The organism is Rummeliibacillus sp. NPDC094406 (assembly GCF_044763875.1).
Lineage (GTDB): Bacteria > Bacillota > Bacilli > Bacillales_A > Planococcaceae > Rummeliibacillus.
This window is the reverse complement of record NZ_JBIWGZ010000008.1, coordinates 57,672-173,014: the sequence shown is the minus strand read 5'-3', so window position 1 is coordinate 173,014 and position 115,343 is coordinate 57,672. Positions and strand designations below refer to the sequence as shown.

The following is a 115,343-nucleotide window of genomic DNA, read 5'->3' as shown; positions in this document are numbered from 1 at the left end:
AAGGGGAAGTAGTAGCAAATGTACCAGCAGATGCTTTAGCTGAAGATGCACCTGTTTATCACAAACCATCTGCAGTACCAGCATACTTCACTGAATTCCAACAAATGAAAAACGAAGAGCCAACTGTAGAAAACTACAAAGAAACATTACTCGCACTTCTGAAACAATCAACCATTGCATCAAAAGAGTGGGTTTATGACCAATATGATTACCAAGTGCGTACATCAACTGTTGTAGCACCAGGATCTGATGCAGCAGTTGTACGTGTTCGAGGTACAAACAAAGGACTTGCAATGACAACAGATTGTAACTCTCGCTATATTTATTTAGATCCTGAAGTTGGTGGGAAAATTGCAGTAGCAGAAGCAGCGCGTAACATTGTTTGTTCTGGGGGTAAACCTTTAGCTATTACAGATTGCTTAAACTTTGGGAATCCAGAGAAACCAGAAATCTTCTGGCAAATCGAAAAATCAGCAGATGGTATTTCAGCAGCATGTGAAGCATTAGAATCACCAGTCATTGGCGGGAACGTATCCCTTTATAATGAACGCAGTGGTGTTGCAATTTATCCAACTCCAACAATCGGTATGGTTGGTTTAGTCGAAGATTTAGCACATACAACTACACAAAAAGTAAAAGCAGCAGGTGATTTCATCTACCTGATTGGTGAAACAAAAACTGAATTTGGTGGCTCTGAACTTCAAAAATTACAAAATAACGGTCGTATTTTTGGTTTAGCACCAGAGATTGATTTAGAAGTGGAAGCGACAAGACAAGAAGCGTTATTGAATGCCATCCAACAAGGCCTTGTTGAATCTGCACATGACTTAGCAGAAGGTGGCCTTGCAGTTGCATTAGCAGAAACAACATTTGGAACTGAATTTGGTGCAGAAGTAATTTTAAGCGGTTCAGCAGTTACTACATTATTTAGTGAATCTCAATCTCGTTTCTTAGTTTCAGTGAACAAAGAAAATGCAGATGCATTCGAAGCAATTGTTCAAGATGCAGCTAAAATTGGAAATGTGTTATCTAATCCGCAATTAATCATTCGTGACGAAAATAGCGAAATCCTAATTGAGGGTTCAGTTTCAGAATTCCAAGAAGCTTGGAAAGGAGCTATCCCATGCTTGGTGAAATCAGAGGTTTAAACGAAGAATGTGGAGTTTTTGGTATTTGGGGTCATCCAAATCCTGCCCAAATGAGTTATTATGGCTTACACGCTCTTCAACATCGTGGTCAAGAAGGTGCTGGCATTGTTGTAACAGATGGCGAAAACTTACAAGCTGTGAAAGGTGAAGGCTTAGTTAACGAGGTCTTTACTGGCGATAAGCTAGATAAGCTTCAAGGAAAAGCAGCAATCGCACATGTTCGCTATGCAACTGCCGGTGGTGGAGGTATTGAAAACGTACAGCCATTACTTTTCCACTCTTCGACAGGCAGTCTTTCAATTGCACATAACGGAAATTTGGTAAATGCGAATCATCTGAAAAAGCACTTGGAACGCCAAGGGAGCATTTTTCAAACAACTTCTGATACAGAAGCTTTGGCTCATTTATTAAAACGAAGTGGTTTTGGCTCTATGAATGATCGTGCAAAAAATGCTTTGACTTTATTAAAAGGCGCGTATGCTTTTTTAATCATGACGGAGGATGAAATGTTAGTTGCTTTAGATCCTCATGGTTTACGTCCTTTATCACTTGGAAAACTTGATGGTGCTTGGGTAGTTGCTTCAGAAACTTGTGCCTTCGATATCATTGGAGCAGAGTTTGTTCGTGCTGTAGAACCAGGTGAATTAATCACAATCAATGATGAAGGATTGAAATCAGAGAAATTTGCATACCCAGCAGAACGTGCAATATGCACAATGGAATACGTTTATTTCTCTCGTCCTGACTCAGATATTGATGGCATCAATATCCATATGGCTCGTAAACGTTTAGGGAAACAGCTTGCGAAAGAAGTGAATATTGAAGCGGATGTTGTAACAGGTGTTCCAGACTCTAGTATTTCGGCTGCAATTGGTTTCTCTGAAGAAAGTGGTATTCCTTATGAATTAGGTTTAATTAAAAACCGCTATGTTGGTCGTACTTTTATCCAGCCTTCTCAAGAAATGCGAGAACGAGGCGTTAAGATGAAGCTTTCTCCTGTGCGACAAGTTGTTCAGGGCAAGAGAGTGATAATGGTGGATGATTCAATCGTTCGAGGTACGACTTCTAAAAGAATCGTTAATATGCTGAAGGAAGCAGGTGCCAAAGAGGTACATGTTGTCATTAGTTCACCGCCAATGACAAATCCTTGCTTTTACGGTATTGATACATCAACACACGAAGAATTGATTGCTTCTAATCACAACGTACAAGAAATTTGTGAAGCAATTGGAGCAGATTCGTTAACTTACTTATCTGTGGAAGGAATGGTTCAAGCCATTGGAAGAACGGATGAGGGCCAAAATTGTGGACATTGTCTAGCATGCTTCACTGGTAAGTATCCTACAGAAATATTCCCAGATACTATCTTGCCACACGAAAAAGAATTGGTACATTAATTTGAGGAGGAAGAATCATGTCAAAAGCATATGAACAAGCAGGCGTAAACATCGAAGCAGGCTATGAAGCTGTACAACGTATGAAATCTCATGTTGAGCGTACAGCAAGAAAAGGCATCCTAGGTACATTTGGTGGCTTTGGTGGCATGTTTGATTTGTCCGAACTAAACTTAAAAGAACCAGTTCTGATTTCTGGAACAGATGGTGTTGGTACAAAATTAAAATTGGCCTTTATGACAGAAAAACACGATACGATCGGGATTGACTGTGTAGCTATGTGCGTTAATGACATTGTAGCGCAAGGGGCTGAACCACTTTACTTCTTGGATTATGTGGCAGTTGGTAAAGCAGAACCAGCGAAAATCGAACAGATAGTAAAAGGTGTGGCAGATGGTTGTGTGCAATCTGGAGCTGCTTTAATTGGTGGAGAAACTGCAGAGATGCCTGGCCTTTATGAAGAGAATGAATATGATTTAGCAGGTTTTGCAGTAGGTGCTACTGAAAAGGCAAATATCGTAACAGGTGAACACATTACTGAAGGTGATGTTTTAGTTGGACTTGCCTCTAGCGGTGTTCATTCAAATGGGTACTCGCTTGTTCGTAAAATTGTATTTGCAGATGCTGGTATAACACCAGATGCAATTGTAGCGGGATTCGAAGATCTTGGCCCAATTGGCGAAGCGCTTCTTACACCAACGAAGATTTATGCAAAGCCAGTACTTGAAATGTTAAAAGAGTCTGATATACACGGTATGGCACATGTAACAGGAGGTGGCTTCTATGAAAATCTTCCACGTATGATGCCAGAAGGACTTGCAACTGAAATTGATTTAGGTACATGGCCGGTATTGCCAGTCTTTGAATTTTTAAAACTACAAGGTAATTTACAACAACGTGATTTATATAATGTATTCAACATGGGGATTGGGTTTGTGTTAGCCGTTCCCGCTTCTGAAGCTGGACGATTAATCACAATCGCTGAAAAATATGGTGAAAAAGCTTATACAATTGGTCGTGTCGTTAAAGGTGATGGTGTTATTTTCAAAGGTGAACATGATGGGAGCTTAGCGTAATGAAAAAGCACGTATCAATCGCAGTATTTGCTTCTGGGAGTGGAACAAACTTCCAAGCTATTCAAAATACTATCGAACGTGGTCAGCTAAATGCAAAAATTGAATTAGTGGTTACAGATCAACCAGGTGCATATGTGGCAAAACGAGCTGTTGAAAAAGGTATTCCTGTTTTAGCACTGAATCCGAAAGACTTTGATTCGAAAGAAGCTTATGAATATGAAGTGTTAAATGCTTTGAAAGAGAATCAGGTTGAATGGCTAGTGCTTGCAGGTTATATGCGGTTAATTGGTGACACTTTACTATCTGCCTATCCTTCGAAAATAGTTAATATCCATCCATCTTTACTACCATCCTTTCCTGGAAAAGATGCCATTGGTCAAGCGATGGCTCATGGTGTGAAAATTACTGGAGTCACAGTTCATTATGTAGATGAAGGTATGGATACTGGTACGATTATTATGCAAAGAGCCGTGAATGTGATTGACGGTGATCGTGAGAAGACAGAGAGAACAATTCATGAAGTAGAACATGAGATTTATCCAGCTGCATTACAATCATTATTAGTTTAACAATGGTGACGAATGTCACCGGAATTTACATACCAACACAAACATCTGTTGGCTTTACAACTAAGGAGGAAATTATTGTGACGAAACGTGCATTAATCAGTGTCTCTGATAAATCAGGCATCTTAGAATTTGCGAAAGAATTAGAGGCATTGGACTACGAAATTTTATCAACTGGTGGTACGAAAAAACATTTACAAGAAAACGGAGTAACTGTTACATCTGTAGATGAAGTAACAAAATTCCCTGAAATCTTAGGTGGACGTGTTAAAACATTGAACCCAATGATTCACGGTGGCCTTCTTGCAAAATATGATGATCCAGAGCATCAAGCACAAATGCAAGAACATGGCATCGAACCAATCGAAATTGTATGTGTAAACCTTTATCCATTCGTTGATACGATTTCAAAACCAAACGTTGAATTTGCTGATGCGATTGAAAATATCGATATCGGTGGTCCTACAATGCTACGCTCAGCTGCGAAAAACCAAAAATACGTAACAGTAATCGTAGATTCAAATGACTATGATGCTGTACTTGCAGAGTTAAAAGCAGAAGGTCATACAACGCTTGAAACACGTCGTCGTTTAGCAGCAAAAGTATTCCGTCATACAGCAGCGTATGATTCATATATTTCAAATTACTTAACAAACTACGTTGGTGAAGAGTTCCCAGATCAACTAACACTAACTTATGAATTAAAACAACCTCTTCGCTACGGTGAAAACCCTCACCAGAAAGCAGCATTCTATCAAAAACGTTTAGCATCTGATTTCTCTATCGCATATGCCGAACAATTACATGGTAAAGAACTTTCCTACAACAATATTCAAGATGCAAATGCAGCACTTCAAATCATTAAAGAGTTCAAACAGCCAGCAGCAGTTGCAGTTAAACATATGAATCCATGTGGTGTTGGTATCGGTGAAACGATTGCGGAAGCATTTAACGAAGCATACGAAGCTGATTCAACATCAATTTTTGGTGGTATCGTTGCACTAAACCGCGAAGTAGATGCAGAAACAGCTGAAAAACTTTCTGGAATTTTCTTGGAAATCATTATTGCACCAGGATTTACAGAAGAAGCTATTGAAAAATTAACTGTAAAGAAAAATGTTCGTCTACTTACAATCTCATTTGAACAACAAAAACTTGATCAATTCAATACCGTATCTGTTGAAGGTGGTTTACTTGTTCAAGAACCAGATCGCAAAGGGTTTGACGAAGCAGAAATTACAGTAACTTCTGAACGCCAACCAACTGAACAAGAATGGGAAGCTTTAAAACTAGGCTGGTCCGTTGTAAAACATGTTAAATCAAATGCTATTGTTGTAACAGATGACAAAATGACTTTAGGCGTTGGTGCTGGTCAAATGAACCGCGTTGGTTCTGCTAAAATCGCTCTAGAACAAGCAGGCGAAAAGGCAAAAGGAGCAGCATTAGCATCGGATGCATTCTTCCCAATGCCAGATACAGTAGAAGAAGCTGCAAAAGCAGGCATTACTGCTATCATCCATCCAGGAGGCTCAAAACGTGACCAAGATTCAATCGATGTTGCAAACAAATATGGTATCACAATGGTAACTACTGGAGTAAGACATTTTAAACACTAAACACTAGCGGCTTTGAGGGGGACTCCCCCTCAAAAGCCATTGATGTGAAGTAATGCAGACTTTAAGTAAAGCTACGCAGGGAGACTGTAGTTAGAACATTTTACTGAAAATGTTAACAAATATTTCATAAAAAGAACACGCCCGCAAGTTGAGCGTGTTTTCTTTACATAAGGAGGATTCCCGTTGAATATTTTAGTTATAGGCGGTGGAGGTCGTGAACATGCTATTGCCAAGCAATTTGCACAATCACCATCTGTTGAAAAGGTATTTGTCGCACCAGGTAATGATGGTATGGAGCAAGATGTAATATGTGTGAACATCGCAACAACAGACTTTGAAGCATTAATCAAATTTGCAAAAGAAAATGAAATTGATTTAACATTTGTTGGTCCCGAACAACCACTTGCAGAAGGAATTGTTGATGCATTCAATGAACAAAATTTACTTATCTTTGGACCAACTAAAGCTGCAGCTCAAATTGAAGGAAGTAAATCCTTTGCGAAAGAATTGATGCAGAAATATAACATTCCAACAGCGGCTTATGCTACGTTCACAGATGCAGAACAAGCGATTGCATATATTCATAAAATGGGTGCTCCGATCGTTGTGAAAGCAGATGGTCTTGCGGCTGGGAAAGGCGTTATTGTTGCTATGGATGAACAAGAGGCGATTGATGCAGTTCGCGATATGATTGGTAATCAACGATTCGGTGAATCTTCCTCTCGAGTAGTCATTGAAGAATTTTTGGATGGTGAAGAATTCTCCTATATGTCATTTGTTCATAATGGACAAATTTATCCAATGGTTATTGCACAAGATCATAAACGAGCATACGACGGAGATAAAGGTCCAAATACAGGTGGGATGGGAGCTTATTCACCAGTACCACAAATTTCTGAGGAAATGGTGACACGTGCATATAATGAGATTGTTGCACCAACAGTACAAGCGATGTCTGCAGAAGGAAAGCCTTTTACGGGTATTTTATATGCAGGATTAATCTTGACGCAAGATGGTCCAAAAGTAATTGAGTTTAACGCCCGTTTCGGTGATCCTGAAACTCAAGTAGTGCTACCAAGAATGACTTCAGATTTTGGGGAATTTATGATGGCACTAATGAATGGAGAGCAATTTAATCTCACATGGTCTGACGAATCGATGTTAGGTGTAGTTATTGCTTCTGATGGTTATCCTGGTGATGTTACAAAAGGGAATCCATTACCTTCTTTAAAGCAACTTTCACGACAGTTCGATGTATTTCATGCAGGAACCAAACGTATAGATGAACAATATGTAGGCAATGGAGGACGTGTTTTATTAGTAGCCGCAAAAGCACCATCATTAAAAGAAGCACAAGAAAAAGTATATCAAGGGTTGGCAAAAGAAGAATGGAATGGCTTTTTCTACCGGAGAGATATTGGTTGGAGAACGATGTAATACCTACCTGGCTTGTGAACTTGGCTAATGTAAAAGTGACGCACAGCAAAAAAACTGCCCGAATGATGTTCGGGCAGTTTGCATCATGATTGTCCTGTCGTACCTTTAGGTTTCGATTGTTGCTTGTTCGTTTGCTGATTCGAATTCGCTTGTTGGTTTGAATTTGCTTGTTGCTTGTTCGTTTGCTGATTCGAATTCGCTTGTTGATTATTCATTTGCTGATTTGAATTTGGCTGTTGGTTAGAGTTAGACTGTTTATTTGAGCCGGCTTGCTGATTGGCATTAGCTTGCTGATTATTTTGGGTGTTTTGTTGCTGGTTATTTGATGTGTTTGACGTAGAAGTACCAGCAAAGTCTTTCATCAATTGAGCAACATCTATAGGATTCGTGTTAGAATCTGATCCTGTACCAGATGAAGAACCACCACCCATACTGCCCATAACAGCTGAAGCAATGTCACCTAATCCTGAGCCAGCTGAGGAGTTAGATGAAGAACCACCACCCATACTACCCATAACAGCTGAAGCAATGCCACCTAATCCTGAGCTAGCTGAGGAGTTAGATGAAGAATCACCACCCATACTACCCATAACAGCTGAAGCAACGGCACCTAATCCTGAACCACCTGAAGAGGAAGCAGATGAAGAACCAGATGAAGAGGAAGCAGATGAAGAACCAGATGAAGAGGAAGCAGATGAAGAACCAGATGAAGAACCAGATGAAGAACCAGATGAAGAACCAGATGAAGAGCCTCCGCTCATACCACCCATAGCACTTGAAGCAGCGGCACCTAATCCTGAGCCACCTGAAGAGGCGTTAGAATTACTTGATTGAAATTCGTTCATTATAGAAGTTAATGAATTGTTCAAAATCGCCTTTGTAGGACAATATTTTAGAATTCCTTCTGCCATTTTCATAGCTCCTAAAATAACCATTGCTCTACCACGCATACAATCAGGTTTACGAGAAAGTTTAGCTACACCAAATGCTGTCAAACTAGCACCCCATGCGAATCGACAAAAAGCATTCCGAGTACTTAAATTTTCATCTAATGCCATCATTTTAACCTCCAGTTGAAAAATAATTATTCAAATCATAATGCTTTGCTTTCCTAAAGTGCTATGATACGATTACCTTATAATACAAAAAATTCAAATTGAATTTCACTTACAAAATAATCATGGCAAAAAAGCACACACTTTATAGAAAGGAGATGGATGCAATGCTAGAACCAGCATGGAAAATTGGGGAAATTAGACAGCAAGTAGCTGTAATAGATGGTAAGGTAGCACCCAGCATTGTAATAACCAACGCACGTTATTTACATAGCATGTATAAACGATGGATGCAGGGAAATATTTGGATTTTAGGGGATCGCATTATTTATGCAGGTCCTAAAATGCCAGTTAATATAAAGGGGACTGAAATCGTAGATGCGAAGGGACAAACAATTGTTCCAGGCTATATCGAACCACATGTACATCCATTTCAACTTTATAATCCCCAAACATTAGCAGATTATTCTACACAATTGGGAACTACTACATTCCTATCAGATAATATGACGTTCTTTTTAGAACTAAGTAACAAGAAAGCGTTTTCAATTTTAGATCAACTAAAGCAACTACCATTTTCATTTTATTGGTGGGTTCGTTTTGATTCGCAAACAGAATTATTTCATGAACATGATTTATTTACAACAACCACTATTCATGAATGGCTGGAACGCCGAGATGTATTACTAGGAGGCGAATTAACTGGTTGGCCAAGATTAGTAGCTGGTGATGACCAAATGCTTTATTGGTTACAAGCTGCAAAAGCTTATTGCAAAAAAATTGAAACTCATTTACCTGGAGCATCTTCTCGAACTTTATCACGATTGAAACTATTTGGTGCAGATGGTGACCATGAGTCAATGACTGTTGAAGAAGTGGAAAACCGAATTCTACATGGTTATGCAGTAACATTGAGACATTCATCTATTCGCCCAGATTTGCCAAATTTATTGAAGGATATTTTAGACAAGAAATTAGATATCTTTGATCACCTAATGATGACAACAGATGGAGCGACACCATCATTTTATGAAGACGGTATTATGGATAAATGTATTCAAGTTGCGCTTGATGCTGGTGTAGATCCAATTGATGCATATCAAATGGCTTCTTATAATGTAGCGCGCTATTATAATATGACCGATGTACATGGCTTTATAGCGACTGGTCGCTATGCAACATTGAATATTTTACAAGATGAATATCATCCTATACCTGTGAGCGTCTTGTCAAAGGGCGTGTGGCTTAAACGTGATGGACAAAAGGTTCTCTCTTTAGAAGGTACTGATTTTTCAACATTAGGTTCTTTAGATTTAGATTTTGATTTATCAGATGAAGATTGCCAGTTTTCAATGCCATTTGGTATTGAGATGGTCAATGATGTTATCACAAAGCCATATAAAGTATCTGTCCATACAAATGATGGACATTTAAGTGAGGAACATGATGAATGCTATTTAATGCTTGTCGATCGTCAAGGTAAATGGCGTGTGAATACATTGATTAAAGGTTTTGCAAACAAACTTCAAGGATTCGCTTCTTCTTATTCTTGCACAGGAGATATTATTTTAATCGGTAAAGATGTTCAAGCAATGCTTCATGCATTCCATGTTATGAAAAAGATGGATGGTGGAATTGTCATTGTAGAAAATGGTGAAGTAGTAGAAAGCTTGCCATTACCACTTGGTGGTTGTTTGTCTGTAGAGCCGGTAGAAAAGCTAATTGAGCAAGAAAAAGCATTGAAAACAGCTTTAGCAGAACGAGGCTATCATCATGGCGATGCAATTTATACTCTATTATTCTTGCAATCTACACATTTACCTTATATTCGGATCACACAGCGAGGTATTTTCGATGTAATGAAGAAAAAAGTATTATTTCCATCAGTTATGAGATAGTAGTGCTTTAAAGCGTTAAATTGAAATCGGTGTCTACATGATGGTAAAATATAAATGATAATAGTTAGTTGTTATAGGGTAGCGGCGAACTCGTAGACATGTTACAATCATGTATGTTTTGTCCATCATGGGATCACCCTAAACCTTCCAATCCTGGACGAGAAAATATCGTTAGGCACCCGAATAGGGAGGAGGAAAATTATTTATGCAAATCGAGAAAATTAAAGGCCATCAAACAGACCAATTGTTCAAAGCCGTTTTAGAGTTAAATAATATTGAAGAGTGCTATAAGTTTTTTGATGATTTATGTACAATTAGTGAAATCCAATCATTAGCACAACGTTTTGAAGTTGCTCATCTTTTACGCTTGAAAAAAACGTATGAAACCATAAAAAAAGAAACAGGAGCATCTACTGCGACAATATCCCGCGTGCGCAGATGTTTTGATTATGGTAATGATACGTATGACGAAATGTTAGGTCGTCTTTATCCTGACGAAAAACCCTTTCAAGCACCTAAATAAGAAGCATTACCGTTTAAAGTGGATTAAATAACTGAACAGATTCTGTTCAGTTTTTTCCTTTTTAAGCTGGTTGCTAACTAGATGATGAAAATTCTTCTACCCGCCTTTCGCAGATAGTAGCGAAAGGCTTGTTTTGTGTATACTGTTCATAGAAAGAAATTTAGATAGGTGGGTAATTCATGGAGATAAAAAACTGGCAGCATGTGTTCAAGGTGGATCCAGCAAAAAATATTACAGATGAAGTACTAGAAGCATTATGTGAATCAGGTACAGATGCCATAATTGTAGGAGGAACTGACGATGTGACAATTGATAGTGTGTTAGATTTACTCGCTCGCATTCGTCGTTTTACAGTTTCAGTAGCTTTAGAAATATCTAACTTAGAATCAGTAACACCTGGTTATGATTATTATTTAATTCCTACGGTTTTAAATAGCACGGACACAACTTGGGTAAAAGATTTACATCATGAAGCGATAAAAGCATATGGCGATGTAATGATGTGGGACGAGCTAATCGCAGAAGGATATTGTATCTTAAATAGTGATTGTAAAGCAGCGAAACTATCCAGTGCCAAAACAGACTTAGATCAAGATGATGTGGTTGCATATGCAAGAATGGCCGAAAACTTCTTTAGACTTCCTGTTTTTTATATGGAGTATAGTGGCACATATGGTGACCCACAATTAGTGGAAATAATTAGCCAAGAATTACAACAAACCCAATTAATTTATGGTGGTGGCATTACTTCTGCAGCTCAAGCGGAAGAAATGGCAGAATTCGCAGATACAATTGTTGTAGGAAATATCATTTATGACGATTTAAAAACTGCATTACAAACAGTAAAAGCAGTGAAAGATAAAAAATAATATAGTATAATTAAGAACAAATGTTTGTGAAAAGGTGGTGCGTTATGGAACAGCTAACGAAGAACTTAATAAAAGGTATGAATAAAGAACAAGAAGAAGCTGTCAAAACGACAGAGGGACCGCTACTTATAATGGCGGGTGCTGGCTCTGGTAAAACGCGCGTGCTAACTCATCGTATCGCATATTTAGTTATTGAAAAACAAGTATATCCATCTAAAATCTTAGCGATTACATTTACTAATAAAGCAGCACGTGAAATGAGAGAAAGAATTGATGGGCTACTTGGTAACGGCACTGGAGAACGTATGTGGGTTTCAACTTTCCACTCTATGTGCGTACGTATTTTAAGAAGAGATATCGATCGAATTGGCTTCAACAAAAACTTCTCAATTCTTGATACATCTGATCAACTCACAGTGATTAAAAATGCTTTAAAGGAACTAAATATAGACTCTAAACGATTTGACCCACGTTCAATGTTAAATGCTATTAGCTCAGCAAAAAATGAATGTATTGATGTTAAAGCATATCAAGCACAAGTAAATGAATCTAATCCTTACGAACGTACAGTAGCACAAGTATATGAAAATTACCAAAAACGTTTGCGCAAAAATCAATCACTCGATTTCGATGATTTGATCATGCAAACGATTCGTTTATTTGAAGAAGTACCTGATGTATTGGAACATTATCAAAATCGTTTCCAATATATCCATGTGGATGAATATCAAGATACCAACCATTCACAATACCGTTTAGTGCAAATGCTAGCAAAGAAATTCCAAAATATTTGTGTAGTAGGAGATTCTGACCAATCCATTTATCGTTGGCGTGGTGCGGATATACAGAACATTTTATCTTTCGAAAAAGATTATCCAACTTCTAAAGCAATCATGCTTGAGCAAAATTATCGTTCTACTTCTCGCATCTTACAAGCGGCTAATGACGTCATAAAAAATAACGCCAGCCGTTATCCGAAAAAGCTTCGTACAGATAACGAGGAAGGCGAGAAAATTTCGCTCTGTCGCTCATATGACGAAAAGCAAGAAGCTCAATTTGTCGTTAAGACTATTCAAGAGTTAATGGAAAAAGAAAATCGCTCATTAGATGAATTTGCTATTTTGTATCGTACAAATGCTCAATCTCGCGTAATGGAAGAAATGCTAGTGAAATCGAATATGGAATATACCATTGTCGGTGGCACAAAGTTCTATGACCGTAAAGAAATCAAGGACTTACTCGCATATCTACGTTTAATTGCTAATAATGATGATGATTTATCTTTAGCACGTATTATTAACGAACCGAAACGTAGCATTGGTGCAACATCATTTGAACGCATGGCACAATATGCAATTGATCAAGATCGTTCTATTTTCGACGCATTAAAAGAAGTCTATTTTATGGGATTATCGGCAAAAGCTACAAATGCAGCAATTACTTTCCACACAATGATTTCAAACTTTACTAAAATGCAAGAATTTATGTCTGTATCAGAACTAGTAGAAGAAGTTCTTGATAAATCAGGATATCGTGACATGTTGAGAAATGAAAAAACAATTGAAGCGGAAAGTCGTTTAGAAAATATCAATGAATTTCTATCTGTTACAAAGGCTTTCGAAGATCAAAGCGATGATAAATCATTAGTAGCATTCTTAACAGATTTAGCATTGATTGCCGATATTGATTCACTTGATAAGGAGGACGAGTCAAAAGGTTCAATCGTATTAATGACAATGCACTCTGCTAAAGGTCTAGAGTTTCCAGTTGTCTTCATCATCGGAATGGAAGAAAATATCTTCCCACACTCACGATCATTGCAAGATGAAGATGAAATGGAAGAAGAACGCCGTTTAGCCTATGTAGGAATAACTCGTGCAGAACAACGACTATACTTAACTTGTGCACAATCTCGTACGATTTTTGGCCGTAGTAGCTATAATCGTCCATCACGTTTCTTACAAGAAATCGGTATGGAAATACTAGAAGAAGTTTCAACAAATGAACATTCTTCAAGTATGAGTAATAGCTTGGGTACGTCAAAACGTCGCCCATCAAGTTATGCTGCACCACAAACTCGTAAAACGATTATTACACCAACTTATAAACAAACTGGTGGTGACCAAATAGGTTGGAAAGCTGGCGATAAAGCCTCTCACAAAAAATGGGGTATTGGTACAGTTGTTGCTGTGCGAGGAGAAGCTGAAAATACTGAATTAGATATTGCATTCCCAAGCCCAACTGGTATTAAACGATTATTAGCGAAATTCGCACCAATCGAAAAAGTCTAAGCATATATGGAGGAAAAAGAATGGATAGAATTCAATTGGAAAAGCGTGTAGCAGAGTTAAATCAGCTTCTTCATGAATATGGACATGCCTATTATGTATTAGATAACCCGGTTGTACCGGATGCAATTTATGACCAACTTCTACATGAACTAATTGCATTAGAAAAAGAAAATCCTGATTTAATCTATCCAGATTCACCAACTCAACGCGTGGGTGGGGAAATATTGACTGGTTTCCAAAAAGTGACGCACCAATATCCAATGCTAAGTTTAGGCAATACATTTAACGAAAGCGATTTGAATGATTTTGACCGTCGCGTTCGATCTGTAATTGGAGATCATTTCTCTTATGTGTGTGAATTGAAAATTGATGGTTTAGCTATTTCATTACGTTACGAAGATGGAGTTTTCATCCAAGGGGCAACCCGAGGTAATGGTACAATTGGTGAAGATATTACTGAAAATCTAAAAACAGTTCACTCAGTACCACTTCGTTTAAAAGAGCCAATCACAATTGAGGCTCGTGGTGAATGTTATATGCCGAAACGTTCATTTACTAATCTAAACAAAGCTCGAGCTGAAAAAGGTGAAGAACTATTTGCTAATCCTCGTAATGCGGCAGCAGGCTCTTTACGTCAACTAGATCCTAAAATTGCGGCAAGTCGTAACTTAGCTATATTTATCTATGCAATTGGAGGTAGCGGTGAAGCCTATGGTTTAACAGGTCATAGTGAGGCACTAAATTATATGGATCAGCTAGGTTTCCAAACAAATCATGAACGACGCAATTGCAAAGACATTCAAGAAGTGATGGCATATATTGAAGAGTGGACAGAAAAGCGATCAACATTGCCATATGAAATTGATGGTATTGTTATAAAAGTAGATCACTATGCGCAACAAGCTGAATTAGGGAACACTGTGAAAGTTCCAAGGTGGTCAATCGCGTATAAATTCCCAGCAGAAGAAGTTGTAACGACTGTGCTAGATATCGATTTGACAGTTGGACGTACAGGTGTTGTTACTCCTACTGCTATTTTAGAGCCTGTACTAGTAGCAGGAACTACGGTTCAACGTGCTACATTGCATAATGAAGATATTATCCGTGAAAAGGATGTTCGTATCGGAGATAAAGTCATTATTCGTAAGGCTGGCGATATTATCCCAGAAGTTGTGTCTGTATTATTCGACCAACGAAGCGAAGATATCGAACCTTTTGCGATGCCATCTAATTGCCCGGTATGCGAAAGTGAATTAGTCCGCATTGAAGATGAAGTCGCTCTACGTTGTGTTAATCCACAATGTTTTGCGCAAATATCAGAAGGTATGGTGCATTTCGTATCACGTAATGCAATGAATATTGATGGTTGTGGTGAAAAAGTTGTAGAACAATTATTAAAATCTGAGCTTGTAAAAGACGTGTCTGATTTATATCATCTACAAGTAGAAGAGCTGGTCCAGCTTGATCGTATGGGGGAGAAATCTGCAACCAATTTAACCGCTGCCATTGCAGAGTCTAAAAAGAACTCACTAGAGCGATTATTATTTGGACTAGGCATACGTCATGTGGGTGCAAAAGCGGCAAAATTAATAGCTGAAGAGTTTGAAACAATGGACCGATTAATGACTGTTACTGATGAAGAATTAGTCAATGTTTTTGAAATCGGAGAAAAAATGGCAGACTCTATTGTTTCATATTTTGAAAGTGAAGATGTACAAGCATTAATCACACGTTTACGTGAAGCTGGCGTTAACATGACATACTTAGGTAAAAAAGTAAACACAGAAGAAATAGAAAGTGCATTTTCAGGGAAAACAATTGTGTTAACTGGTAAATTGGAACAATTGACACGCCAGGATGCAAAAGAGAAAATAGAAGAGCTAGGTGGAAAAGTAACAGGTAGCGTAAGTAAAAAAACGGACCTCGTTATTGCCGGAGCAGAGGCAGGCTCAAAACTCACAAAAGCTGAACAACTAGGCATTGAAGTGTGGAATGAAGACCGTCTCATTGAAGAATTAACTGAGTAAAGGAGCTTTCAAGACAATGAACCGACTTCGCTGGATACCAGCTATGGTTGTAACAGCTATGCTAGCAGGCTGTAGTTTACCTTCTTTAACAAAAGAGTCAACCGTTGTGCAATCAACCAATACAAAAGATAAAGAAGAAACAACAATCATTCCTAGTATGCAAATTGATAACCAATACTATCGTACACTTTTACCATATAAAGAAAGCGCAAGTAGAGGTTTGATTGTTTCAAATATTAATACAAAATATGATATAAAAGAGGCAGAAAGTGGTCTATTACGCTTATCTCAGCAAGCATTTGATCCAGATAAATATTTCTTCCAAGAAGGACAATATTTAGATAAGAATACTGTGAATTCATGGCTTGCGCGTAGTTCTCAAGATCCCGCTGGTTTAAATCCAAAGACGACAAAAAATATGTCTCCAACAGAACGTGCAAAAACTGCACCAATTTACTTGGCACATATTGTAGAACAAAACTACTTACAAAAAACAGGTAAGAACAAAGTAAAACTAGCAGGCGTTTCGATTGGACTTGCATTGAATTCAGTTTACTACTACCAAAAAGAACAATATGGTGCAACCTATGAGGAACCCATACCACAAGCTGTTCTAGATGCACAAGGTAAGAAAATTGCCGCTCAAGTAGTAAAACGTTTACGTCAAATAGATGGACTATCAGAAGTTCCGATTACTGTCGGTCTATTTAAACAACAAAGCCGGTCTGCAATCGTACCAGGAACATACTTTGCTTACACAAATGTTGATCAAGGAAGCGCTCAAATTAAAGATTGGAAAAAGATCAATGAGCAATATGTTCTCTTCCCAACAAGTGATGCAAACAATAAATACCGAGATATTAACGAAAACTTTAACTATTTCAAACAAGATATTGATAAGTATTTCTCTAACTATACCAATATCGTTGGTACTGGATTCTATCAAAATAATAAGATTCAAAAGCTAGAAATCCAAATTCCTATAAAATTCTATGGATCATCAGAAATTATTGGTTTCACACAATATATGTCTGGGGAAGTAATGGATCAATTCCCTAAAGGGTTACAAGTAGAAGTGAATGTTACATCTATTAATGGACCAGAAGCATTAGTGGTCAAAGAAGCAAATGCAGACGAGCCATATATCCATATTTACAATGATTAAATAATAAAGAGAGGTTGACCCTAAAGTAATACTTGTAGGGAACAACCTCTTTTTTTAGAATGAATAAGTGTTAATAAACGGTAATTTTTTGAGGCGTTCACATAATTTAGCGAGAAGCAGTAGAAAAGTTGAGATGACTGCTCCGACACTCCTGTATTTAACACTTGATATAGAACTAACTTTTCTTTGTGCCAATTAAATGTATAATTTTAAATGGGTCAATTTTTCAAATAAATATGGAAATAATGAAATTTGAACAACGCACATGACCGCTAAGGGAATCAAACCCTTTATTTTCAAGCATTCAAACGCACTTTAGTTGAAGGAAGTGTCTTGCGCATTTCTTTAGAATAATGATATTATTATCGGTATGGTTATCGATTTCGGAGGTGTGAAAAATGGCAAAACTTTCAAAAGAAGAGGTTAAGCACGTAGCAAATCTTGCTCGTCTAGCAATTACAGAAGAAGAAGCAGAAAAATTTGCAGCTCAACTTGGTGCAATTACTGACTTTGCTGAGCAATTAAATGAATTAGATACAACAAATGTAGAACCTACAACTCACGTATTACCTTTAGTCAATGTATTACGAGAAGACGTAGCAGCTAAAGGCTTAGATCGCGAAGTTATGATGAAAAACGTCAAAGAACAACAAGATGGCTTAGTCAAAGTACCACCAATCATTACAGAATAAGACTAACGTTAGGAGGGACAAGAATGTCACTATTCAAAAAATCAGCGGCAGAATTACAAGAGCTATTACATAGCAAAGAAATCACAATCGCTGACTTAGCACAAGAAGCATACAACCGCATCGATGCAGTTGATAGCGAAGTAGGTGCATTTTTAGCACTAGATAAAGAAAACGCATTAACACAAGCAAAAGAAATGGATGAAGTGCCATTTGAAAACCGTGGACCACTTTACGGTTTACCAATTGGGGTAAAAGATAATATCGTTACAGAAGGATTAGAAACAACTTGTGCTTCTAAAATCCTAGAAGGCTTCAATCCAATTTACAATGCAACAGTTGTGAACAAATTAAAAGAAGCTGGTATGGTAACAATCGGTAAATTGAACATGGATGAATTTGCAATGGGTTCTGCAAATGAAAACTCTGCGATCAAACCAGTTCACAACCCTTGGAACTTTGCTCATGTACCAGGTGGTTCTTCAGGTGGTTCAGCAGCAGCTGTAGCAGCAGGAGAAGTACCATTCTCACTTGGTTCTGATACAGGTGGTTCAATTCGTCAACCAGCAGCTTACTGTGGTGTTGTAGGTATGAAGCCAACATATGGCCGCGTATCTCGTTTTGGATTAGTTGCATTCGCATCTTCTTTAGACCAAATTGGACCAATTACTCGTAATGTACGTGACAATGCTTTATTACTAGAAGCAATTGCAGGCGTTGACGAACATGATTCAACTTCAGCAAATGTAGAAGTACCTCACTATGTTGACCAATTAACTGGTGACATTAAAGGGCTTAAAATTGCTGTACCAAAAGAATACTTAGCTGAAGGTGTTAGCGATGCTTCACGCCAATCAGTATTAAATGCAATCGAAAAATTAAAAGAACTAGGCGCTACAGTTGATGAAGTATCACTTCCTCACTCAAAATATGCACTAGCTGCTTACTATATCCTATCTTCTTCTGAAGCATCTTCTAACCTTTCTCGATTCGATGGTATCCGTTATGGTTATCGTGCTGAAGCAGATAACTTAGATGAACTTTACACGAAAACTCGTGCTGAAGGCTTCGGTGATGAAGTAAAACGTCGTATCATGCTTGGTACTTACTCATTATCAGCTGGTACTTATGATGCTTACTACAAAAAAGCACAACAAGTTCGTACATTAATAAAACAAGACTTCGATAAAGTATTCGCAGAGTATGATGTAATCGTTGGACCAACATCTCCAACACCTGCATTCAAACTTGGTGAAAACCTCGATGATCCGATGACAGTGTACGCTAACGATATTTTAACTGTTCCTATTAACCTTGCTGGTGTACCTGCTATCTCAATCCCTTGTGGTTTTGACAATGGTCTTCCATTAGGTTTACAAATTATTGGTAAATACTTCGAAGAAGGCACAGTTTACCGCGTGGCAGATGCATTCGAACGTGCTACAGACTTCCACGAAAAAACGCCTCAAACTTGGGAGGTAAAATAATATGAACTACGAAACAGTCATTGGCTTAGAAGTACACGTTGAGTTAAAAACTCAATCTAAAATCTTCTCACCATCACCAAATAAATTCGGTTCAGAACCAAACTCAAATACTTCTGTAATCGACCTTGGTTACCCAGGTGTACTACCTGTCTTAAACAAAGAAGTTGTCAACTTTGCGATGCGTGCAGCTCTTGCGCTAAACATGGATATTAACCAACACACAAAATTTGACCGTAAAAACTACTTCTATCCTGATAATCCGAAAGCTTACCAAATTTCACAATTTGATAAACCAATCGGTGAAAATGGTTGGATTGAAATCGAAGTAGGTGGCGAGAAAAAACGTATCGGTATCACGCGTATCCACATGGAAGAAGATGCTGGTAAATTAACTCACGGCAAAAACTCTTCATTAGTCGATTACAACCGTCAAGGTACTCCTTTAGTTGAGATCGTATCTGAACCAGATATGCGTACTCCTGAAGAAGCTTATGCTTACCTTGAAAAACTAAAAGCTATTATCCAATACACAGGTGTTTCAGACGTACGTATGGAAGAAGGCTCACTACGTTGTGATGCCAACATCTCAATTCGTCCTTATGGTCAAGATGAATTTGGTACAAAAGCTGAATTGAAAAACTTAAACTCATTCAGCTTTGTACGTAAAGGTCTTGAATATGAAGAACAACGTCAAGCTGCAGTATTAAATGCTGGCGGTGAAATCAAACAAGAAACTCGTCGTTTTGATGAAAAAACAGGTAAAACAATCTTAATGCGTGTTAAAGAAGGAACAGACGATTACCGTTACTTCCCAGAACCAGATTTAGTTGATATCGTAATCGACGATGCATGGTTAGAACGTGAAAAAGCGATGATTCCAGAACTTCCAGATGCTCGTAAAGAACGTTATGTATCTGAATTTGGCCTACCAGCTTACGATGCACATGTATTAACACTTTCTAAAGAAACAGCTGATTTCTTTGAAGCAACTGTAGCTACAGGTGCGGATGCAAAACTTTCATCTAACTGGTTAATGGGTGAAGTTTCGGCTTACTTAAATGCTGAGCAAAAAGAACTTTCAGAAACAGCACTTACTCCAGAAGGGCTTGCTGGCATGGTGAAATTAATCACTGCTGGCACAATCTCTTCTAAAATCGCTAAAAAAGTATTCAAAGAACTTGTTACAAATGGCGGCGATGCTGAAAATATCGTTAAAGAAAAAGGCCTTGTTCAAATCTCTGATGAAGGCGCACTTCTTAAAATGGTTACAGAAGTTCTTGATAACAACGCTCAATCAATCGAAGACTTCAAAAACGGTAAAGACCGTGCAATTGGCTTCTTAGTAGGTCAAATTATGAAGGCTTCTCGTGGACAAGCTAACCCACAAATGATTAACAAACTTTTATTAGAAGAAATCCAAAAACGCTAATTAACAGTTATTTAGATTTAGAGCCAACAAAAATTTTTTGTTGGCTCTATTTTTTAACTTTTTTACTCGCGTTCTGTGGAAGAATACTCGCGGATTCGGGAATTGTATTCGCGAATAATGCTATTTATGTCTTCTTATCAAATATAAAAAAGCGGGCCTGTTTTGAAAAATCATTTACCGATTTTTCAAACAGACCCTTATTTTTTGCTTACTTTGATAAGTAAGTTTCGTTTTTTATCCAAAATACTCGAGGATTTATCTTAAATTGGTCTTTCTGACATTAAGCTTGTTTTGCGAAATAAAGTTTTCTAAAGGGCTAAGCTTTGTGAAAGGCATGATGAAACTATAACTTCAAACAATCAAATTTAGTATACCTAGCTATTCAGAAATACTTTTCTTATTTCGAAGTAATAATACTACTCCAAAGACCCCTGCTATAAGCGAAACTGTTGCAATGGTGTAGTAGAAAATATGTCCGCCATACGCATTATAAATAAATCCCCCCACTGAAGCAGAGATAATCCCTGAAATACCAAAGAACAATAATGCTAGCACTGTTTGTCCTGTTGCACGCCATTCACGCGGCACAATTTGATACAAATACTGAATGGCCGCAGTGTAATAGATAGGAAATGTTAACATTTGGAGTAATTGAATCAGTGTAAGTGAAATTGGACTTTCTACTAATCCTGATAAGAAAAAGCGAAGAGCGTAGCAGAAAATCGCAAATGTAATGATCAGTAATTCTTTACCTTTACGTAACCACCAAATGCTAAGTGCGAACACGATAATTTCAGTAGCAGCTGAGATGAAAAAAGCAATTCCTACAAGTGACGAATCGCCACCTAAAGTATTGATATGAATTCCTAAAAAGGTATCATTCATTCGTGCAGGGATGGAACTTATGAAAATTAAAATTAAAAACAATACCATTTCTTTATTCGTTAAAACTTTTTTTAAACCATCGATTGTAACAGGTTTTGAAGAAGTAGGGGCATCAGGAAGCTTCCACATGATGACGAGGCAAATGAGACCTAGCAAAACAAAAAGAATGGAGATACTGCTCATACCAAACCATTTCATAACATAGCCAACGATTAATGATAAAACAGCATAGCCAAGTGCACCATATGTACGTACAGATCCATAACTAGTACCTGCAGCTTCGGTCATTGTATAGTTTAAGCTTTCTGTTAAAGGATCTAATGGCATTAAGAAAAAATAAACGAGCATAGTAGCAACGACTAGGCCCCAAAAGCTACTCATATTAAATAATAGAAAACCACAAACAGCAGTCATGAAGATTAAAGAGAGCATAACCTTTCGCAATGTTTTCGTTTTATCACTAATCATTCCCCATAAAGGTTGCGCAATAATTGTGACAAAACCACCTGCTCCAATAATCAGACCAGCTTCACTTGTAGTCAATCCTTGTCCTTTTAAGAATACAGGTAAGAATGGAATGAAAAGAGCTAATAAACCAAAAAACAAAAAGTTATGTCCTTTTAAAAGACTTTGAACATTCAACGGATTTCATTCCTTTCTTTATATCTTTGAATAATACTACAGAAATATTTGTTCACAAACAAATGATGGAATTTTCAAACTCTTAAGCTTGTAGCTTTGCGAAAAAAATGAGAACCTATTACACTGATAGAAGGAGGGATTTAATATGAAAACAGAGCAGCAATATTTTAAAGAAGGTCTTCCCATCGAAGATTATATGGAACAAATGACAGCATTAAAAGAAGAAAGCTTTAATGTTTATAGTAATTTCCAATTGCCACAGGATGAACATTTTCTATCTTTATTGAACGAAAAGAAGCCAAATATATTAGCCATTACAGAAGATTGGTGTGGAGATGCGATGATGAACAACCCAATAATTCGTCGTATTGCTGAAGAGGCAGATTTGGAAGTGAGGGCAGTATTTCGCGATCAAAATTTAGAACTGATTGATCAATATTTAACGAATGGTGGCCGTTCTATTCCAGTCTACCTCTTTTTAAATGATGAAGGAAATGTTATTGGTAAATGGGGTCCTCGTGCACCGCAGTTACAAGAATATGTATTAAAAAAGAAAAGCGAATTGCCAGCACAGGATGATCCAACATTTGCAGATAAGCAAAAGGCATTATTTGCAGGTATTACAGAAGAAAATGCAACAAATGAACAGTTCTGGGGATGGGTTTATGAAGATATTAGTAGAGCACTTATTTTAGCGCTTTCGTAACAAGGAGATTTGCAGTACATGTCTACTTCGGTATAAAATATATGAAGGTCCATAATTAGAACGAATTCCACAGAACGGCTGCCTCTAAAATTATACTAAACGAGACAGCCTGTTTTCTGCCTTTTAGAGCAAGGGAACAATTTCTTAAAGAGTTCGTTAACATATATATTAGAAATATCGAGAGTAGGAAGGTATAACTATGAAGCGAGCACGTATCATTTATAATCCAACTTCAGGTCGCGAAGTTTTCAAAAAACACTTACCTGAAGTATTAGCAAAATTAGAAGTTGCAGGCTACGAAACATCTTGTCATGCGACAACATGTGAAGGCGATGCAACTACTGCTGCTAAAGATGCAGTCGAAAGAGAATTTGATATCATCATCGCTGTAGGTGGTGACGGTACTTTAAACGAAGTCGTCGCAGGTGTTAGTGAATTTGAAGATAGGCCAAAAATCGGATTAATTCCGATGGGAACTACAAATGATTTTGCCCGTGCAGTACGTATTCCACGCGACATTGACAAAGCGGTTGATATTATTATTGCGGGCGATAGCATTCCTGTAGATGTTGGTCGTGTAAATGATCGCTATTTTATCAATATTGCTGGTGGGGGTCGCATTACCGAACTAACTTACGAAGTGCCAAGTAAACTAAAAACGGTATTAGGCCAACTTGCATATTACTTAAAGGGTATTGAAATGTTACCATCCATCAAAGCAACTAAGATGCGTATTGAATATGACGGAGAAGTTTTTGACGATGAAGCAATGATGGTGCTAATCGCTTTAACGAATTCAGTTGGTGGATTTGAAAAACTTGCTCCGGATGCGAGCCTTAATGATGGATTATTTTCTGTGTTTATCCTGAAAAAATGTAATGTAGCAGATTTTGTGAAAATCGTTACGCTTGCAAGTAGAGGAGAACATATGAAAGATTCTCATATCATTTATGCGAAGGCAAAGGAACTGAAGATTACATCGGATGAAAAAATACAACTAAACTTAGATGGTGAATACGGTGGTGATGCACCAGCAGATTTTATAAACCTAAAACGTCATATTGAATTGTTTGTGCCAATTAATGAAATTCGAGAAATCGATCGAATAGAGGATTAAATGTGAGAAACAAAAGGCTAGGAAGTATGTGAAACACTTTCTAGCCTTTTTGCATTTTCGTAATTTCCCTTATTCGTTGTAGCTAGAATCATATTGCCGAATGTGTATAGGAGGCGCCTACAAGTAATACAGATCAGATGCGATTAATACGGCTTCAGTTAATTCTTCATTTGTATCTTTGCTTCATTTTTTATATGGACATCAAAGTATGGGCAAATAGCCGCGTGTGCAGTAGCAACTGCGATAATTTCTTTTAATTTAGCTGATAGAGTTCCCTCTTTTAAAGCGCTGTTGATAAAGTGAGCATAATTAAAAGGCTTCAGCATCTTTGCCAAGTTGTGCAAGATCTTTTTAAATTTAAACGCTTATATAAATCTTCAACTGCATTATCTTTGAGTGCATTGTACATATTAGTATTATGTGTAACTGCACCACCAGCTTATCACAGTGTTACATAAACAGCTTCCATTAATTCTTGAAGTGAAGTGCCTAAGGTATTTAGCGTTATGCGAGCCAGAGAGACCTCACAGCGAGATTTTCTCTACGACGAAGCTCGTCGGTCGCCCGCGGAAAGCGAAGTCGTTTCCACTTCATGTTATAGCGGATTTGTACTATAAAAATTAGGTGTTTTCATGATTTTTATATTTTTCCCATATCTTAATCGTGAATCCGTCCTTAATTTGTCAAGAATAGAGGCAAGAAAGCATTTTTTCGTGCGTATATTACGAAGTGAAGGAGAGAATCATGTATAAACAACACGAGAAAAAGTTGATTTGGACTAGTTTTATTGTTGCGGGCATTATGCTGATATCGATCTTAGGGAGAATTTTTGGACATTAAGGAGGCATAAGAATGATTAATGATCATGCGGTTTTTTTTAGCCGCCTTTTAACAGAGTTTACTTTAACATTTCATATTATTTACGCCACAATTGGTGTCGGTGTTCCGCTAATGATAATGATTGCTCAGTGGATCGGTATCAAAAAGAAGGATGAACACTATATTTTGCTAGCTAGACGTATTGCAAGAGGTTTTGTCATTACTGTAGCCGTCGGTGTCGTTACAGGTACAGCGATTGGATTACAATTATCTCTTTTATGGCCGAATTTTATGCAGTTAGCTGGTAATGTAATTGCTTTACCACTTTTTATGGAAACATTCGCCTTTTTCTTTGAAGCCATATTCTTAGGGATATACTTATATACTTGGGATCGCTTCGAAAATCAAAAGAAACATTTCATATTATTAATTCCCGTTGCTGTTGGTGCTTCCATGTCAGCCATCTTTATCACGATGGTCAATGCTTTTATGAATGCGCCACAAGGATTTGAAATCGTCGATGGACAGTTAGTAAACATTCAACCACTTGTGGCAATGTTCAACCCAGCGATGCCTACAAAAGTGGGGCATGTATTACTAACAGCTTATATGACTACGGCATTTGTGTTAGCAGCTATTGCTGCATTCAGAATGTTAAAAGGCTCTAATCATATTTATCACAAAAAATCATTGTACTTATTTATGAAACTCGGTTTAGTGTTCTCAATCGGAACTGCTGTGGTTGGGGATTTCTCTGCAAAATATTTAGTAGAGTATCAACCAGAAAAATTAGCGGCTGCCGAGTGGCATTTTGAAACAGAAAAAGGTGCGTCGCTATTGGTGTTCGGTATTCGGGATGGAGAAGAAGTAAAATATGCTATCCGTATTCCATATGCTTTAAGTTTTTTAGCGCATTACAACCCATTTGCAGAGGTGACAGGGTTAAATGAGTTCCCAGAAGATGAAACACCACCACTTTATATTCATTTCTTATTTGACTTAATGGTTACAATTGGCTTATTCATGGTTGCCGTTTCAGCTATATATGTGATTGGTAAGTTAAGAAGATGGCGTTTTATCCATTCAAGATGGTTCCGATGGATCGTGGTTATTGGAGGCCCATTATCTGTTATTGCGATTGAAGCGGGCTGGTGGTTAGCAGAAGTTGGGCGGCAACCTTGGATTTTAGTGCAATATATGAAAGTAGCAGAAGCAGCTACTTCTAGTCAGCACGTCGATTTAATGTTACTGCTATTCTGCCTGGTGTATCTAATCCTTGGTATAGGCAGTGTTGTGGTATTACGGCGTATGTTCAAAAAGAATCCGATTGAACGGGAAATTGCAGATCGTCATGCTGAAAAGGATGGTGGTATTTCATGAGTTTAGAAGTACTTGGTATCTCTGTATTGTGGTTATTCTTATTCGGTTATTTGATTATCGGTTCGATTGATTTTGGTGCAGGATTCTTTAATGCGTATAGCTTGCTAATTGGTAAAAAACATATTTTAACAAATATTATCCAACGTTATTTATCACCAGTATGGGAAATTACCAATGTATTTTTAGTATTCTTCTTTGTTGGGGTTGTCGGGTTCTTCCCTAAAACAGCTTACTACTATGGCACAACTTTACTGGTACCCGCAAGTATTGCACTTGTATTACTAGCTATTCGAGGAAGCTACTATGCATTTGAATCGTATGGTTCAAGGGGGCATAAAGGTTATTCCTTCATGTATGGCATGGCAGGACTGTTAATACCGGCATCATTATCTGTAGTATTGACAATTTCTGAAGGTGGTTTTGTAACAATCATCGATAATCAGCCTGTACTCGATTATGGGGCATTATTTACGAGTTCATTAACATGGAGTATTGTTGTGCTAGCGTTAGCAGCCGTTCTTTATATCTCCGCTACATTTCTTACTTGGTATGCAAATGCAGCAGGGGATAGAGAAGCAACGGAGTTATTACGGAAATATGCACTTATTTGGGCCGTACCATTAGCTATTTCGGTAGTTGGCATTATGGTAGAACTACGAAAGCATAATATAGAACACTATAACAGAATGATTGATTTTTGGTACTTATTTGCCATTTCAGCTGTTATGTTTGTTATTACTGTTGGGTGTATAAGTATAAAACGCAATTATGGCCTTGCAGTATGGCTATTGATTGGGCAATTTGCATTTGCATTCTTTGGCTATGGCATTTCACATTATCCGTATTTGCTTTATCCATTCCTTACTTTATACGATTCATTTACAAATCAGGCGATGGCAATTTCTTTAGTAGTTGTATTTGTTCTAGGGCTCTTGTTACTAATTCCATCATTGTATTTAGTACTGAAATTGTTCTTATTCGATAAGGATTATGTACGAGGTAAAGGAGATCACCATGCTTAAAGGGGGAAAAGCCAAATGGAACACTTTCTTATTTTCTATGGACCATTTATCGTAGTAATTGTCGCAATTGTCATTGGCTTTTACGTCGCTTCAAAAGATGGAGCAGTTACCAAGGATGAAAAATAAAAAGGAGTCCAAGGGCAATCATATGCTCTTGGATTTTTTCTTTGCTTGTGTCATGTTACAATAGAAGAACTGAAACGGAGGATGCACGAATGACAGCACCAGTAAAGAAAAATGACCGATTATCGGTTTATATAGAAGATTTAACACATGACGGAGCGGGCGTTGCAAAAGTAGATGGCTATCCGCTCTTTATCCAAGGCGGACTTCCTGATGAAAAAGCAGAAGTTCATGTTTTAAAATCATTAAAAAACTATGGCTTTGCGAAAATTATCCATATTGAAGAACCTTCACCAGATCGAGTAGAAGCAACATGTCCCATATTTTCACAATGTGGTGGTTGCCAACTACAGCACCTTTCTTATGAAGGACAATTGAAATGGAAAGAAAAGATGGTTCGTGATGTTATGAAGCGAATCGGCAAAATCGATGTACCGGTTCATCCAGTAAAAGGGATGGATAACCCATGGAATTATCGAAATAAGGCTCAAATCCCATTTGGTTTAAACGGTGATGTGCCAATCGCAGGATTTTATAAAACAAAATCACACGCTATTGTCGATACAGAACGTTGCCTCATTCAAACACCAGAAGCAGATGCAATTTTAGAAGGCTTAAAACCACAACTTTGGAAACTTGGCATTAAACCATATAACGAAGAAACAAAACAAGGAATGCTACGTCACGTTGTCGTTCGTAAAGCACGGGCAACAGATGAAGTGATGATCGTACTCGTTACAAAAAAACGTAAATTCCCACAAGCAGAAGCAGCGATTGCACTCATCCGCAAGCTTGTGCCGAATGTAAAATCCATCATGCAAAACATTAATGCAGAAACAACAAACGTGATCTTTGGCAATGAAACCATTAACCTATGGGGACAAGATACAATTGAAGATCATATTGGTGAAGTGCGTTTTGAAATTTCAGCTCGTTCATTCTATCAAGTAAACCCAATTCAAACTGAAGTTTTGTACAAACAAGCATTAGACTATGCACAACTTACAGGTGAAGAAACAGTGATCGATGCTTATTGCGGTATCGGTACCATCTCACTATTCATGGCGAAAAAAGCGAAATACGTAATGGGTGTCGAAATTGTCCCACAAGCAATAGAAGATGCGAAGCGCAACGCCAAACTAAACGCCCTAGACAACACCTACTTCGAAGCAGGCCCAGCCGAAGAGGTTATCCCACGCTGGTACAAAGAAGGCAAAACCGCAGACGTCCTCATGGTAGACCCACCGAGAAAAGGCTGCGACGAAGCGTTGTTAAAGACGATTTTAGAACAACGTCCAAAACGTATTGTTTATGTATCATGTAATCCCGCTACATTAGCGAGAGATTTACGGATTCTTGAAGATGGTGGGTATAAGACACTGGAAGTTCAGCCTGTTGATATGTTCCCGCATACGGCACATGTCGAGTGTGTCTCTCAACTTATTTTAAAAGAAGATAACTAATGATTATTTAAGAAGGTGACATCCACAAGGTTGTTGTCTTCTTTTGCATTTGAAGAGGATTTTCAAAGGCATAGTGAGCTGAAATTTATCCACTTGCGGATTCAATTTTTCAATGTTCGAGTTTCTTTTATAAAATTAATGTATATTTGGGATAAGATAGATTATGATTAGATTGATTAAAGCTTGTAACGAAAGGAAGACAAACCTGAATTGACAAATAAAAATAAAACGGTTGTCCGTTCAATGGACATATTAAATCTATTTATCGATTATACTGAACTGTCATTTCAAGAAATAATTGAGTTATCAGGAATTCCTAAAACCTCTGTTTTCCGCATGTTAAAATCTTTAGAGGAGATGGAATTTTTAGAAAAGGGAACTGATGCAAAATATCGGTTGGGTATTCTCTTCCTTAAATTTGGACATCTAGTTTCAATGCGCCTGGATGTGCGGAAAATTGCATATCCAATTATGAATGAGTTACATAATGATATAAAAGAAGCGATTAATTTAATTGTTCGTGATGGAAACGAAGCTATTTATATAGAGAAAGTGGATACGAAGCAAAAAGTTCGACTCTATACAGCAATTGGTAGAAAAAGTCCTCTTTATGCAGGGGCATGTTCTCGTGCTATCTTATCCTTTTTACCGGATACCGAAATAAAGAAATATCTGGAGTCGATAGAACTTACATCGTTTGCTACGGGGACGATTACTGATAAAGAAAGGCTTTATGAAACTATTTTGCAAGCAAGAGAACTTGGCTATACAATCAGCCATTCAGAATTAGAAAACTATACATCTGCTATTGCAGCACCGATTTTCGATCATAAAGGTGAAGTCGTTGCAGGTATGAGTATCGCAGGACTGGAAGCTAATTATCAAGAGGAAAACGTTGAAATCTTTGTTGAGAAACTAAAGAAGGCTACCGTAGAGATTTCTAAACAATTGGGTTATGGACAGCATTAAAAAAGAGGCGACTCTTGTCAGAAGAGTGCCTCTTTTTTTATTCAAATTGTTATAACCTTTTTAAACGGAGCCCAAATGACAACTCATTTAGATTTTTTTCTTGATGAATTAATGCACATTGAGCTTCTTCAAGAGTGACCTCTTTAAAATATACACGATCATTTGCTTGCATTTGTGCTAAAGTAGGTAAATCTGCAGAAATCACTTGTCCTATTTTAGGATATCCACCAGTGGTTTGTCGATCCGCCATCAAAATAATGGGTTGTCCATTGGAGGGCATTTGAATCGTTCCAAATGTAACCCCTTCAGATAATAATTCAAATGGCTCTTTTAATTGAATCGCCTCTCCATTCAATCGATAGCCCATTCGATCTGAGTGTGTTGAGATGGTGTAAGGAGTTGAAAAGAATTTTTTTAAATTTTCCTCATCAAAATGCTGATATTCAGAACCTCGTATTATACGGATTGTTTGAGTTTTCTTAAATGTAACAAAGGATGGATAATAAACTGACCAAGAAAGGTTGGTTGTTTCCTTTTTTAATTGATTAAAAAGATCCTCTCCTAATTCTGTTCGTTTCTCACATTCAAAGACATCACTCTTTTGCAATTTTCTTCCTTGAAAGCCACCAATTCCAGCACGTAAATAGGTACTTTTACTGCTCATCACTTTTGGTACTTGAATTCCGCCACCAAATGATACATATGCACGGCAGCCACTAATCGCGGCATTAAATTTTAAAACAGATCCTTTTCGGATCAAAAGCGGTCGCCACATTGGTACTTGGATTCCATCTATTGTAGGTTGTAAATTACCACCTGTAATCGCAATCAGTTCATCACTTTCAAATAAAAGGGTAGTTCCAAAAAGTGTCACCTCAAGCGCTCCTTCTCCTTCTGAATTTCCAACAAGTAAATTCGCAATTCGTAAGGAAATTGAATCCATCGCTCCCCCTACGATAACACCAAACTTCTGTAGTCCGTATCTTCCTAGGTCTTGAATGGTTGCCAACATACCTGGCTGCAATACCTTTATTCCCATGATTCCATCTCCCAATCCATCTTATATTGTCCCATTGAAATTGGTACAAATTGAATTCGATCGCCCGGTTGTAATAAGGTTGGAGGAGATTGTTCAGGTAGAAACAAATGAAAAGGTGTTCGTCCGATAATTTGCCATCCACCCGGAGTTTCTAATGGATAAATCCCTGTTTGATTTCCTGCAATTCCAACAGATCCAGGAGCAATTGCTAAACGTGGAGTTTCTTTTCGCGGTGTTGCAATTTGTTTGTTCATTCCCCCCATAAAAGGAAAACCTGGAGCAAAGCCTATCATGTAAACAAGATATTCCGCAGAAGAGTGAATTTTAATGACTTCACTAGGTGTTAAACCATTATAAGATGCTACAAATTCTAAATCTGGTCCCATTTCACCACCATATACTACAGGAATCTTTACAACGCGTTCCTTTGACATTTCAATTATGTGAGATTGGTTCATTAAAGAAAGAATCTTTGTTTTCACATTTTCGTAAGGTATTTTGACTCCTTTTTCTAAATTTGAAAAGTATACATCGATTGGATTGTAATAAACGGTCACACTATTATAGGCAGGTACTGCCTCTATGAATCCTTGAAATGGATGACTTTCAAGTAAATTCAATATATTTTGCACTTTTTTTTGTATTGTCTCATTGATTCCTTCACCTACTTGAATGACAAGTGCAGAATCGCCCAAAGGTCTTATCTGTACATTCTCTTTTAAATTCAGCATGAAAACCATCTCCTGAAGTTTCAAAATTCGGTATTTAAGTTTTAAATAACGGATTATTATCATTATAATTTATCAATATGCAAAAACAAGTTTAATTTATACGAAAATTATAAAAAATATATTTTTTCTAAAAAATTAAATTTCAACCTTTCCAGCAATAATAAATTATGCTAAAATATTTTTAAATTATTTTTAAATTTCAAAACTTTAATTCCGAATATCGGTACTTGAGTATTTGTGAATGAATTTATTTTTACTTTAGGGGAAAGAAGAAGGGGGAAGAAGATGTTTCGGGTTGATTTAAACTGTGATTTAGGGGAAAGTTTTGGTCGTTATCGACTTGGAGAACAAGAGGAAATTTTAAAATATGTAACATCTGCTAATATTGCTTGTGGTTTCCATAGTGGAGATCCAACGGTAATGCGAGAAACAGTCAAGCTAGCCATTGCCAATGGTGTAAAAATTGGGGCACATCCAGGATTACCAGATTTAAATGGATTTGGGCGACGAGAGATGAACATCACACCTCAGGAAGCCTACGATATGGTCATTTATCAAGTTGGGGCATTGCAAGGGTTTCTAACGATCTTCAATGAAACTATGCAACATGTTAAGCCACATGGAGCACTTTATAATATGGCTGCTAAAAATCCAGCGATTGCCGAGGCAATCGCACAAGCCATTTATGATATTTCACCTTCTCTTGTGTTATTTGGTCTCTCTGGAAGTGAATTAACAAAAGCTGGAGAAAAAGTAGGTATTCAAACAGTTCATGAAGTGTTTGCAGATCGCACCTATCAGCAGGATGGCTCTTTAACATCTCGCAAACAACCGGATGCATTAATTACGGATAAGGAACAAGCTATTCATCAGGTTGTGAAAATGGTTAAAGAAGGAAAGGTGCTGTCGCAGCAGCAAATAGAAGTCTTATTACAGGCAGATACAGTTTGTATTCATGGGGATGGAGAACATGCTGTAGAATTTGCAAAATATATTCATGCAAAGTTAACAGAAAATCAAATATCTGTACGTGCAATTATGGAGGGGTAATCCAATGGGAGCAAACAAAATCGATGTTAGCGTAGAAGGAATAGAGCAAAAGAAAAAAAGCAAGTTCGTTAAGAAAACAGCAAGTAAAAGTGTGTTACTAGGAGCAGCCTTTTTAATGGCTACTTCATCAATCGGACCAGGTTTTTTAACACAAACAACGGTATTTACACAGCAGTTAGCTGCTAGTTTCGGGTTTGTAATTCTAATTTCATTGATTCTGGATGTTGTCGTACAGGTTAACGTTTGGCGAATCATTGCTGTTTCTGGCTTACGGGGGCAAGAGATTGCCAATAAGGTATTGCCTGGATTAGGTGTTATCCTTGCGATTATGATTGTTATAGGTGGTTTAGCGTTCAATATTGGAAACGTCGCTGGTGCTGGACTAGGGTTAAATGCAATGCTTGGCTTAGATCCAATTACTGGAGCCATTTTAAGTGCACTGTTTGCCATTTTTATTTTTGTCTATAAAGAAGCAGGGAAGGCAATGGATAAGGTTGCGCAAATTGCTGGTGGTGTCATGATTCTACTCATGCTATTCGTTGCTTTTAAAACTTCTCCACCGGTAGGAGAAGCGATTGTTAACAGCATTATTCCTGAGAAAATTAGCTGGTTTGCAATCGTGACTTTGGTTGGTGGATCAGTTGGAGGATACATTACATTTGCTGGTGGTCACCGCCTTTTAGATGCGGGTATTAAAGGACAAGAATCTTTACCAGAAGTAACAAAAAGCTCTGTGACAGGGATTTTAATTACAGGCATAATGCGTGTTGCGTTATTTTTAGCTGTTCTTGGTGTTGTTTCACAAGGTTTAGCAATTAATATGGATAATCCACCTGCATCTGTTTTCCAACTTGCAGCGGGCAATATTGGTTATCGCATGTTTGGTGTGATTATGTGGGCAGCAGCGATTACTTCTGTTGTTGGTGCGGCTTATACATCCGTTTCTTTTATTCGTTCATTCCATCCTTGGATTGAGAAACACCATAATTGGGTAATTATTGCATTTATAATTATTTCAACAACGACTTTTGCCTTCATCGGACAACCTGTTAATGTGTTAATTCTGGTAGGGGCATTAAATGCACTGATCTTACCAGTAGCACTGGGTACTCTATTAGTTGCTGCACACAAAAAAGAGATTGTTGGTAAGTATAAGCATCCACTTTGGTTAACTGTAACTGGAGCAATCGTAGTTGTTCTTATGGGATATCTTAGCATTATCACACTAATTGAACAGATTCCAAAATTATTTAGTTAATCTGCAACAATCCACGAGTATCTTTCTCGTGGATTGTTAGTTTACAAGGAGTGAATTGACTATGACTATATATAACACTCTAAAGCCAAACGAAGTCCGTAAACTTATTCGAAATCAAGAAATATCTGGGCCAACTTCTGGAATGTCAATTGGCTTTACACAAGCAAATTTAGTGATTTTAAAGAAGGAGCATGCTTTTGATTTTCTACTTTTTTGTCAGCGAAACCCAAAGCCGTGCCCACTATTAGACGTGACAGAACCTGGATCATTTAAACCGTCTAAAATTGCAAAAAATGCAGATATTCGCAAGGACATTCCGAAATACCGTATATATCGTGATGGTATTTTTACAGAAGAAGTATTAGATATAACAGATTATTGGGAAGAGGATATGGTAGGGTTTTTAATAGGTTGTAGCTTTACATTTGAAACACCGCTTCTTGAAGCAGGGATTCCAATCAGACATATTCAAGAAAACTGTAATGTACCAATGTATAAGACGAATATCCCATGCGAAAAGGCAGGCGTGTTTGAAGGACCAACTGTTGTCAGCATGCGTCCTATGAAACCAGGGGATGCGATTCGTGCAATCCAAATTACCTCACGCTTTCCCAATGTACATGGTGCACCTATTCATATCGGTAGTCCAGAACAAATAGGTATTACGGACATTTCAAAGCCAGATTTCGGTGATAAAGTGTCCATTAAGCCCGGGGAAATACCAGTATTTTGGGCTTGTGGCGTAACACCTCAAGCAGTTGCAATGGAAAGCAAACCTTCTATTATGATTACGCATGCACCAGGTCATATGCTAATCACTGATATAAAGGAAACAAGCTTAAGCATACTTTAAAATATGTTCGCAATTTATTAATTGAAGCTAAGATGTATTAATCTTTTCGAATTCATCAAAAGTAAGCGACAAATAATGCACAGCTAGTTATATTGTGGTCAATCGTGTTGTTTAGGATAAAATAGGAAGAATATTCCGGTAAATAAAAAGAACGGATTCCTCAATGGGATCCGTTCTTTTTCTAATTTCATGTGTTTGTATCTATCCGCAGTGGGGCCGCGCTTTCTTTTGTGAAAAATATGGTTCCCCTACCTATTTAATGCTATATTAATATATTTTAAAGAGTTGTTCGAGAAATTTACTTTTTAGGAAAATGTACAAATACTTTAAAAAATAAAATCTTTCATAATCTTATGTATTAAGTGAGTTATCTAATAATATTTAACGCTTTAGTTATAATGATATAATTGTGCAAGATGAAAATAGAAGGTCGTGAAGGGTGCTTTTATTTTGTTTATACCTAATTTTGTAATAGAGTAGATAACTCTAAATTTACTTTAGGTTGTTATTGATTAGTAAAAATTAATATAGGAGGGGAATCTATGGATTGGTTTGATAATATATTAAACGAAGTAAATACGTTTTTATATTCGTATGTATTAATTATATTGTTAATAGGAGCGGGTCTTTTTTTTAGCATTAAAACAAAGTTTATTCAATTTCGATTACTCCCGGAAATGTTTAAACTTCTTACGGAAAAAGCTCCAAAAGATAAATCAGGAAAAAAAGGGATATCCTCTTTTCAAGCCTTTACAGTCTCTGCTGCTTCTCGTATTGGGACTGGTAATATTGCAGGGGTTGCAACAGCAATCGCTATTGGAGGACCAGGTGCTGTATTTTGGATGTGGTTAGTTGCGCTAATTGGTGGCGCATCCGCACTAATTGAAAGTACACTAGCACAGGTTTATAAAGTTAAAGATCAAAGTACTGGCATGTATCGTGGTGGCCCTGCTTATTATATGGAAAAGGGTTTAAATAAAAGATGGATGGGTGTTCTTTTTGCAGTTGTTATTACATTAACGTATGGTTTCGTTTTTAATGCTGTACAAGCAAACACAATTACAATTGCTTTTAAGGAAAGCTTTGGTACAAATCGCGTTGTTGTTGGTGTAATATTATCCGCTTTAACTGCAATTATTGTCTTTGGTGGTTTAAAACGTATTGTAAGTGTCACTCAAATTATTGTTCCGGTTATGGCTATTGCTTATATTGCCATTGCCCTGCTTGTTGTGATTTTAAATATTAAAGAACTGCCAAATGTGTTTATCCTTATTATTCAATCTGCCTTTGGATTGAAAGAAGCTTTTGCTGGAATTTTAGGGGCAGCAATCATGAATGGGATTAAACGTGGTTTATTCTCCAACGAGGCTGGTATGGGTTCTGCACCGAATGCAGCAGCAACAGCAGCGGTCACTCACCCAGTAAAACAAGGCTTAATTCAAACATTAGGTGTATTTATCGATACATTACTAGTTTGTACTTCAACTGCAGCAATCGTATTATTAAGCGATGAATATCTTCAATCGGACGCAACTTCAGTAAATTTAACCCAAGCTTCATTAGTTGGAAATCTAGGTGATTGGGCCGGAATATTTTTAGCAATAGCAGTATTCCTTTTTGCATTTAGTACGGTTATTGGTAACTACTATTATGGTGAAACAAATATTGGTTTTATTAAGAAATCAAAAACTGCCTTAATGGTATTCCGTATTTTTGTAGTAGCTTTTGTCATGTTTGGTTCAGTAGCAAAAGTCCAAGTTGTATGGGATTTAGCAGATCTATTTATGGCTATTATGGCGATAATTAACTTAGTCGCTATTCTGATGCTTTGGAAAGTAGCAAAACCAATTATTAACGATTATTTAGCCCAACGCAAACAAGGTAAAGACCCAGTTTTCTATAAGAAAGACGTACCAGATATTGGCGAAGTTAATTGTTGGGGCGATGAAGAAGAAAGTCGTTAAAGTATATAATAAAAGAACGAATCCTCTACTCGGGATTCGTTTTTAACCTTAGTTGCAGTTATTGTGGCAGAAATAAAGCCTACATTTAAGCAGCAAAAGCAACCAGAGAAAAGTGTATAACTAATGAATCGCGTGTTTAACGAAGAGGCTGTGAAATGCATAATAATGAATTTCCCTTTAATATTTGTAAAATAAATTAGACTCAATGTTACTTGAATCATATTCATGTCTACTTGATAAATGATATAGAGGTGATAAAAATGGCAAATGAAAAGCTTTTTACAGCTATATATATTCCAAAAACACCGTTTATAAACGGAAGATTAAAGCCAAGTAAGGAAAAGAAATATCATTTTAAATTGACTGAAAGTCAGAAAATGGGGGATTTCCTTTATCATTTTATTTATGAAAGAGGAGGAAAACCAATTCACAGTTACTATTATGTGGAGGACCCGAAAGATAAATCGGGATGATTCATCCGAACTTGTCAGCGGTTGGTATTCTCTTGGGATAATTTCTGTTGGTGCCTAAATATAGTTGATAAACAAAAATGATCATTTAAATAAGATTGACCGAAGACAAAAAATCCTTTTGTTTTCGGTTTTTTTGTTACCGAGAGATTTTCTTTGAACGAAAAATTTGTTGAAAGAAGAAAAGGTTTAACTTAATAGACGGTTTTAAAAAAACGAATTCCAAATCAATATTGGAACTCGCATTTTTAGGGGAATGGGAAGACACTTTTCAAAATTTATAAGATTGATTATATCTTATGCATATAAAACATTAGGGATTGATAGGAATGTTTATTACTTTTTAGTGATAAGATTAAAATGGATACTAATTTAAGGGGACTTTTTATACGGAGTGCCAACTATATAACGAATATAAAATTGAATGAAAAGATATATGAGATACGGAAAAATATTTTATTGTCACAGTGGAGGGGGAATTTTAAATATGATACATATTGTATTTAGTGCATCAGTTTTAGGGAGTTTACAAGTAGCTTTGAGGGAAATGGGACTTGATAAAACACAAAAGGTTATTTCTTTTTGGGATATGTTTTCAATAGGTCCAGTCTGGCAGTTGCATGAAGAAAACGGTATAAACACTAGATTTGAGTGGATGAGTAATTGTATAAGATACGAATATGATGAATTTACAGATTACAAGCATAAGTTTGGAATGACACTCAATCAAATAAATATAGTGCCTGAAGGGGTTCATGTATTTATTTGGTGTGCTGATAACGCTCAGGAACAGACTGGAATTCGATATGTGATGTATCTTTTGAGGGGGAAAAACATCAATATCACGCTTATTAACACAACACAAGTATACGAAGAGCTTTTCCATGTGGAAAATGTTAAATATACACTACTCCATACAGGTGAAATTCCTCCTGAGAAGCTACAAATTATATATGAACAGGATTATGGAAAGCTCATTACTGATAGTAAAAGAAAAGAATTAGAAAAAGAATGGTTAACCCTTTCGGATACTAATGCGACATTAAGAATATGGAGGGATGGAAAGATACAGAGCGTTCCTGAAGAAATTTATGATGATTTTATTATAAAGAGAGCAAAAAAGTTACATAATGAGCAAATAACAAAAGACTATATGAAATCTGCAAGATTAATTGGTGAAGTACTAGGGCATTTAGAACAATATGTGGGAGATGGATTCTTGGAGTATCGGTTAAGGAAGTTGATAGAAAATGGTATTTTCGAGATGGTAGGCAATTTAAAGGGAATGAGATATTACAGTGTAAAATTGCTTTAGAAAAGTATGAAAACAGAAGAGTATGGAATATAACTTAGAAAGTTTGAAAAAGATAAGGATCATAGATTGAATATGCTATAGTCCTTTTTATGTATTCCACATGATTGTCTACTCTTTGTAGCTAATGGACAGTTTAGTTTAATAATAATGAGGAAAGTAATATTAAACAGGAGCAAAAAGTTTTTAGTAATTTATTGTGCCAGATCGGAGCTGAGAAGTGTTGTAAAGATTACGTATTCTAAATAGAAAGAAATAGGAGTGATAGATATGGCAATTTGTCCTGTATGTAATTCATTAAAAGTATTAGAAATAAATTGTCCTAACTGTGGTACTCTGTTGGAGAACGACGGAAAAGTAGCTGATTTTTTGGATCCTTATAGTCATTATGAGGATGAAGAGACTGTGAAAATGGGTGATGGATATCCAAATACGGCTAAAGATCAGATCTGTCCCCACTTAATGGTCTGTCATAATTGTGGATATGATAAGGTAGTATTTATAAAAGAAGAATAGTTATGGTTTTTATAAACTGAGTATTTTGTGGGTAACTTTCATCACAAAATGAAACGAGGGCTAACATGGATCACAACGCACATTTCTTTTGGGCAGTTCAATTACCGGCAAGTATTAAACAAAATATTCATGAAGAGATGAAGGATCTCAAACAAATTTTTCAGTTTCAGCGTTGGGTACATATGAGCGATTATCATATTACCCTTGCATTTCTGGGATCGATGGATGAGCAAAGGCAACATGCTGTAATTGATCTAGTAAGTAACACCATGAAAGATGAAAAAGCCTTTAAGCTGCAGATTCAAGGAATCAATATTTTTGGAAATCAGAAATCACCACGAATATTTTGGGGTGCAGTCAATCATGAAAGTGCATTATTTCAACTTCAAACAATTGTCCATGAAAAATGCCAGGAAGCGGGATTTACCTTGGAAACCCGTCCATATCATCCACATATAACATTGGCACGGAAGTGGAACGGCAATGATGAATTTAATATGGAGTTATTAGAAAAGTATAATCCTTTTCATGAAAAGCCTTTATCTTTTTTAGCCGATAAAATCGTGTTATATAAAACAAACCTTGAGAAGATACCAAAGTATGAACCGATTAAAACCTTTACCTTAGTAGTTGATTAAGCCTTTAGATTTACCCATACTAAAAAAGCACAGTTCAAAACTGTAACGGTTTCTCTTTTTGGGTGCAACATTACAAATAGCAATACAAATAGGGTGTGAAATCGCATATGATTTCGTACCCTTATTTTTTGTTTTTGTCATTTTGATAACTAAATCGGCATATCAAACGGTAAACAATTAACTGGCTGAGAATAAATGTTCACACTTTGTTATTTCATATGTTAAAAGAGATTTTTAATGTTCAACGTGGAGTTTATTGGTCATTTATGATATTGTTGGAATAGAACTTTCTTAATTTATTGATAATTGAATTAATTTAATAATTCAAAGATTTGATAATAAACACGAACATTAAATGGACCATTGCTATATGCCATATTTGTTAGAACTTTGTCCAATAAGCGGAAGATGGCGACTCCTGCGGGAAAGCGAGACAGGTGAGACCCCGCAGGTAGCGAAGCGAACGAGGAGGCTCACCGCTCGCCCGCGGAAAGTGCCATCTGGAGCGGTATGTTTAGTGAATACTGGAAATGAAATATTATCCGAATTATTGGATTGTTTATTTAGAGAATATTCGTAATTTTTAAGTAAAAAAGCACTTATAAAATTGACTCAAATCAATAGTTTTTATTATAGAGAAAAATATACTATTTTTTTAGAGTTTGAAAGGAGGTATAAGACAGTGGTTAAATTATGGAATAACTCTTCAAAATAACATTTTGAGGAGGAAAAATAAGATGGAAATAAATTTTAATAATAGTAAAAATATAAATATAGAACAATTGGAAAAATTATATAATGATGTACAATGGTATGCTTATACAAATGATTTAATAGTGCTACAACAAGCTATATCACAGTCGTTAGACGTTATATCTGCTTGGGATGGAGAGGAATTAGTTGGTCTAATTCGTGTTGTAGGTGATGGATTAACAATTATTTATATTCAAGATATACTTGTATTAAACGCTTATCAGAACCAAGGAATTGCTACTCAACTAATGCAACAAATTCTGAAAAAGTATAGCAAAGTTCGTCAAAAAGTTCTATTAACTGAAGAAGCACCTGATGTAAGACATTTTTATGAAAAGAATGATTTCCAATCGTGCGACAAGGGTTCTACCGTAGCGTTTGCCAAGTTAAGTTAGAGGGTTTATTCAATACGTTTCTATAGGTTATAACCTGAAAATAGGTGGAACAATGTTCTTATATTAATTCGGTGCATAAGTATATAAAAAGACCGTTCTTAGACGGTCTTTTTTGGTGCTTCTATTAAAAGATAATATTAGCTTTCTTCTATGCTTGTGGTGCTTTTTTTCTAAATAACCAAATACAAATTTCAATCAGTGCTACTACAAGTAATGATATACCGAATAATGGCATAATAATTCCAAGGACAACCATTATGATACCAAATCCTACAGAAATGCCTTTTGACGTATTAGGAGGAGCAGAAAATTCTCCTTTCTTTTTACGGGAAAACCAAGTTTTGATTCCCAAGAAAATAACGAAGATAAAGGCAAGACATACGAGTAGGTTGATGATTTTATTTGGCCATCCAAATAAGTGACCTTCATGTAATGGAATACCCCAAGTAAACCATTTACCTAATATACCGTATTCATCATAACCGACTTTAGAAATTAATTTACCGCTATATTGATCAAAATAAGTTGTGACTTCGTCGTAGGGACTAACATCTAGCCCTGTTACACCTGTGTTACTGCTTTTAGCAACTGTATAAACTCCATCTTCACTCGAAGGATAAATAATAGAATATGGTTTAGAAATTTTCGCAGCGTCTACTTTCGTCATCAACTGTTGAACGCTTATCATATTGCTGTTAGTCATATCCATACCAGGCATACTCATACCACCATGATGTGCATGTCCGCCTTCTTTAGATGAAGGGGCCTCATTTTTACGAGTAGCCCATGGAATTTCACTCATATCAGAAGTAGGTGGGGTTTGTTGTAATTTAGGCATACCAATAGATGGGTGCTCTTGCGCCGCTGTATAAATAAAATTCCCCATAAATGCCGACCAAGGTAGACCAGTAAAAATTATAACAATCATTGGAATAGTAATAATTGATCCAACAAGTGCATGCCATTTCTTATTTTTTTGATGTTGGGAAGCATTTTGTTTCTTCTTTAATGCTTTTCCTTTAAAAGTCATGTAAACACCTGATAATAGTAGGAATATAGCCCAACAAGCAGCTAATTCTACTAGATAATTAACAACTGTTCCTCCAACAAATAAAGAACTATGAATATTTCTCATAACGTTAGAAAATGTATATTTTGCATTCTGGCTTCCGACAATTTGATAATTGTCATCCAAAAATACATATTTTTCATCCCCATTATTGTTATCCATTGTTAAGCGTGTGTTATATGGATCTTTGAGTACAATAACTTTCGATACTGAATAGCCTTTAAATTGCTCTTTGGCTTTTTCTATCCCTTCATCAATCGATAGTTTTTCAGTATGTTCACTTTGACCAAAGAAATCATGATCATACGCATTATTTTCTACATTCGTGTAAAACAAATAGCCAATGCCACTAAGTGTTAAAGTAAGTAATAATGGCGTGATAAATAGCGCAGCATAAAAATGCCATCGCCAAAAGCGATTGTAGAGTTGCTTTTTCACTTTCTTCCTCCTAATTATTTAAAAATTTAAAAGAACATTATTATTCTATAAAATAAGTGTGAAGTTTGAATGAAGTTATAAAAAAATCTGAAGAAATGATAAAATATCAATTTTGATAGAGGAATTGATACAAAATATTGCTAAAACTAAGGGGGAGATAAAAAATTATGATTATTGTTGGAGGAAAAGCAAGGGGAATAGCTGCAATCAAAAAAGCTTAAACTTTATATCGTAATAACAATATTTCTTTTTTATCAGGATAGAGTTTACTTATGATATTTAAATAAAGATGCCTGTCATTGAATTCTGTAATATCAATATGTATCAGGCACCTATTTTTCCGAGTGAAAGAAGAACTAAGTATCAACATGAACAGAAGGGAAGGATTTATTTAACCTCCCTTAAGCCTTTTCCTTGAAGGATCATTTGGACTCCTTCTTCACAAACTCCGTAAGAACGCCAAGAACAAGTTCCACAAACGGTTTGAATATCAGAAGGAATGACATGTTTTTGGATTTGAGATTCAATGTCCTCCCATTGTAAAATCTGTCCAATTTTTAAACCGATTTTCTCTAAAATTACCGCATCCATTTGATAGATGTCGTTATCTTGACAATGGTATTCACCAGAGTTTGGATACTTTTCACACAATTGATCAGGTCCATTTACTAGCTGAACCAACGTCTTTGGATTGGCTCTCAAGGTTTGATGTAAATGAGTCATGTTTTCAACGTATTCTTTAGAATAACCCATTCCTCGATAGCCAAGTAGACAAAAAATATGATGACCCCGTAGACGATACATAATTCTCCCCCTAGAGATATTATTCATTTGAGTTAACTTAATGTTTTTGATTGGTTAACTTATTGTCAATCATAACATATTGAAAAAGGAGAAATAAAAGTTTAGAAAGAAAAATAATTCTAAGTCGTTACTCGTTACAACCCTGAACGAAATAAATTAAAAGTTAGATGATATTCAAAACTAGCACAACAAAAAAGCCTCTATTAAAGGCTTTTAGTTCATTTCCAAGTGAAAGAAACGCTGAGTATTTTCAATAGAATGGCTTATTATTTCTTCAGGAGAAACGCACATATATTTAGCAATTTCACCAACGATGTGTGGAAGGAATGCAGGTTCATTTCTACCGTGTTTAGGTTTTGGTTTTAAAGTTCGAGGTGTTAGATAAGGGGCATCTGTTTCGATCATTAATCTATCAAGTGGAATATATTGTACGGCTTCTTGTAATTCCTTGCCTCGTCTCTCGTCACAAATCCATCCTGTAATGCCGATGTGAAAACCCATTGATACTAATTCTTTTACTTCAGTTTTATTCCCTGTAAAACAATGAACAACGGATTTCTCTATCTGATCCTGATGATTTTTCATGATATCAACAAATCGCGCTTGGGCATCTCTTACATGCAAGAAGAGGGGCATGTCCATTTCTTTTGCCAAATCCAATTGTGCTTCAAAACATTCTTCCTGTATTTTTTGAGGAGAGTACATCCGATTAAAATCTAATCCACATTCTCCAATGGCTACAACTTCTTTCTGTTTAGCTAATTGTCGTAATTCATGGATGGAACCTTGATGAAATTCGTTAGCATCATGTGGATGAATCCCTGCCGTTGAAAAAAGAATTTGGGGATATTGTTGGGCAATTTTGAGGCTCTCTTTACTTCCTTCTACACTTGAACCTGTGAGAATCATTTGACCAACACCGTTTTGAATGGCTCTTTTAACGACCTCCTCTCGATCTTTTACAAATTGTTTTTCGGTCAAATTAAGACCAATATCTATTAATGAATGCATTCAATTTCCTCCTAATTGCTCACTAACATTTTGATGATGCATATGTATATTTTAGTGAATTAGATTGAGCGTGTATATTAATCTGAAGCAACCAAGTCATCAAAAAGCCTTTTTGTTTTAAAAACAGGTAGATATACCTTTCTGTGAAGATAAGGTATCAAAGTTTATTTGGCTTCGCTTTCTTTTCGTATTTAAAATTTTTCCACACTAATAATTATGATTATAGGAAGGGATTTTATATTGAATGAAATAATATTATCATTTAGAGAATGAAAAAGTTCAAAAGGAGGATGCAAAATGGTACGAGGCGAAAATGAGGATGAATTATGGGATATTTATGATAAGGATCGTAGGGTGACTGGAAGATTACATAGAAGAGGAGACAAATTGCTAGAGGGAGACTATCATCTGGTGGTACATGTCTGCGTTTTCAATAGCAACAATCAGCTTTTGATTCAACAGAGACAGCCATGGAAAAAAGGCTGGCCTAATATGTGGGACTTAACAGTTGGAGGTTCTGCATTAGCAGGGGATGATAGTGTAACTGCAGCAGAAAGAGAAACAAAAGAAGAACTTGGATTAGAACTCGATTTATCAAAAGAAAGACCACGATTCACCATCAATTTTCCCGAAGGATTTGATGATTATTATATAATTACCCAAGATGTGAATATTGAAGAACTGGATTTACAAGAAGACGAAGTACAGGCCGTTAAATGGGTAGATAAAGTCGAATTATTGCATATGGTTGAAAATGGGGAAATGATTCCTTACTATTTTTTAGATATCATTTTTGAACTGAAGGATATTTGGGGGAGTCGAATTTCAGACGTCAGAAAATAAGGGTAAAAATACTATGTTCTGTTGTTAACATTTTAGAATCTAGTACAATACCAGCGTGACTAGGTTTTGTAGTAAAGGCGTCGTAATGGTAAACTTCTACTTGTGTCATTTTTATTTTCACAACCTTTTATTGGATTTCATTTCCATGGGGGGCATAATAATACTTTATCATTGTAGCAATTATAGTTAGTTCAATGAAGATATTGACTATAATAATAAAGGACTTACAATTGAAGAAATTGGTGAATAATAATAGGATTCAGGAAAAAAGCTGGTAGTTTATATAGTTGTGAAGATAAGTATTGGTTCATAAAAGACAATAAAACCTAAAGCAACTATACAAAAGAGCAATATTATTAGGAGGCTATTAAATGGAAAACAACGATATATTGATTAGACTAAGATATGCGCTAGATATTAAAAATCAAGATATGGTAGAGATTTTTAAACTAGGTGGTGTAGAAGTAACAAAAGATGAGGTACTTAAGATCCTTACAAAATCAAAAGATGAGTACGATGATGAAGTGGATGTTGAGGAATCTGAAGACCGAATCAAATGCAATGATAAGATGTTAGAGTCCTTTTTAAATGGTTTCATTACTTTTAAAAGAGGACCGCAACAGCCAAAACCTGGACAACCTAAAAGTCAGGAACCGTCTAGACAGAGCAAAGACCATGTAAATAATATGCTTCTTAAGAAATTAAAAGTAGCGCTTCAGTTAAAAACAGAAGATATGCTAGATATTCTTGATGATGGTGGTATAGCAGTATCAAAAGGCGAATTAGGTGCTATCCTAAGAAAAGCAGACCATCGAAATTATAAAGAGTGTGGAGATAATTTTGCGCGTAAGTTTTTAAAAGGACTAACTGTGAGCTATAGAGATTAGAAAGTAACAAATCAATGTATTTTAAAAAGCCTTTTTCTTCGGAAAGGGCTTTTTTGCATTTTATGGATTATACTTATTGCATTAAATACAACACATAAGAATAGGAAGGAACTAATGATGGAAATTGGTGTAACAACATTTGTAGAAACAACGCCAGATGTACAAAATGGTAAAGTGATGAGTCACGCTGAACGGATACGTGAGGTTGTTGAGGAAATTGTATTAGCGGATCAGGTTGGATTGGATGTTTTTGGTGTGGGTGAGCATCATCGAGAAGACTTTGCGTGTTCTGCACCAGCCGTCCTGCTTGCAGCGGCTGCATCACAGACAAAAAATATAAGACTTACTAGCGCTGTTTCAGTACTATCTTCTGATGATCCAGTACGTGTATACCAAGAGTTTTCAACGCTTGATGCGATTTCAAATGGGCGTGCAGAAATCATGGCTGGCCGAGGTTCGTTTATTGAGTCATTTCCTCTATTTGGATATGACTTACAAGATTATGATGAATTATTCGATGAGAAATTAGATTTATTACTGAAAATTAGAGAATCTGAAAAAGTGACATGGAGCGGCAAACATCGCCCATCCATTAACAATCGAGGCGTTTATCCTCGAGCTGTTCAAAATCCTTTACCGGTCTGGATTGCTAGTGGTGGAACACCAAAATCAGCCATTCGTGCAGGGATTCTTGGATTGCCACTCGTCTTAGCGATTATTGGTGGAAGTCCACTACAGTTTGAGCCAGTAGTGGAATTGTATAAGCGAGCAGCGAAACAAGCGGGGCATGACGTTTCGAAATTAAAAATCGCTTCTCATTCTCATGGTTTTGTTGCCGAAACTACAGCTATTGCAAAAGAAAAATTTTACCCACCAACAGCTTATGTGATGAATGTTTTAGCAAAAGAACGTGGTTGGGGACCGTATACGCGAAAAACTTTCGATGAAGCAAGTAGTTTAGAGGGTGCTTTGTATGTAGGTGACGTAGCAACAGTAGCAGAAAAGATCATTTTCCTTCGCAAAAACGTTGGCATCACACGTTTCATGCTTCACGTGCCAGTCGGTTCAATGCCACATGAAGATGTGTTAAGAGCGATTGAGCTATTAGGATCAGAAGTCGCGCCAATCGTAAAAGATGAAATTGATCGATGGGAAGTGGAAACGGAAGAAACACTGTAATTTAGTACTTACCAAGCAATAAAAAAAGAAAGGACTTCCATCTATATTGGAGGTCCTTATCTTTTGATGTCGACTTTTTATTTGGAGGTCAGGCTAGTGAACTAGAATTTTTGATAAGGATATTGGCATTGTTAAGTAAAGAGAAGATCCTAATTTCTTTATAAGATACCTAATCCTTTTGCAATTAAAGTTCTTTTTAAAACAAAAATCAGTCCTTTTCCTCAGCTTGCGCAATTGCCTTAGTTTGTTGAATTGTACCACGTGGATGGTTGGGTGGTGCATAAATGGAATACAATTTAATCGGTTTATTCCCCGTATTGATTAAATCGTGCCATGTACCAGCAGGTACGAAGATCGCAAAACCATCCTTAACTCTTCTTTGGTAATATAAATTATTTTTACTATTCCCCATTTTCATAATACCTTGACCCTCTTCAATACGTAAGAATTGATCTAGATTTGGGTGTACCTCCAAACCTATGTCATCTCCAACATCGATACTCATCAAAGTAAGTTGTAAATGATTCCCCGTCCATAAAGCGGTACGATAGGAATTATTTTGCAAAGTAGCTTTCTCAATATTAACTACAAAGGGCTTTGGACCATAATCCTTTAAAACAATTGAACCATCATCGTTTTTGAATTGCGAAAAATTAACCCTTGATCCATAATTCATATCTTGTGTAGCAAACTGACCTGAAAATTGCGGATGATACGGTGTAGTAAAGTACGGATATGGGGACAAACCATAATCATTGTACATATTACTGCCATGTTGCATTGTTTGGGAAACGCAATATGGACATGAACACGAATTATACATATGTCTCATTCCTTTACTTAGGCTTCTTCCAACATTGTATTCTCTCATTTGAAAAATGTGATTCTTTACCTTATTCACTTATGAAACAGGGTAGTTCAAAGAACACTTAATAAAGAATAGTAGGAAACGATTGCTACTCACAGTTTTTAACGTTATTAGCTGGTGTTTTCTTTAATCGTTAAGAATAATAAAAATCCAATACCCGTGTGTACAATTCTATTAATGTAAATAGAATGTAAATACCTTTACAAAGAAAATAGCGAAAAGCGTTGGGGCTTACTAGCGTTTTTTGTAAAAGTAAAAAATACCATTTACATTTTATTAAATACATTTACTTTAAATTAATATTGCATACACAGTAGGATAACAATTGACCTTTATTATTAAGTTGTAAGTTGAAGTGAAGAGAAAAAAGATGGACTGATAAAGGGAGGAAAAGAAAGTGAAATTTTCAGGTTTAAAAGTGTCAATGGTTGGTTTAATTTTAGCAGGTGTTTTAGCTGGTTGTGGAAATGCTCAAACTAGTAGTGATAAAACTAGCGGTTCTGATACTTCAAAGAAAACAGAGGCGACATTGTCTGGATCAGTAACAGCTGCTGGATCAACTGCTCTTCAACCCCTAGCTGAAGAAGCTGCAAATGAAATTCAAGGTACTAACCCAGATCTTACAGTTACTGTACAAGGTGGGGGAAGTGGTACTGGTGTAAACCAAGTAGCTTCTGGTGCTGTTAATATTGGTAACTCTGATGTTCCTTCAGCAGATAAATTAGAAGATAAATCTATGGCGGACAAGCTTGTTGATACAAAAGTAGCAGGTATTGCTTTTGCCATGGTAGTAAATAAAGATGTTAAAGTTGATTCTTTAACTGAGAAACAAATTCAAGACATTTACTCAGGGAAAGTGAAAAACTGGAAAGAAGTTGGAGGGAATGATGAAAAAATTAATGTCATTAATCGTCCAGCATCTTCTGGTACACGTGCAACATTCGAATCTACACTTATGAAAGACGCTAAAATCGATGATAGCCTTGGAACAGCACAAGATTCAAATGGCGCTGTTGAACAATCAGTTAACTCAACACCAGGTTCTATTAGCTATCTTGCTATGTCTTATTTAGTTGGAGATAAAAAGGATGCTTTAAAAGTATTAAATATTAATAATGTTGAACCAACTACTGAAAATATCGTAGCTAAAAAATATCCATTCTGGTCATATGAATATATGATTACAAATGGTGAACCTAAAGATGCTGTTAAAGGGTTTATCGACTATGTATCAGGTGATGATTTTGCGGACACAGTGAAGAAAATGGGTTATATCCCAATGTCAGACTTAAAATAATTAGTATCAAAAAAAGTGAAACTTCCATCAGTGGGGGCTTATCCCCACTGAAAGAAGAACTCAGTTTAATTTCGCCACGTCCTGTGGCAACAACTGAGTGTCCAACATCCTGTTGGACCGAACCAATCGGGCTTTTACGGGCAGTTCCCATCTACTTATCATGGAGTCTTACTGTCCGTTAATACGGGATAAAATAATAATGAATGAAAAGATGAGGCTGGCTACTGGCCAGCCTTTTCCTTTTATTCGTCTGTAAGGTGGTAATAAGATGAAGGGGCAAAAATCTATAAATTATTTTGTAAGTGAGTACATCGGCAAAACCATTGTAACTATTTGTGGATTGCTAATTGTTGTTGCAACTATCTCAATTATTGCTTTCATTTGTGGGAAGGGTCTTCAGTCTTTCTTAAATGGTAATATTTCATTCTGGGAGATGCTTACATCCACGAATTGGAGCCCAAATGATCCAGAGAAAAAATCGTACGGTGCTTTGATTTTTATCGTAGGTTCAACTCTGGTGTCATTTGGTGCAGCGATTATTAGTACACCAATTGCAATCGGGATTGCTATCTTCAATAATTATATTTCTCCAAAGTTTGGATCTACTTTTGTAAAACCTGTTCTTGAATTATTTTTAGGAATTCCCTCAGTTGTATATGGATTTCTGGGAGTTACAATCCTTGTCCCACTTTTACGGAATCAAATGGGCGGAGTAGGCTTTAGTTTACTAGCAGGGATTATCGTTTTAAGTGTTATGATTCTACCTACAATAGCTAGTATTGCTGATGACGCCGTTAAAGGAGTCCCATTTGACTTTTTGGAAGCATCTTATGGACTAGGCTCTACTCGTTGGCAAGCAATAAGACGTATTATCATCCCAGCAGCAAAAAATGGTATTTTAACTGCCGTGGTATTAGGATTAGCCAGAGCATTTGGTGAAGCATTGGCAGTCCAAATGGTTATTGGTAACACAGTCAAATTACCGGATGGTTTGTATAGTCCAACCTCCACTTTAACAGGTATACTTACTATGGACATGTCTAATACCCTAAATGGTACCGCGTGGAATGATGCTCTTTGGAGCTTAGCAATGATCTTATTGATCATTTCATTCTTATTTATTTTAATCATTAGAATGATTGGTAAAAGGGGTATACAAAATGCACAATAAAAACAATCAAGCACGAATAGTAAACAATATCTGGACAGCTATCTTTTATGCAATAGCTATTTTAGTCATAGCGCTATTAGTGTTTATAGCTGAAAAAATTATCACAATGGGTTGGGGATTTTGGGAACCAGATTTCCTTTTTGGACGCCCAAGTAACATAATGGCTGGCGGGGGGATTGGGCCACAGTTATTCAATTCCTTCTATTTATTAATCATAGCTTTAATCATATCTGTTCCATTAGGATTAGGTGCTGGGATCTATCTAGCTGAATATGCGAAAAAAGGTAAATTTCTAAACTTTATTCGACTTTGTATTGAAACAATGGCGTCACTACCATCTATTGTCGTGGGTCTTTTTGGTTTGCTAGTATTTGTAACATATGCAAATTGGGGATATACACTAATCGGAGGTGCGTTAGTTCTCACGATTTTAAATCTTCCAAACTTAACGAGAATATGTGAAATGGCTATTAGTTCAGTTCCATCAAGCGTTAAGGAAGCAAGTCTTGGATTAGGTGCAACTAAGTGGCAAACCATCATTAGAGTATCAATTCCAACTGCAATTCAAGAGATTGTTACTGGTGTCATTTTAACTGCCGGTAGAGTATTTGGTGAAGCAGCAGCACTTATTTACACTGCTGGCTTAACAACACCAACACTAAATACTGCGGCTGATCTTAATAGCCCTGTTAATCCTTTTAATATATTTAGACCTGCTGAAACTTTAGCCGTGCATATTTGGAAATTAAATTCTGAAGGTATTGTTCCTGATGCTCGTGAAATCGCAACAAAATCAGCAGCAATATTAATTATTATGGTTTTCGTATTTAATATAGCAGCACGTTTAATTGCTAAAGCCTTGGATAAACACTTTAAGGGTTCTGTAGGTGGAAAACAGAAAAAAGTAAAAAGTAAACTAGTAAGTTAATTGACCTAAGATACAAATATAAAACACATTATACTAGACTGCTGTACTCCCGAATTCTTCGGTTGTAAAGTAGTCTAATTTTAAGTCTACATTTAATGTTGGTATTTGAAACATTTAAAATTACATATAAAAGTTTTCAAGATGAATAATGAGTAAGAGGAAATTGACATTTCCTAAATACTTTTCTGTTTGATCCTATTAGTAACTAGGGATATTTAATAATGAAATGAAATTGACTAATAAAAGAGGGAATTGAATCCATGTCAAGAAAACATAATGTAAGCTTTCGAACAATGTTGATGGCTCCAATTATTTTAATTATCATTTTATCCTCTGCCATTATTGCATATGTAAGTTATGATAAAAATAAGAAAGTAATTATTCATTCTGTTGAACAGCAAATGCTCTCTTCTGCCGAAGTTATAAATCAAAAAATCACAATGTTAAAATCTACGACTACCAAAGAACAGTTTGATCGTAAATTATCCTATGCATTAACTCAAACTAAAAATAGCTTTAAATCATCAGAATTAACACCCATGCAATTTAAAATAGCAAAGGAAGGAAAGGTAGTGCCATTTAATGAATTCAAGAACAATATTCCGAAAATTCCAAATGAATTCATCAAAAAACTTTACCAACAAAAAAATGGAATTGTACATTATAACGGGGTAACTTATGCTCTGGCTTTTCAAATGGAACTAGATGAATCGGTATATGTAATTGCATTAAACGACGAAGAGTATTTAAAACCTGTATACAATTATCGGAATTTATTGATTGGTATTACTTTTCTTACTGTCCTATTAGCAAGCATAATAGGATTTATTATGATTAGTAAAGTGACAAAACCAGTTCATTCTTTAAAAAGATTAATGGATAAAGTTTCTGAAGGTGATTTTCAAACAAGAATAAAAATTGGTCAATCTAGTAAGGAAATCTATTCATTATCTGTTGGTTTTAACCAAATGGTAGATCGTCTTCAGTCTTTAATGACTCATTTAGAATTGAGTGCGAAGCAGGTAACTCAATCATCTGACAGACTAAAAATAACATCTTCAGAATCTAGGCAGGCTATAGAACAAATATCAATGGCAATTGAAGAAGTAGCAGGTGGGACAGAAGTGCAAGTAGAATCTGCTACATTAGCTTCCGGACAGGTTTCTGATATCTCAGTAGAAATGAATCATGCAGGCCAATGCATTCATAGTGTCGAAAATTCAGTGAATAAGGCTCTTGGAATAGCAGATTCAGGAAATAAACTAGTTAATAATACGGTTAAACAAATATCTCTAGTTGAAAAAACCGTTGAAAACACAGCAGCAAAGCTTGAATCATTACAGTTAAAATCAAAGGATATCGATCAAATTCTAAATTTAATAAGTGAAATATCTACCCTAACTAATCTTTTATCATTAAATGCATCGATTGAAGCGGCACGTGCAGGTGAACATGGAAAGGGATTCGCTGTTGTTGCACAAGAGGTCAGAAAACTATCAGATCAGTCAGAGCAAGCAGTCCTGCAAATAAAAGAAATAACCGATAAGATAAGAAAAGAAACAGATGAAGTTGCTCTATCGATGAATCAAGGATTACAAGTATTAAAAGAAGGAATTATAATGGTAGATCAAACAGAAGAGTCATTCGGGGATATTGTAAAAGCTGTGAGGAATGCCACACATGAAACAAATGATGTTTCTTCTATTGTAAATGACGTTAGTATAAAAACTGAAAATATGGTTAATCGTATGGAGGAAATATCTTCAATTTCAGGTCAATTCGCTGGAACAATGCAACATATTTCAGCTGTTACAGAGGAGCAACAAGCATCAATGGATAATGTTTCAGATGAGGCTCTTGCTTTAAATAATTTAGCGAAGGAGTTGGAAAATATTCTAAGTAACTTTAAAGTATAATTTAATTGTGTTGACTAATCGTTCACACAGTGGTTAAAACTCTTGATGATGTTAATGATATACTAATGCCCAGTCTAAGGACTGGGTTATTTATGTTTGGTGTGATGAAAAAGGTAAGTGAAAATTCCCCGTGCAGTAATGATAAATGCACGGAGAATGAGTATTTTCTATAGAAATGTATTTATCGCGCAGATGATTCAATAGAATTTTTATAAAACAACTTCTTTATTTTCATTCACTACTTGCAATACTTCTTGTAATTCACTTATTTCTTTATCGTTTAAAGGAATAATCGGTAAGCGAACTCCACCGACAGGAATACCTTTTAGATTTAATGCTGCTTTGACAGGTGATGGGTTTGGTGCAGCGAATAGTCCATTGAAAATTGGAAGTAATCGACGATGATCTTGAGCAGCTTCTCGCGTGTTGCCATTTTTGAATTTGGCAATCATCGCTTGCATTTCGTTCCCAATAATGTGGGATGCAACGGAAATTACTCCAGTAGCACCAATTGATAATGCAGGTAATGTTAAATTATCTTCACCAGTGTATACTGAAAAATTCTCAGGTGTTTGGCTAATCGTTTTGGCCATAGCATCTAAATTACCGCTTGCGTCTTTAATAGCAGTGATGTTCGGAATTTGTGCAAGACGAACGATGGTTTCTACAGACATGTTGATTACGCTTCGACCTGGTATATTGTAAAGTACAATTGGAAGTGTTGTTGCTTCAGCGATTGTTTTAAAGTGTTGATATAGTCCTTCTTGTGATGGTTTGTTATAGTAAGGAACAACAAGCATAATTGCATCTACTCCAGCGTTTTCCGCTAGTTTTGTCAATTCGATTGAAGCTTTTGTATTATTAGATCCAGTACCTGCAACAACAGGAACTCTTCCATCCGCAACTTCTACTACAAATTTAAATAATTCTACTTTTTCTTCTGTTGCTAACGTAGGGGATTCCCCAGTTGTTCCAGCAACTACGATACCGTCTGTTCCGTTAGCGATTAAATAATTTATTAAGTTTTTTGTAGCTGGAAAATCAATTTCTCCATTCTGATCAAATGGTGTCACCATAGCAGTTAAAATTTGTCCAAGATTCATTACTTCTCCACATCCTTAATTATTTTATATAAATAAAATAGAGGGAGAAGGGCAATTAGTAAGATAACGCAAAAAAGCAACAACGAGGCTACGTTGTTGCAGTAGAAACAGTATCATTTCTGTGCGTATGATAGCCCTCCATATAGTCTCCTACATGACAGTTCTGTATTTATTCAACACCAGAACCAGCTTCGAGAAAATGAGATTCTCTCCACTTCGGCAAATCCCCCTTTTCACAATCATCAACGGATCTCATTATCCTCTAATTGTGTACTGATGGTTTTTGCTCCTCTATCCTTACTTCAAATAAAAATTGAAATAAGTGAATATTTAATTAATTTGATAGTATCATTTTTTTTAGAGAATTGCAATGATTTAAGTGAAAGATTTAGAAATAGTGTATCATCTATTAAATGGATGATTATGAAGTGTAATAGGGTTAAATACAAGAGGGCGAGATTAATCGATGATTTAGCTGGAGCAATGGCTGAACCCAAGATGAAATTTTAATAAAAACGAAACAAACCAGTAGTAATAGCCGTAAGTTTTTGCATGTTTTCTATATTATATATACTTATCGACAAAGCCTCAGGTATAATTTCTAATGTTTTATAAAATGGGTTCCTTGTGTTATTTATCACAAGACCATGTGACCTTGCGATTTATTTTTAGATTATGGTATTATAAATTGGTTCAACTATTTTTAAGAGTCGTTTCTACATATACTGTTCATTTTTATTAAATACAACTAGAGATCAGTTACAATTTCAAAATTGAACGTTTTAAGATTGCTATATTGATATTATATTTTTTTAGAAGAAATATAATATGATGATTGTTGGGAATAGAAATGAAAATAAAAGAATAGAAATGAGTTAAAAGGGAGGTTTATGAATTTTGGAGAATAAAAATAATTATGTTCCATCAAAGTTTAACGCCTTATCTAAAACGGATGATGGCGGCGTCATTTTATACAATAGTTATACAGGCGCCATTGTTGATTTTTCAGAAGAAGAAAAAGCAGAAGTCATGGGTTCTTTAAAAAGAACGGGGGCAGCTGCATTAGATAGTGATGTAAAAAAAGCTTTATTTGATAATGGGTTTATTGTTCCTGGAAATGTAGATGAGATGAAAAGAGCAGAATATCTGCACCAATCTATGCACCGTACAGATATGTTGCACCTTATTCTTATGACAACAGAGCAATGTAATTTCCGTTGTACGTATTGTTATGAAACATTTGCACGTGGCAAAATGACAGACGATACAAAAAGCGGTGTAAAAGCATTAGTAAAAGAACAAGCTAACACTCTAAATAATTTACATATTAGCTGGTTCGGCGGTGAGCCACTACTTGAATTAGGAATTATCGAAGAATTGTCTAATTCATTTATGGCAGAAGCAAAAGAAAATAAAATCGATTATTCAGCAGACATCGTAACAAATGGATTCTTCTTAACAAGAGAAGTTTTAGAAAAATTATTATCTTGGGAAGTACGTCAATATATGGTGACAATTGACGGTGTGCAAGCAGTACATGACAGTCGTAGACATATGGCAGGCGGTCAAGGAACATTTGAACGAATTATCGAAAATCTAAAAGCTGTTAAAGAAAGTACTGGTCAGTTCGATATGACGATTCGTGTCAACTTCGATGAAGACAATTTAGAAGAAACTGGCGAATTGATTGAGTTCTTAAAAGAACACTTTGCTGATGATAAACGCTTTGGTGTATTCTTCCGTCCAGTTGGTAGATGGGGTGGGGAAAATAATGATGAAATCCCTACATGTACCCACATTACAGCCAATAAAAAGATCTGGGAATTTACAGAGACAGCTATGGATAAAGGAATTAGCATGAGTAATATGGTCACTGGTTCTATGATGCCAACTGCATCAGTGTGCTATGCAGCTAAGCCTAATGCTATGGTAATTGGCTCAAATGGTCAGTTATACAAATGTACAACTGTTTTAGATGAAGAAGTAAATAAAGTTGGCCATATTAATGCGGATGGTACAATGGATCTCGATTATGACAAGATCGCTTCTTGGGTAATGTCTGGAGAAGAAACAGACTCTGTTTGCCAATCATGCTTCTACCGTCCTGCATGTCAAGGGAATCATTGCCCATGGTATCGTGTGGTATCTGGAGAAAGACCTTGTCCATCAGAAAAGAAAAATATTAAAAAAGTTTTAAATCTTGTTTGGAGAAATAGCTTACAAACTGTTCAATAGGATTTATGAAAGTAGTAAAATACTTATTATAAACAATCGTAATTGTGCTAATGTATAGTTATGGATCTCGAATAAACCAACCTTTTCATTGTGAAAAAAAGAAAGGGGGTGAGATGAATGCGCGTTCTTAGTCCTGCAGCATCTCCAGTTCAAAAAGTAAAATCTGGACGAATCATGAAATCTGTACCTGGTAACTTAAAATAGTTAATGGTGACAGCACGACAAAGTCCCTAGTCTTCATTGCTGAAGATTAGGGACTTTGTGTTTTTTATCCCGCATTAACGGGCAGTAATCCCTCACCTCAAGATTGAGAGAAGCAAAGAAGATAGTTGGGGGATAACTGCCCGTAAAAGCACGATTGGTTCGGTCCAACAGGATGTTGGACACTCAGTTGTTGCAACAGGACGCGGCGAAATTAAACTGAGTTCTTTTTTCAGTGGGGATGAAGAAAACCCTCACTGATAAGTTTCACTTTATAATGGAATTAATCTTCTTCATAAACAACAAGCTTTCGATTAGCTAATGCTGTTCCACCATGAAAACGGGAATGAAGGGATAATAAGTTTTCTAATATAGATATCTTTTCTGAAGTAATCTTCTCCCCAGACATGATCAGAGGAATTCCTGGGGGATAGGGAATAACCATTTCACCAGAAATCTTACCAATTGCTTCGTTAAATGTAACTTGCATAATCTTTGTTTGTTTCATCTTGGAGTAAGACAAGGATAAGGTTGTAATTTTATCTGTTTCTAACCAATAATAATTAGATTCATTATTTTGCTTTCCCTTTTGATCCTTAACAGCCGACTTAATCAGAGTAGTTGTCTTGTCAAATGGATAGAATTCTCCTTTTTTTAATAAAGGTAATACGAATAAAACATTTTGAGGATCTGCTAATTCGGAATAGATGCCTTTCTCCTCAAGCAATGCCTGTAGCTCATAGCCGCTTAAACCACATTTAGAACGGATACTGATCTTTAAAGGATCTATCCATACATCTTCAGAGTGCTCCAATACTTCAATTTCTGAAATAGAGGATAACCCAACTTTAAATTGAGAAATTTCTTTTATAAGTGAATCTTGGTCGGCTTGTGAGTATGAAGATAAATAAGCTCGGGCCAAATCAAGTGAGCCCATTATTGGATAGGAAGGGCTACTTGATTGAAGCATTTGTAAGTAAAATTCAACCCGATTCACATCAACCAATAAACTGTTTATATGCAGATAAGAGCCCATTGTCATTGCAGGCAACGTTTTATGAGCGGAATGAATGACTACATCTGCGCCCATATCAAGAGAGCTCTTTGGGAAGGGGGAACTTAACTTAAAATGTGCTCCATGTGCCTCATCCACAAGAACAGGTATGTTTTTTTTATGAGCGAATGTAATTATATCCGTTAAATCATGAGCAAGTCCATAATAATTGGGATATGTCAAAATGATTGCCTTTGAGTCTGGATATAATTCTAATGCTTCTAGCACAATCTTAGAATCAACGCCTCCAGCAACGCCCCACTCTTTATGAAAGCCAGGGGCTAAAAAAACTGGTTTTACGTTAGCTAACATAAGTCCATGAAGAACAGACTTGTGACAATTTCGTTGAACAAGGACCGTATCTCCTTCGCCACATGTTGCTAAAATCATTGCCAGATTGCCTACTGTCGATCCATTTACAAGGAAGTAGCTGTTCATTACTCCATATAGCTCTGCTAGAAGTGACTCTGCATCTCGTATAGGACCTTCTGGAGCATGCAAGTCGTCTAGTCCAGTTAACTCCGTAGCATCAACTGAAAGTAAAGGTTCATATAAAGATTTCGCTTTTTCTAAAAATATTTGTCCATTTTTATGACCTGGAACATGATAGGAAACTTTGTTTTGTATATAGAAATTCTCTAATACATCAAATAATGGGGTATGTAATTGGTTCATTTATCTCTTCCTTCAACTTATTCATAATCATATTTTATCAAATTAATCTTCGGTATTTCCTGTCTTCCTTTCAAACAAGCTTGTTTTAGAAGTTCTTATCTTCAATAGATTACTCGAGAAGAATCAATGGAAGCTAGTCAGTTGACTCGCTTTTAGATATTATTTAGTTGAATTTCGCTTTTATCAAATGTGATAAGTCCGATGAAGTTGGAAATAATAATAACTAAAGAGGAAAATAAATATTTAAATCTAATATTATTAATGAAGGTGTGACGTGAATGAATAAAGCTGTTTTTTTAGATCGTGACGGGGTAATAAATGAAGTATTAACGGATCGAGTTAAATTTGTGAACAGGCCAAGTGATCTGTACTTCTTACCAGGTGTTCCTGAAGCCATTAAAAAGTTGAACGCTTTCTTTGACTACATATTTGTAGTGACAAATCAAGGTGGTGTTGGATTGGGATTTATGAAGGAATCGCAACTCAATAAAATACATGATCACATGATTGCTGAATTAAAGAAAGAAGGAGCCATTATCCATGATGTGGCTTATTGTCCGCATAAGCCAAAAGCAGGTTGTGAATGTCGTAAGCCAAAACCAAAATTAATATTAGAACTAATTAAAAAATATGAAATCGATTTATCTAAATCTTATATGGTTGGAGATACCGATACAGATATTATTGCAGGAAAGAAGGCAGGGATAAAGGGGGTTTTTTTAGGGAAGAGTGACCCGCTTGCAGATGCTGTTTTCCCGGACTTAATAAGTGCTGTTGATTGGATTATAGAAGATGCAAAGGCTTAAGTAGAGCATACAGAGAGATTAAAGGTTAGATAATTTTGGTGAGTGATGCTAATTGAGTTGAGTGGGCTAATGGCATCCTATTTGAGTAGCATCAATCATCATTTAAGATATTAACCAAACTATAGAAATTAATAAATAAGGCAGGTGCTTGAATGACAATCTATATCGCATTATTAAGAGGAATTAATGTAGGTGGACATAATATTGTAAAGATGCAAGATTTGAGAGGCACGTTAGAAAATTTGGGTTTAGATCAAGTGAAAACATACATTCAAAGTGGGAACATTATCTTTCAGTCTGATGAAAATGTGGATCGATTACAAAATCAAATTGAACAAGAAATTAATAATAAATTTGGCTTTTTTGTACCTGTGATTTTACGAACAGAGCTAGAATGGGGAGCAATGATTAATAATTGTCCTTATCCACTAAATTCATTAGTAGAAGGAGAGAGTGTACACGTAGCATTGTTGGAAAAAGAACCTACAAAGGAAAGTGTCAATTATTTACTTGAGTTTAAAAGCGAAAATGAAGAATGTTACATACAGGGTAAGGAAGTTTATCTTTTTCTACGACAAAGTTTTAGAAATTCTAAGATACCAAATCATATTCAAAAATTAGGTGTTCCAATAACAATAAGAAATTGGAAAACAATTATGAAGCTCAGTGATATGGTGACAGCATTAAGTAATTAATATAATTGGATATTATCTAATTAAAAGTGAACGATTAGTATTGAGAGATGATAATATGAAACTTGCTTTTTATTGTTGGATATCTGAATGATTCAATCCAATTCTTTGACACAAACATTTCAGAATAATACGATATAAGTAAAGAATTTCCAAGTAACAAACCAGGAGGCAGAAGAATGGCAAATTTGTTTGAGAACTATACATTACCAAACGGCTTATCAATACGAAATCGACTTGTGATGGCGCCGATGACTACTTATTCAGGTAATGAAGATGGTACGGTATCAGATGCAGAAGTAGAATATTATGCACGCCGTTCGAAAGGTGTCGGCGTGGTTGTGACTGCTTGTACACATGTGACAGAGAATGGGAAAGGTTTTCCTGGTCAGTTTGCAGGATACGCAGATCAATTTATACAAAGTTTAAAACGTGTAGCAGATGCAATTCATGAAGGTGGAGCAAAAGCGGTACTGCAAATTTATCATGGCGGTAGACGTAGCATTCCTGAAGAAGTACCGAATGGTGAAATTGTCAGTGCTAGTGATGTAGCTTTTCCAGGAAATGCAACACCTCGTCCTTTAACAATAGAAGAAATTAAAGGAATCATCAAAGCGTATGGTGAAACAACGCGTCGTGCGATTGAAGCTGGATATGATGGAGTTGAAATTCATGGTGCGAATACGTATTTACTTCAACAATTTTTCTCAGGGTATACAAATCGACGTACAGATGAATATGGTGGTTCAATTGAAAATCGTATGCGATTCCCATTAGAGCTTGTGGATGAAGTAAAAAATGTTGTTGCAAAACATGCAACAAAACCATTTATCATAGGCTATCGTTTTTCCCCTGAAGAGGAAGAAGAAACAGGGATTACTATGGATCAAACTGTGCAACTTATTGATGCACTTGCCGATAAGGGGTTAACCTATTTACACGTATCCCAAGGAGACTTCTATACAAAGCCTCATCGTTTCAGCGGGGACAAAAACAAGACACGTGTTGAAATTTTATTGGATACAATCCAAGGACGTACGCCATTAATCGGTGTTGGCTCTATTTATTCATTAGAAGATGCTGAAAAGGCTAGCCAATCAGGGGTCGATTTACTTGCATTAGGTCGCGAACTTTTAATTGAACCAAATTGGGTACAAAAAGCTGAAGCAGGAGATCTTAATATCCCTACAAAGATGGATAAGTCAAAACAAAAAGAACTTGTTATTCCAGATCCAATGTGGCAGATGTTACATAGACCAGGATGGATTCCAGGTATGTAAAAAAGAATAAAATATAATATTTTGAAAAAAATGGAGAATATAAGAGGGTTTTTCAAAATAATAGACGAAAGGGTCATAGATAGAAAATCTATGACCCCTTTTTAATTAAAAATATTTGCAACGTCCAAATTGTACAGGTTTTCGGTCATCAAGGAGATAGTAAGTACATAAATTAGCTCAGTGACTAATTGACCTTATAGAAGGGGAACTAGAAACAAAGCAAAAATAATTTATAGATGGGAAGGAATTCGTGAAATGAAAAAACTTTTATTACCCTTGTTAGCAAGTATTCTATTTCTTACATTAACTTTTACAACAGTTGCTAATGAAGCAGTACAAGCAAAAACTATGTGGGGAAAAATAGAATTTAAAAAAGGAATGATTGGGAAAGTAAAGATCACCCAAAATACCAATCAATATAGTATTAGTAATAACAAACTAAAGAAAGGCCCAAGTATTAAAAAGGGAAAAGAATATGGAGTATATTCTTACTCAAAAAATTATGGTGGGGTATATAAAATTGGAAGCAATAAGTATGTAAAAAAGAGCAATTCAATTAAGTATTACATGGCCTCTCAAAAACTAATTAATGATGTAAAGACAGATAAAGGGGATTTAAGTACATCTGAAATTGCGAAATTAAACGATGATAAAGTCGTTTTAATTGAAGTTAATGTTCGGAATGGAAAATCTCAAGGAAGCGGTGTTATTGTTGGTAATGGTTTAATATTAACAAATGAACATGTTGTAAATGGTATGAGGAGTGGAACAATTACCCTTAATAATGGCAAAAAATATAAAATAAAGGGCGTAGTAGTAAGTGATAAAACGAAAGATTTAGCTTTGGTAAAAACGAATGACAAGATAACGGGTATTAATCCTGTAAAAATTGGATCGTACAAAAGTTTAGCAAAGGGTCAAAAAATTGTTGCTATTGGAAGTCCCTTAGGATTACAAAATACTGTTTCTGAAGGAATTGTTAGTTCCTTTAGAGTGTCAAATGGTGTAAAACTAATTCAAATAAGTGCACCTATTGATCATGGAAGTTCTGGCGGAGGATTATTTAATAAAAAAGGTGAATTAGTAGGGATTACTTCGAGTGGCTACAATAGTAATGCTGATTTAAATTTTGCTGTAGCGATAGATGAAATGAGTAGTTGGAATAAGTATTTTAAAATGAAATATACTGACATTAAAGTTTTGCCTATAAACAATCCAACAAATAGTCCTATTTTAGGTGATATTGCATTAGGAATGACAAAAGCACAAGTCAAGAAATTAGAAACTGCCACACTCTACCAAGAAAAATCTGATAGTCTATCATACAAAGATAAATTGATATTTGAATATACAGCCAGTGTGATTTATGAATTTAAAGATGATAAATTAGTAGCTATCAATATTTACCATGATGTAGTAAATAATCAAGATGATTTAGATTTATTAGAGAAATATTTTTTGTTAATGTACGATAATATTGCAGCAGTATATGGAGAGGCTGATGGCTTAGATACAAATTGGTATGATGATGATGATGGCTACAGCATAAGTGCATTTTGGGATGAGGATAAAGAGGGAATCTTATTAACTTCTACAATCATGGAGGATTTCTCATCATTTGGAGGTATTCGCATCGCACTTAAATAAAAGCAAATATTTTACACTTTCTTTGCAGTAAAGAAGAAAGTATCAACTGAATTTATTCTGTCAATACTACCCATAAAGGAGGTGTAGTATTATGGCAAAGGATGTTCTTTGTGAAGTAAGTAACTGTACATTTTGGCAAAAAGGAAATCAATGTACTGCGCACGAAATTTATGTAGTCAGCAATAGGGGGACGCAAGCCTCTACTACTGAAGAAACAGATTGTAAAACATTTGAACCAAGAAAATAATGTTTCCATACATCTGGATAACCTGTTTTAGGTTATCCTTTTGTTATGTATAGTATTGATAATAATTATCATTTTCATACGGTTTTTTTACTTAAATAATATTATTGGCCCTGGAAGTAGCGTAAGCGAAGGTACTAAAAAGTAAAAAAAGATGAAAATTCATAATAATAATCTTGTATGGCTATCTTTGTGGTTGTGGAATTAGCGAAGACTCCTGCGACGAAGCTAGCGAAGCGATGCAGGAGCACCATGTTTTTGCTTCCGAGGAGGCTCAACGCTCGCCCGCGGAAAGCGAAGCTAATTCCACATCATGCAGAAAACAGATTAATACTATAAATATTTGTATTAAAACACTTTTACAGTATCCTCGGTCTGCGGAAGTGACGGATTCAACGGAACTGATGAAAGTGGATATATTCAAAGATATTAGCAGAATTTGGAGTTGAATCTCTGTATTATAACAAATCGTATTTTGATCAACTGTTTATTTAACAGCTTGACAGTAGCTTTCATAAACAGTAAAATAATTATCAAGAAATATTTTACTAGAGAATATTTATCAAATATAGAGTGCTTTAGCAAAGAGTTATATGTAATATGGTTATTTGAAAAAGTGTATCTATATACTAACATTACAGTAAATTTAAAATGCTTCCATGTTGTTAGGAAGCCTGTTATATAAAGAGGTAGACTATTTAAAACCCAAATGGGCTAGTTAAAAGTAAACCGATAATTTCCGAATTTTAATGGTAAAAAACCATTGAATTTAGAGATTATCGGTTTTTTGTTTTAATAATTAATTTTGATTTTAATAGAAAATTATTTTAAAGCTAATTATGTAGAATTAAATGATAAAGATTTGATTTTACCTTTCATTCATTTCATTGAGAGGATGTTGAATGTTGAATTTCATAGATTATTTTTCATGGTCGACAGTTTTTTTTATAGTATTAGGGGTTTCTGTATGTAGTGCTTTTTTGATGCTAATACCAAGAATTCCTGTAAATTATGTCCGTGTTCATATAGGAATCATTGCTTTACCCCCGATTGTTGCTTTATTAGGATTAGTTTCTAACAATGGGAGCGTGATTATAGGTCCTTGGCATTTTGATTCTTTATCGTGGCTATGGTCAACGTTTGTTTTAACAATTGGTTTAATTGTACAACGTTATTCAGTTCATTATTTACTTGGTGATCGCTCTTATCGAAAATATTTTGCACTTTTAACAGTTACTACGATTGCTGATTCACTTGCTTGGCTTAGTGATGATTTACGCCTGCTTTTAATCGGGTGGGGAGTTACACTTCTAGGATTAACACTGCTTATAGGTTTGAGAAAAGAATGGAAAGTGGCTCGCCATGCTTCTAAAATTTCCGGTCGTTATTTTGCAATCAGTTGGCTTATCTTGTTAATCGCAGTTGTATGGATTTTTCAAATTACAGGACAATGGCAACTATCTCAAGTAATTAGCGTGGACAACCTTGCAAAATTAAATACATGGGAGAAAACGTGTATTAATCTATTGTTGCTTTTATCAGTTATTATTCCAGCTGCACAATGGCCATTCCAACGTTGGTTGTTAGACTCAGTAGTTGCACCTACACCTATATCAGCAGTCATGCATGCAGGTATTGTTAATGCTGGTAGTATTATGCTAACTCGATTTGCTCCTCTTTATAATGGTGATGCAGTACAAGTTGTTCTACTTGTTTTATCTAGTGTATCTGTATTGGTTGGAACAGGAATAATGCTTGTTCAAGTTGACTACAAGCGTCAACTGGTAGGCTCTACAATTGCACAAATGGGTTTCATGTTAATCGAATGTGCGTTAGGAGCATATTTAGCAGCTATTACACACGCAGTGTTACATGGTCTGTTTAAATCTACACTATTCTTACAAGCAGGCTCTGCTGCTCAACAACATGAACCACTTTCTCATAAATCTCAACGCTCCTCATTCGTATGGATGGTCATTGGTGGAGGTTTAGGATTACTGTTAGGAATTGCCTTTTGGTTGACTTCTCCGGATGAAGGGTACCAACTGGTAAGTGCTTTGATCTTGGGATGGTCTGTTGCACTTGCTTGGACACAACTCGTTGCTTTCGGAGCTGGCCATATTGGACGTATTGCTGGAATTATATTTTTCGCAGGAGCAGCTATTGTGTTCCAAATGGTGCACACTGTATTTCATAAGCTATTGAATGATGAAATCCCAAGTGGAATTCAACAATCTATTTCAATGGGTATTTTACTGTTAGTGATATTATTGGTTGCTAGTGTAATTGGAACATGGTTAATTCGTAAAAATTCACAAGCTTCATTGGCTGTCTATCTATGGTTCATTCAATTAGGTGAACCAAAAAGAAGTTTAGTAGAAAGCCATCCAAAGTATCTGACACAATTGTTATCTCGAGGGGGCAATGTACATTGAGTACAGCATTCACGTTAAACTTTGAAAAAGAATCTGATAACCTTAGTTTTAATATTAATGATTTGGTGAAATCAGCAAGTGAGGTCATAGTACCACTTGGACACATAAACTCATTTGCAGCTCGTAGTCCTTGGGCAGGATTGGAACATCAAACATTTGAACAAGTAGCACGTCGATTAAAAGATACTTGTGATGTAGATATATATCCGAATAATACAATATTAAAATCTGCAAATAAAAAAGGTGAGGTTAATAAAAAATTTTTAGAAGAAGGAATGACAAAATGGCTTGATATACAAGATTTGGATCTACCAAGAAATGTAGCTGAGCAGTTTTGTCGTAATGCCCTTGAGCTGGATCAACAATCTTTTGATACTTCAGAAGGACTTGAATTAAAACAACTAGCTAAAAAACTAAGTCATTATAAGCCAGAAATCCCTAAGAATTATACAATTCTCACATACAGTCAACGTATTGAACAAATGGGAAAAGAGAATATTTCCGAGGAGTTAAATCTTCATATCATTAAATGGTGTAAATTGTACTTAGATGAGTCACAAGCAGTTTGGTCAATGCCTAATCGTGAAGAAGGACTCTATCTGGCATGGAAGGCAATGATTCAATATGATCTAGCACTGAACCATAACATACGTAAACTACTAAAATTACTACCAGAAGATGCGGAACATGCTTTATCAGAGGCATTGATAGAATTAGAAATACCTAAATCTAAATTACAAGATTATCTTGAAGCACATTTACTCGCATTACCAGGTTGGGCGGGAATGATGCTTTGGCGCTCACAACAAGCTACACAAGAAGACAAACTACTTTTAGAATATTTAGCAGTTCGAATTTCTTTAGAGTGTGCTCTAGTCAAATCATATCTTCCATTACCTGACCCAAAAGTAGAGGAGCAGGTGCTAATTGAACCGCTATTATTATGTTGGACCCAATGGGGGAATATGTCGATTAGTGATTGGGCAAAGCTCTCTTCAACAGAAGCAAAAGCACGTTTGTTACTGGCTGATCGTTTTGATCAATTTGTTCGTAATCGTCTTTGGTTAGAAGCATGGGAAAAAACATATGAAGTTCAGTTAAGAGAGATGATTACATCAAAACAGCTCATATCAACTCAACAAACAAAGTCTGTAATGGCGCAATTTGCCTTTTGTATTGATGTACGTTCAGAACCTTTTCGTCGCCAATTAGAAAAAGTGGGTCCTTTCGAAACATTTGGAACGGCTGGCTTTTTTGGATTGCCGATAGAAACAACGGAGCTTGGCAGTGCGCACAGCCATGAATCCTTACCTACAATGTTCAAGCCTGAATACAAAGTAATTGAGGCATCATCTGATGCGGACTTGAAACAATATAAGCAACGTGAAAACACCGCTAATTCATTAAGTCACACATTTAAGACGATGAAACATAACATGCTTTCAAACTTGTTACTACCGGAAATTAGCGGTCCTTGGCTTAGTTTGCAAACTTTAGCTCGTAGCTTTGTGCCACAAAAAGCAGGTTATGCTATGCGTAAAATGCGAAAAAAATGGCTACACAAACCGTCTACCAAACTTTCACTTGATCATTTACACATACTCGATTCAGAGTTACCAGTAGGTTTTTCTGAAAAAGAGCAAGTGTTTTATGCTCGACAAGCGTTGAAAATGATGGGGCTAACAGATCATTTTGCTCCATTGGTTGTTATTTGTGGTCATGGCAGTCACAGTACGAACAATCCGTATTCATCAGCGTTAGATTGTGGTGCATGCGGAGGGGCCTCTAGTAGATTTAATGCACGAGTGTTGGCAACTTTGTGCAACCTTCCAAAATTAAGAGAAGCGTTAGAAAAAGAAGGAATTGTCATACCGAAAGAAACCGTATTTGTGGCTGCTGAGCATATCACAACATTGGATGAGCTTCGGTTCCTATATGTTCCTGAACTTTCGGAAGAAGCACAGGAATCATTTGATTGTATACAATCAAAATTATCAAAAGTTCGTGATGAAGCAAATGCAGAACGAATTGTACAGTTACCAACTTTAGACTGCCATTATAAAAATCCAAAAGGTGAAGTTCAACGTTTTGCAGAGGATTGGAGTGAAGTGCGTCCAGAATGGGGGTTGGCTCGTAATGCGACATTTATCATTGGTGAACGTAAGCTTACTGAAGAGTGTAATTTAGAAGGTCGAGCATTTCTCCATAACTATCAGTGGAAGAATGATATTAATGGTGATATACTTGCCAAAATTATTGCTGGACCAGCTAAGGTTGCTCAATGGATTAACCTCCAATATTATGCATCTACCGTAGCACCACATTATTATGGTAGTGGAAATAAAACTACTCAAACGATAACAGCTGGGATTGGTGTCATGCAGGGAAACGCTAGTGATTTATTGTCCGGACTTCCGTGGCAGTCTGTTATGCAATCAGATCAAGAGGCTTACCATGAACCATTGCGCTTATTAGTAGTGATTCAAGCTCCAAGTAAGTATATTGAACGGCTATTGGACCGTAATCCAGTATTTCGTCAAAAAGTACAACATGGTTGGATTCGATTAGCGTCGATTGATCCTGAGGGACAGTGGAAAAGCTGGTCTTAACCATTCCAGTTTGGTGATAACATATTATTTAATATTAAATAAAGGAATTAGTATTTATTCGCATAAGAAACAATTAATAGGGGATAGGAATTATGGATAAAACAAAAGGCAATATTGAATCAGAAATAAGTAAAGCTTTAACTCATTGGGAGAAGAGCTATCTTGGACGTGGCTCGGTTTCAGTAAAATCGGACATCTTACGCGATATGATTATCGTAGTATTGCGCGGGATATTAACGCCAGCTGAATATTCAGTCTGTAAAAATAATGAGGGACTGTTGTCAGTAAAAGAGCATCGGAATAGTTTGGTGGAATCGGGTTTAGATGAACTAAAGAAAATTATTCTAGAATTAACAGGTGAAGAAGTAGTAAGTTTTCATACCGATCTTAGTACGCAAACAGGAGAACGAGTTATACTTTTTAAACTTTCAAGTGATTTACAAAGCAAATTATGATAAAAAAATGGATATACTCAAAACATTATTATTTCGCTTTATGAATCAATTTCATAATGCAAAATTCATACAAAATATACGAACATTTAAGGATATGATATCCAATTTTGTTCACTGTGGAGCGAAAGACGGCGACTCCTACGGGAATAGCTTGAGCTGAAAGCCCCGCAGGAACGCAGTGACGAGGAGATTGAAGCCAAGCCCGTGGAAAGCGCCGACTGTAGCGGAGCATCTAAATTTGAATATTGAATAGTTAATATGTTGAAATGTTCATATTTATAAAACGAAAATGGATGTATGAAATTGATTAGTATAAGCAAATTAAAGAAATTAATGGGGTGGATTTGATGCATATAAACGGAAAGAAAAAAATACTATTCGTGATGGGGGAAGGGCACGAACTAGAAGAAATACTAAGTCAGATGTATCGTATTAATCGGGAGAACATCATAATTTTACAAAGTCATGGACAAGGAATTTTGCAACCCTTCGACGATTTTATGAGAGAAATTATTCTTGCAGTTTATCAGGAAAATATTGAGGAAATATTTGTGATTGATACAAAAATAGATCAAAAAAATTCAAGGGATCTATTTTGCAAAATATATGAAAATAAAGAATTACAGGAGAAAATACAAATAGTAGATTATCTATTGAAAAATTGCACACCAGAATTCCCTGAGAGTAGTATCCATGAATGGTTAGAGGGTGTCAACACTGTAACTACTGGTGTACAGAAGAATGCCGAAATCATCCGAAATCATCCTTTGATGCCTCCAAATGTAAAGATAACAGAATTATTTATTGATAAGGAGAACGGAAGATTAACAGATGTTGATGTTCCTGAGAAGATATTACTTTAAATAAATAATCATTCATTAGCATACGCATACTTTTTTACAGAAATAGAAAAACTCACTACTAATTTAGTGATAAAAGGTTCATTATTTGTTTCTCTATATTATTAAAAATAGACAAACCCATTAAAGAGCTTGTCTAAAAAAAACTTATGCTATCTGTTGGAATCTGATAGTTTGGGTTTCGATTGGGTCCAACCGCTACCTTCTCCTGCGTTTAGATTTATGTCTGTATTCCAACCCCATTCCCTCAACTACTATGATATTTCCAAGTCGTCTAAAGTTAAAAGTAATTTGTGTAAATCGATAATACAATCTTCAACATGATAGCAGCAATCAAAGTGGAGACTGTAAATGATAGAAGTGACTTTATTTCTGAAGTCTACTATTTCTATGTTACTTGTAAGATTTTGCTCTAAATGATTCATTTTTTAACTTCCTTTCAATATTATCTTTTTACTAGTATGTCTAATGAATCTTAGATTTATTCTAGTTAATTGAAATATGTAATGGACAAATTATTAGAATCTGAAAAATACAAAGCGAGACGTAATTTTTTTCTTTGTTAACTATTCAATTCTCCCAGACCTAAAGCTAAATATATATAGATTTAGTATGTAGGCGAAAGCAAAATGAAGGGATATACTATTTAAAATGAAAATAACTTGAGGAGAAAATATGAAAAAAAACAAAGTCACTTTTAATACGATCGATGAATATATTGCACAATTCCCTTCTGAGGTTCAGGTCAGACTACAAAAGTTAAGAGAAGTAATAATAGAGGCTGCACCAGGAGTAGAAGAAAGAATCAGCTATCAAATGCCAGCATTCGTACTAAAAGGAAACTTGGTCTATTTTGCAGCCTATAAAAATCATATTGGATTTTATCCAACTTCAAGTGGCATTCAGGCATTTCAGGATGAATTGTCGCAGTATAAGGGAGGCAAAGGGACAGTTCAATTTCCTATAGATGAGCCATTGCCTCTTGATATAATAAGTAGGATTGTTAAATTTAGAGTTGACTATAATATAAAAAAAGCAGCGGATAAAGGAAAAAAGAAAAACTAATTTTTATTCAAATGATTAATTCAAGCAATCAAATCAGAAAAACCAGTCCCTTCAAAAAGGTACTGGTTTTTCATTTATTTTTTTATTTCTTTTGTTTGGCGTTCCCAAAGTAGGAGTGATGGGTAAGGGTCAAATGCCCATTCTGTTCGTCCATTGAATTTATAAATACCATAATGGAGATGGGGTGGGAATTTGCCGGATGTTCCTTCTTTCCCATATCCAGAACTACCAACAAACCCTATTACTTTACCCGGTTCCACAACATCACCAACATTAATGTCCTTACTAAAAGAAGAAAGATGGGCGTAATAATGGTATGAATTATTCTGATCTCTTATGCCTATGCGCCAGCCACCGAACCGATTCCAACCTTTTATCTCGACTACCCCATAGGATGCTGAAAGGACAGGTGTCCCGTAGCTAGCAAATAGATCTGTTCCTTCATGAATTCTTCTGCCGCCCCAGCCCCTATTGTCCCCCCATGTACTTCTATAGCTGTAATCGTAGCGTAAAGGTAAAGGAAACATATGTGTATTAAGATCTGTTGTGTTGAAATGTTTATAAAGAGTAGAAATAGTCATGATTTGATTGACCACTGGCTCGCTATTGTAATATTCCCATAAGGCTAACTTAAAATCATTTTCAGTTGGACCAAATCGGCTAAGATAACTTGCCATTGTATACATTATATCCTCGTCATCCTCTGAATTGGCGATCCCATCTTTGTCTCCATCAAGACCCATACCGCCAAAATAGTCTATTGTTGAAGGTGTTGTATCCTGACTGTAAGGATTTACTGCCCCAGCCCAAAATTCATCAGAGAACTTGATGGCAATAACGCTATCACGCTTCGGGATGTCTTTACGAACTGATTGTATATTGCGTTCATATTGATCGATTGCTGCCAAAAAATACCAAGGAACAAGTAAATCTTCATATTGTACATAATAGGACATACGCTGCTTCAGAATCTCATCCCTAGAGGGAGCTTCCTTTGCAGATGTAGCAGTTGAAAATATCGTACTACAGAATATGGTAATTGCAAATAAGGAAATAAAATAACGCACCAATTAAAAAAATCCTCCTTTCTATCCTACATAGAATAACCGAATTTTAATATTCCATAAGTGCAGCTTACATAAAGTAAGTTTATTTGTTAATGCTAACGAAACAAATGACACATAAGCATTGATTGAAAAAACATATCTCTATAAACATTTCCTACTTAAATTGCGCAGCTAAAAATAATTTTATTCACTTAAATAATTTGAAGGTCTTTTAATAAAAAGTTTTTTCTACATAAATAACATGTCTAAATTGTAGCTATTGCTGATTTTATGTAGGAAGAATATTCGACAATGTAATAGTAGTGGTTATCAATAATTCTCTAACTTCATACTATGTTATAAAACAGGCCTGAATGGAGGGAAAACAATAGACATTTTAAATAAGTTTAAGAGTTACCGTGAAGAAGAAAACAGGCTTAAATGGGAAGGGACTTTTGCAGATTACTTAAGTATTGTGAAGGAAAGACCAGAAGTTGCTCAAACAGCCCATTCTCGGGTGTACAATATGATAAAAAGCTCTGGATTAGAAGAAAGAGACAATAAAAAACTGTACCACTTTTTTGGGCGAGAAATTTTTGGTCTTGAAACAGCCATTGAAAGACTGGTGGAAGAATATTTTCACCCTGCAGCAAGAAGACTAGATGTTCGTAAGCGGATCTTATTATTGATGGGACCTGTGAGTGGGGGGAAATCGACCATTGTGACATTACTGAAACGAGGTCTTGAGCAATATTCGAGAACCGAAGAAGGTGCAGTATATGCCATAAAAGGTTGCCCAATGCATGAGGATCCACTCCATCTAATCCCACATCATCTCCGTAATGATTTTTTTGAAGAATATGGTATACGAGTAGAGGGTAATTTATCTCCTTTAAACACCATGCGACTTGAACAAGAATATTATGGACACATTGAAAATGTAATGGTTGAGCGTATTTTCTTCTCAGAAGATAAACGTGTTGGAATCGGTACATTTACTCCATCTGATCCGAAATCACAGGATATTGCGGATTTAACGGGTAGTATCGATTTTTCTACTATTGCAGAATACGGTTCTGAATCAGACCCACGTGCTTACCGTTTTGATGGAGAGCTAAACAAAGCAAATAGAGGTATGATGGAATTTCAGGAGATGCTTAAACTAGACGAGAAATTTCTATGGAACCTCTTGTCATTAACGCAAGAAGGAAACTTTAAGGCAGGTAGATTTGCGTTAATTAGTGCAGATGAGTTAATTGTTGCTCATACGAACGAAACGGAATATCGATCCTTTATTTCAAATAAAAAGAATGAAGCACTTCACTCAAGAATTATCGTCATGCCAATTCCTTATAATTTAAAAGTAAGTCAGGAAGAACGAATTTACGAAAAAATGATAAATGAAAGTGACATGTCACATATTCATATTGCACCACATGCATTAAAAGCTGCAGCAATCTTCTCCGTTTTAACAAGGCTTGAAATACCGAAAAAACAAGGAATTGATTTAGTAAAGAAAATGCGTCTTTATGACGGGGAAAGTGTAGAAGGATTTAATTCAGTTGATGTGGAAGACTTGAAAAAAGAATATCCAAACGAAGGCATGAATGGTATCGATCCTCGTTATATAATTAACCGAATTTCTTCAGCTATTATTCGCAAGAAAGTACCGTCTATTAATGCATTAGACGTGTTACTTGCTCTTAAAGACGGACTCGATCAACATGCTTCAATCAGTCAGGAAGATAAAGAAAAATATATGAATTATATCGCAGTGGCAAGAAGAGAGTACGATGAAATTGCGAAAAACGAAGTGCAAAAAGCATTTGTGTATTCGTATGAAGAGTCTGCGAAAACGCTAATGAATAATTATCTCGATAATGTAGAAGCTTTTTGCAATAAAAACAAACTACGAGATCCGCTTACTGGGGAAGAGATGAATCCAGATGAAAAACTAATGCGGTCTATAGAAGAACAAATTGGTATTTCTGAAAATGCAAAAAAAGCGTTCCGTGAAGAAATATTAATCCGCATATCTGCTTATGCACGAAAAGGAAAACGCTTTGAATATAATTCTCATGAAAGATTACGAGAAGCCATTCAAAAGAAATTGTTTGCAGATTTAAAAGATATCGTGAAAATAACAACGTCTTCTAAAACGCCAGATGAATCTCAACTTAAGAAGATTAACGAAGTTGTTGCAACATTGATAGACGAACATGGTTATAACTCAACTTCTGCAAATGAATTGTTACAATACGTAGGTAGTTTATTGAATCGTTAAGACTCGGAAATAGGAGTGTCCAAATAATTTTCAGGACACTCCATTTTTATATCTCTAAAAAGTTAAATTATCGTAAAAGTTAGCATAGTATAAAGAAAGAGATTTTTTTCCACTACAAAGCTTTACATAATGTGGGCTCTTAATGAATTGATACTCGTGTTTAAAACTTTTTAATAATAGATGGGTGAGGATAAAAATGACTGAAAATTCGAATAAACGTTTTGTCATCTCTCAGGAAAATTGGTCTCTCCATCGTAAAGGACACCAAGATCAACAACGTCATATGGAAAAAGTAAAGGAAGCTATCCAAAATAATTTACCAGATCTAGTAAGTGAAGAGAGCATCATTATGTCAAACGGTCGAGATGTTATTAAAATTCCTATTCGTTCTCTAGATGAGTATAAAATTCGATACAACTATGGAAAATCAAAGCATGTTGGTCAAGGAAAAGGTGACAGTAAGGTAGGCGATGTAGTAGCCCGCGATTCAAGTGGGGAAAGCAAAGGTCCTGGGAAAGGGAAAGAGGCAGGGGACACGGCTGGTGAAGATTATTATGAGGCAGAAGTAAGTATTGAAGAAATCCAGAATGTTTTATTTAAAGAGTTAGAGCTACCTAATTTGCAAGAGAAAGACATGGCCGATATTACGACAGAAAAGATTGAATTTAATGATATCCGAAAAAAAGGGCTTATGGGCAATATCGATAAAAAGAGAACAATTTTAAATGCTATTAAACGTAATGCTATGAAAGGGAAGGCAGAGATTGCCCCTATTCACAATGATGATTTACGATTTAAAACATGGGATGAAGTTGTAAAACCTGAATCGAAAGCAGTTGTCCTTGCAATGATGGATACGAGTGGCTCGATGGGAAGTTTTGAAAAATATTGTGCGCGAAGTTTTTTCTTCTGGATGACAAGGTTTTTACGCTCTAAGTATGAAACTGTGGAAATTGAATTTATCGCTCATCATACGATCGCAAAAGTCGTGACAGAGGAAGAATTTTTCACAAAGGGAGAAAGTGGCGGTACGATTTGTTCTTCCGCTTATTTAAAATCATTGGAACTTATTAATCAGAAATATAATCCTGCGCGATATAATATCTATCCTGTTCATTTTTCTGATGGAGAAAATATGTCAACAGATAATGAATCTTGCGTTAGATTGATTCAGGAATTAATGAAAGTTTCAAGCATGTTTGGTTACGGTGAAGTAAATCAACATAATCGGTTTTCGACCTTAATGTATAACTATAAAAAAATAGAGAATCAAAAGTTTCGACACTATGTTTTGAAAACAAAAAATGATGTTTATGAAGCATTAAAATGCTTTTTCCAAAAAGAGCAGCCTGAAGAGTGAACTAGATGGTAAAAAGTTTCATTTCCTAATAATATGCGCGGAGGGATTCTATAGATGGAAAAGGAGCTTCATCAGGCGATTGATGAAATTACGGAAATTGCGATAGGGTTTGGTTTGGATTTTTATCCAATGCGCTATGAGATTTGTCCAGCAGATATAATATATACATTTGGAGCATATGGCATGCCAACTCGTTTTTCCCATTGGAGCTTCGGCAAACAGTTCCATAAAATGAAGTTGCAATACGATTTAGGTTTAAGCCAAATTTATGAACTTGTGATTAATTCTAATCCTTGTTATGCGTTTTTACTTGATACAAATTCATTAACTCAAAATAAGCTGATTATTGCTCACGTTTTAGCACACTGTGACTTTTTCAAAAACAATGTTCGCTTCACGAATACTAGAAGAGACATGGTAGAGAGCATGACAGCAACTGCTGAGCGTATTTCCCATTATGAAATGCTCTATGGAAAAGAAGAGGTAGAACAGTTTCTAGATGCGATCTTAGCAATTCAAGAACATATTGATCCCTCTATCTTGCGTCCAAAGATATTAAAGAGCGATTATGATGACGAAGATGAAGAAATGATTGCATCAAAAACACCATACGATGATCTTTGGAATTTAGATCAACCAAATAAAGAACATAATACAATACGCTATAAAAAGAAAAAATTTCCACCAAAGCCTGAAAAGGATTTGTTACTATTCATCGAGATGTATAGTCGTGAGCTGGAAGAGTGGCAACGAGATATATTGACAATGATGCGAGAAGAAATGCTTTATTTTTGGCCACAACTAGAAACCAAAATTATGAATGAAGGCTGGGCTTCGTACTGGCATCAACGTATCATGAGAGAACTAAATTTAACAACGACTGAAACGATTGATTATGCGAAGTTAAATGCGGGCGTTGTTCAGCCGTCTAAAACTTCGATTAATCCATATTACTTAGGCATAAAAATTTATGAAGATATTGAAAAGCGATATGACAATCCAACAGAAGAAATGAAGAGATTAGGCGTTAAACCGAATTCTGGTCGTGAGAAAATGTTTGAGGTAAGAGAAGTAGAATCGGATATGTCCTTTATCCGAAACTATTTGACCAAAGACTTGGTAAAACAAGAAGACCTTTATTTATTTGAGAAAAAGGGATCTGACTATCGAATTACAGACAAAGATTATGAAGCGGTACGAGATCAACTTGTATCGATGAGAGTAAATGGTGGATTCCCTTACATTGTTGTGGAAAACGGTGACTATTTACGAAATGGCGAATTATATTTAGTACACGGCTATGAAGGAATGGAACTTGATCCTCGCTATTTAGAACAGGTTCTACCGTATATCTATCAATTGTGGGGACGTCCTGTTCATGTTAGAACGGTTGTGGAAGATAAATTTGTTCTCTATTCGTATGACGGTAAAAAGAATTCTAAGAAATTTTTATAAAGGTAAATATGAAAAAGTTAGCCCATGAATGGTTGAATTCATGGGTTTTGTTGTGGAATGAAATAAATTTAATGATTTATTCTCGTTTCATGGGATAGAAAATCAGTGAGTAGTGCCGATTCTCGTACGTGTAGTGCTAAATGGGTCTATTATTTGGGGTCCTATCTAATTAGGGTATATGTAATAGGTAATAAGTTTTGGTATTTTCTAAATTATGTATTATGTTTAAATAGCACCTAAGAAAATAGTTTAATTTATAGAATTAAAAAAATATTGTTTTGAAGTATTCGATAATTATAGATATTATAAATGAGGAAGTTTTTTCCTTAAAAATTATATAGGGGGCAATTATGTGAAGATTAACAAATTAGGTAAATTAACAAGCTGGTTACTTATTTTTGCTTTGATATTTGGATTCATAATTCCGCAAACATCTCATGCAGAAACAATTCCAGCGACCGGGGTTGGTGAGGCAACTACTATTACGGATGGGAAAGTAATTGATAGTGCTTTTGAACAGCCTGGTGTTAAATGGTATAAAATCACTCCAACTAAAGATGAAATCACTAAATATTCTCATCTAAAAATAGAAATAAACAGTGATCAAGTAGTGAATGTATCTGTCTACTCTAGTAAAGAAAATGCAGAGAAAGATCAAACTTTTGAACAATATTCTGCAGGAACAATTCCTGGTACACCAGCAATCATTCAATTTCCATATGCTTGGGACAATACTTACTACATAAAGGTTGAGTATTACGGTCTAATAGAAAATCCAGATGGAACAGTAAATCCAGATGCCTCACTAGAAGGGGCTGATTTTGGAAATGCTAGTTATACCTTAAAAACAAGCTCTGTAAAATTACCACCAAGTACAGAGGACTCAGCAGGAGCATCATGTCCAGTTGAATCTAGTGTAAACGGTAAAAGTAGTGCAAAGGAAATGTTAAAGGATCTTCGTTTATTCCGTGATGGAATCCTTTCAAAAACGGAACAAGGTCGTCAATTATCATCCTTGTACTATAAATCAGCACCATTCCTTATTATGAAGTTAGCATTCAATAAAAATATGCAAGAAGATATTTATGATAATTTAGTTGTTCTTCAACCATTGATTAATGATCTAAACATAAATGGGGCAAGTAGCTCTCGTGTAATTAGTAAAAGCGAAGCTAAAGCTATTAATGCACTATATAAAATCGCAAATGATGCAGTGCCAACTAAATTAAAAACAGAAATGGAAAGTCTATCGAAAAAAGCAAACCTTACAAACCTTGCAGGTGAAAGTGTAGTAGACGTTGCTAATCGATTAGGCATTAAATTACCTCAAACTTCTAGTGGTAAATATATTGTGAAGTTAAAAGATGGTAAAACATTAAGTTCTGTTCAATCAAAAATCAAAGGAAGTAGCACGTTATCAACTTTATCAGTTGTAGATAAACAAGATGAACTTTTTGATAATATGTATGTTGTTAAGTTGAACAACCAAAAATCAGGATTGAGTGCTAAGGCACAAGCAACTTCACTTCTAACTACTGTTTCACAAGTGAAGAAACTTCCTGAGGTTGAATTTGTTGAACCTGTCCAAACATACCACGCTCTTTCAAATGATATTCAATCATTCTATCAATGGTCTTTGAAAAACTCTGGTGGAGATGAAGGCTTAAAAGGTGCGGATATCCGTAACGATAAGCTACAAAGTCTACTAAGTAAACAAAATGTAAAAGACACAGTGATTGCAGTTGTCGATACAGGTGTTGACTATACACTTGCTGATTTAAAAAATCGTGTACGTACTGATATCGGTAAAAACTTTGTAGACAAAGATCAGCCTCCATTAGATGATAATGGACATGGTACGCATGTTTCAGGAATTATTGCAGCAGAATCTAACAATGGCTATTCCATGGAAGGAATTGATCAAAAGGCAAAGATTATGCCTGTTAAAGTTCTGGATGCAAGTGGCTCAGGAGATACAGAACAAATTGCCTATGGTATCAAATATGCTGTTGATCATGGAGCAAAAGTTATTAACTTAAGTCTAGGTGGAAAATATAGTCGAGTACTAGAATACGCTCTAAAATATGCTGCATCAAGAAATGTAGTTGTTGTAGCGGCTAGTGGAAATGATGGCCAATATGGAATCTCTTACCCAGGATCTTCACAATATGTTATTTCTGTAGGCGCAACGAATACTTTAGATATTGTCTCTGATTATTCAAACTATGGGGAGAAATTAGATTTAGTTGCACCTGGAACTAATATTCCTAGTATTGTACCTAATGGAAATGTAACTTATATGAGTGGAACATCAATGGCTACACCACATGTAGCTGCTGTAGCAGGGTTACTTTTATCAGAAAATCCAAAATTAAAAGTAGCAGATATTCGTAAAATTTTACACGAATCATCCGATAAAGTTGCATTTGAAGAGAAGGATAATAAAGACGAGAATAGTAGTATTCTTGATATGATTGGCAGTGGAGTCAGTGGTATGGATCCAGAAGATTTTGACCTTCCTATAGGTAGCGATCTTGTTTCTGGCTTTGGAAGATTAAATGCCTTTAGTGCAGTAAGTACTGCTGATTTAAAAGTGAAAGTAAACCCAATTACTGAGAAGAAAACTTCAGTAACAGGAAATGCGATAAAAGGTGCTAAAGTTGAAGTTAAAAAGGGATCAAAAGTAATTGGAAAAGCAACAGCTTCTTCAAAAGGAACTTTCTCAGTGAAAATTCCAGCACAGAAGATTAACCAAAAACTTCTAGTGACTATTTCGGATTCTACTGGTCTTGCAAAGTCAACACTTACTGTATACGTTGAAAAAGACAAGTCACCAGCAGCTCCTAAAGTAAATACAATTAGTAATAAAACGACTTATGTTACCGGAAAAACAAAGGCAAAACAAAATGTAGTGATTAAGAACGCTTCTAAAAAAGTCATTGCTCAAGGAAAAGTGAATAGCAAAGGTCAATTCAAAATTAAAATCAAGAAACAAAAAGCTGGTACTAAGCTATATATTACAAGCGTCGATTCAGCAAAACGTTCAAGTAAAGCTGTTAAAGTTGTCGTGAAAGATAAAATTGCACCTGCTTCACCAAAAGTAAATACAGTTACAAGTAATACAACAACTGTCAAAGGTAAAGCAGAAAAAGGCTCAACCATGACAGTAAAAGCAAAAAGTAAAACAATTGGAAAAGCAAAAGTAGATAATAAAGGCAATTTTGCAGTCAAAATTAATAAACAAAAAGCAGGAACTTCATTGTATGTAACAGCTAAAGATAAAGTTGGAAATACAAGTAAAGCTAAGAAGGTAATTGTGAAGGGATAATATTGGGTCACAGTTACAGAAAAAGTAATTAAAATCATTAGTTAAAAGTCTCTTATAATGTACAAGTATTGATGTAAAATTAAATCCTCAAAAAAATGAAATGAGCCTCGAAAAAAATCACTTTTTAAGTGACCACTATTCGAGGCTCATTTTTTTATGAAGTTTCATTTTATTCACTTAAAAAGTTTTGATTTTTTAAGTAAACCATAGCCTCCATCAAAGCGATTAAGTTTTCTTCATTATGTACTTGGATATTATACCAAGCAAGTTTTCTTGTTCGTTTGATCTCAGTTGCAGTAGCAACAAGTTTGGTATTTACATGTCCTGCAGCAAAATAATTAATGGAATTATTGACTCCAACAGCAACTTGTCCATAAGAATTACTAGCAGCAGCAAATGCAAAATCCGCAAGAGAGAAAATAACTCCACCATGTACACTTCCATGGGAGTTCAACATAGTTTCGGTAGCAAATAATTCAGCAGTAGCTGTTCCTTCATCCATTGAGGTCAGTTTAATTCCTAAGTAATTTGCAAATGGTTCATTTTTTAATACTTGAAAAGCAGATTGTGATTCAACCGTTTTGTTATATTGTTTTGACATGATTAAGCTCCTTTGTAGAACTATTTTTTAATTTCCTGTAATACTTGGTTTTAAAAAATTGTGAATATTCATAATTTATCACATGAAGTATTTATGTGTAAATTTATTTCCGGAAATATATTACAAAATAAATACGGAAGTATATTTATGGAGAATTTTTTGCTTATCAATAGACAACGTTAATTGTTTTTTTTGAAAATATTTGATTAATAAAGAAAAAATAAGTTTTAAATAGAATAAAATAAGTTTATTGACAATTCTGAACATATTAACTATCATAATATTAAATTACGAAATTAAAACGTTTCGTGATAAATTGTTATATTTAATCTGTTTTTGATTTCTAAAGCAAGGGGGGCTTTGGATGTATCATCCAGAAATTGAAACAAAATCACAAGGGGAAATTCAAGAGATACAATTGCAACGTCTTATAGAAACTGTTGAAAGGGTTTACAATAATGTTCCTTTTTATAAAGAAAAATTTGATGAGCTGAATGTAAAGCCTTCAGATATTAAAAGTTTAGAAGATTTAAGGGAATTACCATTTACAAAAAAGAAAGACTTACGTGACAACTATCCGACTGGATTATTTGCGGTCCCAATGTCGGATGTAGTACGTATTCATGGTTCTTCTGGTACTAGTGGTAAGCCAACAATTGTAGGCTATACGAAAAAAGATATTGAAATATGGTCAGAAATTGTAGCGCGAGCTATTACTGCTGCTGGGGGTTCTTCGGAGGATATTTTCCATAATGCATATGGATATGGTTTGTTTACAGGTGGAGTTGGTCTTCACTATGGAGCTGAAAAATTAGGTGCAGCTGTAATACCAGTTTCAGGGGGCAACACGGATCGCCAAGTGACATTAATTCAGGATTTTAAACCAAGAGGCATAGCTGGTACACCCTCATATATATTAAATATTGCAGAAAAAATGGAGAAGTTGAAAATTACGCCAGAAACAAATGGTATTGAGTACGGAATTTTCGGAGCAGAGCCTTGGACAGAGGAAATGCGTAAAACAATTGAAGATAAACTAAAGATTAAAGCTGTAGATATATATGGACTAAGTGAAGTTATGGGGCCAGGTGTCGCTATTGAGTGCCATGAAGCACAAGAAGGGCTACATATTGCAGAGGATCACTTCCTTGTAGAAATTATTGATCCGGAAACATTAGAACTTGTCCCGGATGGAGAAGATGGTGAATTAGTCATTACCACTTTAACGAAAGAAGCATTTCCAGTTATTCGTTATCGTACAGGTGATATTACTTCTCTCAACCGAGCAAAGTGTGTTTGCGGACGCACAATGGCAAGAATGGCTCGTGTAAAAGGGCGGACAGATGACATGATAATTATCCGAGGCGTAAATGTATTCCCGTCTGAAATAGAACGCGAGCTGTTGAAGATTGATAAATTAGCACCGTTTTACCAAATACATCTTCTGAAAAAGGGAAATATGGATGCGGTGGAATTACAAGTTGAAGTCAATTCTAGTCTATTTGAAGAAGTTGGAAGTAATCTACAACATCCAATAGTACTTCAATTGAAGAAACAAATTCTACATGCAATCAAAAATGCTTGTTTGATCTCAGTAGATGTTGCTATTAAAGCACCTATGGAACTACCACGATTTGAGAGTAAAGCAATACGATTGGTTGATCGTAGAAACGAGCAAAGAGAGGAAGTTGTTAAATAGTGAATGAAGCGCTAGTAAAGGATATAACCATTATAGGTGGCGGACCAGTAGGTATGTTTTCTGCTTTCTATGCGGGTTTACGCGGGATGAGTGCACAAATTATTGAAAGCTTACCTCAATTGGGTGGACAGTTGTCTGCCCTTTATCCTGAAAAGTATATCTATGATATTGCAGGGTTTCCAAAAGTTAAAGCACAAGAGTTAATCGGAAACTTAAAACAACAAATGGACAATTTTCCAACAGATGTATTCCTGGGTGAAGTAGTAGAAGTAGTTGAGAAGAATGATGAGGGAATCTTTGTCATTCAAACTAATAAAAATATGTATTATTCAAAAACAATTTTGATTACTGCTGGTAATGGTGCATTTAATCCACGAGTACTCGGTTTAGAGAATGAAGAAAAGTATAAAGATAAAAATATCCATTATTTTATTAATGATTTAGAACGTTTCAAGGGCAAAAGTGTCACGATATTTGGTGGAGGAGACTCAGCAGTAGATTGGGCTTTAATGTTAGAACCAATCGCAAAAAATATAACACTAGTACATCGTCGTGACAAATTCCGAGCACATGAGCATAGTGTTGAACAGCTTATGAATTCAACCATAAATGTTGTAACACCGTATATACCGAAAGAATTGATAGGGAGTGAACATGTAGAACATGTGCTGTTGCAACATGCCAAAGATGAAAGCGTAACTATAGTGCAAGAAGTCGATGATATCATAGTCAATTTTGGTTTTCTTTCCACATTGGGTCCAATTAAGAATTGGAAATTAGCTATTGAAAAGAATTCAATTGTAGTTAATTCAAAAATGGAAACAAATATAGAAGGAATCTATGCTGCCGGGGATATTTGCACATATGACGGAAAAGTCAAATTAATAGCAAGTGGATTTGGAGAAGCACCAGTAGCAATTAGTAATGCAAAAGTGTATGTTGATCCAACTTCAAAAGTTCAACCACTTCATAGTACTAGTATAATGGCCGAATCAAACCAGACGGTGTAATAGATTATATGAAGGGAGATAGTATAAATGGCGAAATTTACCCGAATTGATCAATCTACATGTATAGCATGTGGTGCATGTGGTGCATGTGCTCCAGATATTTTTGATTACAATGACGAAGGAACTGCCTTTGTACTTTTAGATGATAATGAAGGAATCGGTGAAGTACCAGAGGATTTATATGATGATTTAGAAGATGCAGTTGATGGGTGCCCAACTGACTCTATAATCGTATCATCTCAACCAATTGAGTTAGTTGAAAACTAGTAAGGGACTATTTTTTTGAGATTCAATATAACAATAAAGCTACGTTTATCTAATTAGTTGTTATATAAGGAGGTTGCGGAATGTTAATAGAAGAGTTAAGTCAAGAACAGTTGCAAGCACAATTTGAAGCACGTATTAAGGCTGGGGAGAAAATTGAAGCCGATGATTGGATGCCAGAGGAATATCGCAATGCATTAATTAAGTTAATTTCTATGCATGGAATTAGTGAAATTATGGGCGCGTTACCGGAGAAAGAATGGGTTCCTAAAGCACCTTCACTTTTTCGTAAGCTAGGAATTATGGCTAAAGTGCAAGATGAAATGGGGCACGGACAATTATTGCTGAGAGTTGTGGAAGATTTATTAAAACCGTATGGCAAAGGTCGAGATGATTTAATGCAAGATTTATTTGAGGGTCGACTAAAATTCCATAATGTCTTCCATATGGAGACAAAGACTTGGGGCGATGCTGGACTCATTGGTTGGTTGGTAGATGGAGCAGCGATTATCTCTCAAACGAATATGCTTGGTGCCTCCTATGGTCCATATGCAAGAGCATTACAAAGAATTTGTGCAGAAGAAGTTTTCCATGCGCAACATGGTGAAGCAATTATTATGGCACTTGCAGAAGGAACAGATGAGCAACGTGCAATGGTTCAAGATGCATTAAAACGTTGGTGGGAACCGTTGTTATTCTTCTTTGGTCCAGCTTCTAGTAAAACAACAGGTACAAGTAAACAAGATATTACGATTAAATATAAAATTCGCATCAATACAAATGAAGAACTACGTCAAAGCTTTTTTGATAAGTATGTGCCACGCATTTTATCACTTGGCTTAGAACTGCCAGATCCAACTATGTATTATGACAAAGACCAAAAATTGTGGATATATGAACAACCAAATTGGGAGAACTTTAAAAAAGTGCAACGTAATGAGGGACCGAAATCTCAAGAGCGTCTAGCGCTTCGAAGAACTTCTTACGAAAATAGTGCATGGGTTCGAGATGCATTAAGTTCAAAAGTAGTCTAGGAGGGACAGTTATGCAAAAAGAGACATTTTACAAAGAATATGAAGTCTTCAGTAAGCGTACACCGACAGCAGCATTTCAGCATCAATTTAGCTTACTTGCACCAAATAAGGAAATAGCGATTTTAATGGCGCAAGAAAATTTTATGAGACGTGAACCTGTTGTAGATATCTGGGTAGTCAATCGTGAAGATATTCGTAGTTTAAACCAAGAAGAGAAACAAATGCTACAACGATTAGATAACAAAGATTATCGAACAACTAAAGGCTATGGGTATTTGAAAAAGAAATGGCGTCACTATGAACAGCAAATGCTTGATGAAAAAGAAATCCTATCCTGGGCAGGAGGGAAGACTAAATGACGATGAATTTACAATCACCAGAAGTAGAACTCCTTTTCCAATTAGCAGATGATGATTATATTTTCTCTTATCGTGGATCAGAGTGGCTTGGATTAGCGCCACATATAGAAGAAGATGTGGCCTTTTCTTCCATTACACAAGATACGATGGGGCATGCGACAATGTTTTATCGCTTGCTAGAATCATTGAACATCGGGAATGCAGATGCATTGGCACATTTACGTCCTATTACAGAACGTAGAAATAGTATTTTAGTAGAACGCAAAAATGGGGAAGGTACCTATTTGGAAAACCCAATATATGATTGGGCATATGCAGTAGTACGTAATTATCTTTACACTGTTGCAAAAAAAGTGAAAATCGATTCATTGAAATCGAGTTCTAATGAAAAAATAGCAGAAGCTGCTGTGAAGATAAGTATGGAGCTCTACTATCATTTATTACACTGGAAAACGTGGTTTGTTCAATTATTTACAGCCACAGAAGATGCAAAGCGACGAATGCAAGAAGCATTGGATCGAGTATTAGCAGATAGCAATGACATCTTCTCATTAGGAATTAGTGAAAAAGACATTGTAGAAAGTGGGCTAATCGAAGCAAGTGATGTATTACACGGTAGATGGTTAACATTGTTAAAGCCAGTTTTTGAAACGATTAATATGCCATTACCACAGTTGAAAGCACCGTCATTAAATGGTAGAAACGGTGATCATACAGAAGAATTGCAGCAAGCGATTACTACGATGTCTGAAGTTTATTCTACAAACCTTGAAGCAACTTGGTAATACGGGAGAGTGATAGGGGATGTTTGTTAAGCATACACTAACAAGTCAAGTCTATGAGGTACTTGATTGCGTAAAGGATCCAGAGATTGATACGGTCAGTGTGATTGATCTGGGAATGGTGGAACAAATTGCAGTGAAAGACCATCATGTTCATGTACAAATGCTTCCGACTTTTTCGGGCTGCCCTGCATTAAACATTATACAAGATCGGGTTATACAGGCAATTCAAAATATCGAAGAAGTCGAATCAGTCGAGGTAGAGTTTATTTATAGTCCACCATGGACGTCTGAACGAATCACTGAAAAGGGTAAAAAGGGATTAAAGGAAATTGGTATTGCAGCTCCTCCAGATTTTATCAAGGCTGATGGTTCGTGGCATGTAGATTGCCCGTATTGTGGCTCTACATATGTAACATTAGATAATATTTTTGGGCCAACAGCTTGCAGAAGTATTTTATATTGCAAGAGCTGCAAAAATCCATTTGAAGCGATGAAACCAGTTTCAACATTAATGTAAAAGGAGACGATAAAATGGCTAAATTGATTGCGTTATATAAAAAACCTGAGGATCAAATTGCTTTCGATAAACACTATAACGAGGTTCATGTTCCGATTACAGAGAAAATTCCAGGATTGCGTGAAATCAAAGTAACAAAGTTCAGTGTAACACCTATGGGAAAAGAAGCACCTTACTATCTAATGTGTGAAATGTTTTATGATAGCCAAGAAGATTTGAAGAATGGCCTTCGTTCAGCAGAAGGAAAGGCATCAGGAAAAGACTTGATGAGTTTTGCAGGTGATCTCGTAACGTTAATGATTGGTGAAGAGGACTAATGACAGAATTTCAGTTCATTACGACATCTATTCAAAAAGAAATTGGGATTGTTGAACTCAACCGTCCAAAACAGTATAACTCATTAAATCGCCAAATGGTTCGTGAAATAGTGGAGGCACTTGAAGCGTTTGAACATGATGAGTTTGTACGGGTAATGATTATTAGTGGAAGAGGGAAGGCTTTCTCTTCTGGTGCAGATATTGATGAAATGGCTTCTGATGACTCAATTCGATTAGAATTATTAAATCAATTTGCAGATTGGGACCGAGTTGCTTTATTAAAGAAACCAATTATTGGTGCGGTTCACGGTTATGTATTTGGTGGAGGCTTCGAATTAGCTTTAAGCTGTGATGTTCTTATTGCAGCAGAAGGTACAGAATTTTGCTTTCCAGAAGTTAATTTAGGTGTTATGCCAGGCGCAGGTGGAACTCAACGTTTAACAAAACTAGTAGGACGTACAAAATCTCTAGAATGGATTTGGAGTGCAAAGCGTATTACAGCAAATGAGGCTCTACAATACGGTGTTGTAAACAGAGTAGTTCAACCAGAACTTTTGCTTGAAGAAGCGTTGAAATTTGCAGATACGATAAGCAAGAAGCCGCCTTTAGCAATCAGACTTATAAAAGAATCTGTTACGAAGGCAGTTGACTATTCATTATATGAAGGAATGCAATATGAACGAAAAAATTTCTACTTATTGTTCTCATCAGAGGATCAAAAAGAAGGAATGAAGGCGTTTGTAGAAAAACGCACTCCTCAATTTAAGGGGCGATAATGATGTATGAGTCTATTAAATATGAAGTAAATAATACAGTTTGTGTGATTACATTAAATCGTCCAGAAGCATTAAATGCCTTTACCTCTACGATGAACAAAGAAATTACAAAAGCCATTAAAACTGCTGAAGGTTCAGATGAGGTGCGCTGCATTGTGATTAAAGGTGCAGGAAAGGGATTTTGTTCAGGACAGGATCTATCAGAAGTCGATAATTCAATGGATCACGGTGAAATCTTGCGCTCTTTATATGGTCCGATGGTTAAGAAAATTCGCGAGTGTGAAAAGCCAATTGTTGCTGCGATACATGGTGCAGCTGCAGGAGCTGGCTTTAGTCTAGCACTAGCATGCGATTTTCGGATTATGGCAGAAAAATCATTCTTTATGAATGCGTTTATACAAGTAGGGCTAATTCCTGATTCGGGAAATTTATATTATTTACGTCGATTAGTTGGTGATGCCAAAGCGCTTGAAATTTCACTATTTGGCGAAAGAATTCTATCACATGATGCTTTAAAATTAGGGATTGCTACAAAAGTAGTTCCGAATGAAAGTTTAGAAGAGGAAGTATTAAATTACGCCACAAGGCTTGCCTCACTACCAACAAAAGCAGTCGCCTTAACGAAAAGGGCATTACGTGCTGCGGATGAGCTTGAATTATCTGACTTTTTGGAATATGAAGCGCAAGGACAAAGAATTGCGGGTCTCACAGCAGATCATCAAGAGGGAATTAAAGCTTTCATGGAAAAAAGGAAACCTGTCTTCATAGGTAACTAATAGGGGGAAATCAAATGTCAACATCTCAAACATTAGTAGAACAAAACTCATTGAAACGCGAATTTTATCACCTAATTATTAACGGTGAAAAAGTAGAAAGCAACAATGGGCAAACAATTAGCACATACAATCCAGCAACAGGTGAATTAGTTGCACAAGTTGCAAAAGCGAGTAAAGAAGATGCAGAACGTGCAGTACAAGCTGCTCGTGAAGCATTTGATCACGGAAAATGGAGAAAGTATCCAGTAGGTCGTCGTGCACAGGTTTTAAATAAAATCGCATCTATCATGCGTTCTCGTTTCAATGAAATTGTAGAACTTGAAATCTTAGATACTGGGAAATCATTAAGCACCGCGCAAGGGCAAGTAAATCAGGCAATTGAAGATTTTGAATTTTATGCAGGTGCTATCGTAGGTCATCGTGGTGTTGTCAACAACATGCCAGGGCAGTTCCACAACTATACTGAAAAAGAGCCTGTTGGCGTATGTGCTCAAATTATCCCTTGGAATTATCCAATCATGATGGCGGCATGGAAAATTGCACCAGCAATTGCAGTTGGTTGCTCAGTTATTGTGAAACCAGCTTCTTTAACGCCTATAACAGCAATCATCTTAGGTGAAATTTGCTTAGAAGCAGGTGTCCCAGCAGGTGTAGTTAATATCATCCCTGGATCTGGCGCTGAAGTAGGAAACTATCTTGTTGAACATAAACAAGTTGATAAAGTGGCATTTACAGGCTCAACGCCAATTGGTAAAGATATTATGAACAAGGCTTCTAACACATTAAAACGTGTAACACTTGAATTAGGTGGGAAATCACCAAACATAGTATTTGAAGATGCAGATCTTGATGCTGCAGTGGATGGTTCCTTGTACGGTATTTTTTATAATTCCGGCCAATCATGTGAAGCTCGTTCTCGTTTATATGTGCATGAAAATATTTACGAACAATTTGTTGAAAAATTTGTATCAAAAGCAAAACAAATAAAATTAGGTAATCCTTTTGATAAAGAAACACATATGGGCGCAATTATCGACCAAACTCAATTAGATGTTATAGATGGTTATGTTCAATCAGCTATTCAAGACGGAGCAGAAGTTTTGTCAGGTGGTAAAGCAGCCCAAGTAGAAGGATTTGAAAATGGATTCTGGTATGAACCAACAGTCATTGCAAATGTTAATCATTCGATGAAAGTGGTAAGTGAAGAAATTTTCGGACCAGTCGTAGTCATTATGAAATTCAAAGATGAAAAAGAAGCTATTGAGTTAGCTAATGATACTGAATTTGGCCTAGGCTCTGCTGTATGGTCAAAAGACGGAGCACGTGCAACTCGTGTTGCAAATGAAATTCAAGCTGGAATTGTTATGGTGAACTGTCCATTTTCTGCAATGCCAGGTACACCATTTGGAGGTTATAAACAATCTGGGTTCGGTCGTGAACTATGTATCGAAACACTAGATTTATATACAGAAACAAAAAGTATCATTTCTTACTATGGAAATCGTCCATTAAATCCCCTTGGATTATAGGGTGAAACTTCATCAATCGGTTTAACTACAAGTTAATGAGGGATAAAAAGCAAATAGGGGTATTTCCCCTATTTGTTTATTAAGGGGGAATAAAGATGAAGAATATAACTGTAATCGGTTCTGGAGTAATGGGTAGAGGCATTGCATATGTTAGTTCTTTAGGTGGGTTTGATACAACTTTAGTGGATGTAAATGAAGCAGCTTTATCGAGTGCTAAAAAAGAAATTGCAATAATTTTTGATAAATCAATAAAATACAGCAAAATAACAGAACAACAAAAGCAACAAGGGCTAAAAAATTTATCCTACACTACAGATTTACCTGCAGGGATCGCAAATGCAGATCTAATCATTGAGGCAGTTCCTGAAAAGTCAGAGATCAAAAAGGATGTTTTTGAACAAATGGAGCAATTTGCATCAGCTACATGCTTATTTGCTACAAATACGTCTACAATGAGCCCAACTGAAATCGCTTCATATGCAGGGAGACCTGAGAAAACAATCGCTATGCATTTTTTCAATCCTGTCCATAAAATGGCGTTAGTTGAAATTGTACGTGGACTTGAAACTAACGATGACACGGCCGAAAAAATTGCCAAAGTAGCACAACAAATGGGAAAAGAAACAGTTGTAATTCATGAATTCCCTGGCTTTGTAACAAGCCGTATTAGTGCACTTGTTGGAAACGAAGCGTTTTATATGCTACAGGAAGGGCTAGGTACACCAGAGGATATCGATAAAGCCATTAAATTAGGTTTAAATTATCCTATGGGACCATTCGAACTGGTGGATTTAGTTGGACTTGATACACGTTTAAATAATTTACGCTATTTACATGAAAAACTCGGTGAAAAGTATCGCCCTGCACCATTACTTGAACAATATGTAAAGGCTGGCCGTCTTGGTCGTAAAACTGGATGCGGAGTATATGATTATTCTGAAGGGAAGGAATTGGTGAAAAAATGACAGAAGTAGTTATTGTAGATGCTGTAAGAACACCAATTGGTAGATATAAAGGGGCTTTGAAATCAGTTAGACCAGATGATCTAGGTGCTATGGTAATTAAAAGCTTAGTTGAGCGGAATCCCGAAGTACCTGTTGAACAAATTGAAGATGTTATTTTTGGTAATGCTAACCAGGCTGGAGAGGACAATCGAAATGTAGCTAGAATGGCTGTATTATTAGCAGGATTGCCGATTGAAATCGGTGGCACTACACTAAATCGTTTATGCGGTTCTGGAATGGATGCAGTACATTATGCAGCACGTGCTATTAAAAGTGGTGAAGGAGATATTTTCATTGCTGGTGGTACCGAAAGTATGACTCGTGCTCCATTAGTAATGGGGAAGCCTGAAATAGATTATCCAAGAGGAGATCAAAAGCTATTTGATACAACCATTGGCTGGCGTTTCACCAACCCAAAGCTACATAAAATGTTTGGCTCAGATTCTATGCCACAAACGGCTGAAAATGTTGCACAACGATACAATATCGGTCGTGAAGAACAAGATGATTTTGCATATGAAAGCCAACAACGTGCTAAAAAAGCCATGGAGAGCGACCGTTTTAAAGAAGAAATTATTCCTGTTGAGATAACTGATCGTAAGGGGAACGTTACCATCTTTGATAAGGATGAACATCCTAGACCAGATACATCTAGAGAAAAGTTAAGTCAATTACGACCGCTTTTCGAAAATGGAACAGTAACAGCTGGGAATGCTTCTGGTGTAAATGATGGTGCTTCGGCATTATTGTTAATGAGTGCAGAAAAAGCGAAAGAGCTAGGCATTATACCACTTGCACGATATGTAACGGGTGCAATTGCTGGACTTGAACCAGAAGTTATGGGATTAGGGCCTATCAATGCAACAAAGAAAGCATTAAATCGCGCAGATCTGTCCATTGAGAATATGGATTTAGTGGAGTTAAACGAAGCATTCGCATCGCAATCTATCGAATGTATCAAACAATTAGAATTGGATTCTGCAAAAGTAAATGTAAATGGGGGCTCTATTGCTTTTGGACATCCATTAGGGGCAAGTGGAGCTCGAATTCTAACAACACTTATTCATGAAATGAAAAAAAGAAATGCTCGTTATGGATTAGCAACAATGTGTATTGGCGTAGGTCAAGGAATTGCAACCATTGTAGAAAATATAGAGTAATAATCATAATGAATAAGGAGGGAATCCAATGTCTGTTGTTCTTTATGAAGTAATTAATCATACTGCAATTGTAACGGTTAATCGTCCAGATGTACTAAATTGTTTTAATTATGAAGTACTTGTTGGTTTACAAGAAGTAGTAGATAAAATCGCAGCAAGCCCAGATGTACGTATTGTTATTTTTACAGGTGCAGGTGAAAAAGCCTTTAGTGCTGGAGCCGATTTAAAAGAACGTAAAACATTAGGTGAGCAAGAAGTAAAACGAAATGTGAAAGCAATTCGCGATGTATTTTATAGCATAGGGAATTTACCACAACCTACTATTGCGGCAGTGAATGGGCATGCATTAGGAGGAGGTTTTGAGTGGCTTCTAGCATGTGATTTTGCAATAGCTTCAGAGAGCGCATTATTAGGATTAACAGAGACAAGTTGGGCTATTATTCCAGGAGCTGGTGGTACACAACGATTACCACGTTTAATTGGTGAGATGAAAGCAAAAGAAATGATTTTTACTGCTAAAAAAATATCAGCCATGGAAGCTTTGGAGCTAGGCATTATTTTAAAAGCTGTTCCAGCTGAAGAAGTATTACCAAAAAGTTTAGAACTAGCAGCTTCAATATCAAAAAATGGTCCAATTGCAATCCGCCAAGCAAAATACGCTATCACAAAAGGGATCAATACAGACTTAGAATCAGCCTTGTCAATTGAAACTGCTGCTTATGAAGTAGTCATTCCAACTACAGATAGAATTGAAGCATTGAATGCTTTTAGTGAAAAACGTGAACCTATATTTAAAGGACTGTAAGGAGATATTCTTATAAAGTTGTTTTTTATTAATGTTGATAACACTTTAAATGATTTTAAGAATGCCTCTATACAGACTAACATGTAGAGGCATTCTCCTTTTTATCCCGCATTAACGGGCAGTAATACCCCCACCTCAAAATTTTGCGAAAGCAAAGAAGTTAGGGGGAAGATAAACTGCCCGTAAAAGCCCGATTGGTTCGGGCCAACAGGATGTTGGTCACTCAGGTGTTGCCACAGGACGTGGCGTTTTTAACCTGAGTTCCTATATTTAAGTGGGGGATGAAGAAAACCCCCCACTGATTAAAGTTTCACTTTATGAATCTAGTTCCTTTTTAAATTCAATTCCCTTTTGAACATATGTATCAATAGAAAGTTGAATTAGTTCAAAGTCCTTTTCATTCAGTTCTCGTACAACTTTACCTGGAGAACCAACAACTAAAGATCTAGGAGGGATTTTTGTACCTTGTGTAATAAGGGTATTGGCACCAATGATACATTCTTCTCCAATTTCAACATGATCTAATATTACAGAGCCCATGCCAACAATTGATCGTTTTCCTACTTTGCAGCCATGTAAGACAACTTGATGTCCTACTGTTACTTCATCTTCTACTACAACAGGTGCTCCTTCATACAGATGAATAGTTGCATTGTCCTGAATACTACATTTGTTACCGATTGTAATGCTGTCTTCATCTCCACGTAATACAGCATTAAACCATATTGTGGATTGTTCACCTATTGACACGTCGCCAATTATATATGCACCAGGTGCCAAGAATACGGAATCATGAATATCAGGTTTTTTACTCAAATAATTAATGATCATGCAACAATCCCCCATAATAATAAAATTTTTAATTTTTAGAATTTTATTATAACATGAAACAGGATAATAGAATAAAATTGAGGTGAGTTTTTTGAGAGATTTATGCAAACTATTAAAAATAAAATATCCAATTATTCAAGGTGGAATGGGGAATATTAGTAGCCCAATCTTGGCAAGCGCAGTGAGTAATGCAGGTGGTTTAGGAACAATTGGGTGTGGTACGATGACACCACTCGAAGTGGAAAAATTAATTATTGATATGAAAAAACGCACAACAATGCCGTTTTCCATAAATATTCCTATTAACGTAAATGAGTATTCAAAAGAGTTATTAAAGCTCGTTATTAAACACGAAGTACCAATTGTTTCTTTATCTGCTGGTAACCCTGCTCCTTTCATCTTGAAATTACATGAGGCAGGTATAAAAGTAATTGTTGTTGTTGCAGCTGTTAAGCATGCATTAAAGGCAGAAGCAGCGGGTGCAGATGTATTGGTAGCAGAAGGATTTGAGGCAGCAGGTATAAATTCGCATTTAGAACTTACAACATTGACATTGATTCCACAAATTACAAATGCTGTGAAAGTTCCAGTAGTAGCAGCAGGTGGAATTGCAAATGGAAATGGAGTGGCTGCAGCTTTAGCTTTAGGAGCTTCAGGAGTACAAATGGGTACACGTTTTATAGCAACACAAGAAATGACTGTCCATGATGCTTACAAAAAGCGTATCATAGATGCAACAGATCAAGAAACAATGATACTTGGAAGATCTGTAGGACAAGTGAGACGAGTTTTAAGAAATCCTTATGCAGAAAAAATTAGTCTAGCAGAAAAGAACGGCATTTCTTTGGAAGAATACAATAATCATACAAGTGAAGTATTTCATGTGAAGGGTGCCATAGAAGGAAACTCTGATCAAGGATTTATGAATAGTGGTCAAATAGCAGGGTTAATCAATGATTTACCAACAGTGCAAGAACTATTGGAAAGTATAATGGAAGAATGTTTGAGTTGTATCAAAAAACTATCTGAATACTCAGTAGAAAATGTATAGTGCATTATAGATAAAGAGGATAAAATATGGCATTATTTAAAAGACTAAACTACTTTCAAGATTAGACTTTTCAATAAGTCTAATCTTTTAGCGATACTGTATCATATTATGAGAAGTCATAAAGATTACATAATTTTGTATAATTTCGCAGTTAAGGTTGAAGGAGTGATCGTTTATGACTGCTAATACACAATCAATGATATTTACTTTATATGGGGATTATATTTGCCATTATGGCTCAAAAATATGGATTGGTAGCCTGATACAATTATTAAAAGAATTTGGTCATAATGAACAGAGTGTGAGAGTAGCTGTTTCTCGAATGGTGAAGCAAGGCTGGTTGCAGTCAGAAAAGGAGGGGAACAAAAGCTATTATTACTTAACAAACCAAGGAGAACAAAGAATTAACGAAGCAGGGAATCGGATTTTCAAACTAAAGCCATGTAAATGGGATGGAAAGTGGAGAATTTTCCTATATACGATTCCTGAAGAAGAAAGACATATTCGAGATGAGCTACGTAGAGAATTGCAGTGGAGTGGTTTTGGTTCATTTACAAACGGTTGCTGGATTTCACCAAACAAGATGGAGGACGAAGTAAAAACCCTGATCCAAAAATATAATATTGAAAATCACGTAGAGTTATTTCTGGCAGACCATGTTGGACCAACAGATAATCAAGAATTGATTGCAAAAAGCTGGGACTTGGATAGCATAGAACAACGCTATGAGGAATTTATAGATTTATATAGTAAGCAATATGTAATTCATCAGAGTGTTATTTCACACAGGAGGATGTCTGATGCAGAATGCTTCGTTGAAAGAACGAAACTTGTTCATGAGTATCGAAAATTTTTATTTATCGATCCAGGGCTTCCAAATGAATTATTACCTCAAATGTGGAGTGGGAACCATGCCGCACTGTTATTTAGCCAATACTATAAAATACTTGCGGGACCTGCTAGTAGATTTTTTGAAAGTATATTTGAAAAAGACAATGATATGCATAAAAAAGACAAAGCTTATGATGCAGGATACCATCCGTATGCTATAGCTAATGATGAAGAATAATAGATTTTTCACAATATAGAAGTGATCGTTTTTCGTGATACGATCACTCCTGTAGGGCATATGGATTTAATCATGAATCATAATCGAAGAAGTAACATCTGCAATAACCTTATTATTTTGAGAAAGAGTAGCATCTGCATATGCTACTTTACGCCCGAATTTTTTTATTTTTGCTGTCACAGTAATTTCCCCTACAAAAGCAGGACGATGGAATGTTGAATTAATTGAAATAGACGAGAACGATTGTGTATCTTTTAATAAGGATAAGATGGCATATGCCATTGCAATATCTGCTGCAGAGGTTATAAAGCCACCCATAATAACTTGGTTTCCATTAAGTAATTGTTCATCAGCTTTCCATATACATAATGATTTACCGTCTTTTGCCTCTTTAAGTTCTAATCCTAATGTTAAATCACAGTTAGGTTGTCTCTCTTGCCCCGCTATAATTTTTTGCAACTGCATAATTTAATCGCCTCCAATTTAACTAATTTATATCTATTTTATCATGTTTTTCCAATTTATCGAGCGATCCTATGAAAAGAGAGAATTATTATATTATCCATTTGCCTATAAAATCATTTCTAATGTAAAATTATTTACATTATTGAAAGTGGGGAGTTTAGAGAATGAATAACCTTACGAAAATGAAAATATTAAAACCAGCTAATGAAGTTTTTGAAGCATTTGTAAACCCATCAAAAATAGGGGGATTTTGGTTCTCATCGAGCTCTGAAAGATGGGAACAAGGTAAGAAAATTACGGTAAGATATGATGAATATAATGCTCGACTTGATATTAATATCTTGCAAATTGAAGTAAATAAAAAGATTATTTTCCAATGGGGAGCTAATGGGGAAGAACGTACTGTTACAATTACTTTTTATGAGCCAGACCATATGAATACCCTTATAGAAGTAAAAGAAGAAGGCTTTAAAATAAATGAAAATGATTTTGTAATCGAGATCTTAGATAATAAGGAAGGTTGGGTTTTTATGCTAACTTGTTTAAAGGCTTATTTAGAGTTTGGTATTACCCAATTAAGAAGTGCATTAGTGAAAGACTAACTTTTCGATAGACCTGTTTCTTTCAGAAATAGGCTTTTTTATTTTTGCAATTTTTATAAATAATTTATATGTTATTTAGGTTTTGTACTGTTCTTACCATTATGTTTAATAAATATGAAAATAAAGGAAATAATAAATTTTGATAGAATTTAAGTATAGTTTGAAGAATTAATACATATTGAGAGGCGGAAGAAGTTTGCAACTAGACGAAAAACATTGCCTGCTTTGTGGAGGAGAAAACCTTTGTCTCGCTGGTACTGAACAACAAAATAGCTGTTGGTGTATGAAAGTAAAAGTCTCTAAAGAAATTCTTGAATTCGTTCCCAAAGAGATCAAAGGAAAGTATTGTATTTGCCAAAATTGTATAGAAGATTATAAAGAGTAATTTAGAAGGGGATTTTATGTGGTCGCACTTCATTAAACAGAGCCACAATTACTGTCCAAACTTAGCAAAAAATGACCAGCATATTTAAAAAAGATTTATTATGATTTTAGTAAGGAGTGAATCGTTATGTGGCTACAATCCATTCAGCAAGCAATTGACTATATCGAGGGGAATTTGATGCAAGATCTTCAGGTAGAGCAATTGACGAAGATTACAAATTTATCTTCTTATCATTTTCAACGTGCATTTTCATTTTTAACAGGGATGACTTTGGGAGAATATATTAGAGGCAGAAGGTTAACTTTGGCTGCACAAGAAATTGCTAGCAGTGATTGTAAAATAATTGATATAGCTTTCAAGTATGGCTACGAGACACCTGAAGCATTTGCTAAAGCTTTTCGAAAGCAACATGGTATGAAGCCTACAGATGCTCGAGATAAGTCGAGAACAATTCATTCCTATAATAAGCTTGTGATACAAGTACAGTTGAAAGGGGCAGAACCGATGAATTATAAGATTATCGAAAAGGACAGTTTTCAGGTGGTAGGCGTAAAACGTACTTTTTCATGTGTAAATGGGGAGCAGTCTCCAAAGATAGCTCAATTTTGGCAAGATGTAAACCAAGATGGTACGAGCGGTCAATTAGCAGTGTTAATTGATGGAACAGTCCAAGGATTAATAGGTATTTGCGAAGTAACCTCAAAAGATATTATGGATTATTGGATTGCCGCTAGTCACGACGGGGAATATACTGGGGATTTTGAAACCTATACAGTGCCAGCTTCTAAATGGGCAATTTTCGAAGTACATGGAGCAATGCCAGATGCAATGCCGATTATGTGGCAGAAGATATTTCAAGAATGGCTTCCTTCTCATCCGTATGAATTAGCTGAAACACCCGAGTTAGAAGTATATGGAGAAGGAAATCCATCAAATGATAATTATTACTCGGAAATTTGGGTTCCTATTAGGTAAGAATCAAACCATAAATAATCAAATTCATTCATTATAAAAATAAGCATAAGGGAGCTTCCTAATAGTATAAAACTTTTAAAGATGTACTAAAATTAATGGTAAGAATAAAATATTTGAATCAAAAAGAATTCGCGACACTCCTGCGGGAAAGCTAGCGGATTCTTTTTGTCACCATGAGAATTTATAATTTTATTCTATCCTATCCATATATTAAAACATGGACTTTTTAGACAACCTCCTTCATTTTACAAAAATGGATACACATTAATCAATCGAAATAATTACATTTACTTTACATTATGTATTCGACAATCTAAATTATATAAAGAGTGCTGAAAATTCAATCGTTTGATTGGAAAGTAAGAATATTGTTTCGTAGGTGGGATGTTAAGTGGAGCAGCATTTAGATTATCTAATAGAACATTACGGGTACTTTGGCATCATCATCGTGCTTATTGGGGGAATTATTGGTCTTCCTATACCTGATGAAGTTCTTTTAACATATGTGGGATATAATGTGTTCCAAGGCAAACTATCGTACATAATATCATTGACTAGTGCCTTTATAGGGGCAGCTGGAGGAATTTCGCTTAGTTATTTTGTTGGCTATAAATTTGGATTACCTTTATTGAAAAAATTTGGCCCTAAATTCCACATCACAGAAGATAAAATTGATAAAACGGGCGCTTTATTCAATAAAATCGGACCGGTTTTATTATTGATTGGCTATTTTATCCCTGGTGTACGTCATCTTACTGCCTATATAGCTGCTATAGATAAATACCCATTTAAAAAATTCGTAGGTTATGCCTATACAGGTGCACTTTTATGGAGCATTACATTTATCACGTTAGGTAAAATTCTTGGTGAAGAATGGCATAAAATTGGATTTTATCTGTCAAAATATCATGTATACCCACTTTTAGTAATAGTTCTGATTGTAACGATAATCGTTTATTTATTTTTGAAAAAGAAATCTAACGTAGAGATAGAATAATGAATAACTGTGCTTGCGAGCAACTTAGCTTAAATGACTATAAACAATAAAAGGTTGATTCAAATTAATTTTTGAATCAACCTTTTTTATTTAGTGAAGAGGCTTATTTTTCATTAATTGTGGAATGTAGATTCTTTCACCTTTGGCACTTTAGCATTCTGTTCTTCCGGAATCACTAGATTTAGTATTACTGCAGCAATAGCTCCAACAGCTGTGCCAGAAGATAAAATATAGTTCACAAATGGTGGAACGCTGTTAAGAATTTCAGCAGGAAGGACGATCGTTCCAACTGTTAAAAGGATAGGTAGCCCAATGATCATCATATTGCGGTCATTGATTACCACATTTTGTATTACTTTTAATCCGTTCATGACAATAGCAACACAAACTATAGCGAAAATCCCGTTGATTACTGTTACAGGAACACATGTAATGATTGCTGATAATTTAGGAATTAAGCCTAAAATTACAAGGATAATCCCGGCACTGAAGATGTCTCTTTTACTTGCACTTTTGTGATGGCGATGATCCCTGCATTAAAAACCACTGATTGAAGCTTCACTTTATCAAATTTCAATGATAATTGGTAAGATCATTGGTTTTCTTCTCGTTTGAGTGAACAAATATTGACCAACTGCTTTTTTTACTTTTCTTTTTACTACATTCCATTGTTTTGCTTCCTCTGTCTGTATATCCTCAACCGTCGCTACCACTAAACGATTAACATTTCTTAAGAGATTTTCGAAGTCCTTTGCGTAGACAAACCCACGTGAAATCGTATCAGGGTCAGAAATAATAGAGCCATCCGTTTTACTAATGGTTAAAACAATAACGAGCATCCCATCTTCGGAAAGCTGTTTACGGTCACGTAAAACGATTTCTCCAACTTCACCAATATCAACACTATCCACATACGTATCACCAGCAGGGATTTTACGAGTTTGGCGAGCCTCACCATTTTCAATATCAACAACATCACCATTTTTGATAATAAATGTGTTTTCTCTTTTTACCCCTACAGATTCAGCTAATTCACGATGAATATATAGCATTCTGTATTCGCCATGAATAGGGATAAAATATTTTGGCTTCATCAATGACAGCATAAGTTTTAAATCCTCTTGATAGCCATGACCAGAAACATGCATTCCTGTTATGCTTGAGGAACCATAAATAACTTTGGCACCAAGCTGAAATAGGTTATTCACGATACGTGATACATCTTTTTCATTGCCAGGAATAGGGGAGGCAGATAGTATCACTGTGTCATCAGGTAAAATTTGTACGTCTCGATTGTCTGAATTTGACATACGAGAGAGTGCGGCTAGTGGTTCACCTTGGCTTCCTGTACATAGGACCACGACATCTTCTGGTGGAAGCTGCATGACTTTTCGTGCATCGATAAGCATTCCAGGAGGAACATTTAAATAGCCACGTTCAATTGCTACTGATACAACATTTACCATACTACGTCCAAGTAAAGCTAGCTTACGATTTGTCATTTTTGTTGCATCAACTATTTGTTGAACACGATTGACGTTAGAAGCAAATGTAGAAATAATAATTTTTCTTTTAGCACCCAAAAAAGCCTCATCTATATGTTTTCCAACTAATCTCTCTGATGGTGTTGATCCAGGACGTTCAGCATTTGTACTTTCAGATATAAGGGCCACGACTCCTTTTGTGCCTATTTCCGCCATTTTATGGATGTCGGAACATTGATCATTCACAGGAGTTAAATCGAATTTGAAGTCACCCGTATGAACGACAACTCCTTCAGGTGTATGAAAGACAATACCAAGGCAATCAGGAATACTATGACTTGTTTTGAAAAAGGTTACGGTAATATTACCAAAATCTAAATCTGAATTAGAGTCAATTTGCATCAACTCCGTTTCCCTAATGATTTTATGTTCTTTTAGTTTTATTTCAATTAATCCAAGAGTAAATCGAGTTGCATAAATAGGCACATTTAATTTTTTTAAGAAGTAGGGGATTCCGCCAATATGATCCTCATGTCCATGTGTAACAATTAAAGCACGAACCTTATCCTTATTTTCTAGCAAATAAGTAATATCGGGAATAATTAAATCAATTCCTAATAAACTTTCATCAGGAAATTTCCCACCACAGTCAACAATGACAATATCGTCTGCATATTGAATTGCATACATATTTTTGCCAATTTCGTTTATACCACCTAAGGCGTATATGGATAACAAATTCTCATTTTTAGTCAAAAGTATTTCCTCCTACTCTTCAATTCCGATTTCCAGCAGAAAAATTGTATTTTTCCTTAGTATAGCTAGTAGTTCTTCTTCCTATACTTGACGAATTGTAAATGGACTTTTAAGGAGATTGTTTTGTTGTCTAGAAAAAACAACTAGTTATTTAAAAGCCTAAGCTGTAAGAAGGACTGTCTTTAAGACGATTCTAAGTAAAATTAAATTATGGATGTATGATGATGAAAGCTGTCCTATGAAAAGGATATTTGAATAAATTGATGAGTTGGCATTTGTTAACGGAATTTTGCGTTCGGAAGTAATTTGCAATTTGGTAAAGTGTTTCTTCTGATTTAACTGTATGAATCAATGTTATTATCTCCAAAGCTTCTTAATATTTTATTCTTAAGGGGAGAATGGGTAGGGCTAGTAAATCTATTAAAATAAAAAAGATGACCTTATAAAGCCACTCTTTAGCGTCTTTTAAGGTCATCTATTTTTATTACTTAATTTTTAATGATAGTTTGTACGGATCGATTGAAGCGCGTCCTTTGGAATCACGAACTTTTACATAGTATGTTCCTTTTTTCATCTTCAAGGATACGATTTCTTTGTCGCCTTGTTCATAAATATCAGATTTTGCTACTTTTTTGCCGTTGCGATAGACTTCGATTACACCATCTATTTCTTTACCAGCATCAAGAGTAAATGTTACTTGATTTGCTTTCTTAGAATCATAAACGTACCAATCAGAATCGCCGTTTTCATATCCTGAGTTGAAGAAACCAGTTGCAGAATAGGATTTACTGCTGTTTTTCTTTAACTTAAGAGGCTTAGATGGTTTGTTTTTCGTTACCTTCGATTTTGCATCTTCATCTAGTTTATTTACAGCATTAATTTTTAGCTGATATGGCCATAAAGTAATACCAGCCATTGAATCGACATAACTATGTGTAATTACGAAATAAGATTTGCCTTTTTTCGCTTCAAAGGAGCCAGTGTTTGTTCCATCTTCTGTTATGTTCAAGATGTATGATGAGCGATCAATATCTTGTTCATCTAGCTTATGGTTTTTATTGACATCTTCTGAAATTTGTATCATTCCTAAAAATGGAGCTAATAATTCTTTCGGATATTTCGCTTTAAGTGAAGATGTTAGCTCAGTTCTAGAGAATTTGACACCATATATAGAATCTTTAGGCGCAGTAAAATAATAAGAGTCAATATCATTTGCTGTAGCAAAGTTTGCTGTTAAACCTGTTGTAGGGAAAGTTTTTGCTTGTTCTGGTTTGTCATTTTCTTCATATTTGTCTCCTGGATTATTGACAAGTAATTTCGATGTTATTTGGTATCCATCGTATGGAATTTGGAATACATTATAATTTGGACTTACTGATAGATAATATTTTTTATTTGCTTTTAAACTTGCAACAAAATGATCTGTTATCGGATCGTCCCATGAATTCCAGTCTTCGTTTGTTGCAACAGTTGAAAGGTTTTGATATGTTTTTCCATCTTCACCTTCTTCAGTAACAACCTCATATAAACTAACATTTGGAATATTCTTTGATGGAGTAGGTAAGTTAAATTGATAAATTCCATCACTAGTTGGTGTTAGTTTAAACCAATCTTGGTCTGAAGTATTTTGAAGATATCCCATTGCAGATCCACCTAATTGATATGAACGAGCACCGGACTCCAATAATTCAATTTGCTTTGAAGAATCACTTGGTCCCATTCCAAAGAAAGTGGACATAAAATTACCACCAAAGATGGTTATTCCTTCTTCACTATATAGTGTTGATTCGTCAAGGCTGTCTTCATCTTCGGGAATTGCCTTTCCTTCCAAGTTTACGCTATAAGGAATAGCTGACGTTGCAGGTTCTTTAACTCCGCTGCTACCAAAATTACCAAATAGCAATTGGAGGATATTAAAATCTGAAAATGAAGAGGTATTTGTTACTTTTAGGTAATACTCTTTATTAGGTTCAGTTTGGAACATCAGTGTTTCTCCGGCGCTCGTACCACCTGTATTACTTGAGAATTGGGGATACACTTCATCAGTATTTTCACCTAAAGGAATTTCTTTTCCATTTTCATCTGTTGGGAATAGCTGTTCCTTTTCATAAACAGAAAGACTTAAATCCACGCCTGGGATTCCAGTTACACTAAATTTCATTAATTGTGCTTCTTTTGAAGTAAAGTGGAAGTAATCTTCGTCACTTTTCTCACCTGTCATAAAGAGGCTGTCTTTTTTATATGGCCAGTTTTCAATATTAATAGGCGATTCTAGTGTAGATTCATCTTCAGGAAGTTGATCTAATTTCTCAACTTTTAATGTAGCATGTGATTGTTTAGCATTTGAATCATCATAGCTTCCATTCACATCCTTAATACCAATAGCAACTGTTCCACTAAAAGGAGCTTGGATTAGCTTACCTTCTGTTTTACCTTCTGTTACATCATTGACTTCGATTTTTTGTTGCTCATTGTCACCATAGAATTGAATCATCATTTTGTAGTCATATTGAGATGCACCAGATAGAGAAGTTTGAATATATTGGCCTTTTTCTACAGAAAGTTGAACCCATTTTTGTTCAGATGGTTTTGTAAAGTTATGTTTGATTTCTGCCGGTGCTACAACTTTCTCTGCATTATTTAAGATTTCCTTTTCTCCCCATTTCGCTGTCACTAGGGAAGGAATTTTCTTAACGTCAAATTTCAATGCTGCAACAGGGTTAATCAGTCCACTACCATATCTATTATCAAACCCTTTTTCACCTAAATCCGTTGCCGTTTTTTCTAGAATATATTCTACTTCTGCAGGCTTAAGATTTGGATGCTTGGATAATAGTAGTGCTACTGTTCCCGCAACAACTGGAGAAGCCATGGATGTCCCACTTAATTTTGTAAAGGTTGATCCTTTTTGAAGATCGTAGAAGGAAGAATAGACATCTTCACCAGGTGCTACTACGTCAGTTGAAGGACCATATGATGAATAGTCACTTAGTTTTTTCTCTTTATTAATAGAGCCAACGCTAATGACACCTTCATATTTAGCTGGATAGACAGCCATATCAGACGCTTCATTCCCAGCAGCGGCAACGACTATAACACCTTTACTAATGGCTTTATCTATAGCCTCTTGTAGAACTTCAGAAGGAACGGAACCACCCAAACTCATATTAATAACATCTGCACCTTCATCCACTGCCTCAAGAATCGCATTTGCAATTGTATAATCGAAAGTCCAAAATCCACCATCAAATACGTCTAAAGAAAGAATTTTAGCAGCTGGATCTAAGCCATAACCACCGATACCATTATCCTTTTTCCCAGCGATAATTCCTGCAACGTGGGTTCCATGCGTGTCAGGTGTAGTTGTATTCATCGGATTAATGATGTTTGTACTTTTAACGACAGATCCTTTTAGTTCAGGGTGATTACGGTCAATTCCTGTATCAATTACAGCTACTTTAACTTGATTTTTCCCTGCAAGTTTTTGCGCATCTGCCGTTTTTAATAGGCTATGCATATATTGCTCACTTACTTTAGGATCCACTGTACCTGAAAGTTTGTATTTTGGGCTTAGACTTACAGAAACAACTTTTTTATTCTTTGCATAGTTTTGGAGTGTTTGCTGCAGATTTTTCTTATTTGTTACCTTTACAGCTAGATAATTTAGATCTTTAATATCTTTTAAGACTGTACCTCCAGCTTTTCGATGATCGCTTGCAGTAAGTGGACTTGAATATTTAATAATAATCGTATCATCACTATAATTTGCTGTTTTCTTACCTGTTTCAGTCTGATCAGTTTTACCAAGTTTTTGTAGCATTGTTGTTGCAGAGCCTGTTTTTGCGTTTGCAGTGAAGCTAGTGATAGGTGTAAGCGCTAAGGCACAACTTAAACCGGCTGCTGCAAATTTTTTTGTAAACGAATTCACAAGATTCCCCCTTAATGAAACTACTATACTGTGATAAATATAGTGTTCCTATAATGTTAATATATACCATTATAGTTTATTTATTCTTTTAAATATATAGATAATTAGAAATTTTTTAATAAAGATATAAAAATTGTAAATAAAATGTAATATTTATCATTCGAAAAAGTAAATTTGAAGAAAATATATGCGAATTAGAAATAAATGTTCATAATATAGTTCGTTTGATGCCATCACTTTAAATGCTATAATTGACTTATTAAAGGGAGGTATAAAGTTATGTCACTAACTTATAAAAACATTATTGTTGGTATTGATGGTTCAAAAGAAGCTGAAGCTGCATTTAAAAAAGCTGTAGAAATTGCAAAAAGAAACGATGCTACATTACATTTGGTAAATGTTATTGATTCTCGTATCTATTCTGCGCTTGAAGCTTATAATTTCTCAGAAGAAGAAAAGCGTGCAGAAGAGTTTGCTACAAGTTTGTTAGAAGACTACAAAGAAGCTGAAACTGCTGGTATTGAAAATGTCAATATAATCGTCCAATATGGTTCTCCTAAATCAGTCATTACACAAGATATTGCTAAAAAAGTGGAAGCTGACTTAATCGTTTGTGGTGCGACGGGCCTTAATGCTGTTGAACTCTTTTTAGTAGGTAGTGTAACAACAGGTATCATTCGCTCAGCCGATTGCGATGTACTAGTCGTCCGCCCATAATAAAGATCAATTTGTATGAAGTCGTAGCAGAGTATATGTTTTATGAAAGTATAGAGCTTATTTGAGTAGAGACATTTTGCAACAAGGTTATAATATGTCTGTTTTAAAAATGTAGAACCATAAATTTTGCAGAAGAGAAATTGAAATGGATAAACTAAAAAGTGTGAGTTACGTAAGCTCTAATGAAACTTCTTTTCAGTTTTCGACTAAGGGACTGAAGTGACCTCGAACGCTGGTAAGTGAATCTAGATAATTATAAAAAGGCTGACCAAAGAATTTTATATCTTTGGTCAGCCTTTTTTCTTGAAGTCTTACTATAATTAGATCACTATTTCAAGCTACGGTTAAGGAAGGCTTTTGTTCGATCGAATTGAGGGTTGTCAAACAATTCTTGTGGAGTGCCAGATTCAAGGATTTCACCATTGTCCATGAAGACAACACGGTTGGCAACTTCTCTTGCGAATCCCATTTCATGTGTTACGACGATCATCGTCATATGTTCTTCTGCTAGATCCTTCATAACTTGAAGTACTTCACCAGTCAACTCTGGGTCAAGTGCAGAAGTTGGTTCATCAAATAGCATGATTTCGGGATCCATCATCAATGCTCGAGCAATCGCTACACGTTGTTTTTGACCACCCGAAAGTTTTGCAGGGTATGCAGAAGCTTTGTCAGCAAGTCCAACTTTCTCTAAAAGCTCCATGCTACGATTACTAATATTTTGGGAGGATTCTTTCTTTACTAGACGAGGTGCCATTTCAAGATTCTCTTTGACCGTAAGATGTGGGAAAAGATTAAAATGTTGAAATACCATGCCCATTCTAGAAGTGACGCGTTTAATCTCTTGTGGTTTTGCATAAACCCCATCTTTTACAAGATAATCATCGGCTACTGCAATACTTCCACCATTTATTTCTTCGAGATGAACAAGACTTCTAAGCATTGTACTTTTACCAGATCCAGAGGGTCCAATGACCGCTACTACATCATTTTTATTTACATCAAATGTAATTTGTTTTAATACATCAAGATTGCCAAATGATTTTTTTAACTTAGATACTTCAATGATAGCCATAATGACCACTCCTCTCTATTCAAATGTAAACCGACGTTCAATCCATTTAAAGATTAATGTAAGTATTAGGGTCATGATAAGATACATAAATCCTGCAACAAAGAATGGAACGATCGTAAAATCACGGTTTACTGCAGCTTCTGCATAGTGTAATAATTCAGGAACAGCTACTGCATAGAGTAATGCTGTATCCTTCACAAGTGTAACCGATTCGTTTGCTAACGATGGAATAGCAATACGGAACATCTGTGGCAGAATAACACGTGTTGTTGTTTGGAATTTATTTAATCCAAGGACTTGTGCGGCTTCATATTGACCTTTATCAATTGCTAACAAACCACCACGGAAGATTTCTGCAAAATAAGCAGCATAGTTAAGAACAAATCCGATGCATGCTGCAGTAAAGCGATCTAATACTAAATATTGACCAATACCAGGAATCATTGGTAGACCGAAGCAAATAATTAATAATTGAAGTAATAGTGGCGTTCCACGCATTACATAAATATATGCTTGAGCTAACCATGAGAGTGGTTTAAAGCCACTTTTCACTGCCAATGTTAATAAGAAACCAAGTGGTATCGATAAGACAATGGCGATTAGAAATAATAGAATGGTCATTTGCGATCCTTGAAGCATGGGTTTAAGGATCGTAATGAGATAATCGAAGTTCATACAAGTGTTCCTCCTAAATGAAACTTGCGGATTGACGAATCCAAAAATGATTTATCGGAAACAGGAAAATAGTAACATTCCTATATGAAAAACAAAACAGGTTTCCAAAAAGGAAACCCTGTTTTGCCTTTTATTATTTTACTTTAATACTTTAATTTCGCCAAACCATTTTTTTGAAATTTCAGCGGCTGTACCGTCTGTATTCATTTTATCTAGTGCTTTTTGTAATTTGTTTAATAACTCTTCATTACCTTTTTTAACTCCTACACCGTATTCTTCAGGTGCAAGTGATTCATTAAGAACTTTGAAAGTACCTTTTTGTTTTGACATATAATAATTAATTACTACTTCATCAATTACTACTGCATCTGTACGACCACTTTTTAAGTCATTCAATGCCATTACATTATCAGAATATTCACTGACATTTTTTATTTTTGATTTAATAGGACTAGCATCTAATGCATCTGCTGCTGAAGATTGTGCTTGTAAGCCTACAACTTTTCCATTTAAATCATTTAATTTATTGAGTTTGGAATTGGCAAGTGTCACAACTACTTGAGCATTTTTTAAATATGGTTTTGTAAAGTTAACTTGTTTTTTACGTGCGTCCGTAATCGTATATCCATTCCAAATTAAATCGATTCGACCACTGTTTAATTCGGATTCTTTCGTTTTCCAATCAATTGGCTGAATTTTTACTTTATAACCCATTTCTTTTGCTGCAGCTTTGGCATAGTCGATATCAAAACCTACAATGTTATTTTTTTCATCGCGGAATCCCATTGGAGCAAACGTATCATCAACACCAATTACTAGTGTTTTGTCATCCTTTGAAGCAGAGTTAGATGAACATCCAGCCATAACGCTGAAGATTGCTACGATGAACATCGTCATTATTGCAAAACGTTTCATGTTGAAAACCACCTTTGATCTTTATTATTATTTGTTTTATTACACTTTAGTTCGCTAGCGCGTTAATGCATTATCAAGTTAGTAAAGTATATCATCGTTTTATATGAAAAGACAATAGCTTTTTGATATATTGATTCAAGTAATTAAGTGAAAGATTAAAAATGAACATTTAGTATATTATTAATCAATTTTATGGAATCTTATTCATAGAAAGGTAATAAAAAAAGGGGTGTCCATTTAGTGGATCAGTCCCTCTATCGTAGAAATATTTAAAATGCATTTTTGACTTTACAGTACATATCTCTGCAGGAGCATCGCGACGAAGTGGTTTTTCTTGAGTTGTGGTATTGAATAGCCAGCAGTGTTAGAAAACGTATAGAAGGAACAGTGGATTTTGCCTTTAGCTAAATAACCGTGGGAAATTATCCATCCTTTAGTAATCTTCATTTTACGTTTAATAACTCTTCTTCGATGATGTCGATAATATGCACGATTTCGATTGTGATGTTGTGGACCCATATACTGTCACACTCCTTGAGAAAAGGAGCAGCCTTAATGTGAATGATCAACATAATCACATTAAGCAAATAACTAACTTAATATATAGTATACTGAAACTAGTATATTTGAATAAATATATTACTTTCTATTAGATAACTATACTAACCGTAATGCAAAATTCATATGAAATATCGAACATCTAATGATAAACTATTTTGTTCATTATGGAGCGGAAGACGGCGACTCCTACGGGAATAGCTTGAGCTGAAAGCCCCGCAGGAACGCAGTGACGAGGAGATTGAAGCCAAGCCCGTGGAAAGCGCCGTCTGTAGCGGAACATTCCATTCTGAATATGGAAAAGTAAATATGTTGAAATGTTCGTATTTATAAATTAAAAATGGATTTATGAAATTGATTCAATCAACAATAATAATTTGAATTTATGTTTCTTTTTTACTTGAATTTTCTCGAAAACATTGACAATTTCTAATGTTTCGTGATTTGTTATAATATAAAAATAAATAGAATATGTAGTTCAGAAGGAGAATCGATTATGGTGCAAATTTTTTCAGATAGAATGTTAAAAACAGATAGCTCTTTTATTTCTCAAGTTATGCGATTAACTGAGACAAAAGATATTATTTCTTTCGCAGGAGGATTACCAAATCCAATTTCTTTCCCAGTAGCAGAATTCCAAGAATCGATGAATCGAGTTTTACATGAATCAGGTGAAAGAGTATTCCAATATTCAGGTACACAAGGCTATTTGCCATTACGTCAATGGATTGCAGAACGTTATAAAAAACGATTTGATATTGATGTTACAGCAGATGATATTTTGATCACAACAGGCTCTCAACAAGGATTAGATTTGATGGGAAAAGTATTGATCAATAAAGGGGATAACGTAGCTGTTGAAAGCCCATGTTATCTTGCTGCTATTCAAACTTTTTCACTTTTTGAACCTCACTTTTTGCCAGTTAGCCTTGAAGATGACGGCTTGAATTTAGAAGAACTAGAAGCAGCACTAAGTAACGAAAATGTGAAGTTATTATATACTGTTCCTAATTTCCAAAATCCTACTGGTTTAACGTATTCAAAAAAGAAACGTGAAGCTATTTATGAAATTATCAAGAAAACCAATACGATTTTAATCGAAGACGACCCATATGGTGAACTTCGCTATGAGGGTGAATCATTACCATATATCGCAGGTGGAAAATCTGAGAACAGTGTATTATTTGGTTCATTCTCAAAAACATTATCACCAGGAATGCGTATAGGTTACCTATGTACAAAGAATAAAGAATTAATGGGTCACTTGATTGCGGCAAAACAATCTTCAGATTTGCATACAAATGTGATTTCTCAATATGCTATCTATGATTATTTAGTAAATAATGATTATGAAAAGCATATTAATCAAATTACGGAATTATATAAAAAACAATGTGATGCGATGATTGCTTCTATGGAAAAACACTTACCAGCACACGTTACGTTTACAAAACCAGAGGGCGGAATGTTCTTATGGGCAGATTTAGGAGAAGGGGTATCATCAGTAGAAGTCTTTAATCGTGCAATTGAAAATAAAGTAGCATTTGTACCTGGGGATCCATTCTATACGGATGTGAAAGGTGCAAGTACATTGCGACTAAATTATACGAATTCAGACCCAGCAACGATAGATGAAGGAATTAAGAGATTGGCATCAATATTATAAATAAAAAAGGAGGATAGATAAATAATCTATCCTCCTTTTTTATGGTAAAAAAATACTTTTGAGCGATTAATTTTGGTTTTATCTAAAAAAAAGGTTGTTATTTATGGCTATCATATTACCTTGACAGTCATAGTACAATGATATATATTGTATTAAAGGGGGTGAGCTTTTGAGTGAGAGTAAAATTTCGGCTGATTTACTACGTGGCCATACAGATACGATGATTTTAAAGCTTCTTTTAGATAGTGATAAGTATGGCTATCAAATCAGTAAATTGATTTATGCCAATTCAGGCGAACAATACGAATTAAAAGAAGCCACCATGTATTCTAGCTTAAAGCGATTAGAAAAAGAGGGCAGTATCATGTCTTACTGGGGAAGCGAAAACCAGGGTGGACGTAGAAAATATTATAAAATTACAGATTTAGGGAAGAACACATACGAACAGAATAAAAAAAATTGGGAGCAGGCAAAACAGATATTAGAGCGTCTGCTGTGAAAGGGTGAAGGATAAATGCTAGAAGAGATCAATCAGTACGTTCGCAATATTTTTGCACCGTATCAAAAAGTCAAAACGGCGAAAGAGTTAGAAGAAGAATTATTATCTAATTTAAATGAAAAATTTTTGGATTATAAAAAACAAGGATATAATGAAGAAACAGCTTATCAAATGACGATTAATTCAATTGGTGACGTAACTGAATTAATCGATTCTATCAATCTGCAACAAACAGAACTTGAACATGCAATAAGAATGGATTTCTCACGGTCAAGAATGGTGAATTCTGATTTTCGTGAAGTTTCAATTCGAGAAGGAAAATTCTATAGTAGCGATTTAAAAGGATCAGATTTTACGAATTCAGATTTAACGGATAGTGAGTTTAAATCCTGTAATTTAGCAGATACCATTTTTGAAAATGTAAATCTTACAGGGGCTCATTTTAGAAGTTCCAATTTTAAAAGTGCACTATTAAAAAACTGTCAATATGATCGAACATACTTTAAGACGAGTAATTTAGCAGGAATAGACTTTGATGGTCAGTATTTTGAAGGAACAGTTTTTGAAGCGTGTACATTAAAAAAAGCTTCTTTTAGAAATACAACTCTCAAAAATGTTCAGTTTCGTTTATCAGAGGTAAAAAAAGTTGATTTTAGTGGATCTACAATGGATAAATTAACATACAATTTTTTAAAAGCAGGAAAAGCGGATTTAAATAATGTTACAATCATTTAACTAAATGTAAAAATGCAGGACTGTACAAAATATTGGTACATTGTCCTGCATTTTTTTATGTTAGAAAAGTTACGACTAGTACAAACAGTACTTGAATACATTTAAGTGATGAAAAGAATAAAGGAGATGTAAAATTTTTTGCCTGAATATATTTGAAGAGCGCAATTTTTGAACATCAATTTTGGCTCGAAATCCTAATGAATCACGGGCAATTTATCCGAGATTCACTTTATCCATCTGTGAAGGAGGATATTGAAGAGGCAAAGACATTTATTCATCGCTTTTCTGATCTTCATAAGCAAGTAAGCTCGTTAAATGTTTCAAATGCAATTCCATTTGCTGTAACTGCAGATGAAGCAGCAGAACAATTAGAGCAATTTAAATTTTCAATTCTTAGACGCCAATTATCTGGTGATATCAAGATTCATCTTTCTCCGACTTTTATAAATCACATGGTTAATGAATTAGAAGAATACCAAAAAGTATTAAGTTACTTAAAGAAAGGTGAAGTACCACCAAATTTTCATGAATAGCATCATCATTTATTGTGGTTAAGTGACGCTTATGGCCATGCTGGAATCATAAATGATGATATGGATAGCGTAGAAAAAAGATTAATAGAAAAAAGTTACACGTTTACGCAACACTTTGAACAATTTTATCTAAAGGCAGTAGAATTGACGGGGTATTTACGTGCTAATATTCAGTCATTTCCAGCATTAAATCGATTTAATAATGAAGTTGAAGTTGAGATGAATTTATTTAAAATATTTTTACATGAATTAGAGGAAATGAGTTAAGTGCTGAAGTATTAGGAACTTTTACTGCCTCGATGGTCGATCATATATCAAGGGAGGAACAGTTTACCTAACCAAACTTGTTAGGTCGAGATGAGCATGAATTGATTCACATATAGAGTAGCTTATTTATAATGGTTTCTCACAAAAAAGTAGTGAGGGGGGCATAGTTCACTAGTTTTTTATATCGAAATCAAGATAAATAAAAAGATATTCCAGAAGTAAATGCCTATTCTCCATATAGGATTTTATTGAAATGGAGAATGGGCATTTTCCTATTAGGGGATAAGTAGAATTGTATTCTTATTTGTAACATTGAAGAAAAGTGCGATGAAATATTTACATATGCTAATGGACAAGAATGGGTTGATGTATGTAAAGGCTGGCAAAAGAATCAAGATCTTAAAAATGAAGATTTACCATATAGAATAAGTTCACATTAATAAAGGAATGTAGTATAGTACTCTATTAAGGAGTACCCTTAGGATTCAGGGTAGTCCTTTTTAGTTTGCATAATCCTACGAGAACTAGGAGAGGTTCACCAATTTTTCTTCAGTTGAATATCGTATGTTAGATAATCATAAATGAATGGAGGGAAATTGTGGGGTATTTTGTGCCCGTAGAGTCAGGCGTCAAACTATTTGTAGAAGATATAAACCCAACAGGAAAAAAAACAATCATATTCATACATGGATGGCCATTAAATCATAATCAATTTGAATATCAATTTAATGTCCTACCTTCAGAGGGATATCGATGTATCGGTATTGACTGGAGGGGATTCGGTCGTTCTGATAAACCGATGGCAGGCTATGATTATAATAGGCTAGCAGACGATATTGCCACAGTCATCACTACTCTTCGGTTGAACAATTTTACGCTAGCTGGACATTCCACCGGAGGAGCAATAGCACTTCGTTATGTCGCACGGTATAGAGGATACGGCGTTCGTAATTTAGTATTAATTGATGCAGCAGCACCAACTGGCTTTACACAAGAAACCGCCACAAAATTTCTAAATGAAACGTATAATGATCGTCCGAATATGTTAAGAGATGTAACTGATACCTTCTTTTTTCAATATATATCAAAACCCTTTTCAGAATGGTTTTTCCAAATGGGATTACAAGCAGCAAGTTGGTCCACGGCCGCAATCATCAAAACACTTAGGGATGAAAAAATAGATCTAGAGCTTCAAATGATTAGTGTTCCTACCTTAATTATTCATGGCACCCACGATCAAGTTATTCCATTTTCACAAGCAAAAATCTTACATGACAAAATAAAAGGTTCAAGACTTGTACCATTTCAATATAGTGGGCATGGCCCTTTTTGGGAAGAACGAGAAAAATTTAATGAGGTGTTAATTAATTTCACCGCGCATTAGATGTATGACTGGAAGATGAAGAAAACCGCCACATCGGGAATTTTACTTTATAAGAATATCTATCATATTAAAAACTCTTCCTAAATGGATGAGTTTTTAATTGTGAAAACAAATTGATCATCCTTGAATTCAACTGATGTTGGTAAAATATTACTATATTACGGAGAAAAATCAAAAAAGATATTAAAAAAAGCATTTTTTTAATAAAAATCCTTCCAAATAATTTCCAAAAAAGTCTGACATATAAATATAAGCTGTAAGTTCTATTAAAAATAAATTAAAATTGAAGGATCAAACGAAATCAGTGGTATTGTCTATTTGTTAATTAAAAAAATCACATTAACTAATTATCATTAATGAAATGATACAAACTTTGCTTAATCTTAACTAAAAAGTAATATTTTTAATGAAAACTTAATATATAGATGATCAAACTGAAACTTTTAAATGTTTCATTCGTTTTATAGTAATGTGATAGAGAGGAAGTGGAGTCTTGCAAAAATTAAGAGAACACGAAGGATTTCGTTTAATTGGTTATACATTGTTTTATTTTGTCATTTTAGTGTTACTTGTATTAATTTACGGATTCCATGATATGAATGCGGGACCGTTTATTTATACCGAATTTTAAAAGAAAGTGAGTGTTACTTATGAGTGTACTGCATATGATTCGTGAGATGTCTTTGTTATATCCACAACGTATAGCGTATCAAGTTGATGATGAAACGTTAACTTATGAAGAGTTGTGGAGACAATCTGATCTTGTAGCAGAATTTTTAGTACAGGGAGGATTGAATGATGCAACGCCAATTGCAGTTTACGGTCATATGTCGCCGAAGCAAATCATCGCCTTTTTAGGGGTAGTCAAGGCAGGACATCCGTACATTCCATTAGATACTTCAATTCCAAATGAACGTGTTCAGCATATTCTAGCTGTTTCGAATGCGGCTATGTTGTTAACAACAGAAAAAATGAATTTAGACCTTTCAATACCTTCTTATGAAATTAATTCAGTTTTAGAATCAACGCATTCAAAAACAATTTCTCAAGATAATTGGGTAGATGGGGAAGATGTATTTTATATTATTTATACTTCTGGAAGTACAGGGAATCCAAAAGG

102 protein-coding genes, 1 pseudogene and 1 riboswitch (2 of these 104 cut by a window edge) are annotated in these 115,343 nt (G+C 35.6%); of the genes and pseudogenes, 81 read left to right on the top strand and 22 right to left on the bottom strand.

What is annotated here, in order from left to right; genetic code table 11:
* From purL to purD, 6 genes are all read left to right on the top strand, one after another.
* Positions 1–1,148 carry the 3' portion of a phosphoribosylformylglycinamidine synthase subunit PurL gene (purL, locus tag ACIQ4I_RS18435; protein WP_403098666.1) on the top strand. It extends 1,087 nt beyond the left edge of the window, so the window shows 1,148 of its 2,235 coding nt (coding positions 1,088–2,235); its start codon lies beyond the left edge, outside the window; it ends in the stop codon at positions 1,146–1,148.
* Positions 1,124–2,545, top strand: a complete 1,422-nt coding sequence (gene purF / locus ACIQ4I_RS18430) for an amidophosphoribosyltransferase (RefSeq protein ID WP_403098664.1) — start codon at positions 1,124–1,126, stop codon at positions 2,543–2,545. The genes purL and purF overlap by 25 nt, the downstream gene beginning before the upstream one ends.
* A 17-nt stretch (positions 2,546–2,562) precedes the next feature.
* Positions 2,563–3,618 (top strand): phosphoribosylformylglycinamidine cyclo-ligase, encoded by a 1,056-nt coding sequence (gene purM / locus ACIQ4I_RS18425; protein ID WP_403098660.1) that lies wholly within the window; start codon positions 2,563–2,565, stop codon positions 3,616–3,618.
* Complete coding sequence (purN, locus tag ACIQ4I_RS18420; RefSeq protein ID WP_403098658.1) at positions 3,618–4,187, top strand: phosphoribosylglycinamide formyltransferase; 570 nt, start codon at positions 3,618–3,620, stop codon at positions 4,185–4,187. Before purM ends, purN begins: the two co-directional genes overlap by 1 nt.
* A gap of 77 nt (positions 4,188–4,264) precedes the next feature.
* Entirely contained in the window at positions 4,265–5,800 is a 1,536-nt protein-coding gene (purH, locus tag ACIQ4I_RS18415) for a bifunctional phosphoribosylaminoimidazolecarboxamide formyltransferase/IMP cyclohydrolase (protein WP_403098656.1), read from the top strand.
* Positions 5,801–5,983: 183 nt separating this feature from the next.
* Positions 5,984–7,237: a phosphoribosylamine--glycine ligase gene (gene purD, locus ACIQ4I_RS18410; protein WP_403098654.1), complete on the top strand. Its 1,254-nt coding sequence runs from the start codon at positions 5,984–5,986 to the stop codon at positions 7,235–7,237.
* 83 nt (positions 7,238–7,320) lie between these two features.
* Here the strand turns inward: purD and ACIQ4I_RS18405 are convergent, their stop codons facing one another.
* On the bottom strand, positions 7,321–8,295 hold the full coding sequence (locus ACIQ4I_RS18405; RefSeq protein ID WP_403098651.1) for a hypothetical protein: 975 nt from the start codon (positions 8,293–8,295) through the stop codon (positions 7,321–7,323).
* A 164-nt stretch (positions 8,296–8,459) separates the two neighbouring features.
* Here ACIQ4I_RS18405 and ACIQ4I_RS18400 point away from each other — a divergent pair, with 164 nt between their 5' ends.
* The 9 genes from ACIQ4I_RS18400 (at position 8,460) to gatB (ending at position 20,670) form a co-directional block, all read left to right on the top strand.
* Entirely contained in the window at positions 8,460–10,190 is a 1,731-nt protein-coding gene (locus tag ACIQ4I_RS18400) for an adenine deaminase C-terminal domain-containing protein (RefSeq protein ID WP_403098649.1), read from the top strand.
* 205 nt (positions 10,191–10,395) lie between these two features.
* The gene (locus ACIQ4I_RS18395; RefSeq protein WP_119414395.1) at positions 10,396–10,713 is read left to right on the top strand and encodes a YerC/YecD family TrpR-related protein; all 318 of its coding nucleotides are present in this window, start codon (positions 10,396–10,398) and stop codon (positions 10,711–10,713) included.
* Positions 10,714–10,892: 179 nt separating this feature from the next.
* Positions 10,893–11,582 (top strand): heptaprenylglyceryl phosphate synthase, encoded by a 690-nt coding sequence (gene pcrB, locus ACIQ4I_RS18390; RefSeq protein WP_403098647.1) that lies wholly within the window; start codon positions 10,893–10,895, stop codon positions 11,580–11,582.
* A gap of 44 nt (positions 11,583–11,626) precedes the next feature.
* Positions 11,627–13,873 (top strand): DNA helicase PcrA, encoded by a 2,247-nt coding sequence (pcrA, locus tag ACIQ4I_RS18385; RefSeq protein ID WP_403098646.1) that lies wholly within the window; start codon positions 11,627–11,629, stop codon positions 13,871–13,873.
* A gap of 20 nt (positions 13,874–13,893) precedes the next feature.
* On the top strand, positions 13,894–15,900 hold the full coding sequence (gene ligA, locus ACIQ4I_RS18380; protein ID WP_403098643.1) for an NAD-dependent DNA ligase LigA: 2,007 nt from the start codon (positions 13,894–13,896) through the stop codon (positions 15,898–15,900).
* A gap of 16 nt (positions 15,901–15,916) precedes the next feature.
* Complete coding sequence (locus ACIQ4I_RS18375; RefSeq protein WP_403098642.1) at positions 15,917–17,065, top strand: CamS family sex pheromone protein; 1,149 nt, start codon at positions 15,917–15,919, stop codon at positions 17,063–17,065.
* 398 nt (positions 17,066–17,463) lie between these two features.
* On the top strand, positions 17,464–17,757 hold the full coding sequence (gatC, locus tag ACIQ4I_RS18370; protein ID WP_397540123.1) for an Asp-tRNA(Asn)/Glu-tRNA(Gln) amidotransferase subunit GatC: 294 nt from the start codon (positions 17,464–17,466) through the stop codon (positions 17,755–17,757).
* Between the two features lie 23 nt (positions 17,758–17,780).
* The gene (gene gatA / locus ACIQ4I_RS18365; RefSeq protein WP_403098640.1) at positions 17,781–19,241 is read left to right on the top strand and encodes an Asp-tRNA(Asn)/Glu-tRNA(Gln) amidotransferase subunit GatA; all 1,461 of its coding nucleotides are present in this window, start codon (positions 17,781–17,783) and stop codon (positions 19,239–19,241) included.
* A gap of 1 nt (position 19,242) precedes the next feature.
* Positions 19,243–20,670: an Asp-tRNA(Asn)/Glu-tRNA(Gln) amidotransferase subunit GatB gene (gene gatB / locus ACIQ4I_RS18360; protein WP_403098637.1), complete on the top strand. Its 1,428-nt coding sequence runs from the start codon at positions 19,243–19,245 to the stop codon at positions 20,668–20,670.
* Between the two features lie 378 nt (positions 20,671–21,048).
* Here gatB and ACIQ4I_RS18355 read toward each other — a convergent pair whose 3' ends face one another.
* Positions 21,049–22,197, bottom strand: a complete 1,149-nt coding sequence (locus ACIQ4I_RS18355; protein ID WP_403098636.1) for an MFS transporter — start codon at positions 22,195–22,197, stop codon at positions 21,049–21,051.
* A 145-nt stretch (positions 22,198–22,342) separates the two neighbouring features.
* Between ACIQ4I_RS18355 and ACIQ4I_RS18350 the strand changes: the two genes are divergently transcribed.
* Positions 22,343–22,903, top strand: a complete 561-nt coding sequence (locus ACIQ4I_RS18350; protein WP_403098635.1) for a thioredoxin family protein — start codon at positions 22,343–22,345, stop codon at positions 22,901–22,903.
* A gap of 199 nt (positions 22,904–23,102) precedes the next feature.
* Positions 23,103–24,020, top strand: coding sequence for a diacylglycerol kinase (locus tag ACIQ4I_RS18345; RefSeq protein ID WP_403098633.1), 918 nt, complete (start codon positions 23,103–23,105; stop codon positions 24,018–24,020).
* Between the two features lie 158 nt (positions 24,021–24,178).
* On the opposite strand, the gene ACIQ4I_RS18340 is transcribed toward ACIQ4I_RS18345, so the two are convergent.
* Entirely contained in the window at positions 24,179–24,346 is a 168-nt protein-coding gene (locus ACIQ4I_RS18340) for a carboxymuconolactone decarboxylase family protein (protein WP_403098708.1), read from the bottom strand.
* Between the two features lie 526 nt (positions 24,347–24,872).
* Between ACIQ4I_RS18340 and ACIQ4I_RS18335 the strand changes: the two genes are divergently transcribed.
* The 5 genes from ACIQ4I_RS18335 to ACIQ4I_RS18315 all read left to right on the top strand — a co-directional run bounded on the left by ACIQ4I_RS18335 (position 24,873) and on the right by ACIQ4I_RS18315 (position 29,796).
* A complete protein-coding gene (locus ACIQ4I_RS18335) occupies positions 24,873–26,219 on the top strand; it encodes a cytochrome ubiquinol oxidase subunit I (RefSeq protein ID WP_403098631.1) in 1,347 nt (448 codons plus the stop codon).
* Positions 26,216–27,241, top strand: coding sequence for a cytochrome d ubiquinol oxidase subunit II (locus ACIQ4I_RS18330; RefSeq protein ID WP_403098630.1), 1,026 nt, complete (start codon positions 26,216–26,218; stop codon positions 27,239–27,241). The genes ACIQ4I_RS18335 and ACIQ4I_RS18330 overlap by 4 nt, the downstream gene beginning before the upstream one ends.
* 15 nt (positions 27,242–27,256) lie before the next feature.
* Positions 27,257–27,367: a cytochrome bd oxidase small subunit CydS family protein gene (cydS, locus tag ACIQ4I_RS18325; RefSeq protein WP_397540115.1), complete on the top strand. Its 111-nt coding sequence runs from the start codon at positions 27,257–27,259 to the stop codon at positions 27,365–27,367.
* An 89-nt stretch (positions 27,368–27,456) separates the two neighbouring features.
* Positions 27,457–28,827 (top strand): 23S rRNA (uracil(1939)-C(5))-methyltransferase RlmD, encoded by a 1,371-nt coding sequence (gene rlmD / locus ACIQ4I_RS18320; protein WP_403098628.1) that lies wholly within the window; start codon positions 27,457–27,459, stop codon positions 28,825–28,827.
* A gap of 210 nt (positions 28,828–29,037) precedes the next feature.
* The gene (locus ACIQ4I_RS18315; RefSeq protein WP_403098625.1) at positions 29,038–29,796 is read left to right on the top strand and encodes an IclR family transcriptional regulator; all 759 of its coding nucleotides are present in this window, start codon (positions 29,038–29,040) and stop codon (positions 29,794–29,796) included.
* Positions 29,797–29,845: 49 nt separating this feature from the next.
* Here ACIQ4I_RS18315 and ACIQ4I_RS18310 read toward each other — a convergent pair whose 3' ends face one another.
* Both ACIQ4I_RS18310 and pxpB read right to left on the bottom strand, forming a co-directional pair.
* Positions 29,846–30,835, bottom strand: a complete 990-nt coding sequence (locus ACIQ4I_RS18310) for a 5-oxoprolinase subunit C family protein (RefSeq protein ID WP_403098623.1) — start codon at positions 30,833–30,835, stop codon at positions 29,846–29,848.
* Positions 30,826–31,566, bottom strand: coding sequence for a 5-oxoprolinase subunit PxpB (gene pxpB, locus ACIQ4I_RS18305; protein WP_403098620.1), 741 nt, complete (start codon positions 31,564–31,566; stop codon positions 30,826–30,828). The genes ACIQ4I_RS18310 and pxpB overlap by 10 nt, the downstream gene beginning before the upstream one ends.
* A gap of 285 nt (positions 31,567–31,851) precedes the next feature.
* Here pxpB and pxpA point away from each other — a divergent pair, with 285 nt between their 5' ends.
* The 9 genes from pxpA (at position 31,852) to ACIQ4I_RS18260 (ending at position 40,775) form a co-directional block, all read left to right on the top strand.
* Positions 31,852–32,616, top strand: a complete 765-nt coding sequence (gene pxpA, locus ACIQ4I_RS18300) for a 5-oxoprolinase subunit PxpA (RefSeq protein ID WP_403098617.1) — start codon at positions 31,852–31,854, stop codon at positions 32,614–32,616.
* A 4-nt stretch (positions 32,617–32,620) separates the two neighbouring features.
* A complete protein-coding gene (locus ACIQ4I_RS18295; protein WP_403098615.1) occupies positions 32,621–33,874 on the top strand; it encodes an NRAMP family divalent metal transporter in 1,254 nt (417 codons plus the stop codon).
* Positions 33,875–33,935: 61 nt separating this feature from the next.
* Positions 33,936–34,727 (top strand): putative hydro-lyase, encoded by a 792-nt coding sequence (locus ACIQ4I_RS18290; protein WP_403098613.1) that lies wholly within the window; start codon positions 33,936–33,938, stop codon positions 34,725–34,727.
* Between the two features lie 542 nt (positions 34,728–35,269).
* Positions 35,270–36,691 (top strand): alanine/glycine:cation symporter family protein, encoded by a 1,422-nt coding sequence (locus ACIQ4I_RS18285; RefSeq protein ID WP_403098610.1) that lies wholly within the window; start codon positions 35,270–35,272, stop codon positions 36,689–36,691.
* 260 nt (positions 36,692–36,951) lie between these two features.
* Positions 36,952–37,164: a hypothetical protein gene (locus ACIQ4I_RS18280; protein WP_403098607.1), complete on the top strand. Its 213-nt coding sequence runs from the start codon at positions 36,952–36,954 to the stop codon at positions 37,162–37,164.
* Positions 37,165–37,648: 484 nt separating this feature from the next.
* Complete coding sequence (locus tag ACIQ4I_RS18275; protein ID WP_403098605.1) at positions 37,649–38,476, top strand: DUF1835 domain-containing protein; 828 nt, start codon at positions 37,649–37,651, stop codon at positions 38,474–38,476.
* A 267-nt stretch (positions 38,477–38,743) separates the two neighbouring features.
* Positions 38,744–38,989 carry a hypothetical protein gene (locus ACIQ4I_RS18270; protein ID WP_403098603.1) on the top strand — a complete coding sequence of 82 codons (246 nt, stop codon included), beginning with the start codon at positions 38,744–38,746 and terminating at the stop codon, positions 38,987–38,989.
* Positions 38,990–39,054: 65 nt separating this feature from the next.
* Positions 39,055–39,627: an RNA 2',3'-cyclic phosphodiesterase gene (gene thpR, locus ACIQ4I_RS18265; protein ID WP_403098601.1), complete on the top strand. Its 573-nt coding sequence runs from the start codon at positions 39,055–39,057 to the stop codon at positions 39,625–39,627.
* Positions 39,628–40,364: 737 nt separating this feature from the next.
* Positions 40,365–40,775: a GNAT family N-acetyltransferase gene (locus ACIQ4I_RS18260; RefSeq protein WP_403098599.1), complete on the top strand. Its 411-nt coding sequence runs from the start codon at positions 40,365–40,367 to the stop codon at positions 40,773–40,775.
* Between the two features lie 148 nt (positions 40,776–40,923).
* On the opposite strand, the gene ACIQ4I_RS18255 is transcribed toward ACIQ4I_RS18260, so the two are convergent.
* The 3 genes from ACIQ4I_RS18255 to ACIQ4I_RS18245 all read right to left on the bottom strand — a co-directional run bounded on the left by ACIQ4I_RS18255 (position 40,924) and on the right by ACIQ4I_RS18245 (position 44,097).
* Complete coding sequence (locus tag ACIQ4I_RS18255; protein ID WP_403098596.1) at positions 40,924–42,282, bottom strand: PepSY-associated TM helix domain-containing protein; 1,359 nt, start codon at positions 42,280–42,282, stop codon at positions 40,924–40,926.
* A gap of 387 nt (positions 42,283–42,669) precedes the next feature.
* On the bottom strand, positions 42,670–43,086 hold the full coding sequence (locus ACIQ4I_RS18250; RefSeq protein WP_403098593.1) for a DUF1284 domain-containing protein: 417 nt from the start codon (positions 43,084–43,086) through the stop codon (positions 42,670–42,672).
* Between the two features lie 213 nt (positions 43,087–43,299).
* A complete protein-coding gene (locus ACIQ4I_RS18245) occupies positions 43,300–44,097 on the bottom strand; it encodes a TatD family hydrolase (protein ID WP_403098590.1) in 798 nt (265 codons plus the stop codon).
* Between the two features lie 297 nt (positions 44,098–44,394).
* Between ACIQ4I_RS18245 and ACIQ4I_RS18240 the strand changes: the two genes are divergently transcribed.
* The 3 genes from ACIQ4I_RS18240 (at position 44,395) to ACIQ4I_RS18230 (ending at position 47,006) form a co-directional block, all read left to right on the top strand.
* Positions 44,395–44,940: an NUDIX hydrolase gene (locus ACIQ4I_RS18240; protein ID WP_403098588.1), complete on the top strand. Its 546-nt coding sequence runs from the start codon at positions 44,395–44,397 to the stop codon at positions 44,938–44,940.
* A 371-nt stretch (positions 44,941–45,311) separates the two neighbouring features.
* The gene (locus ACIQ4I_RS18235) at positions 45,312–45,827 is read left to right on the top strand and encodes a YehS family protein (protein WP_403098586.1); all 516 of its coding nucleotides are present in this window, start codon (positions 45,312–45,314) and stop codon (positions 45,825–45,827) included.
* Positions 45,828–45,944: 117 nt separating this feature from the next.
* Entirely contained in the window at positions 45,945–47,006 is a 1,062-nt protein-coding gene (locus ACIQ4I_RS18230) for an LLM class flavin-dependent oxidoreductase (protein ID WP_403098706.1), read from the top strand.
* A 208-nt stretch (positions 47,007–47,214) separates the two neighbouring features.
* Here ACIQ4I_RS18230 and ACIQ4I_RS18225 read toward each other — a convergent pair whose 3' ends face one another.
* On the bottom strand, positions 47,215–47,682 hold the full coding sequence (locus ACIQ4I_RS18225) for a cupin domain-containing protein (RefSeq protein ID WP_403098703.1): 468 nt from the start codon (positions 47,680–47,682) through the stop codon (positions 47,215–47,217).
* Positions 47,683–48,298: 616 nt separating this feature from the next.
* Between ACIQ4I_RS18225 and ACIQ4I_RS18220 the strand changes: the two genes are divergently transcribed.
* The 4 genes from ACIQ4I_RS18220 (at position 48,299) to ACIQ4I_RS18205 (ending at position 53,186) form a co-directional block, all read left to right on the top strand.
* Positions 48,299–49,171, top strand: a complete 873-nt coding sequence (locus tag ACIQ4I_RS18220; protein WP_403098700.1) for a phosphate ABC transporter substrate-binding protein PstS family protein — start codon at positions 48,299–48,301, stop codon at positions 49,169–49,171.
* 268 nt (positions 49,172–49,439) lie between these two features.
* Positions 49,440–50,342: a phosphate ABC transporter permease subunit PstC gene (gene pstC / locus ACIQ4I_RS18215; protein WP_403098584.1), complete on the top strand. Its 903-nt coding sequence runs from the start codon at positions 49,440–49,442 to the stop codon at positions 50,340–50,342.
* Positions 50,332–51,270, top strand: a complete 939-nt coding sequence (pstA, locus tag ACIQ4I_RS18210) for a phosphate ABC transporter permease PstA (protein WP_403098581.1) — start codon at positions 50,332–50,334, stop codon at positions 51,268–51,270. The genes pstC and pstA overlap by 11 nt, the downstream gene beginning before the upstream one ends.
* A gap of 260 nt (positions 51,271–51,530) precedes the next feature.
* Positions 51,531–53,186: a methyl-accepting chemotaxis protein gene (locus ACIQ4I_RS18205; RefSeq protein ID WP_403098578.1), complete on the top strand. Its 1,656-nt coding sequence runs from the start codon at positions 51,531–51,533 to the stop codon at positions 53,184–53,186.
* A gap of 209 nt (positions 53,187–53,395) precedes the next feature.
* Here ACIQ4I_RS18205 and dapA read toward each other — a convergent pair whose 3' ends face one another.
* On the bottom strand, positions 53,396–54,289 hold the full coding sequence (gene dapA / locus ACIQ4I_RS18200; protein WP_403098575.1) for a 4-hydroxy-tetrahydrodipicolinate synthase: 894 nt from the start codon (positions 54,287–54,289) through the stop codon (positions 53,396–53,398).
* Between the two features lie 123 nt (positions 54,290–54,412).
* A riboswitch (Lysine riboswitch) is annotated at positions 54,413–54,591 on the bottom strand.
* A gap of 595 nt (positions 54,592–55,186) precedes the next feature.
* Between dapA and ACIQ4I_RS18195 the strand changes: the two genes are divergently transcribed.
* Positions 55,187–56,524, top strand: coding sequence for a radical SAM protein (locus tag ACIQ4I_RS18195; RefSeq protein WP_403098572.1), 1,338 nt, complete (start codon positions 55,187–55,189; stop codon positions 56,522–56,524).
* A 484-nt stretch (positions 56,525–57,008) separates the two neighbouring features.
* Here ACIQ4I_RS18195 and ACIQ4I_RS18190 read toward each other — a convergent pair whose 3' ends face one another.
* Positions 57,009–58,454, bottom strand: coding sequence for an aminotransferase class I/II-fold pyridoxal phosphate-dependent enzyme (locus ACIQ4I_RS18190; RefSeq protein WP_403098571.1), 1,446 nt, complete (start codon positions 58,452–58,454; stop codon positions 57,009–57,011).
* 278 nt (positions 58,455–58,732) lie between these two features.
* Here ACIQ4I_RS18190 and ACIQ4I_RS18185 point away from each other — a divergent pair, with 278 nt between their 5' ends.
* The 10 genes from ACIQ4I_RS18185 (at position 58,733) to ACIQ4I_RS18140 (ending at position 70,547) form a co-directional block, all read left to right on the top strand.
* On the top strand, positions 58,733–59,260 hold the full coding sequence (locus tag ACIQ4I_RS18185; protein ID WP_403098569.1) for a D-glycero-alpha-D-manno-heptose-1,7-bisphosphate 7-phosphatase: 528 nt from the start codon (positions 58,733–58,735) through the stop codon (positions 59,258–59,260).
* A 152-nt stretch (positions 59,261–59,412) separates the two neighbouring features.
* On the top strand, positions 59,413–59,955 hold the full coding sequence (locus ACIQ4I_RS18180; protein WP_403098568.1) for a DUF1697 domain-containing protein: 543 nt from the start codon (positions 59,413–59,415) through the stop codon (positions 59,953–59,955).
* Positions 59,956–60,131: 176 nt separating this feature from the next.
* On the top strand, positions 60,132–61,232 hold the full coding sequence (locus tag ACIQ4I_RS18175) for an NADH-dependent flavin oxidoreductase (protein ID WP_403098566.1): 1,101 nt from the start codon (positions 60,132–60,134) through the stop codon (positions 61,230–61,232).
* A 255-nt stretch (positions 61,233–61,487) separates the two neighbouring features.
* Positions 61,488–62,879: a S1C family serine protease gene (locus ACIQ4I_RS18170; RefSeq protein WP_403098563.1), complete on the top strand. Its 1,392-nt coding sequence runs from the start codon at positions 61,488–61,490 to the stop codon at positions 62,877–62,879.
* Positions 62,880–62,970: 91 nt separating this feature from the next.
* Positions 62,971–63,126 (top strand): DUF1540 domain-containing protein, encoded by a 156-nt coding sequence (locus ACIQ4I_RS18165; RefSeq protein ID WP_102694445.1) that lies wholly within the window; start codon positions 62,971–62,973, stop codon positions 63,124–63,126.
* Between the two features lie 899 nt (positions 63,127–64,025).
* Positions 64,026–65,558 (top strand): NADH dehydrogenase subunit 5, encoded by a 1,533-nt coding sequence (locus ACIQ4I_RS18160; RefSeq protein WP_403098561.1) that lies wholly within the window; start codon positions 64,026–64,028, stop codon positions 65,556–65,558.
* Positions 65,555–68,167, top strand: coding sequence for a DUF2309 domain-containing protein (locus ACIQ4I_RS18155; protein WP_403098559.1), 2,613 nt, complete (start codon positions 65,555–65,557; stop codon positions 68,165–68,167). Before ACIQ4I_RS18160 ends, ACIQ4I_RS18155 begins: the two co-directional genes overlap by 4 nt.
* Positions 68,168–68,259: 92 nt before the next feature.
* Complete coding sequence (locus ACIQ4I_RS18150; protein WP_403098556.1) at positions 68,260–68,622, top strand: Na-translocating system protein MpsC family protein; 363 nt, start codon at positions 68,260–68,262, stop codon at positions 68,620–68,622.
* Between the two features lie 347 nt (positions 68,623–68,969).
* Positions 68,970–69,485: a carbonic anhydrase gene (locus ACIQ4I_RS18145; RefSeq protein WP_403098554.1), complete on the top strand. Its 516-nt coding sequence runs from the start codon at positions 68,970–68,972 to the stop codon at positions 69,483–69,485.
* Positions 69,486–70,157: 672 nt separating this feature from the next.
* Complete coding sequence (locus ACIQ4I_RS18140) at positions 70,158–70,547, top strand: iron chaperone (protein WP_403098552.1); 390 nt, start codon at positions 70,158–70,160, stop codon at positions 70,545–70,547.
* 74 nt (positions 70,548–70,621) lie between these two features.
* Here the strand turns inward: ACIQ4I_RS18140 and ACIQ4I_RS18135 are convergent, their stop codons facing one another.
* On the bottom strand, positions 70,622–71,617 hold the full coding sequence (locus ACIQ4I_RS18135; protein ID WP_403098550.1) for a M23 family metallopeptidase: 996 nt from the start codon (positions 71,615–71,617) through the stop codon (positions 70,622–70,624).
* A 364-nt stretch (positions 71,618–71,981) separates the two neighbouring features.
* Between ACIQ4I_RS18135 and ACIQ4I_RS18130 the strand changes: the two genes are divergently transcribed.
* From ACIQ4I_RS18130 to ACIQ4I_RS18115, 4 genes are all read left to right on the top strand, one after another.
* Complete coding sequence (locus ACIQ4I_RS18130; RefSeq protein WP_403098698.1) at positions 71,982–73,877, top strand: PrkA family serine protein kinase; 1,896 nt, start codon at positions 71,982–71,984, stop codon at positions 73,875–73,877.
* A 196-nt stretch (positions 73,878–74,073) separates the two neighbouring features.
* On the top strand, positions 74,074–75,237 hold the full coding sequence (gene yhbH / locus ACIQ4I_RS18125) for a sporulation protein YhbH (RefSeq protein ID WP_403098547.1): 1,164 nt from the start codon (positions 74,074–74,076) through the stop codon (positions 75,235–75,237).
* Between the two features lie 54 nt (positions 75,238–75,291).
* Positions 75,292–76,692, top strand: coding sequence for a SpoVR family protein (locus ACIQ4I_RS18120; RefSeq protein ID WP_403098544.1), 1,401 nt, complete (start codon positions 75,292–75,294; stop codon positions 76,690–76,692).
* A 352-nt stretch (positions 76,693–77,044) separates the two neighbouring features.
* Positions 77,045–80,020: a S8 family serine peptidase gene (locus ACIQ4I_RS18115; RefSeq protein ID WP_403098541.1), complete on the top strand. Its 2,976-nt coding sequence runs from the start codon at positions 77,045–77,047 to the stop codon at positions 80,018–80,020.
* A 169-nt stretch (positions 80,021–80,189) separates the two neighbouring features.
* Here the strand turns inward: ACIQ4I_RS18115 and ACIQ4I_RS18110 are convergent, their stop codons facing one another.
* Positions 80,190–80,621: a PaaI family thioesterase gene (locus ACIQ4I_RS18110; protein WP_403098539.1), complete on the bottom strand. Its 432-nt coding sequence runs from the start codon at positions 80,619–80,621 to the stop codon at positions 80,190–80,192.
* A gap of 364 nt (positions 80,622–80,985) precedes the next feature.
* Between ACIQ4I_RS18110 and ACIQ4I_RS18105 the strand changes: the two genes are divergently transcribed.
* The 14 genes from ACIQ4I_RS18105 to ACIQ4I_RS18040 all read left to right on the top strand — a co-directional run bounded on the left by ACIQ4I_RS18105 (position 80,986) and on the right by ACIQ4I_RS18040 (position 92,656).
* Entirely contained in the window at positions 80,986–82,320 is a 1,335-nt protein-coding gene (locus ACIQ4I_RS18105) for a phenylacetate--CoA ligase family protein (RefSeq protein ID WP_403098536.1), read from the top strand.
* On the top strand, positions 82,317–83,330 hold the full coding sequence (locus tag ACIQ4I_RS18100; protein WP_403098696.1) for an NAD(P)/FAD-dependent oxidoreductase: 1,014 nt from the start codon (positions 82,317–82,319) through the stop codon (positions 83,328–83,330). The genes ACIQ4I_RS18105 and ACIQ4I_RS18100 overlap by 4 nt, the downstream gene beginning before the upstream one ends.
* Positions 83,331–83,357: 27 nt before the next feature.
* Entirely contained in the window at positions 83,358–83,597 is a 240-nt protein-coding gene (locus ACIQ4I_RS18095; protein ID WP_403098534.1) for a ferredoxin, read from the top strand.
* Positions 83,598–83,677: 80 nt separating this feature from the next.
* Positions 83,678–84,628, top strand: a complete 951-nt coding sequence (gene paaA / locus ACIQ4I_RS18090; protein ID WP_403098531.1) for a 1,2-phenylacetyl-CoA epoxidase subunit PaaA — start codon at positions 83,678–83,680, stop codon at positions 84,626–84,628.
* 11 nt (positions 84,629–84,639) lie between these two features.
* Positions 84,640–84,987: a 1,2-phenylacetyl-CoA epoxidase subunit PaaB gene (paaB, locus tag ACIQ4I_RS18085; RefSeq protein WP_403098528.1), complete on the top strand. Its 348-nt coding sequence runs from the start codon at positions 84,640–84,642 to the stop codon at positions 84,985–84,987.
* Positions 84,984–85,772: a 1,2-phenylacetyl-CoA epoxidase subunit PaaC gene (paaC, locus tag ACIQ4I_RS18080; RefSeq protein WP_403098526.1), complete on the top strand. Its 789-nt coding sequence runs from the start codon at positions 84,984–84,986 to the stop codon at positions 85,770–85,772. The genes paaB and paaC overlap by 4 nt, the downstream gene beginning before the upstream one ends.
* Positions 85,773–85,791: 19 nt before the next feature.
* Entirely contained in the window at positions 85,792–86,289 is a 498-nt protein-coding gene (gene paaD / locus ACIQ4I_RS18075) for a 1,2-phenylacetyl-CoA epoxidase subunit PaaD (protein WP_403098524.1), read from the top strand.
* Positions 86,290–86,303: 14 nt separating this feature from the next.
* On the top strand, positions 86,304–86,606 hold the full coding sequence (locus tag ACIQ4I_RS18070) for an EthD family reductase (RefSeq protein ID WP_403098522.1): 303 nt from the start codon (positions 86,304–86,306) through the stop codon (positions 86,604–86,606).
* A complete protein-coding gene (locus tag ACIQ4I_RS18065; RefSeq protein WP_403098519.1) occupies positions 86,606–87,382 on the top strand; it encodes an enoyl-CoA hydratase/isomerase family protein in 777 nt (258 codons plus the stop codon). The genes ACIQ4I_RS18070 and ACIQ4I_RS18065 overlap by 1 nt, the downstream gene beginning before the upstream one ends.
* Positions 87,383–87,384: 2 nt before the next feature.
* Positions 87,385–88,158 (top strand): enoyl-CoA hydratase/isomerase family protein, encoded by a 774-nt coding sequence (locus ACIQ4I_RS18060; RefSeq protein WP_403098517.1) that lies wholly within the window; start codon positions 87,385–87,387, stop codon positions 88,156–88,158.
* Positions 88,159–88,172: 14 nt separating this feature from the next.
* Entirely contained in the window at positions 88,173–89,687 is a 1,515-nt protein-coding gene (locus ACIQ4I_RS18055; protein ID WP_403098515.1) for an aldehyde dehydrogenase family protein, read from the top strand.
* 95 nt (positions 89,688–89,782) lie between these two features.
* Positions 89,783–90,652, top strand: a complete 870-nt coding sequence (locus tag ACIQ4I_RS18050) for a 3-hydroxyacyl-CoA dehydrogenase (RefSeq protein ID WP_403098513.1) — start codon at positions 89,783–89,785, stop codon at positions 90,650–90,652.
* A complete protein-coding gene (locus ACIQ4I_RS18045) occupies positions 90,649–91,851 on the top strand; it encodes an acetyl-CoA C-acyltransferase (protein ID WP_403098511.1) in 1,203 nt (400 codons plus the stop codon). Before ACIQ4I_RS18050 ends, ACIQ4I_RS18045 begins: the two co-directional genes overlap by 4 nt.
* Before the next feature lie 28 nt (positions 91,852–91,879).
* Entirely contained in the window at positions 91,880–92,656 is a 777-nt protein-coding gene (locus ACIQ4I_RS18040; protein ID WP_403098509.1) for an enoyl-CoA hydratase-related protein, read from the top strand.
* A 315-nt stretch (positions 92,657–92,971) separates the two neighbouring features.
* On the opposite strand, the gene ACIQ4I_RS18035 is transcribed toward ACIQ4I_RS18040, so the two are convergent.
* A complete protein-coding gene (locus ACIQ4I_RS18035) occupies positions 92,972–93,487 on the bottom strand; it encodes a gamma carbonic anhydrase family protein (RefSeq protein ID WP_397540065.1) in 516 nt (171 codons plus the stop codon).
* Between the two features lie 91 nt (positions 93,488–93,578).
* Here ACIQ4I_RS18035 and ACIQ4I_RS18030 point away from each other — a divergent pair, with 91 nt between their 5' ends.
* Together ACIQ4I_RS18030 and paaX are read left to right on the top strand one after the other, a co-directional pair.
* Complete coding sequence (locus ACIQ4I_RS18030) at positions 93,579–94,538, top strand: NAD(P)H-dependent flavin oxidoreductase (protein WP_403098507.1); 960 nt, start codon at positions 93,579–93,581, stop codon at positions 94,536–94,538.
* Between the two features lie 175 nt (positions 94,539–94,713).
* A complete protein-coding gene (gene paaX, locus ACIQ4I_RS18025; RefSeq protein WP_403098505.1) occupies positions 94,714–95,607 on the top strand; it encodes a phenylacetic acid degradation operon negative regulatory protein PaaX in 894 nt (297 codons plus the stop codon).
* Between the two features lie 66 nt (positions 95,608–95,673).
* Here paaX and ACIQ4I_RS18020 read toward each other — a convergent pair whose 3' ends face one another.
* Positions 95,674–96,072 (bottom strand): PaaI family thioesterase, encoded by a 399-nt coding sequence (locus tag ACIQ4I_RS18020; RefSeq protein WP_403098503.1) that lies wholly within the window; start codon positions 96,070–96,072, stop codon positions 95,674–95,676.
* A gap of 164 nt (positions 96,073–96,236) precedes the next feature.
* On the opposite strand from ACIQ4I_RS18020, the gene ACIQ4I_RS18015 reads away from it, so the two are divergent.
* From ACIQ4I_RS18015 to ACIQ4I_RS18000, 4 genes are all read left to right on the top strand, one after another.
* A complete protein-coding gene (locus ACIQ4I_RS18015) occupies positions 96,237–96,674 on the top strand; it encodes an SRPBCC family protein (protein WP_403098501.1) in 438 nt (145 codons plus the stop codon).
* A gap of 196 nt (positions 96,675–96,870) precedes the next feature.
* Positions 96,871–97,059, top strand: a complete 189-nt coding sequence (locus tag ACIQ4I_RS18010; RefSeq protein WP_403098499.1) for a cysteine-rich CWC family protein — start codon at positions 96,871–96,873, stop codon at positions 97,057–97,059.
* Positions 97,060–97,185: 126 nt separating this feature from the next.
* The gene (locus ACIQ4I_RS18005) at positions 97,186–98,034 is read left to right on the top strand and encodes an AraC family transcriptional regulator (protein ID WP_403098498.1); all 849 of its coding nucleotides are present in this window, start codon (positions 97,186–97,188) and stop codon (positions 98,032–98,034) included.
* A gap of 391 nt (positions 98,035–98,425) precedes the next feature.
* A complete protein-coding gene (locus tag ACIQ4I_RS18000; protein ID WP_403098496.1) occupies positions 98,426–99,031 on the top strand; it encodes a DedA family protein in 606 nt (201 codons plus the stop codon).
* A gap of 113 nt (positions 99,032–99,144) precedes the next feature.
* Here ACIQ4I_RS18000 and ACIQ4I_RS17995 read toward each other — a convergent pair whose 3' ends face one another.
* The 3 genes from ACIQ4I_RS17995 to ACIQ4I_RS17985 form a co-directional block, all read right to left on the bottom strand.
* Positions 99,145–99,486, bottom strand: a complete 342-nt coding sequence (locus ACIQ4I_RS17995; protein WP_403098694.1) for a permease family protein — start codon at positions 99,484–99,486, stop codon at positions 99,145–99,147.
* A 111-nt stretch (positions 99,487–99,597) separates the two neighbouring features.
* A complete protein-coding gene (locus tag ACIQ4I_RS17990) occupies positions 99,598–101,271 on the bottom strand; it encodes a ribonuclease J (protein ID WP_403098495.1) in 1,674 nt (557 codons plus the stop codon).
* A 484-nt stretch (positions 101,272–101,755) separates the two neighbouring features.
* A complete protein-coding gene (locus ACIQ4I_RS17985) occupies positions 101,756–105,199 on the bottom strand; it encodes a S8 family peptidase (RefSeq protein WP_403098494.1) in 3,444 nt (1,147 codons plus the stop codon).
* 279 nt (positions 105,200–105,478) lie between these two features.
* On the opposite strand from ACIQ4I_RS17985, the gene ACIQ4I_RS17980 reads away from it, so the two are divergent.
* Positions 105,479–105,916, top strand: a complete 438-nt coding sequence (locus tag ACIQ4I_RS17980; protein WP_403098492.1) for a universal stress protein — start codon at positions 105,479–105,481, stop codon at positions 105,914–105,916.
* A 328-nt stretch (positions 105,917–106,244) separates the two neighbouring features.
* On the opposite strand, the gene ACIQ4I_RS17975 is transcribed toward ACIQ4I_RS17980, so the two are convergent.
* The 4 genes from ACIQ4I_RS17975 to ACIQ4I_RS17960 all read right to left on the bottom strand — a co-directional run bounded on the left by ACIQ4I_RS17975 (position 106,245) and on the right by ACIQ4I_RS17960 (position 109,100).
* Complete coding sequence (locus tag ACIQ4I_RS17975; RefSeq protein ID WP_403098490.1) at positions 106,245–106,991, bottom strand: amino acid ABC transporter ATP-binding protein; 747 nt, start codon at positions 106,989–106,991, stop codon at positions 106,245–106,247.
* 15 nt (positions 106,992–107,006) lie between these two features.
* A complete protein-coding gene (locus ACIQ4I_RS17970) occupies positions 107,007–107,666 on the bottom strand; it encodes an amino acid ABC transporter permease (protein ID WP_403098488.1) in 660 nt (219 codons plus the stop codon).
* A 138-nt stretch (positions 107,667–107,804) separates the two neighbouring features.
* Positions 107,805–108,581 (bottom strand): amino acid ABC transporter substrate-binding protein, encoded by a 777-nt coding sequence (locus ACIQ4I_RS17965; protein WP_403098486.1) that lies wholly within the window; start codon positions 108,579–108,581, stop codon positions 107,805–107,807.
* A gap of 288 nt (positions 108,582–108,869) precedes the next feature.
* On the bottom strand, positions 108,870–109,100 hold the full coding sequence (locus ACIQ4I_RS17960; RefSeq protein WP_403098484.1) for a hypothetical protein: 231 nt from the start codon (positions 109,098–109,100) through the stop codon (positions 108,870–108,872).
* A gap of 535 nt (positions 109,101–109,635) precedes the next feature.
* On the opposite strand from ACIQ4I_RS17960, the gene ACIQ4I_RS17955 reads away from it, so the two are divergent.
* The 7 genes and pseudogenes from ACIQ4I_RS17955 to dltA all read left to right on the top strand — a co-directional run.
* A complete protein-coding gene (locus ACIQ4I_RS17955) occupies positions 109,636–110,805 on the top strand; it encodes an aminotransferase-like domain-containing protein (RefSeq protein ID WP_403098482.1) in 1,170 nt (389 codons plus the stop codon).
* A 169-nt stretch (positions 110,806–110,974) separates the two neighbouring features.
* Entirely contained in the window at positions 110,975–111,304 is a 330-nt protein-coding gene (locus ACIQ4I_RS17950) for a PadR family transcriptional regulator (protein ID WP_403098480.1), read from the top strand.
* A gap of 15 nt (positions 111,305–111,319) precedes the next feature.
* The gene (locus tag ACIQ4I_RS17945) at positions 111,320–112,039 is read left to right on the top strand and encodes a pentapeptide repeat-containing protein (protein WP_403098478.1); all 720 of its coding nucleotides are present in this window, start codon (positions 111,320–111,322) and stop codon (positions 112,037–112,039) included.
* 197 nt (positions 112,040–112,236) lie between these two features.
* Positions 112,237–112,933: pseudogene (locus ACIQ4I_RS17940) on the top strand (DUF2935 domain-containing protein).
* A 504-nt stretch (positions 112,934–113,437) separates the two neighbouring features.
* Entirely contained in the window at positions 113,438–114,223 is a 786-nt protein-coding gene (locus ACIQ4I_RS17935; protein WP_403098476.1) for an alpha/beta fold hydrolase, read from the top strand.
* Positions 114,224–114,716: 493 nt separating this feature from the next.
* Positions 114,717–114,854, top strand: coding sequence for a teichoic acid D-Ala incorporation-associated protein DltX (locus ACIQ4I_RS17930; RefSeq protein ID WP_403098473.1), 138 nt, complete (start codon positions 114,717–114,719; stop codon positions 114,852–114,854).
* 19 nt (positions 114,855–114,873) lie between these two features.
* Positions 114,874–115,343: the start of a D-alanine--poly(phosphoribitol) ligase subunit DltA gene (gene dltA, locus ACIQ4I_RS17925; protein WP_403098471.1), read on the top strand. The gene runs 1,027 nt beyond the window's last position; only the first 470 of its 1,497 coding nucleotides appear in the window; its start codon is at positions 114,874–114,876; its stop codon lies beyond the right edge, outside the window.

What these genes read in the sequence shown, in the direction of transcription:
- purF (WP_403098664.1), top strand. Translation starts at nt 1,124, where the DNA reads ATGCTTGGTGAAATCAGAGGTTTAAACGAAGAATGTGGAGTTTTTGGT.
- purM (WP_403098660.1), top strand. Translation starts at nt 2,563, where the DNA reads ATGTCAAAAGCATATGAACAAGCAGGCGTAAACATCGAAGCAGGCTAT.
- purN (WP_403098658.1), top strand. Translation starts at nt 3,618, where the DNA reads ATGAAAAAGCACGTATCAATCGCAGTATTTGCTTCTGGGAGTGGAACA.
- ACIQ4I_RS18405 (WP_403098651.1), bottom strand. Translation starts at nt 8,295, where the DNA reads ATGGCATTAGATGAAAATTTAAGTACTCGGAATGCTTTTTGTCGATTC.
- ACIQ4I_RS18400 (WP_403098649.1), top strand. Translation starts at nt 8,460, where the DNA reads ATGCTAGAACCAGCATGGAAAATTGGGGAAATTAGACAGCAAGTAGCT.
- ACIQ4I_RS18395 (WP_119414395.1), top strand. Translation starts at nt 10,396, where the DNA reads ATGCAAATCGAGAAAATTAAAGGCCATCAAACAGACCAATTGTTCAAA.
- pcrB (WP_403098647.1), top strand. Translation starts at nt 10,893, where the DNA reads ATGGAGATAAAAAACTGGCAGCATGTGTTCAAGGTGGATCCAGCAAAA.
- pcrA (WP_403098646.1), top strand. Translation starts at nt 11,627, where the DNA reads ATGGAACAGCTAACGAAGAACTTAATAAAAGGTATGAATAAAGAACAA.
- ligA (WP_403098643.1), top strand. Translation starts at nt 13,894, where the DNA reads ATGGATAGAATTCAATTGGAAAAGCGTGTAGCAGAGTTAAATCAGCTT.
- ACIQ4I_RS18375 (WP_403098642.1), top strand. Translation starts at nt 15,917, where the DNA reads ATGAACCGACTTCGCTGGATACCAGCTATGGTTGTAACAGCTATGCTA.
- gatC (WP_397540123.1), top strand. Translation starts at nt 17,464, where the DNA reads ATGGCAAAACTTTCAAAAGAAGAGGTTAAGCACGTAGCAAATCTTGCT.
- gatA (WP_403098640.1), top strand. Translation starts at nt 17,781, where the DNA reads ATGTCACTATTCAAAAAATCAGCGGCAGAATTACAAGAGCTATTACAT.
- gatB (WP_403098637.1), top strand. Translation starts at nt 19,243, where the DNA reads ATGAACTACGAAACAGTCATTGGCTTAGAAGTACACGTTGAGTTAAAA.
- ACIQ4I_RS18350 (WP_403098635.1), top strand. Translation starts at nt 22,343, where the DNA reads ATGAAAACAGAGCAGCAATATTTTAAAGAAGGTCTTCCCATCGAAGAT.
- ACIQ4I_RS18345 (WP_403098633.1), top strand. Translation starts at nt 23,103, where the DNA reads ATGAAGCGAGCACGTATCATTTATAATCCAACTTCAGGTCGCGAAGTT.
- ACIQ4I_RS18340 (WP_403098708.1), bottom strand. Translation starts at nt 24,346, where the DNA reads ATGCTGAAGCCTTTTAATTATGCTCACTTTATCAACAGCGCTTTAAAA.
- ACIQ4I_RS18335 (WP_403098631.1), top strand. Translation starts at nt 24,873, where the DNA reads ATGATTAATGATCATGCGGTTTTTTTTAGCCGCCTTTTAACAGAGTTT.
- ACIQ4I_RS18330 (WP_403098630.1), top strand. Translation starts at nt 26,216, where the DNA reads ATGAGTTTAGAAGTACTTGGTATCTCTGTATTGTGGTTATTCTTATTC.
- cydS (WP_397540115.1), top strand. Translation starts at nt 27,257, where the DNA reads ATGGAACACTTTCTTATTTTCTATGGACCATTTATCGTAGTAATTGTC.
- rlmD (WP_403098628.1), top strand. Translation starts at nt 27,457, where the DNA reads ATGACAGCACCAGTAAAGAAAAATGACCGATTATCGGTTTATATAGAA.
- ACIQ4I_RS18310 (WP_403098623.1), bottom strand. Translation starts at nt 30,835, where the DNA reads ATGGGAATAAAGGTATTGCAGCCAGGTATGTTGGCAACCATTCAAGAC.
- pxpB (WP_403098620.1), bottom strand. Translation starts at nt 31,566, where the DNA reads ATGCTGAATTTAAAAGAGAATGTACAGATAAGACCTTTGGGCGATTCT.
- pxpA (WP_403098617.1), top strand. Translation starts at nt 31,852, where the DNA reads ATGTTTCGGGTTGATTTAAACTGTGATTTAGGGGAAAGTTTTGGTCGT.
- ACIQ4I_RS18295 (WP_403098615.1), top strand. Translation starts at nt 32,621, where the DNA reads ATGGGAGCAAACAAAATCGATGTTAGCGTAGAAGGAATAGAGCAAAAG.
- ACIQ4I_RS18290 (WP_403098613.1), top strand. Translation starts at nt 33,936, where the DNA reads ATGACTATATATAACACTCTAAAGCCAAACGAAGTCCGTAAACTTATT.
- ACIQ4I_RS18285 (WP_403098610.1), top strand. Translation starts at nt 35,270, where the DNA reads ATGGATTGGTTTGATAATATATTAAACGAAGTAAATACGTTTTTATAT.
- ACIQ4I_RS18280 (WP_403098607.1), top strand. Translation starts at nt 36,952, where the DNA reads ATGGCAAATGAAAAGCTTTTTACAGCTATATATATTCCAAAAACACCG.
- ACIQ4I_RS18275 (WP_403098605.1), top strand. Translation starts at nt 37,649, where the DNA reads ATGATACATATTGTATTTAGTGCATCAGTTTTAGGGAGTTTACAAGTA.
- ACIQ4I_RS18270 (WP_403098603.1), top strand. Translation starts at nt 38,744, where the DNA reads ATGGCAATTTGTCCTGTATGTAATTCATTAAAAGTATTAGAAATAAAT.
- thpR (WP_403098601.1), top strand. Translation starts at nt 39,055, where the DNA reads ATGGATCACAACGCACATTTCTTTTGGGCAGTTCAATTACCGGCAAGT.
- ACIQ4I_RS18260 (WP_403098599.1), top strand. Translation starts at nt 40,365, where the DNA reads ATGGAAATAAATTTTAATAATAGTAAAAATATAAATATAGAACAATTG.
- ACIQ4I_RS18250 (WP_403098593.1), bottom strand. Translation starts at nt 43,086, where the DNA reads ATGTATCGTCTACGGGGTCATCATATTTTTTGTCTACTTGGCTATCGA.
- ACIQ4I_RS18245 (WP_403098590.1), bottom strand. Translation starts at nt 44,097, where the DNA reads ATGCATTCATTAATAGATATTGGTCTTAATTTGACCGAAAAACAATTT.
- ACIQ4I_RS18240 (WP_403098588.1), top strand. Translation starts at nt 44,395, where the DNA reads ATGGTACGAGGCGAAAATGAGGATGAATTATGGGATATTTATGATAAG.
- ACIQ4I_RS18235 (WP_403098586.1), top strand. Translation starts at nt 45,312, where the DNA reads ATGGAAAACAACGATATATTGATTAGACTAAGATATGCGCTAGATATT.
- ACIQ4I_RS18230 (WP_403098706.1), top strand. Translation starts at nt 45,945, where the DNA reads ATGGAAATTGGTGTAACAACATTTGTAGAAACAACGCCAGATGTACAA.
- ACIQ4I_RS18225 (WP_403098703.1), bottom strand. Translation starts at nt 47,682, where the DNA reads ATGAATTATGGATCAAGGGTTAATTTTTCGCAATTCAAAAACGATGAT.
- ACIQ4I_RS18220 (WP_403098700.1), top strand. Translation starts at nt 48,299, where the DNA reads ATGGTTGGTTTAATTTTAGCAGGTGTTTTAGCTGGTTGTGGAAATGCT.
- pstC (WP_403098584.1), top strand. Translation starts at nt 49,440, where the DNA reads ATGAAGGGGCAAAAATCTATAAATTATTTTGTAAGTGAGTACATCGGC.
- pstA (WP_403098581.1), top strand. Translation starts at nt 50,332, where the DNA reads ATGCACAATAAAAACAATCAAGCACGAATAGTAAACAATATCTGGACA.
- ACIQ4I_RS18205 (WP_403098578.1), top strand. Translation starts at nt 51,531, where the DNA reads ATGTCAAGAAAACATAATGTAAGCTTTCGAACAATGTTGATGGCTCCA.
- dapA (WP_403098575.1), bottom strand. Translation starts at nt 54,289, where the DNA reads ATGAATCTTGGACAAATTTTAACTGCTATGGTGACACCATTTGATCAG.
- ACIQ4I_RS18190 (WP_403098571.1), bottom strand. Translation starts at nt 58,454, where the DNA reads ATGAACCAATTACATACCCCATTATTTGATGTATTAGAGAATTTCTAT.
- ACIQ4I_RS18185 (WP_403098569.1), top strand. Translation starts at nt 58,733, where the DNA reads ATGAATAAAGCTGTTTTTTTAGATCGTGACGGGGTAATAAATGAAGTA.
- ACIQ4I_RS18180 (WP_403098568.1), top strand. Translation starts at nt 59,413, where the DNA reads ATGACAATCTATATCGCATTATTAAGAGGAATTAATGTAGGTGGACAT.
- ACIQ4I_RS18175 (WP_403098566.1), top strand. Translation starts at nt 60,132, where the DNA reads ATGGCAAATTTGTTTGAGAACTATACATTACCAAACGGCTTATCAATA.
- ACIQ4I_RS18170 (WP_403098563.1), top strand. Translation starts at nt 61,488, where the DNA reads ATGAAAAAACTTTTATTACCCTTGTTAGCAAGTATTCTATTTCTTACA.
- ACIQ4I_RS18165 (WP_102694445.1), top strand. Translation starts at nt 62,971, where the DNA reads ATGGCAAAGGATGTTCTTTGTGAAGTAAGTAACTGTACATTTTGGCAA.
- ACIQ4I_RS18160 (WP_403098561.1), top strand. Translation starts at nt 64,026, where the DNA reads ATGTTGAATTTCATAGATTATTTTTCATGGTCGACAGTTTTTTTTATA.
- ACIQ4I_RS18150 (WP_403098556.1), top strand. Translation starts at nt 68,260, where the DNA reads ATGGATAAAACAAAAGGCAATATTGAATCAGAAATAAGTAAAGCTTTA.
- ACIQ4I_RS18145 (WP_403098554.1), top strand. Translation starts at nt 68,970, where the DNA reads ATGCATATAAACGGAAAGAAAAAAATACTATTCGTGATGGGGGAAGGG.
- ACIQ4I_RS18140 (WP_403098552.1), top strand. Translation starts at nt 70,158, where the DNA reads ATGAAAAAAAACAAAGTCACTTTTAATACGATCGATGAATATATTGCA.
- yhbH (WP_403098547.1), top strand. Translation starts at nt 74,074, where the DNA reads ATGACTGAAAATTCGAATAAACGTTTTGTCATCTCTCAGGAAAATTGG.
- ACIQ4I_RS18120 (WP_403098544.1), top strand. Translation starts at nt 75,292, where the DNA reads ATGGAAAAGGAGCTTCATCAGGCGATTGATGAAATTACGGAAATTGCG.
- ACIQ4I_RS18110 (WP_403098539.1), bottom strand. Translation starts at nt 80,621, where the DNA reads ATGTCAAAACAATATAACAAAACGGTTGAATCACAATCTGCTTTTCAA.
- ACIQ4I_RS18105 (WP_403098536.1), top strand. Translation starts at nt 80,986, where the DNA reads ATGTATCATCCAGAAATTGAAACAAAATCACAAGGGGAAATTCAAGAG.
- ACIQ4I_RS18095 (WP_403098534.1), top strand. Translation starts at nt 83,358, where the DNA reads ATGGCGAAATTTACCCGAATTGATCAATCTACATGTATAGCATGTGGT.
- paaA (WP_403098531.1), top strand. Translation starts at nt 83,678, where the DNA reads ATGTTAATAGAAGAGTTAAGTCAAGAACAGTTGCAAGCACAATTTGAA.
- paaB (WP_403098528.1), top strand. Translation starts at nt 84,640, where the DNA reads ATGCAAAAAGAGACATTTTACAAAGAATATGAAGTCTTCAGTAAGCGT.
- paaC (WP_403098526.1), top strand. Translation starts at nt 84,984, where the DNA reads ATGACGATGAATTTACAATCACCAGAAGTAGAACTCCTTTTCCAATTA.
- paaD (WP_403098524.1), top strand. Translation starts at nt 85,792, where the DNA reads ATGTTTGTTAAGCATACACTAACAAGTCAAGTCTATGAGGTACTTGAT.
- ACIQ4I_RS18070 (WP_403098522.1), top strand. Translation starts at nt 86,304, where the DNA reads ATGGCTAAATTGATTGCGTTATATAAAAAACCTGAGGATCAAATTGCT.
- ACIQ4I_RS18065 (WP_403098519.1), top strand. Translation starts at nt 86,606, where the DNA reads ATGACAGAATTTCAGTTCATTACGACATCTATTCAAAAAGAAATTGGG.
- ACIQ4I_RS18060 (WP_403098517.1), top strand. Translation starts at nt 87,385, where the DNA reads ATGTATGAGTCTATTAAATATGAAGTAAATAATACAGTTTGTGTGATT.
- ACIQ4I_RS18055 (WP_403098515.1), top strand. Translation starts at nt 88,173, where the DNA reads ATGTCAACATCTCAAACATTAGTAGAACAAAACTCATTGAAACGCGAA.
- ACIQ4I_RS18050 (WP_403098513.1), top strand. Translation starts at nt 89,783, where the DNA reads ATGAAGAATATAACTGTAATCGGTTCTGGAGTAATGGGTAGAGGCATT.
- ACIQ4I_RS18045 (WP_403098511.1), top strand. Translation starts at nt 90,649, where the DNA reads ATGACAGAAGTAGTTATTGTAGATGCTGTAAGAACACCAATTGGTAGA.
- ACIQ4I_RS18040 (WP_403098509.1), top strand. Translation starts at nt 91,880, where the DNA reads ATGTCTGTTGTTCTTTATGAAGTAATTAATCATACTGCAATTGTAACG.
- ACIQ4I_RS18035 (WP_397540065.1), bottom strand. Translation starts at nt 93,487, where the DNA reads ATGATCATTAATTATTTGAGTAAAAAACCTGATATTCATGATTCCGTA.
- paaX (WP_403098505.1), top strand. Translation starts at nt 94,714, where the DNA reads ATGACTGCTAATACACAATCAATGATATTTACTTTATATGGGGATTAT.
- ACIQ4I_RS18020 (WP_403098503.1), bottom strand. Translation starts at nt 96,072, where the DNA reads ATGCAGTTGCAAAAAATTATAGCGGGGCAAGAGAGACAACCTAACTGT.
- ACIQ4I_RS18015 (WP_403098501.1), top strand. Translation starts at nt 96,237, where the DNA reads ATGAATAACCTTACGAAAATGAAAATATTAAAACCAGCTAATGAAGTT.
- ACIQ4I_RS18005 (WP_403098498.1), top strand. Translation starts at nt 97,186, where the DNA reads ATGTGGCTACAATCCATTCAGCAAGCAATTGACTATATCGAGGGGAAT.
- ACIQ4I_RS17980 (WP_403098492.1), top strand. Translation starts at nt 105,479, where the DNA reads ATGTCACTAACTTATAAAAACATTATTGTTGGTATTGATGGTTCAAAA.
- ACIQ4I_RS17975 (WP_403098490.1), bottom strand. Translation starts at nt 106,991, where the DNA reads ATGGCTATCATTGAAGTATCTAAGTTAAAAAAATCATTTGGCAATCTT.
- ACIQ4I_RS17970 (WP_403098488.1), bottom strand. Translation starts at nt 107,666, where the DNA reads ATGAACTTCGATTATCTCATTACGATCCTTAAACCCATGCTTCAAGGA.
- ACIQ4I_RS17965 (WP_403098486.1), bottom strand. Translation starts at nt 108,581, where the DNA reads ATGAAACGTTTTGCAATAATGACGATGTTCATCGTAGCAATCTTCAGC.
- ACIQ4I_RS17960 (WP_403098484.1), bottom strand. Translation starts at nt 109,100, where the DNA reads ATGGGTCCACAACATCACAATCGAAATCGTGCATATTATCGACATCAT.
- ACIQ4I_RS17955 (WP_403098482.1), top strand. Translation starts at nt 109,636, where the DNA reads ATGGTGCAAATTTTTTCAGATAGAATGTTAAAAACAGATAGCTCTTTT.
- ACIQ4I_RS17945 (WP_403098478.1), top strand. Translation starts at nt 111,320, where the DNA reads ATGCTAGAAGAGATCAATCAGTACGTTCGCAATATTTTTGCACCGTAT.